The following is a 113,848-nucleotide window of genomic DNA, read 5'->3' as shown; positions in this document are numbered from 1 at the left end:
GGCGCATGCCTGTCGCGGCGAGATCCGGGCGGTCGGCCGCGGCGCGCAGAGCCTCGTCGAGGGCCCGCCGGAATTCCTCGCGGTCCTCGTTCAGCAGGTGCGGAGCGCTGTTCATGTGCATCCCCCGATGCTCCGTAGGGCCGTACGGGCCGGTATGAACCGGGCAGTTGGCGGGAAACGGAGGAGAGCCTGCTACGGATAGACCGATGGTAGAGCGCGCCCTGTCCGGCGTGACAGAGGATTTCGGAAATTCGCTCCGGCCGTGACAAGCCTTCCCCGGCCGCCCCCCGGCCCGTCTACTGTGCCCACGCTCAGCCCCCGCCCGGCCGGTTACCGGCCTGCGGTACCCATGCCCCGATACGGGTCAGGCAGTCAGGGGGAGCTGAACGACCAGCAGCTTTCCGGCCATCGTGACGCCGCCGTCCATGGCGACCGCGAGCCCGTCGGCGTACACGTGCGGCTCCTCGACCGCGACGCCCTCGCTCTCGCCGTCCTCGGTGCCGACCTCGCCGAGGAGGTACGGGATGGGGCTGTGCCCGTGGACGATGCGCTCGCCGCCGTACGTGCCGATCAGTTCGAGCACGGCCTGCGGGCCGGACTCGTCGCGGAACGCGAACCGCTTGGTCAGCTTGCGGAAGAGGTCCCAGACCTCGTTGGCGTCGCTGCGGGTGAGGACGTCGTGGACGGCGTCGTTGACCGCCTCGATGGAGTCGCCGTAGTCGAGGTACGCGGTGGTGTCGGAGTGCACCAGGAGGTGCCCGTCCTCCTGCGTCATGGCGTCCAGCCGGGCCATCCACTGCAGGTGGTGGTCCTGGAGACGGTCCATGTCGGTCTTCTGGCCGCCGTTGAGCAGCCAGGCGGCCTGGAAGGAGGCGGTGCCGGCGCCGGACTGCACGGGGGTGTCGCCGAACCGCTTGGCGCCGAGCAGCAGCAGCTCGTGGTTGCCCATGAGGGCCTTGCAGTAGCCGCCTGCCGCAGCGGCCTCGGCGGACAGCTGCATGACCAGGTCGATCACGCCGATGCCGTCCGGGCCGCGGTCGGTGAAGTCGCCGAGGAACCACAGCCGGGCGTTGCCGGCCGCCCAGTGGCCCTCGGTGTCGATCAGACCCTCGGCGAACAGCGCGGCACGCAGCTCGTCGTAGTAGCCGTGCACGTCACCGACGACGTACAGCGGGCCGCCCGCCTCGCCCTCGCCGACCTGCTGGAGGTGGAGGGCGGGGTGGTCGACCAGGGTGTCGGTGTACGTGACGGGGGTGCCGTCCGGGCCGACCACGGGGAGGTCGCGCTCGGTGGGGGTGTAGTCGGCGGGCAGCTGGTCCGGCGGCGGGGCCTGTGCGCCGGTGCCGTAGGTGAGGCGGGCGTACGGCCGCGCCCTGGTGCGTACGCGGACCTCGGGGTCGAGGCGCTCCTGAGATGCCGCCTGCCCGTCCTGGGGAGCCGGGACGGGCTGCGGCGGGAGGTATCCGTCCTGAGGGGCCTGGCGGGGGTGCGGCACGTACCCGTCGTGCGGGACGTACTGCTCCGGCGGCGCGTACCCGTCCTGCGGGGCGTACGCGTCCTGGGGGGCGTACGCCTCCTGCGCGGGGCCGTTCGGTGCGGCCCCGGGTGTTCCAGGAGGAACGGGCGCAGGAGGTTGTGCCGCCATGGTCCGCACCATGGGTCCCAGACCGGCCCCCTGAGTCATCGACCCCTCCACCGTCGCGCCGCCGTGCACCTCGCGGACCTTGCCTGGTCGACGGCGGTCCGTGGTGTCGTGCGCCCATCATAGGAACGCCGCTCGCGGCTTGTGACGCACCAGGGGGTGGTCAATCGTTCTGAGCCCGGCGTTCACTGCTGTTTTCTCCCGGCTTCGCCCTGTTTTTCCCCTCGCGGCCGTGGCCGTCCGGCGGAATGCTCAGTCGCCGGACGGGCCGCGCGGTGGGCTGACCGTCGTACGTGGGGACCTCCGTTGGGACGAGGTGCGCACGATCAGGTCGGTCGGTATCACCTGCTCGACGGGGCGCCCGTTGTCGAGCCCTTCGATGGCGTCGATGAGGAGTTGGACGACGGCGGTACCGATGCGCCGGGGTTTGAGGGAGAGGGTCGTGATGGGCGGTTCGGTGCTGGCGTAGACGGTGGATTCGCTGCAGCACACGAGCAGGAGGTCGTCCGGGACCCGGAGACCGTAGCGGCGCGCGGCGGCGAGGAGGTCGGTGCCGTTCGGGTCGAAGAGGCCGTAGACCGCGTCCGGGCGGTCCGGGCGGGCCAGCAGACGGTCGGCGGCGACGGCGCCCGCACACGGGTCGTGCGCGGGATAGGACTCGTAGACCGGGTCCTGGCCGACCCGCTCGCACCACTGGAGATAGGCGGTGGTGGACAGGCGGGTGTAGGTGTCGGTGGTGGTGCCCGTGAGAAGGCCGATGCGGCGGGCGCCGGCGTCGGCGAGGTGGTCGAGGAGGCCGAGGACGGCTGCTTCGTGGTCGTTGTCGACCCAGCCGGTGACGGGGAGGGTGCCGCCCGGACGCCCGTCGGAGACGACGGGGATGCCGTGCCGGACGAGCTCGGTGACGACCGGGTCGCCGTCGGCGGGGTCGATGACGACCGTGCCGTCCAGGGCGACGTTGGACCAGACGTCGTGACGGGAGGTCGCGGGCAGGATGACCAGGGCATAGCCACGGGCCAGTGCGGCGGAGGTGGCGGCGCGCGCCATCTCGGCGAAGTACGCGAACTCGGTGAAGGTGAAAGGTTCATCCCCGTACGTCGTGACGGTCAGGCCGATCAGCCCTGACTTGCCTGTACGGAGCGTGCGGGCGGCTGCGGAGGGGCGGTAGCCCAACCGGTCGGCCACCTCGCGGACGTGGCGACGGGTGGCGTCCGGAAGCCGGCCCTTGCCGTTGAGCGCGTCGGAGACAGTCGTGATGGAGACACCGGCTGCGGCGGCCACGTCCCGGATGCCTGCCCGCCCCAACCGGCGTCCGGTCGACCGGCTCACCTGGTGCTTCCCTGCTGCTGTCATGGCGAGCCGATAGTAGGGCTCGGAGGGGGCCATCGCGGGGCTTCCTTATGCGCAGTCGAAAGGCACGTTTCTGCATGCCGAAAGGCCGTCAATCTCCTTTGAATGGAAGGACGTTGGAGGTCAGAGCATGATTCTGCTCGCTGATCGATACCGTTGACCTGCACATTGCGTCAGGTATCGAAGAGGTCTCAAGTCACCTTCACGGGTGATGCGCGCCACGGCGTGAGCCACCGGCGCGTGACAGAGCGGGAGGCGCTCCGCAAAGGCCTTACGCCCTGAGCTGGGCATGTCGCGGGAATATGACGTGCGCATGCCCAGGAGAAGGGTCGAGGGCGGAAGCCCCTACGCCGCGCGGCTCAATCCTCATAAGGTGTGCAGTATTGGTGACGAGCGGGACGGTCGAGGAGGACCTGCGGTGAGCGAGAAGACCCCGAAGCTGCGTGCGGCGCTGGACGGCGTTCCCACCTACAAGCCCGGGAAGCCGGCCGCGGCGGACGGCCCGGTGGCGTACAAGCTGTCCTCCAACGAGAACCCCTACCCGCCGCTGCCGGGCGTCCTGGAGAGCGCGGTGGCCGCGGCCGGGTCCTTCAACCGGTACCCGGACATGGCCTGCACCGGCCTGACGGCGGAGCTGGCGGAGCGGTTCGGCGTGCCCGCCGAGCACCTGGCGACCGGCACCGGCTCGGTGGGCGTGGCCCAGCAGCTGATCCAGGCGACGGCCGGGCCGGGCGACGAGGTGATCTACGCCTGGCGCTCCTTCGAGGCGTACCCGATCATCACCCAGGTCTCCGGCGCCACGTCCGTGCAGGTCCCGCTGGACGAGAACGAGGTGCACGACCTCGACGCGATGCTCGCCGCGGTGACCGAGCGGACCCGGCTGATCTTCGTGTGCAACCCGAACAACCCCACCGGCACCGTGGTGCGCCGCGCGGAGCTGGAGCGCTTCCTCGACGCCGTGCCCTCGGACGTGCTGATCGTGCTGGACGAGGCGTACCGCGAGTTCATCCGTGACGCCGACGTGCCGGACGGCATCGACCTCTACCGGGACCGCCCGAACGTCTGCGTGCTGCGGACGTTCTCCAAGGCGTACGGGCTCGCCGGGCTGCGGGTCGGCTTCGCGATCGCGCACGAGCCGGTCGCGGCGGCGCTGCGCAAGACGGCGGTGCCGTTCGGCGTGAGCCAGCTCGCGCAGGAGGCGGCGGTGGCCTCGCTGCGGAGCGAGGAGGCGCTGCTGGAGCGGGTGGACGCGCTGGTGGCCGAGCGGACCCGGGTGGCCGGGGCGCTGGCCGAGCAGGGCTGGACCGTGCCCGAGTCGCAGGCGAACTTCGTGTGGCTGCGGCTGGGGGAGCGCACGGTGGACTTCGCGCGCGCCTGTGAGCAGGCGGGCGCCGTGATCCGGCCGTTCGCGGGCGAGGGCGTGCGGGTCTCGATCGGCGAGACCGCGGGCAACGACATCTTCCTGCAGGCGGCGGAGGCCTTCCGCAAGGAGCTGTGAGCCGCGGAAACGTGCGTGCGGCGGGTGGCCGTGGTCCTAGGGGCCGCGGCCACCCGCCTTTTTCGGTTCCGCGAGGGGCTGTGGCTCAGACGCGCTCGACCCGGATCGGGTCACCGTCGCGAACCGTGGCGAGCCGGCGCGGGTCGCCGTCGATGCTGCCGAGCAGGTTGCAGGGGGAGGCCAGGCGGCACTCGTCCCCGCGGGAGATGGGCGTCGGCCCGTACGGCAGGGCCAGGGCGTCGCCGTCGGTCCAGAACGCCACCGTGCCGGGGTCGACGACCTGCTGCGCGTCGGCCTCCCGGGCGGGCGAGACGGGGGTCGTGAAGTAGACCTCCTCGCCCCAGGTGTGGGCGGTGGAGCCGATCGGGAGCGCGTCTTCCAGGGCGGCGGCGGTCGGGGTGTCCGCCAGGGTGGCGGTCAGGTGTCCCGCGGGCCATGAGATGCGTATCTGCATGGCGCTGAATTCAACAATATGTTGAAGAAGAGCGGAAGGGGTGCCGACGGATTTCGGCGCGTACACGTTCACTAACGGCGTCTCCGGGCCGCTACGGTCAGGCCGTATCAGGGATTCTTCGGCCACGGAATACCACGTGACCGTAGTCACGTACCCCCCACGGGAGCTGTCCGAAAGTCATGGGAGATAATTGCTTGTGAATGTGAACGCGTTCACAAGCGTCTCCCTTTATGTCCCCCTTTATGTAGGACAAAAGGTGCAGGGGCGTGGCGAGAACGGCGACCGTAAGGAGACATCGACGTGGAACTGGCGTTGGCGCCAGAGACTCTGGCGCGATGGCAATTCGGCATCACGACCGTCTATCACTTCCTCTTCGTGCCCTTGACGATCTCTCTCGCCGCCTTGGTGGCAGGACTGGAGACGGCGTGGGTCCGCACGGGCAAGGAGCGCTACCTCAAGGCGACCAAGTTCTGGGGCAAGCTCTTCCTGATCAACATCGCGATGGGTGTCGTCACCGGCATCGTCCAGGAGTTCCAGTTCGGCATGAACTGGTCCGACTACTCGCGCTTCGTCGGTGATGTCTTCGGCGCCCCGCTCGCGTTCGAAGCCCTCATCGCGTTCTTCTTCGAGTCCACCTTCATCGGCCTCTGGATCTTCGGCTGGGACAAGCTGCCCAAGAAGATCCACTGCTTCTGCATGTGGATGGTCTCGATCGGCACGATCCTGTCGGCGTACTTCATCCTCGCGGCCAACTCCTGGATGCAGCACCCCACCGGCTACAAGCTCAACAAGGCCACCGGCCGCGCGGAGCTGACCGACTTCTGGAAGGTGCTGACGCAGGACACCACCCTGGTCGTCGTCTTCCACACGCTCACGGCCGCCTTCCTCGCGGGCGGCGCCTTCATCGTCGGCATCGCCGCTTTCCACCTGATGCGCAAGAAGCACATCAAGGTCATGCGGACCTCACTGCGGCTCGGCCTGGTGACGCTGGTCGTCTCCGGTCTGCTGACCGCCGTCAGCGGCGACCTGCTGGGCAAGGTCATGTTCCAGCAGCAGCCGATGAAGATGGCCTCGGCCGAGGCACTGTGGGACGGGCAGGCGCCCGCGCCCTTCTCGGTCTTCGCCTACGGGGACGTGGCGAAGGGGCACAACACCGTCGAGGTGGAGATCCCCGGCCTGCTCTCGTTCCTCGCCCACGACGACTTCTCCTCGTACGTGCCCGGCATCAACGACGTGAACAAGGCCGAACAGGAGAAGTTCGGGCCGGGCGACTACCGGCCCAACATCCCGGTCGCCTACTGGGGCTTCCGCTGGATGATCGGCTTCGGCATGGCCTCCTTCGCCCTCGGCGTGGCCGGCCTCTGGCTCACCCGCAAGAAGTTCTGGCTCTCGCAACGGCTGCGGACGGGCGACGACGAGGTACCGCATCTCGCGCTGACCAAGGACAGGGCGCTCGGGGACGGGCTGGCCAAGTGGGCCTGGCGGCTCGCCGTGGTCACCATCGGCTTCCCGCTGATCGCCAGCTCCTGGGGCTGGATCTTCACCGAGATGGGCCGTCAGCCGTGGGTCGTCTACGGCGTGCTGCGCACCTCCGACGCGGTCTCCCCCGGCGTCTCCCAGGGCGAGGTGATCACCTCGATGGCCGTCTTCACCACGCTGTACGCGATCCTCGCCGTCGTCGAGGTCAAGCTGCTCGTCAAGTACGTCAAGGCCGGACCGCAGGAGCTGTCGGAGTCCGACCTCAACCCGCCCACCAGGATCGGCGGAAACGACAGCGACGCCGACCGGCCGATGGCCTTCTCGTACTAGGAGGCAGCTGTGCACCTTCACGACGTCTGGTTCGTCCTCATCGCCTTCCTGTGGACCGGGTACTTCTTCCTCGAAGGATTCGACTTCGGGATCGGCGTCCTCACCAAGCTGCTCGCCCGTGACCGGCGTGAGCGGCGAGTCCTGATCAACACCATCGGCCCGGTCTGGGACGGCAACGAGGTCTGGCTGATCTCCGCGGCGGGCGCGACCTTCGCGGCCTTCCCCGAGTGGTACGCCACGCTCTTCTCGGGCTTCTACCTGCCGATGCTGCTGATCCTGCTCTGCCTCATCGTGCGCGGAGTGGCCTTCGAGTACCGCCACAAGCGGGACGAGGAGCGCTGGCAGCGCAACTGGGAGAACGCGATCTTCTGGACCTCGCTGCTCCCGCCGGTGCTGTGGGGCGTGATCTTCGGCAACATCGTGGGCGGCGTGAAGATCGACGCCGACAAGAACTACGCCGGGACCCTGCTCGACCTGCTGAACCCGTACGCGCTCCTCGGCGGCCTGGCCATGCTGGCGCTGTTCACCTTCCACGGCGCGGTCTTCGCCTCGCTGAAGACGATGGGCCCGATCCGGGAGCGGGCACGCGTCACGGCCTCGTTCCTCGGCATGATCGCCATGGGGCTGGCGCTCGTCTTCATGGTCTGGACGCAGATCGACAAGGGCGACGGCAAGAGCCTGGTCGCGCTGGTCGTGGCGGCGGTCGCGCTGCTCGCCGCACTGGTGGCCAACATGTTCGGACGGGAGGGCTGGTCCTTCGCCTTCTCCGGCGTCACCATCGCGGCCCTGGTCGCGATGCTGTTCCTGACGCTCTTCCCGAACGTCATGCCGTCCTCGCTGAACGAGAGCTGGAACCTCACGGTCAGCAACGCCGCATCCAGCCCGTACACCCTGAAGATCATCACCTGGTGCGCGGCCATCGCGGCTCCGCTCGTGATGCTCTACCAGGGCTGGACGTACTGGGTGTTCCGCAAGCGCATCGGCACCCAGCACATCGCCGACGCCCACTGATCCCCTTCCGTTACGTACGTCAGGACGGATGTTTCACGTGAAACCGATCGACCCGCGCCTGCTTCGGTACGCCCGCGCCACCCGTTTCTTCCTTGCCGCGGTGGTGGTGCTCGGGCTTGCCGGGGCCGGCCTGGTCATCGGCCAGGCGATGCTCATCGCCGAGGTCGTCGTCGGGGCGTTCCAGCGCGACCTCCGGCTCGACGACCTGACCACACCGGTCCTGCTGCTCGCGCTGGTCTCGGTCGGCCGGGGGCTCGTCTCCTGGCTGACCGAGCTGGCCGCGCACCGGGCGAGCGCCGCGGTCAAGTCCGAGCTCCGCACCCGGCTGCTGGAGAAGGCCACCGGGCTGGGCCCGTCGTGGCTCGGCACTCAGCGCACGGGCGAGCTCACCACCCTCGCCACCCGCGGCATCGACGCACTCGACGACTACTTCGCGCGATACCTCCCGCAGCTCGGTCTCGCCGTCGTCGTCCCCGTCGCCGTGCTCGGCCGCATCGTCACCGGCGACTGGATCTCCGCAGCGACCATCGTCGTCACGCTCCCCCTCATCCCGCTGTTCATGATCCTCATCGGCTGGGCGACCCAGTCACGGATGGACCGGCAGTGGAAGCTGCTGACCCGGCTGTCCGGGCACTTCCTCGACGTCGTCGCCGGCCTCCCCACGCTCAAGGTCTTCGGCCGGGCAAAGGCCCAGGCTGCGGCCATCCGCACCATCACCGGCGAGTACCGCCGGGCCACGCTGCGCACCCTGCGCATCGCCTTCCTGTCCTCCTTCGCCCTGGAGCTCCTCTCCACGATCTCCGTCGCGCTGGTCGCGGTCGGCATCGGCTTCCGCCTGGTCAGCGGCGAAATCGACCTCTTCACCGGTCTGATGGTGCTGATCCTGGCGCCCGAGGCGTACCTGCCGCTGCGGCAGGTGGGCGCGCAGTACCACGCGGCGGCCGAGGGTCTGGCGGCCGCCGAGGAGATCTTCGCCGTACTGGAGACGGAAACGACCGGTCACGACGGGACGCGCGAGGCACCCGCCGGCACCGGAATCACCGTGGACGGCCTGGTCGTACGCCACTCCGGGCGCACCGAACCCTCCCTGCCGCAGACCTCGTTCGAGGTGGCGGCGGGGGAGACGGTGGCGCTCACGGGACCGTCCGGCGCCGGCAAGACCACCCTGCTCAACGTCCTGCTCGGCTTCACGCAGCCCGCGGCCGGGCGCGTGCTGGTCGACGGCGTGGACCTCGCCACGCTCGCGCCCGACAGCTGGCGCCGCCGCGTCGCCTGGGTACCGCAGCACCCCTACCTGTTCGCCGGCACGGTCGCCGAGAACGTACGGCTGGCCCGCCCGGACGCGGACGACACGGCGGTACGGGCCGCGCTGCGCGACGCCGGTGCGCTCGACTTCGTCGACGCCCTCCCCGACGGCCCGGACACCCGCCTGGGCGAGTCCGGCGCAGGCCTCTCCGCCGGCCAGCGCCAACGCCTGGCACTGGCCCGCGCGTTCCTGGCCGACCGCCCGGTACTCCTGCTCGACGAGCCCACGGCAAACCTGGACGGTGAGACGGAGGCATCCGTGGTGGACGCCGTACGCAGGCTGTCCGAGGGCCGCACGGTCCTCCTCGTAGCCCACCGCCCAGCTCTGCTGCAGGCGGCCGACCGGGTGATTCAACTGCCCGGCCACCACAACGCACCCGCGGCCGCCCCGACGACGGAAGGGACCGGGGCGCAGGGGGTGGTCGTCGGACGTAAAGCGAAGCAGTCCGACGACCACCCCCGGAGCCCCGGGCCCGGCACCGACCACGACGCCGAGGCGCAGACACAAGCCCGCGTCCTGAAGCGCCTCAGGAGCACGGCGCGAGCGCACCGCTCCCGCTTCGCCCTCGCGCTACTGCTGGGCAGTTGCGCACTCGGCAGCGCCGTAGGCCTCATGGCCACCTCCGGCTGGCTGATCTCAAGGGCCTCGCAGCACCCCCCGGTGCTCTACCTGATGGTCGCGGTCACGGCGACCCGCGCGTTCGGCATCGGCCGGGCCGTCTTCCGGTACGCCGAGCGACTGGTCGCGCACGACGCGGTGTTCCGGATGCTGGCGGACGCAAGGGTGGCGGTCTACCGGCGGCTGGAGAAGCTCGCCCCCGCCGGTCTGCGCGACCGCAGTCGGGGTGACCTGCTGTCCCGACTGGTGGCCGACGTGGACGCCGGGCAGGACTACTTCCTGCGCTGGCTGCTGCCCGTGGGCGCGGCCGTCGTGGTCGGCGCCGGCTCGGCGGGCTTCACCGCCTGGCTGCTGCCGGAGGCCGGTGCGGTGCTCGCCGCCGGCCTGCTGCTGGCGGGCGTCGCCGTGCCGCTGGTCTCCGCCGCGCTGGCCCGGCGGGCCGAACGGCGGCTGGCCCCGGCACGCGGCGCGCTCGCCGCACGCATCGTGGACCTCCTCACCGGTACGGCCGAACTGACCGTCGCGGGCGCCCTGCGGGAGCGGCTGGCCGGCACCCGGCGCGCGGACCGCGATCTCACGGCGGTCGCGTCCCGGTCCGCCGCGGCAGCCGGTGCGGGGGCCGGGCTGACCGCACTGCTGACCGGGCTGACCGCCGCGGCCGCCGCGGTCGTCGGTGTGCATGCCGTGCACGACGGGCGGCTGAGCGGGGTGAGCCTGGCGGTGGTCGTGCTGACGCCGCTCGCCGCGTTCGAGGCGGTGGCCGGGCTGCCGCTCGCGGTGCAGTACCGGCAGCGCACCCGCCGCGCCGCCGAGCGGGTCTTCGAGGTGCTGGACGCACCGGCGCCGGTACGCGAGCCCGACGCGCCCGAGGAGCTGCCGGAGTCGCCGTTCCCGCTGGTCGTGAGCGGGCTGACGGCCCGCCACCCCGGACAGCACCGGCCGGCGCTCGACGGCGTGGGCTTCACGCTCGCGCCCGGCCGCCGGATCGCGGTGGTCGGCCCGTCCGGTTCGGGCAAGACCACCCTCGCGCAGGTGCTGCTGCGCTTCCTGGACCGCGAGGCCGGTACGTACACGCTGGCCGGGGTCGACGCGCAGCAGGTGGCGGGCGACGACGTACGGCGGCTGGTCGGGCTGTGCGCGCAGGACGCCCACCTCTTCGACAGCTCGGTGCGCGAGAACCTCCGGCTGGCCCGTACCGAGGCCGCGGAAGCCGACCTGTGGGACGCGCTGGAGCGGGCCCGGCTCGCCGACTGGGTACGCGGGCTGCCGGAGGGCCTGGACACGCTGGTCGGCGAGCACGGCGCGCGGCTGTCCGGCGGGCAGCGGCAGCGGCTGGCGCTGGCCCGCGCGCTGCTCGCCGACTTCCCTGTGCTCGTGCTGGACGAGCCGGCCGAGCATCTGGACCTGGCCACCGCCGACGCGCTGACCGCCGACCTGCTGGACGCGACCAGCGGCCGGACCACGGTGCTGATCACGCATCGGCTCGCGGGCCTGGAGGCGGTCGACCAGATCCTCGTACTCGACGAGGGGCGCGTGGTGCAGCGCGGACCGTACGAGGAACTGGCAGCGGCAGACGGCCCGTTCCGCAGCATGCGGGACCGGGAGCGGGCGGCGGACGCGCGATACACCGCAGGGGCGCCTCGCCCGTAGAGCCTCGCCTCGTCCGTAGTGCCACGCTCCGTCCGCCCCCTCACCACACCCCAGCTCAGTAATCGCGACTTTCCAGGGTAAAAGGTACTTACTAGGCTCGGAGCATGGCAGCCACGGCAGGACCAGCGAACGGACCCGGGGCGGCGGAAGGCCCCGTACCGGAGGGCCCCGTGCCGGAGGACTTCGTACCGGAGGACTCCGTGCAGGGGGCCGAAGCCGACACGATGGACGCGGCCACGGAGGCCACCCGCAGCCTTCAGGGGATCTCGCCCGAGATCACCGCCCGGCTGCCGCGCCTGCTGGAGGCCATGCGGACCGTGGGCGCCGGGCTGGACCTGCACGTCACCCTGGACCGCATCGTGGAGACCGCGGCGGAGCTGGCCGATGCCCGGTACGCGGCCATCGGCATCGTCGACCAGGCCCGGGACGGCCTGTCGGACTTCGTGACGTACGGCGTGACCGCCGAGGACCACCGGCGCATCGGCGCGCTCCCCGACGGCCACAAGGGCCTGCTCGGCGCGCTCATCCACGATCCCCGGCCGCTGCGCCTGGCCGACCTGACCCAGGACCCGCGCGCGGCCGGCTTCCCGCCCGGGCACCCCCCGATGCGGACGTTCCTCGGGGTGCCGATCCGGGTCCAGGGGGAGATCTTCGGGAACCTCTACCTGACGGAGAAGCGCGACGGCGGCGAGTTCAGCGAGGGTGACCTGCACACGCTGCGGGTCCTCGCGACGGAGGCGGGCCTCGCGATCGGCAACGCCCGGATGTACGCGGCGGCCCGGCAGCGCGAGGCCTGGATCGACGGCGCCGCCGCCGTCACCACCGCGCTGCTCGCCGGGAGCGACGTGGACGAGTCGCTGGCGGTCGTCGCCGAACAGGCCCGGCGGCTGGCGGACTCCGCCGCCGGGATCGTGCTGCTGCCGATGGAGGACGGCGGGCTGGAGATCGTGGCCGCTGCGGCGGACGAGCCGGCCCGTCTCATGGGTACGCAGATCCCGCCCGACAGCCCGGTGACCGCCACCCTCCTCGCCGGCGAACCGGTGTTCGTCGAGGACTCGGCGACCGATCCCCGCATGATCACCGAGGTCGCGCCGTACTTCGGGCCCAGCATGCTGCTGCCCCTGAAGAGCGGCGGCCGCGTCCTCGGTACCCTCGCCACCCCCAGGGCGCGCGGCGCCCGGCAGTTCACCCCCGCGGAACGCACGCTGGCCGCGCAGTTCGCCGCGCAGGCCGCACTGGCGCTGGTCCTCGCGGACGCGCGGCGCGACCGCGAGCGGCTGGCCGTCTACCAGGACCGCGACCGGATCGCCCGGGACCTGCACGACCTGGTCATCCAGCGGCTGTTCGCCACGGGGATGATGCTGGAGAGCGCGGCCCGCAGGGCCGTGGTGCCCGAGGTGCGGCAGGGCGTGGGCAAGGCCGTGGACGAGCTGGACGTGACGATCCAGGAGATCCGCACCGCCATCTTCGCCCTGCAGCAGGGGCCTGCCGAGGCGCCCTCGGGGCTGCGTACTCGGGTGCTGCGCGAGATCGGTACGGCGGCGGTGCCGCTGGGTTTCCAGCCGTCGGTGAATTTCGTCGGCCCGGTGGACGCCATGGTCGGCGAGTCGACCGGCAAGAACCTGGTCGCCGCGCTCCGCGAGGCGCTGTCCAACGCCTTCCGGCACGCCCACGCCTCCCGGATCGAGGTCGTCGTGGACGCCACGGCCACGCTGCCGGACGGGCGGGACGCGGTACGGCTGACCGTCGCCGACGACGGCGTGGGCATTCCGGAGGGCGGCCGGCGCAGCGGCCTGAAGAACCTCGCGCGGCGGGCCGAGGCCCTGGGCGGGTCCAGTACGTACGGGCCGGGGCTCGGCAAGGAGGGGGCGGGCACGATGGTGACGTGGGAGGCGCCGCTGTAAGGCGCGGCGCCGGACCGGCGGCTCCCCCAGGTGGCCGGACGGCTGTGCTCCGTTCGGTGGCTTACGGTCCGGGGCCGGAACCGCGCTCCGCGGTCCGGCGTCCTGATCGCGCAACTATCGGCCCATGCATCCAGGTCTGTCGTGCGGTCAGGAGGCCCGCGCGCCGCGACGGGCACCGGCGGCCCGGTCGCGGGCCCGCCGGCGCGGTGCCGTCGTGTGCGCCTTCACGATCATGCTGGGCGGGCTGCTGCCCGGCGGGCTGCCTTCGGGCAGCGAGGCCGTCGGCGCGGGCGCCGCTGCCACCGCGTACGAAGGCGCGGCGGCGCGGCCGGCAGGCATGCCGCACCGGGCGATCGCGGTACCGGCGGCCGGTGCGGCCCGCCACGAGCGTGCGGCGCGGCGCGGGGCCGCGGCGCCGCAGGGCGGCGGTGCGCGGTACGAGAGCGGCGGGCCCGGTCACGTCGTGGGGCGCGGGCGGTCCGCCCGGCTGGCCAGGGCGCGCCTGGAGGTGCTGCGGCTCGGCGTGGCGGCGGGCAGGGCCGGGCGGTCGTACGAGTACGGGCTGCGGGCCGCCAGGGCCGAACGGGTCCGGGCCCGGCAGCTGACCGAGCGGCTGCGCAGGGAGCGCCGCACCGCCGCTGAGCTGCGCCGTACCGCCGGGCTGATCGCGGCCCAGCAGTACCGCACCGGCAGCGGGCTGTCCTTCGCCGTGCGCACGCTGACCTCGGCCGCCCCCGAGGAGGTGCTGCGGGCCCATCGGCTCGCCGAGCACCGGCAGCGCGCCCTGGCGGCCAAGGCGCGTACGGCGCTGCGGGCGAGCCGGGCCCTGGCCGCGGGGAGCGCCGCGGCGGTCGGCCGCACACAGGTGCTCGACGCCAGGAAGCAGCGGCTGGCCGGGGAGCGGGAGCGCATCGGGCGCAGCCTGGACCGGGCGCGCGGCCGGCTGTGGCGGCTCGTGGCCGGTGCGGCGGAGTCCGGTACGGAGGCGGCCGGCAGCTGTGGCGGGCCGTCGGAGGGGGTGTCCTCGGCCGCCGGGGCCCTCGCGGCCGTCGCCCCGTCCGCGCGGGGGTGGACCCGGCCGGTGGCGGGGTACGCGCTGTCGGCCTCGTTCGGGGGCGCGGGCGCGCACTGGTCGCACCGGCATACGGGGCAGGACTTCGCCGTGCCTGTAGGCACGCCCGTACGGTCCGTGGGCCGGGGCCGGGTGACCACGGTGGAGTGCGGCGGCCCCTTCGGGATCAACGTGGTGGTGCGGCACGGCGCGCACACGTACACGCAGTACGCGCACCTGTCGGCGGTGCTGGTGCGCCCGGGGCAGCGGGTACGCGCCGGGCAGCCCCTCGCCCTTTCCGGGAACACCGGCAACTCCACGGGGCCGCACCTGCACTTCGAAGTGCGGCGCGGGCCCGGTGTGGACATGGCCGTCGAGCCCCTGCGCTGGTTGCGGAAGCGCGGCGTAGGGGTGTGAGGTTCGGGCGGCGGTCAGCCGCGGGTCCGCTCCCGCAGCAGGCGTTCGATCAAACGTTCGATGATGGCGGCGACGCCGTCCTCGTTGTTGCCCGCCGTACGGTGCGTGGTCGCGGCCAGCACGTCCGGGTGCGCGTTGGACATGGCGTACGACGTGCCCGCCCAGGCCAGCATCTCGATGTCGTTCGGCATGTCACCGAACGCCACCACCTCGTCCGGGGTGATGCCCCGTTCGGCACAGCAGCGGGCGAGCGTACCGGCCTTGCTGACGCCCGCGCCGCTGATCTCCAGGAGCGCGGTGGGGCTGGAACGGGTGAAGGACGCCAGGTGCCCCGCGGCCTCGCGGGCCAGCGCGAGGAACGCGTCCGGGTCCAGCTCGGAGTGGTGCGCGAGGACCTTCAGGACGGGCTCGCCCGCCTTCTCGAACTCCTCGCCGAGCAGCTTCTCCACCGGGGCGATCAGCGCGCCCGGGTCGAGGTGGAACGGCGGGTACTGCGGCTCGTAGTGGATGCCGCCGGTGCGTTCGACGGCGAACGATGTGCCCGGCGCCGCGGCGCGCAGCGCCTCCACGACGGAGACCGCCGCGTCCCGCTGCAGCGCGCGCACCTCGACGATGCGGCGGCCGCGGTGCAGGTCGACGACGGCGGCGCCGTTGGCGCAGATCGCCAGGCCGTGGCCGTGCACATGGTCGCTGACCACGTCCATCCAGCGGGCCGGCCGGCCGGTGACGAAGAAGACCTCGATACCGGCCTCCTCGGCGGCGGCGAGCGCCGCGATCGTCCGCTCCGAGACGGTCTTGTCGTCCCGCAGCAGAGTGCCGTCGAGGTCGGTGGCGATCAGCCGGGTGCGGCGGCCGGGCAACGGCGGCTCCGGGACGGGCCGTGGCTCGGGCGGCCGGGGTGGAGCGGATGGCGGCGGCGCCTCGGATGCCGGCGTCCGCGCGGATGACAGCGGCGGCTCGGCGGAGGGATCGTCTGTCACAGGGCCATCAGTCACGAGGCCATCTTCCCGCATATGCGCGCACAGGCGTGCGCTGGGTCGCGCGCATGAGCTTGACAAGGCGGGTCGGCGCGTCCAGCCGTAGGCTCGGAGGCATGCTACTGAGCACCGTGATTCTGCCCGTACGACGCTGGTCCGAAGGCGGGCGGGAGGTGTGGCAGCACGCCGAGGAGCTGGGCTTCCACGCCGCGTACACCTACGACCACCTGTCCTGGCGGGTCCCCTTCCGGGACGGCCCGTGGTTCGGCGCCGTGCCGACGCTGACCGCGGCCGCCGCCGCGACCTCCCGCCTGCGCCTGGGCACCCTCGTCACCTCGCCCAACTTCCGGCACCCGGTCACCCTCGCCAAGGAGCTGATCTCGCTGGACGACATCAGCGACGGCCGGATCACGCTCGGCATCGGCGCGGGCGGCAACGGCTTCGACGCGCACGCGCTGCTCGGCAGCGACGAGGAGCCGTGGACGCCGCGCGAACGCGCGGATCACTTCGCCGAATTCGTCGCCCTGCTGGACCGGCTGCTCACCGAGGACGCCGTCACGTACGACGGCGAGCACTACAAGGCGCACGAGGTGCGCAACGTCCCCGGATGCGTGCAGCGGCCCCGGCTGCCGTTCGCGGTCGCCGCCACCGGTCCGCGCGGCCTGCGGCTGGCGGCGCGGTACGGCCAGGCGTGGGTCACCACCGGTGACCCCAAGGCGTCCGCCTCGGGCACCCCCGAGCAGTCGCAGGCGGCGATCGCCGGGCAGATCGAGCGGCTGGGCGCGGCCTGCGAAGCGGAGGGGCGGGACGCCGGGAAGCTGCCCAGGATCCTGCTGACCGGCTTCACGCCGGACCGGCCGCTGGACTCGGTCGACGCCTTTGTGGACTTCGCCGGCCGCCATGCCGAGCTGGGCATCGACGAGCTCGTCCTGCACTGGCCGATCGCGGGCACGATCTTCGAGGCCGACCAGTCGGTCTTCGAGCGGATCGCGGCGGAGGCACCGGCCCAGCTCGCGGCCGACTGAGCCCGTTCGCCACAGGGATCACCGTCCCTTTGCCTCGCCGAGAGGAACCGAACAGGAATCAAGAGGGAGAATCGGGACAGAGGCGTCGTCGTACGGACGGTCGGCTGGGCCGTCCGGCTGGAGGACACCATGGCTCAGACCCGATTCGCCCCGGACCGCGGGCTGACCTCGCGCATGGTCGTGACGATGTTCTTCATCGGCCTGCTGTACGTCGTGGTCGTCGGCGCGCTGGTGGTGCTGCTCAAGGGCGCGTGGCTGATCGTGCTGGTGATCACGGGCGCCCTCTTCATCGCTCAGTTCTGGTTCAGCGACCGCATCGCGGCGTTCGGCATGGGCGCCCGCGAGGTCACCCCCGAGCAGGCGCCCGAGCTGCACGGCGCCGTCGACCGGCTGTGCGCGCTCGCCGACATGCCCAAGCCCAAGGTCTGCATCGCCGACAGTGACATCCCGAACGCCTTCGCCACCGGACGCAACCAGCGGAACTCCCTGATCTGCGCCACCACCGGACTGCTGCGCCGGCTGGAGCCCGAAGAGCTGGAAGGGGTGCTCGCGCACGAGCTGTCGCACGTGGCACACCGCGACGTGGCGGTGATGACCATCGCCTCGTTCCTGGGAGTGCTGGCCGGGGTCATCACCCGGGCGGCGCTCTGGAGCGGGGTGGGACGCAGCAACCGGGACAACAATGCGGCCGTCGCCATCCTGATCGTCACGGCCGTCAGCGCGGTGGTCTACGTCATCAGTTTCCTGCTCACCCGGCTGCTGTCCCGGTACCGCGAACTGTCCGCCGACCGGGCCGCCGCGCTGCTCACCGGACGGCCGTCCGCACTGGCTGCCGCGCTCACCAAGGTCACCGGGCAGATGGCTCGCATCCCCACCCGTGACCTGCGCCGGGCCGAGCCGTTCAACGCCTTCTACTTCGCCCCGGCGTTCTCCAGGGAGAACGCCGTGCAGCTGCTGTCCTCGCACCCGACGCTGGAACAGCGCCTGGACCAGCTCGGGCGCCTCTCCGCCCAGCTGGGCCGACCGTGAACCGGGCCGGCACCCTCGGCTGCCCGCCTCTCCCTCAGCCCTAGGAGCCACTCGATGGGTTTTCTGGATGTGATCCTCGGCCGCAGCAAGCCGGTACGCCCGGACCTCGACCAGCTCTTCGCGCTGCCCTCCGCCGCGATCACCCTGCAGGCGGCAACGGGGTTCACGCCGACGGGCCGGGGCTCGGTCTGCTTCGCGAGCGTCGAAGGCGGGGCGTTCGCCCGCATCCAGGCCGATGTGCGGCAGCTGCTCGGCCCGCCGGTGGACTACACCCAGGACCAGTACGGGTACACCTGGCTCCTCGCCCAGCACGCCCCCGAGGACACCGCGGGTCTGGTCAACGACCTGCACGCGGTCAATACCTCACTCGAAGAGGCCGGCTTCGGCCCGCAGCTGCTCTGCTCGCTCATCGGCTTCCGGGACGAGCGCGACCGCTCGCTCGCGCTGGTGTACCTCTACAAACGCGGCACGTTCTACCCCTTCGCGCCCCTCCCCGGGGACGGCGAGAAGCGGGACAACGCGCTAGAACTTCAGATGCGGTCCCTGCTCGCCGACGATCTCACCGTCGAGAAGGACCTGAGCCGCTGGTTCCCGGTGTGGGGCGCGCCGGGGCTGTGACGCGAAGTGTGCTGCTTTGTTTCACGTGAAACACGATGTCCCGTTTCGCGGAAACCTCCTGTTTCACGTGAAACATCTGTCGTGCCTGTCGATCAAGAGCCGTTCGACGTCATGACCGCACGCGGGAGCTGAGCCAGGGCGTCAGATCGACCCCGGTGATCAGCTCCTTGTACGTCTCGTCACCGGGGAGCGGCACCACCAGCCACCAGCCGGGCGGGAAGAAACGGCCCTTGACGTGGGCGAGATCGCCCAGCACCGCGTGCAGAAAGGCCGGGACGGAGTCGCGGGGCAGGTCCTGGAAGGGGATGCCCTCGACGGTGACGGTGGCGTCGTCCTCGGAGAAGACCTCGATCGTGATGCGCGGTCGGCCATCGGTCAGTTCGACGTACGCCTCGTGCGGCAGCGAGCCGTCCGGGTCGGCGACGGCGAACGCACCGGCGGAGAGCCGGCGGCCGGAGCGGTCGGCCCCGATGTCGTGGGTCACCTCGATGTCGCGGCCGTACGCACGGGCGGCTTCACGAACGGCGTCGACGACGGCTTCGGTGCTGGGCAGATGCGGACGGTCCATGGGGTGATGTTCTCACCGGGCGGGCCCCGTGCCGCGGTCCTTGTCGACATCGGGCGCAGCGGGGGCGGCGTCCGCGACCAGCGCGTCCATCCGGCGGGCGCTCACCTCGCGCTCGGTGGCCGCGGCGACGAACGCCGCGACACCCGCCGGACCGACCAGGTCACGGACGGACTGCACGGTGGCGGCCGGCAGCGGGACGTGCTCGGCCGATGTCCGCTCGGGAGGCTCGCTGTGCAGGTGGTGACGGAGGTAGCGGCTCGCCAACGACCGCATGGCGCGGGCCAGTTCGGCGTCCACCGTCTGCTGGGCCAGCGGCCGCAGCCGGCGGACGAGACCCGCCGCCTCCTCCGCCTCGGCGTCGCTCGGCGGATGGTCGAAGTACTGCTGGAAGACATGCTCGGTGGTGAAGTCCAGGAAGCGGGAAGCTATGTGCTCCACCTGTACCCGCAGCTCCCGCAGGTGCCCCGAGATGGCGGGCAGCGGCACCCCCGCGGAGTGCAGTTCGGCCGCGACCGCGAGCTCCTGCGGGCTGGGCACCAGGAACTCCTCCGCACTGCCCGGCACCGGTTCCAGGACCCCCAGCTCCACCGCGTCCGCCACCGCCGCCTCGTCCGGGGTGCCGCCGAAGGTCGCGTCCAGCTCCTGGCGGGTGATCCGGCCGGTCTCCTCGTCCGTCCAGGGCCCGTCGATCTCGGCGACCAGCCCCAGCACCCCGCTCAGCCCGCGCCCCGAGTCCCAGGCCTCCAGCAGGTCCTTGATGCTGGCCAGGGTGTACCCGCGGTCCAGCAGGTCCGAGATCTGCCGCAGCCGGGCGAGGTGCGCGTCACCGTAGACGTTGGCCCGGCCCCGCCGCTCCGGCTTGGGCAGCAGCCCACGGTCCTGGTACGCGCGGATCGTACGGACCGTGGCGCCGCTCCGGTGCGCCAGCTCCTCGATGCGGTACTCGGCCGCGGGGCGGTGCTGCTCGGTCACTGCGGTGCTCCTCACGAGATGGCCCGCGCCGCCCGGCCCGTTCCCCCGGCGGCCCGGGCGGCGCGGGGGAGCGGGCGAGGTACAGGGCCGTCCTGCGCGGAGCCCGTTCCTGCGAGGGATGGTACGGCCGCCCACGCCGGCGCGACCAACGCCCGGCACCAGTCGCACCACCCCGCGGCTCACGCCCCGCACGGACCGCCCCGCCCGCTCCCTACAGCGGCTCGATCCTGGCCAGCGCGCGCAGGGCACGCGGCGCGAAGCGGGAGAGGGCGCGCGACCCACGGGCCTCCGGGGTGACGGGCACGACCGCCTGATTGCGCACCACCGCACGCAGGATGGCGTCCGCGACCTTCTCGGGCGGGTAGTTGCGTATGCCGTACAGCCGGGCGGCCTTGGACTGGCGGCGCTTCTCCTCCTCGGGCGAGACCCCGGCGACGTGCGAGGTCGAGGTGATGCTGGTGTTGACCAGGCCGGGGCAGATGGCGCTGACCCCGATGCCCCGGCCGGCCAGCTCCGCGCGCAGGCACTCGCTGAGCATCAGCACCGCCGCCTTGGAGGTGCTGTACGCCGGCAGGGTCTTGGAGGGCTGATAGGCGGCGGCCGAGGCGGTGTTGACGATGTGGCCGCCCTGGCCGCGCTCGGCCATCTGCCGGCCGAAGATCCGGCAGCCGTGGATGACGCCCCAGAGGTTCACGTCCAGGACCTTCTTCCAGTCCTCGGAGGTGGTCTCCAGGAAGGAGCCGGACAGGCCGATGCCCGCGTTGTTCACCAGGACGTCGACGATGCCGTACTCGGCGGCGACCTTCTCGGCGAGCTTCTCCATCGCGGCCTCGTCGCCGACGTCCACCACCTCCGCCCAGGCGGCGCCGGCCCCGATCAGCCGGGCCATGTCGGCCGTACGGGCCGCGCCCTCGGCGTCCCGGTCCACCGCGACCACCCGCGCGCCGGCCTCGGCGAACGCGAACGCCGTCGCCCGCCCGATGCCGCTCGCCGCGCCCGTCACCAGCACCAGCCGGCCGCCGAACCGGTCCGCGTACCGTCCGCGCGCGGCGACCTCCTTGGCCGGATCGCCCTCCTCCTTGGCCGTGACGAACTCCTCGATCCAGGCGGCCAGCTGGTCCGGGCGGGTGCGCGGCACCCAGTGCTTGGCGGGCAGCGTGCGGCGGGTCAGCTGCGGCACCCACTGCTCCAGCTCGTCGTAGAGCCGCTCCGAGAGGAAGGCGTCACCGGTCGGGGTGATCAGCTGGACCGGGCAGTGCGCGTACGCGTCCGCCCGCGGGCGGCGCAGGCGGGCCCGGACGTTGTCCCGGTACAGCCAGGCGCCGTGCGCCGCGTCGGTGGGCAGCGAGGCGGTGGGGTAGTCCCCGGCCGGGACCTTCTCCACGCGCTCCAGGATCTTCGGCCAGCGCTTCCCCAGCGGTCCCTTCCACGCCAGCTCGGGCAGCGCGGGGGTGTGCAGCATGTAGACGTACCAGGACTTGGCGCCCTGGTTGAGCAGCTGGGCCGCGCGGCGCGGGGTGGGCCGGGCCATCCGCTTCTTGATCCAGTGCCCGAAGTGGTCCAGGGACGGGCCGGACATCGAGGTGAAGGAGGCGATCCGCCCCTGGGTGCGCCGGACCGTCACGAACTCCCAGGACTGCACCGAGCCCCAGTCGTGCCCCACCAAGTGGACGGGCCGGTCCGGACTGACGGCGTCGGCCACCGCCAGGAAGTCGTCGGTCAGCTTCTCCAGGGTGTACCCGCCGCGCAGCGGCTGCGGCGCCGTGGACCGCCCGCAGCCGCGGACGTCGTACAGCACCACATGGAAGCGCTCCGCCAGCAGCGGCGCGACCCGCGACCAGACCTCCTTGCTGTCCGGATAGCCGTGCACCAGCATCACCGTGGGCCGGGCCGGATCGCCCAGCTCCGCGACGCACAGCTCCACGCCGCCCGTCGCGATCCGACGCTCCCGCGCGCCTTCCAGTGCCGTGCTCACGCTTGCCTCCCCGCTCTCGCCGACTGCCTTGCTCACGCCGCCTTCTCCTCCTGCCAGCGCCGCACGTGCGGCAGATCGTCGTCCAGCCAGAAGGCGCTCTCCTCGGGGTCCCGGGAGTCGGTGACGACCAGGATCTCCTCGAACTTCGCGCCCACGCCCCGGAATCCGAGGTGCGGTTCGACCGCCCACAGACCGGGCTGCGGCGGGTGGTCGGAGAAGCGGTACGGGCTCCACAGCGGGGACCAGCCCTCGCGGTGGCCGTGCAGCGCGTCGGACGCGAGCCCCTTGAGCGACTGGGTACCGAACCCGAACAGCGTGGGTGACCAGCGGCGTTGACGCACCCGGTCGACCTTGTGCGCGATCACGCCGAAGGGATAGGCGCGGTGCCGGTTGGCGTATCCCTGGCGGACCATGAGCCGTTCGACGTCCTCGTAGATCTCGCGCAGCGAACGGCGCTCGCGCACCTCGCGCAGCAGCAGCTCGCGGTGCGCCTCCAGGTCGGCCAGCAGCCGGTCGTGCAGCGGGCTGAGGCCGAGGCAGCCGGAGTATCCGATGTCGGCGGTGTAGCCCCGGTACACCGGGGCCATGTCGAGGATGAAGGGCATTCCCGGCTCCAGCACCCGGTCGGTGGGGAAGAACTGCAGCGGGATGCGGAAGTTCGCGAAGGCCGTACGGTCGCCGAACCAGGCGAAGGGCAGGTGGAACCAGTCGGTCACGCCCCGCTCGCGCAGCCAGCGGCGCTGCATGCGGGCCGCCTCCCGCTCGGTCACTCCCGGCTTCAGCTGGGCGGCGACCGCCTCGGCGCAGGCGTACGCCAGCCGCTGGACCTCCCTGAACCCCCGGAGGTCCGCGCTCGTCGCCGAGGCTCCGGGCCTGCTCCTGGTCGCTGCTGTGCTCGCGGTCGCTGCTGTGGTCATCGCCAACCGTTCCGTCGCGGTACGTGCGCGTAACTTGACACTGATGAATGTGACAATGGTCGGCGGCTGCGTCAAGGGTCCGTCACCGGCCTGTGGAAAGCTTCCCCGCCGACCACGGACGACCACCACGGCCCGCTGCCGGCCGAGCGCGCCTCGGCTCCCCGCACGACCCCTTACGGGGAGCTACGCCTGGAGTCGGAGAAACATCCAGCCGTCTGGGGTGACGCCCGGTGTGGCGGGCGACACTACCGTCGACGTGTGACTGTGATCGCGACCGAAAGCCTCAGCAAGCGGTACCCGCGGGTGACCGCCCTGGACCGGCTCTCCGTTGACATCGCCCCCGGCGTGACCGGCCTGGTGGGTGCCAACGGCGCCGGAAAGTCCACCCTGATCAAGATCCTGCTGGGCCTGTCGCCCGCCAGCGAAGGCACCGCCGCGGTCCTCGGCCTGGATGTGGCCACCGAGGGCGGCGCCATCCGCGAGCGGGTCGGCTACATGCCCGAGCACGACTGCCTGCCGCCGGACGTCTCGGCGACCGAGTTCGTCGTCCACATGGCGCGGATGTCCGGGCTGCCGCCGACCGCCGCCCGGGAACGCACCGCCGACACCCTGCGCCACGTCGGCCTCTACGAAGAGCGCTACCGCCCCATCGGCGGCTACTCCACCGGCATGAAGCAGCGGGTGAAGCTCGCCCAGGCGCTCGTCCACGACCCCCAGCTGGTCTTCCTGGACGAGCCCACCAACGGCCTGGACCCGGCGGGCCGCGACGAAATGCTCGGCCTGATCCGCCGCGTCCACCGCGACTTCGGCATCTCCGTGCTCGTCACCTCGCACCTCCTCGGGGAACTGGAGCGCACCTGCGACCACGTCGTCGTCATCGACGGCGGCAAGCTGCTGCGCTCCTCGGCCACGGACGAGTTCACCCAGGCCACCACCTCGCTCGCCATCGAGGTCACCGACTCCGACGCGCACCCGGACGGGCTGCGCGCGCTGCGCGAGGCGCTGACCGCCGCGGGCGCGGCGACCGGCCCGGCGCCCGGCCCCGGCGACGGGCACCCGGCCGCCACGGGCCGCCTGCTGTACGTCGAGGCCACCGGCGAGGAGACGTACGACCTGGTCCGGGACACGGTCGCCGAACTGGGCCTCGGCCTGGTCCGTATGGAACAGCGCCGGCACCGCATCGCGGAGGTCTTCCGTGACCGCGCCGACGACCGCGACACCGCCCCGGCCCCCAGGGACACGCGCCCCGCAGCCCACGAAGCAGCCCCCGCAGGAGCCCCCGATGCCTGAGTCCACCACCGCCCCCGTGGGCGGCCCGGGCCCCGCCGCCTCGATCCACGACATCGGCTACCGCCACTACGACGGCGCCCGGCTGGGCCGTGCGTACGCCCGCCGCTCGCTCTTCGTGCAGAGCCTGCGCGGCGCCTACGGGCTGGGCCGGTCGGCGCGCACGAAGGTGCTGCCGATGATCCTGCTGGCCGTGATGTGCGTACCGGCCGCGATCCTCGTGGCGGTCACCGTCTTCACCAAGGCGCACGATCTCCCGCTGGAGCCCACCCGGTACGCGATCTACCTGCAGGCCGTCATCGGCCTCTTCCTGGCCTCGCAGGCGCCCCAGTCCGTCTCCCGCGACCTGCGCTTCAAGACCGTGCCGCTGTACTTCTCACGGCCGATCGAACGGGCCGACTACGTGGCGGCCAAGTACGCGGCGATGAGCTGCGCGCTGTTCCTCCTCACGGCCCTGCCGCTGCTGATCCTGTACGTCGGCGCGCTGCTGGCGAAGCTCGACTTCGCCGACCAGACCGAGCACTTCGGGCAGGCACTGGTGTCGGTGGCGCTGCTCTCGCTGCTGTACGCCGCGATCGGCCTGGTCATCGCCGCGCTGACGCCGCGCCGCGGCTTCGGCGTCGCCGCCGTCATCGCCGTCCTGACCATCCCGTACGCCGCGGTCACCGCCGTCCGGGGCGTCGCCATCGTCCAGGGCAACACCGACATCGTCGGCTGGCTGGGGTTGTTCTCCCCGATCACGCTGATCGACGGCGTGCAGAGCACCTTCCTCGGCGCGTCCAGCGCGGCACCCGAAGGGATCGGCCTGTCCACCGCCGCCGGTTCCGTCCACCTCCTCGTCGTGCTGGGCCTCATCGCCGGCTCGCTCGCCCTCCTGATGCGCCGCTACCGGAAGGCCGGACTGTGACCACGATCGACATGCGCAACGTCTCCCGCTGGTTCGGGAACGTGGTGGCCGTGAACGACATCACGATGACCATCGGCCCCGGAGTGACCGGACTGCTCGGCCCGAACGGCGCCGGCAAGTCCACCCTCCTCAACATGATGGGCGGCTTCCTGGCGCCCTCCGGCGGCAGCGTCACCCTCGACGGCCGCCCTACCTGGCGGAACGAGGCCATCTACCGCGACATCGGCATCGTGCCGGAGCGCGAGGCGATGTACGACTTCCTCACCGGGCGCGAGTTCGTGCTCGCCAACGCCGAACTGCACGGCCTGGGCCGCAAGGAGGCGGCCCGCGCGCTGGCCACCGTCGACATGGAGCACGCCCAGGACCGGCGCGTCTCCACGTACAGCAAGGGCATGCGGCAGCGCGTGAAGATGGCGTCCGCGCTCGTGCACGACCCGTCGGTGCTGCTGCTCGACGAGCCGTTCAACGGCATGGACCCGCGCCAGCGGATGCAGCTCATGGAACTGCTGCGGCAGATGGGCGAGGAGGGCCGCACCGTGCTGTTCTCCTCGCACATCCTCGAAGAGGTCGAGCAGCTCGCGTCCCACATCGAGGTCATCGTGGCCGGACGGCACGCCGCCTCCGGCGACTTCCGCCGCATCCGGCGCCTGATGACGGACCGGCCGCACCGCTACCTCGTACGGTCCGACGACGACCGGGCGCTGGCCGCCGCGCTGATCGCCGACCCCTCCACGTCCGGCATCGAGGTCGACCTCGAGGAGGGCGCGCTGCGCATCCAGGCCGTCGACTTCGGCCGCTTCACCACCCTGCTGCCGCGCGTCGCCCGCGATCACGGCATCCGGCTCCTCGCCGTCTCACCGTCGGACGAGTCGCTGGAATCGGTCTTCTCCTATCTCGTAGCGGCCTGAAGCCGTACCGAAGCGGTCGCATACGACCTGAAAGGAGCCCTGACGCGATGTCATCGCTCTTCCACCCCACTGTCGCCCGGCTGACCTACCGGGCGCTGCTCGGCCGCCGGCGCGCCGCCATCCTCATCGCGCTGCCCGTCATGCTGCTCGTCATCGCCATCGCGGTACGGACTCTGACCGGCGCCGACGACGCCACCGCCAACACCCTCCTGAGCGGCTTCGCGCTGGCCACGATGGTGCCGCTGGTCGGCGTGATCGCCGGCACCGGCGCGATCGGCCCGGAGATCGACGACGGCTCGGTGGTGTACCTGCTGGCCAAGCCCGTACGGCGGTCGACGGTCATCGTCACCAAGCTGCTCGTCGCGATCGGCGTGACGGTCGCCTTCTCCGCCGTCCCCGTACTGATCGCCGGCTTCGTGCTGAACGGCAACAGCCAGCAGATCGCGGTCGCCTACGCGCTCGCCGCCGCGGTCGCCTCCGTCGCCTACAGTGCCCTCTTCCTGTTCCTCGGCACGGTCTCCCGGCACGCCGTCGTCATCGGCCTGGTCTACGCGCTGGTCTGGGAAGCGGTCTTCGGCAACCTCGTCCCCGGGGCACGCACCCTGAGCGTTCAGCAGTGGGCACTCGCGCTGGCCCAGAAGGTGGGCGCCGACGGCGCGATCACCTCGGACGTGGGCCTCGTGCCCGCCGTCGTGCTGCTCATCGTGGTCACCGCCGCGGCGACCTGGTACGCGGCCCGCCGCCTCAAGTCGCTGACGCTGGCGGGCGAGGAGTAGCACCCGCTGCCCCTCAGGGGCAGCACCGCCTATCCGCTGCTCTTCTGGGCCTCGTTGAACTCCCGTACGTTCTTGCGGTGTTCCTCGTAGTCGGCGGTGAAGCGGGTGTCTCCGGGGCGGACGGTGACGAAGTACAGCCAGTCGCCCTTCGGGGGCGAGATCGCGGCCCGCGTCGCGTCCTGCCCCGGATTGCCGATCGGCGTCGGCGGCAGCCCCTTGTGCCGGTAGGTGTTGTACGGGCTGTTCGTACGGGTGTCCGCGTGGCTGGTGTTGAGGGTGGAGCGGCCCAGGCCGTAGTTCAGGGTGGAGTCCATCTGGAGCGGCATCCCCTGGTCGAGCCGGTTGCGGATGACCCGTGCGACCTTGCCCATGTCGTGCGGGGTGTCCGCCTCGGCCTGCACGACGGAGGCCGCCACGACCGTCTCGTACGCGCTCAGGCCGCCGGGGCGGGCCGTCGGGGGCAGGCCGTCCGCCGCGTACTTCTGGCGCGCGGTGTTCACCATGAAGGACAGCAGGCTCTTCGGGGTGGTGTCCTCGTCGACCGGATACGTGGCCGGGTAGAGATACCCCTCGGGGTTGCCCTTCGCCTCGGACGGCAGCCGCAGCCGTTTGGCCGGATTCCGGGCCTCGGCGGCCCTCTTGGCCGCCTTCCGGGTGGTCCCCGGGGCGACACGGAGCGCCTTGTCGATGGCGGCGTACGCCTGGGAGGCCCGCCGGCCCTCGGGGAGGGTCAGCTTCTCGGCCCGTGCGCCCTGCTCGTCGCCCGGCAGGAGGACCAGCAGGAGCACGACGCCGACGACGAGGACGGCGGCGCCCGCGGTCAGGAGGAGCCGTCCCCGCCGGGTGATGCGTGCGCGGCGCCGGCCACCGGAGTGCTGCGTATCGTGCACATCGCTCATGAGGGCAAGGTAGGGCAGACCATAGGGTGCGTGAGTGACCACGCACATACCGCCGCTCCCGGTGCGCACCTTTCGGCACCGCGACACCACCGACGGCCAGGACCTGCCCGCGCTCCTGTGGCGGCCGGGCCCGGGGCACCGGATGATCTCCAGTGCGGTGCTCGGCGGCGGCATCGGCGAGCGTTCCTGGGTGCTCAACGCGCAGGTCGCGCACGGTTATACGCGCCGTGACCCGCAGGCGCACCTCGCGGAGATCGCCGCGGCGGCCGGGGCGACAGGGCCTGGCGTCGGCATGATGACGGCCGCGGACATCCTGTCCACCCGCGCGTCGGCGTACGACGGGGGCGCACAGGCGCTTGTCACGGCGGGCACCGGCGTGCGCGGGTGGGCCGCGACGGAGGACCCGGTGCGGGGCGCGCCGGGCTCCCCGTACCGCCCCGGCACGATCAACATCCTCGTGGCGCTGCCCGTGGCCTTGGGGGACGCCGCTCTGGTCAACTCCGTGATGACGGCTACGGAGGCGAAGGTGCAGGCGCTGCTCGACCACGGGACGGACGCCTCGGGCACGCCTACGGACGCGGTGTGCGTCGCCGCACGGGTACCGCGGCCGGGCGAGCCCCTGGAGGAGTTCGCCGGGCCGCGCTCCCTCTGGGGCGCGCGGCTGGCACGCGCCGTCCACGAAGCGACGCTGCGCGCGCTCCAACAGGAACGCGGCGGCCCCCGGAAGGAGACCGCCGCGCTGCCCCAGGAAGGTCAGGCGCCGATCCGGCGGTCCCGGCCGGCCCCCAGCCCCAGCAGCACCAGCCCGGCGCAGACCACGAGCAGCAGCACGATGGGCAGCGTCCAGCCGTCCGTCACCTGGTGCACCGCGCCCAGCGCCAACGGGCCGACGGCGGCCAGCAGATAGCCCCAGGTCTGGGCCATGCCCGACAGCCGCGCGGCGGTGTGCGGGTCGCCGGCCCGCAGCACCATCATGGTCAGCGCGAGGCCCAGTGCACCGCCCTGACCGACCCCGAGGAGCGCGGCCCACACCCACGCCCCGGCCACCGGGGCGACGAGCAGGCCGCCGCAGGCGAGCGCCATCAGCAGGGCGACACAGGCCGCAAGGAGCCGCTGCCGCCGCATCCGGCCGGCCAGTACGGGCACCACGAAGGAGCCGGCCATCTGCACCAGCGTGCTGAACGCGAAGACCAGCCCGGCCTGTGCCTTGTCCATCCCGTGGTCGGTGAAGACCGTCGGCAGCCAGGCGATGGCCACGTAGGCGATCAGCGACTGCGACCCCATGAAGAGCGTGACCTGCCAGGCCAGCGGCGAACGGCCGAGCTTCGGGCCGGTCTCGACGGTGTGCTTCGGGGTGGCAGCGGCCACCCCGTGCCGCGCGCCGCGCCGGGCGATGACCACCTGGGGGAGCCAGACGCAGGCGGCGATCGCGGCCAGCAGCCCCCACGCGACCAGCGAGCCCTGCCAGCCGCCGAGCGCGTTCTCCAGCGGCACGGAGGTGGCGGCGGAGACGGTCGCGCCGAGGATCATCGCCGTCGAGTACAGCGCGGTCATGGGCGCGGCCCGGTCGGGGAAGTCGCGCTTGATCAGCCCGGGCATCAGGACGTTGAGCAGGGCTATGGACCCGCCGACCAGCGCGCAGCCCACGAAGAGCGCCACCAGCGGCGGCGCGACGCGGACGACGATGCCGGCGCACAGCAGGAGCAGCGCGCCGAACAGCACGGTCTCGGTGCCCCAGCGCCCGGCCAGCTTCGGCGCCACGTAGGAGCCGAGGCCCATGAAGACCAGCGGGATCACGGTGACCAGGCTGCTGGCGGTGGCGTTCAGCCCGAAGTGGTCGCCGATCTCGCCGAGCAGCGGCGACACCCCGGCGAGCGCGGCCCGCATGTTGAGGGACGCGAGGATGATCCCGAGGAGCAGCAGGGCGGGGTGCGTCCGCAGCCGGCGGCGGGCCGTGGCGAGCGGCGGCGCCGGCGTCAGGTCCTCCTCGGCGTCGATCAGCGGCGTGCCGTCGTGCGACGGCGTACCGGCGGTCGGCGGGGCATCGTGTCGGGTCCCGGGCATGGTCGGGTGACTCTCCTGTCGTGGGGATGGGTCCGGTGCTCGGCGCGGCCGGAAGGACGGCGGCCGTCGGGGCTCCTACGGCCGCAGGGACGCCGTACGGGCCTGTACGGGCCTACGGGCCGCCGGCTGCCGGTACGGCCGCGGCGTGGCTCACCGTTCGGCGAGCAGCGCCTCCACCGCGCGTTTCGGCCGGTCCAGCAGCGTGCGGGCGGCCGCCTCGGCGGCGTCCGGGTCGCCCGAGGCGATCGCCTCCAGGACGGCGTGGTGGTCGCCGTGCAGCAGCTGGGGCATCTCCCGGTCGCCGAGCCCCGAGACCAGCGCCTCGCGCACAGAGCTGCTGAACCACTCGTACGTGGCGCTCAGTGCCGCGTTGTGCGCGGCGCCCACGACGGCCTGGTGGAACGCGATGTCGTGGTCCGCGTAGCGCTCCAGGCTGCCGGCCGCGAGGCGGCCCCCGGCGTCCTCCAGGGCGCGCTGTGCGTCCAGCGCGGCCCGCATCCGCTCCAGGTCAGCCGGCTCGTGCCGCAGGGCCGCCAGCCGGGCGGCCTCCGTCTCCAGCGCGATGCGCACTTCGAGGACGTCACGCACGCCCGACCTCTGTACGCCGCGCATGATCGCGGCGGGATCGGCGGCGGAGACCACGAACGTGCCCTCGCCCTGGCGGGAGCGGAGCATCCCGGCGTGCACCAGCACCCGTACGGCCTCGCGGACGGTGTTCCGGCCCACCTGGAGCTGCTCGGCGAGCGCGTGCTCGGTGGGGATCCGGTCGCCGATCCGCCACTCGCCGGCGCTCAGCTGCGCCCGTAGCGCGTCGACGACGGTGTCCACCAGCGACTGCCGCCCGGCGGCCTGCAACGTCATGCCCGCTCCTCGCCCTCTCGCACGTATTCACCCGGTTGCCCAGTCATCCTACAACTGACCTCGCGCGGCAGTTATCCACAGGGGGTGTGGAAAACTGCGGGCTCGGCCGCCCTTCGGTCAGACTGTGAGCGTCGAACGGTGAGGGCGAACGGTCAGACGGTGAGGAAGCGCTCCAGCACCGCCGCGATGCCGTCGTCCGCGTTCGAGGTGGTGATCTCGTCGGCGACGGCCTTCAGTTCGTCGTGCGCGTTGGCCATGGCCACACCGTGCGCGGCCCAGCCGAACATCGGGATGTCGTTCGGCATGTCACCGAAGGCGATGGTGCCGGCGGCCTTGACGCCCAGCCTGCGGGCCGCGAGCGAGAGGCCGGTGGCCTTGCTCAGCCCGAGGGGCAGCAGCTCGACGATGCCGGGCCCGGCCATGGTGACGCCGACCAGGTCGCCGGCCACCTCCCGGGCGGCCGCGGCCAGCGCGTCGTCCGAGAGCTCCGGGTGCTGGATGTAGACCTTGTTGATCGGGTCGGTCCACAGGTCGGCGGCGTCGTCGACCAGGACGTTCGCCAGCGGGCCCTCCTGGACGCGGTAGCCCGGGCCGACCACGACGGAGCCGTCCAGGCCGTCCTGGCTCGCCGCCAGGTACAGCGGGCCCACCTCGGCCTCGACCTTGGCGATCGCCAGGCCGGCCAGCTGCCGGTCCAGCGTCACCGACGTCAGCAGCCGGTGCTCGCCCGCGTGGTAGACCTGCGCGCCCTGCCCGCAGACCGCGAGGCCGTTGTAGCCCAGGTCATCGAGTATGTGCCGGGTCCAGGGCACCGCGCGGCCGGTGACGACGATGTGCGCGGCACCCGCCGCGGTGACCGCGGCGAGTGCCTCACGGGTGCGCTCCGAGACGGTGTCGTCGGGACGCAGCAGCGTGCCGTCGAGATCCGTCGCGACGAGCGTGTACGGGAAGGCGGAGGCGGCGGGCGAGGTCACTTGGCGACGGGCTCCAGGACTTCCCGGCCGCCCAGGTACGGACGCAGCATCTCGGGGACGCGCACGGAGCCGTCCGCCAGCTGGTGGTTCTCGAAGAGCGCCACGATGGTGCGCGGCACGGCGCACAGGGTGCCGTTCAGCGTCGCCAGCGGCTGCACCTTCTTGCCGTCGCGCATCCGGACAGAGAGCCGGCGCGCCTGGAACTCGTCGCAGTTCGACGCGGAGGTCAGCTCGCGGTACTTGCCCTGGGTCGGGATCCAGGCCTCGCAGTCGAACTTGCGCGAGGCGGAGGCGCCCAGGTCACCCGTGGCGACGTCGATCACCTGGAAGGGCAGCTCCAGGCCGTTCAGCCACTGCTTCTCCCACTCCAGGAGGCGCTTGTGCTCGTTCTCCGCGTCCTCGGGCGCGACGTACGAGAACATCTCGACCTTGTCGAACTGGTGCACGCGGAAGATGCCGCGGGTGTCCTTGCCGTACGTACCGGCCTCGCGGCGGAAGCACGGCGAGAAGCCGGCGTAGCGCAGCGGCAGCTTGTCCGCGTCGACGATCTCGTCCATGTGGTACGCGGCGAGCGGGACCTCGGAGGTGCCGACGAGGTAGTAGTCGTCCTTCTCCAGGTGGTACACGTTCTCCGCGGCCTGGCCGAGGAAGCCCGTGCCCTCCATGGCGTGCGGACGTACCAGGGCCGGGGTCAGCATCGGCGTGAAGCCGGCCTCGGTGGCCTGCGCGATCGCGGCGTTGACCAGCGCGAGCTCCAGGAGCGCGCCGATGCCGGTCAGGTAGTAGAAGCGCGAGCCGGAGACCTTGGCGCCGCGCTCGACGTCGATCGCGGCCAGCGCCTGGCCGATCTCCAGGTGGTCCTTGGGTTCGAAGCCCTCGGCACCGAAGTCGCGGATCGTGCCGTGCGTCTCCAGGACCGTGAAGTCCTCCTCGCCGCCGACGGGCACGTCGGGGTGGACGAGGTTGCCCAGCTTCAGCAGGAGGGACTGGGTCTCCTCCTTGGCCTGGTCCTGCTCGGCGTCGGCGGCCTTGACGGCGGCGGACAACTCGCCGGCCTTCTTCAGCAGCTCGGCCTTCTCGTCGCCGGAGGCCTTGGGGATGAGCTTGCCGAGCGACTTCTGCTCGGCACGCAGCTCGTCGAAGCGGACGCTGGAGGTCCTGCGCCGCTCGTCGGCGGAGAGCAGCGCGTCGACGAGCGCGACGTCCTCTCCACGGGCGCGCTGGGACGCGCGCACACGGTCGGGGTCCTCACGGAGCAGGCGAAGGTCAATCACCCCACCAGGCTACCGGGGCCCGGGCGGGGCGCTCGACGCGATATTCGCCGTCGAGGCAATTTGTCCGGTTTGGAGTTGTTTTTGTGGTGTTCTGAGAAGGCGGGGAATTGCGGGAAGGAATTCCCCGCCGGAGTCGTCCGTGCGCCTCCGGGGCGGTTGTCGGAAGAGTGGCGCCGGAGTGGTCCGGAGGTTGCCGCGACGCTTCGGCCAGGCATTCCGCCGGGGCGTCCGGGCCTGCGTGAGCGGGGAGTTGGCGGGCTGTGCACAGCCACTTGTCCACAGCTTCGGGGTACTCCGGAAAAGTTATCCACAGGCTGTGTGTGGTTGCTGTGGAAGTCAGAAAGGGGGAGTCGGTTTCCTGAATCCCGGGCGAAGAAATCCTTGCCGAAACCCACTTCCGGTACTCTTTCGTGTGGGATTTGCTCGCTCTAAAGGATTGTTCCTGGGAATTATGCTGACGAGCCCCCCCGCTGGGCGGCTGTGACCGCCTGTGGACGGGTGTGGGGTCGGTAGGGCGATTTGTCGACTGTGCGACGCGCGGGAATCGACTTGTCCCCAGGTCGAGAACGGGCCCTGTGGATAACTCTGTGGACAGTCCTGTGGGCAACCTGGGGACAACTGAGAGGGGCCCGGTCAGGCCCGCCCGTCCAGGCAGCGGGTCAGCCAGTCCGACGCCTCCATGAAGGCGTCGTCGGTGGTCTCGGCACGGACCTCGGCCACGACCTCGTCCGCACGCGGGTAGGAGCCGAGGAACCGCACGTCCCGGCAGATCCGCTTCAGTCCCATCAGCACCTCGCCCACCCGCCGGTCGGTGAGGTGCCCCTCGCAGTCCACGGAGAAGCAGTACTGGCCGATGCCGTCACCGGTCGGCCGGGACTCGATGCGCATCATGCTGACCCCGCGGCCGGCGAACTCCTGCAGCAGCTCCAGCAGCGCACCGGGGTGGTTCTCGCGCAGCCACAGCACCACGGAGGTCTTGTCGGCGCCCGTACGGGCAGCGGGCCGCGCGGGCCGGCCGACCAGGACGAACCGGGTCGCCGCGTTCTGCGCGTCGTGAATGTCGGTGACCAGCGGCGTCAGCCCGTACGTGGCGGCCGCGAACTCGCCCGCGAACGCCGCGTCGTACCGGCCCTCCTGTACCAGCCGCGCGCCGTCCGCATTGGACGCCGCCGACTCCCACACCGACTCCGGCAGGTGCTCGCCGAGCCACTTGCGCACCTGCGCCTGGGCCGCGGGGTGCCCGGTCACGGTCTTCACGCCGGACAGCTCGGTACCGGGGCGGGCCAGCAGCGCGAAGGCGATCGGCAGCAGCACCTCGCGGTAGATCATCAGGTGCCCGCCGGCGGCCAGTTCGTCGAGGGTGGTGGTGATGCCGCCCTCCACGGAGTTCTCGATCGGCACCAGCGCGCCGGCCGCCTCGCCCGCGCGGACCGCGTCCAGCGCGGCGGGCACGGACACCATCGGCACCAGCTCGCGCGTCGCCGCCTCGGGCAGGGTGCGCAGGGCTGCCTCGGTGAAGGTGCCCGCGGGCCCGAGATACGTGTAGCGGCTGGCCGACATCCGTTCACTCCTTCTCCGGGGCTCGCTTCTGTCCCGGGTCCCTTACCGTACTCGCCCGCCGGAGGCCGTCAGGCGCCGCCGACACCCGCCCGCCGTCGCCGGCCGCCCCGCACCGCCCGGAGCGGCACCGCGGCCCGGCAGGCGGCCGCTCAGCCCTCCAGCAGCGGCTGGCCGACGTACCCCGACGGCTCGACCGCCGGGACCGCGTACAGCCCGCTCGCCTCGTGCCGGAGGAACGGCGAGAGCGCGTCCCCGCGGTCCAGCTTCCGCTGGATCTGGGTGAAGGCCCGGAGCGGGTCGGCCTGCCAGGCCATGAAGAGCAGCCCGGCGTCCGGGGCGCCGTCGTCGCGGAAGCCGTCGTGGTACGAGAACGGGCGGCGCAGCATCGCTGCGCCCTGGTTGGACTCGGGCGCCGCGATACGGGCGTGCGCGTCCGCCGGGATCACCGGGGAGCCGTCCCGGCCGGTCTTGTTCAGGTCCATCGGGGTGTGCTCGTCGCCGCCGGACAGCGGGGCGCCGTCGGCCTTGCGGCGGCCGATCACCCGCTCCTGCTCGGACCGCGACTTCTTCTCCCACGAGTCCAGCAGCATCCGGATGCGGCGCAGCACCACGTACGAGCCGCCGCGCATCCACTGCTGGTCCGCGTCGCGCCCCACGAAGACGCGCTCCTCGAAGTCCTCGTCGGACTGCTTGGGGTTGTTCGTGCCGTCGACCTGGCCCATCAGGTTGCGGGTGGTCATCGGCTGCGCGGTGGCCCCGGGGCTGCGGTTGAAGCCGTTCATCTGCCAGCGCAGCCGCGCGGTGTCCCCGGCCTCCTTCTGCAGCGCGCGCAGCGCATGGAAGGCGACCAGCGCGTCGTCGGCGCCGATCTGGATCCACAGGTCGCCGTTGCTGCGCTTCGGGTCCAGCGCGTCGGCCGAGAACGGGGGCAGCGGTTCGAGCTGCATCGGGCGCCGCGCGGTCAGCGCCGTACGGCCGAAGAAACTGTGGCCGAAACCGAAGGTGACGGTGAGGGAGGCCGGTCCCGCGTCCAGCGCCACGCCGCTGTCGTCGTCGGGCACCTCGCCGGCCATCAACTTCTCGGCCAGCGCGGACCAGCGGCGCATCAGGCCGGCGGCCGCCTTGCGCCCCGCACTCGGGGCCAGGTCGAACGCGACCAGATGGCAGCGGGCCTGCATCGGGGTGGTGATGCCCGCCTGCGGCGTACGGCGGTCGGCGCGGAACGCGACCTCGGACGCGCCCAGCGTGCTGAGCTTCGGCGCGTCGTCCTGGGCCGCCAGGGTGCCGAACGCGCCGCCCGCGCCGCCGACGACGAGCCCGGCGGCCCCGGCGGCGCCGACCGTGCCGAGGAGGCGGCGGCGGGAGAGCGCGCCGGCGTCCGCGCCGGACGCGGCGGAATCACCGGCGGCCTCGGCCGCCCCGGCCGTCTTGGTGGAGTTCTCGGTCATCAGTTGATCTTCACGTTCCTGGTCTCGGTCACCTGATCGATGTCGGAGGTGCGGACTACAAGGGAGAGCTGCCAGGTGCCGGTCGCCGGCAGCTGCACGCCCCGCGCCGTCCAGTGTCCGGTACCGGTGTGTTCGAGCGTGGCCGGGAGCGGTCCGAGGTTCTTGGCCTTCGAGGTGAAGGAGACGCGCACTTCGGGGACGTCGCGCGCGGCACCGTCGGGGCCGGAGATCCGCAGGTGCAGGACGTTGGCCTGGCCGGTGCGCGCCGGGTCCAGGTCGAGCCGCGCGGTGCCCTTGCCCTTGGGGCCCAGCGTGTCGAAGGGCACGTTCACGGAGACCGGCCGGGCGGCCTCGGCGAACTGGCCCGAGTCCCGTACGGCCTGCTCCGTGCGGGCCGGCTCGGTGGAGGTGAGGACGGTGGTCACGGCCAGCAGCACGACGGCGATACCGGCCTCGGTGAGCACGGAGCGGCGCAGCCCGTACCGCACGGGGTCGGCGTCCCGGACGCGCTTGCGCCGGGCGTCGGCGACGGCGGCCCGCTGCCGGGCGAGCTGCGCGGCGCGCTCGGGGGAGGGATCGGCGTCCTCGGCGGTGGCCTTCCCGGCGGCGGTCGCTTCCGCGGTCGCCTCCGCCCCGGCCTGCTCCGCCCCGGCTTCCTCCGTGACGGCCTCCGCCGCCGTGGCCTGCTCCGTGGCCGCCGACGCCACCGCTACGGGCTCGGGAGAGCCGCCCTGGGCCGGGACGGCACCGGTGCCGCCCTCGTCGCCCGGTACGGCGGCCGCGGCCGGCTCGGCGAGCCGCCCCGTCCACCGCCGGGACACCCACGCGACCCCGACGAGCACCACGACCAGGCCGACCTTGATCAGCAGCAGCTGCCCGTACGAGGTGTCCGTGAGCGCCCGCCACGTGCCGACCTGCCGCCAGGACTGGTAGACGCCGGTGACGACGAGGGTCAGTACGGCGGCAAAGGCGAGACGGGAGAAGCGGCGCACGGCCGTGCCCTCGATGGCCGGACCCCGGTACAGGGAGACCAGCAGGGCGGTCAGCCCGCCGAGCCACACGGCCACGGCCAGCAGATGCACCACGTCCACCGGCATCGCGACCGCGGTCTGCAGGCCGGTCGAGGCGTGCTCGGCCATCGCCCAGGTCGCGGCGAGCCCCGCCGCCACGACCGTGCCGCCGACCCCCAGCCCGAAGGCGAGGTCCTTGCGGCGCTTCGTGTCGCCCTCCTCGTCGGCACGTGCGTACGCGCCGAAGAGCACCGCCATGAAGAGCGCGGCCGCGGCGAGCAGCAGCACCCTGGAGACCAGCGCGCCGCCGGGCTTCGTGGTCAGCACCTCCTTGAGCCCGCCGAGATCGAGGACATCGGCGAGATCGCCGGACCCGGTGTACGGAGCGCGCAGCAGGAGCAGCACGATGGTGGCCACGGTGAGCGTCGCCCAGCTCCACACCACCAGCCGCTGGACGGGTCGGTGGCGCGCCCCCGAGGGCCGGCAGGCCAGCACGAAGCACGCGCCGCCCACGAGGAGCGCGAACGCCGCATACGTCACGTACCGCGCGATGCCGTACAGCGCGCCGACCAGGCCGCCGCCGGCCTCCTTCTGGGGCACCACGGCGGCGGACTTCGAGGGGGCGCCCACGGAGAACGTGAAGGCGCCGGAGACCGGGTGGCTGTCGGCCGACACGGCCTGCCAGGCCACCGTGTACGTGCCGTCGGGGAGGCCGGGCGGCAGCCCCGTGCCGTACTTGACGGTGTTGCCGCTGCACAGATCGAGGAGCTTGCCGCGATCGACGCGCTTGCCCTTGGGGTCCAGCACCCGGATGGAGTCGTCGCCCATCGAGACGCCTTCGGAGAAGGACAGCGTGACCTGCGGGGGCGCCTTCTGCAGCACCGCTCCCTGCGCCGGCGAGCTGTCCGTCAGCGCGGCGTGCGCGGACGCCGGCGCGGCGCCGCCCAGCAGCACGCCGAGCAGCGCGGCGGCGAGGACCAGCAGGCGCAGCGCCGCGGCGGTCCGGCCGCGGCGCGGTACGGCACTCGGGCCGGGCCGGCGGGCCCCGGCCGCGGCGCGGGGAACGGTGAGCGTCATGGCGTAACTCCCCCTACTGGTGCCCGGCGTGCTGCGGGTTGTAGTTGGTGGCCTTGACCGGCATCTCGGCCTCGATGGGCTTCGCCTTGTCGAAGTGCAGCTCGACGGAGACCTTGTCGCCGTTCTCGGGCTTCTTCTTCAGCGCCATGAACATCAGGTGGTTGCCGCCGCGGGAGAGCTTCAGCTCGCCGTGCGCGGGGATGTCCAGGGACTTGACCTCCTCCATCTTGGCGCCGACGGTCCGGTGGATCGTCACGTCGTCGGAGAGGTCGCTGGTCACCGAGGTCAGCTTGTCGGCGGTGTCCCCGGTGTTCTTGACGACGAGGAAGCCGCCGGCCATGTCCTTCATGACGGGCTGCGGCATGTACGCGCCGGAGACCTTCAGTTCGGGGGCGCTGTCCCCGCCGCAGCCGGCGAGGGTGAAGGCGGCGGTGGCGGCGAGCGCGGCGGCGCATGCGATACGGCGGTTCACGGGTTCTGCCCCTTGATGATCTTGGGAAGGGCGTGGGCGTAGTCCTCGGCCCCCGCGTCCTTCATGCCGAGCCAGTGGATCCTGTCGTCCTTCGGGGAGGCCATCAGGACCTGCAGCCCGTGGTCGACGATGATGTCGCCGTTCTTCTTCTTGACCGGCTTGGAGACGCCGACGTTCACGGCCGAGGCGGCGCCCTGGATGGTGTCGAAGTCGCCGGTCAGGCCGACGATGTCGCCGCCGAAACCGTTCAGCCAGGACTTCAGCCGCTTCGGGGTGTCCCGGTCCGGGTCGGTCGTCACGAAGACGATCCGCAGCTTCTTCTGCTCAGCCTTCGGCAGCTGCTTGCGCGCCACGTCGATGTTGCCCATCACGGCCGGGCAGGCGTCGGGGCAGTGGGTGTAGCCGAAGTAGATCAGCGTCGGCCGCCCCTTGGTCTCCTCGATCAGGTCGTACTTCTTGCCGTCGCTGTCCTTGAGGACCAGGTCCGGCTTCTCCATCGGCTCGTCGAGCGTGACGACCGGCTTGGACTGGGTGCCGGAGACGCTGGCGGCGGGGCCGTTGGCGCCGTCGCTCCCGCTGTCGCCGCCGCAGGCCGTGAGGGTGAGTGCCGCGGCGGCCACGAGGGCGGCGGCCGCGAGCTTGGGTGTTCTGCGCATTACTGAGTGATATCCCGTATGTCTGTTGGTGGTGCCGACCGGGTGCGCCACCGGCCGGGAATGCCGGGCCGGTGGCGTACTGCGGCGGCCGGATCGCGGGCCGGCCGCCACAGGCCGTGCGGGGGCCGGTTCAGCCGGTGCGGCGGCGGCCGGCGAGGACGCCGAAGCCGACGCCGACGACGCCGACCACGATGCCGATCACGCCCAGCGCGCGGGCGGTGTTGTCGGTGCCGCCGTCGGCGGCCGCGGTGCTCTTGCCGGCGTCCGTGCCGCCCTTGTCGTCCTGGGCGCCCGCGGTGTCCGTACCGCCGCCCTGCTCCGCCTTCTCGGCGTCGACGAGCTTGAGGACCGGTGCGGGGTTCTCGGGCTCCGGCGCGCCCTCCTTGGCGGGCTCGATCCAGCGCACGACCTCCTTGTTGTCGTACGTCTGGAGCGCCTTGAAGACGAGCTGGTCGGTGTCCTCGGGGAGGGCGCCGAGCGAGACCGGGAACTGCTGGAACTGGCCGGGCTCGATCTTGCCGCCGGTCCAGGTGATCTTGGTGACCGCCTCGGTGAGCTTCTCGCCGTGCGCCTCGATCGGCTTGTCCAGCTTGGACTTGGTGACCTTCACGTCCCAGCCCGGCACCGGCTGCGGCATCGCGGACGCCAGCGGGTGGTCGGCGGGCAGGTCGACCTCCAGCTTCACGGTCGAGGCGTCGTCCCGCTCGTTGGGGACCTTGAAGTCGACGGTCGCGTAGTCGCCCTTGGCGGCCTGCCCCGGCTGCACGCTGACGTGCGCGAAGGCGGGGCCGGCGAGCAGCAGGACGACGCCCGCCGCGGCACCGCCGACGACGGGGAGCCGGCGCAGCGCCGTACGGCGGCGGGCGGGAGCGGGGGCCGGGGTGGCGGCCGGGGCAGTGCTCGACAGCGTGGTGTCCGACATGACGGAACACTCCTCAGACAGGAGAGAAGGAAGGCTGATGGTGGCGCGCGTGCGGCGACGGCACGTCAGCCCTCCGGACCGTGTCCGGGAACCCGTCCTGCGGGCGTGCGTGAGCTGCGTGTGCGTCAGGCCGCGAGGGCGAAGTGGGGCGGTCCCCGCCTGACCACACTGTGCTGCAGCGCGAGCTCTTCGGGCCCGGCTTTGTCATGCTCGTACGAAACGGGAGCGCGCGGAGTAGGGTCCGTGGCGCCCAGCAGTCCGGCGCACAAGGCGTGTACGAGGCGCAGCGCGGTCCGCAGCGCGCCCATCGACGCGGCGGCCGTGGCCTCCCGCGCGGCGGGCGCGGACAGCCGTACCAGCCGCCACAGCGCGGCCTCGCCGCGGCGCAGCAGCCAGCCCGCGGCCAGCGCCGCGAGCAGGTGCCCGAGCAGCATGGGCAGCGACGGCAGCAGCCCGGTCAGCGAGCCGAGACCGAGGTGCTGGGCGGCCGCCGACAGTCCGCCGCCCGTACCGGTCGCACCGTGCGCGGCCATGTCGTGTGCGGTCATGCTCTGCCCGGCGCTGCCGTGCGCCATGGCGGCGTGCGCCGTCGAGCCCTGTGCGGCGTGCGCACCGGCGGCTCCTCCCGCGGGGCCGATCCCGGCATCCGCGAGCATCTCCCTGGCCTGCGTACCCGTGAGGCGCGTCGAGCCGAACCCGCAGGTCATCTGGCGGGCGAGCCCGATCGCCGCACGGTCGCTCAGCCCGTTCACGCCGTCGGCCGGCAGCCCTACCGCAAGGCCGCGCTGGCCCAGCATGAAGAGGGCGTGCAGGACGAGCTGCCCGAAGGCGAGCGCCACGGCGATCCCCGGAAGCGAGCGTTCGCGGCCCGCAAGAGGTACGGCGACGGCCAGCACTCCGAGGCAGCCAGCGCCCAGCGTCCACAGAGGGACGGTGGCGCAGGAACCGACCATGTGCCCCGCGGCGGCCAGCGCGACGCAGGCCGCGGTGAACACCGCGGCCCTCAGCAACCGCAGATCGGCCGCGGCGCGCCCCTCGGGGGAAGTCATGACGGCCGCCATCATCCCACTGCACGTACCGGACGCATACGGCAGGGCGGACTGTCCCGGACAGGGGGAGGACGTGCGCGTGGCGGGGCGAGGACACCCTGCGGCGCGGGCGCCGCTCCGTGGTGCGGTGATGGTGCCGCTCCGTGGTGGCCGGCGCCGGGAGGCGGGTAGGGGGAAGGGGACGGCTGGGAGAGGCGGCGCCGGGCGCCGTCCAGAGGCCGTAGCCGATTCCGGACATTCCGGCGGCCCGCCCTGGGGCGTCCCGAGGGTGGCTACAGATATGCAGACGGCCGAGCCGCCGCGCTTCTCATCCGTACATGCGCAACCGTTCGCACTTCGACAATCAGTAGAAAGATGCAAACGGTCGTAGACGGACAGTAAGCGGTTTCAAATGGTCACTCGACCTGGGCTGCGACCAGGTCGTGACCAGGAACGTCCGCCCCGGACCACTCCGGAGCCCCCACAGATCCACGGAAGATCGGCCGGAGTACCGCTACCGCAATTGCAGGGGCGCACGAAGGGGCGCGCCCATGGGCCTTTTACACCGGTACGCTCAGTGGCCGCGTCCGCCGAATGGGCGGAGTCACGTCAAACCCACGCTTACCGACCATGGAGCGCGGCAATACGTATCGATATGTCGAGCCGCGGCCAGGAGGCTGGAGCGATGAGCATCTGGTGGTCCCTCCATCTTCGGCGGGAGGCAGCGAGCGTGCCGCTCGCGCGCCGTCTGCTGCTGGGGACGATGGAGACCGCGGGCGTCGACCCGGACGTCTGTTACGACCTCTCGCTCGCCCTCACCGAGGCCTGCGCGAACGCCGTCGAGCACGGCGACGGCACGGCCGAGGAGTACCGCGTCACCGCGTTCATCGACGGTGACACGTGCCGTATCGAGGTCACGGACTCCGGGCCGGGGTTCCACGACCGGGCCTCCGGACCCGGATCCCCTGAACGTTCCCCTCGGACGGAACCCGCACCGCCCCGCCGACACGCCCCCGCCCCCGCTCAGGCCGAGCACGGACGGGGGCTCTTCTTGATCGAGGCCCTCACCGACCAGGTCCGCTACCGCAACCGCACGGGGCGCCGGGGCGCGGTGGTCAGCTTCGACAAGGTCCTCAAATGGCGCGAGGGCGCGCTGCTCCAAATGCCGTGACGTTTCTCCAGAGGTTGGTCCGTGGGTGGCGGGGGCGCCGGCCCGCCCTGCAGGGCGGGCTTCCTCAATGCCCCGACCAGTATCAGTCCCGTGATCTACGCTGAACTCCCGTGCGGTACACGGCGGGAGGGGGAACGGTGTGAACGGCGGCGATCCCGGTACGGGCGGTGGTCCCGGCACGGGGAGCGGTACCGGTGCGGGCGGTGGCCCCGGTGCGGGCAGAGCCCCCGGCACCGGCGGCGGCAATGACGCCCGGGCCCTCGGCCACGGCCGGGTCTACCAGGCGTCCGGCGACCAGCACATCATCGAGCACCATCACCACGGCCCCGAGGGAGGGCCGGGCAGCGGTGGCGGTGCAGGTGGTCGTGCCGTCGACGGGGCGTGGTCCGGTCTGGACTCCGTCCGCTGGCCCTCAGTGGGCCGCGCCCCCGCCGTACTCCGAGACCGCACCGACCTGATGGACCGCCTCCGCACCGGCGTCGCGCCGGGCGCCGGCGGCCAGGTGCGGTTCGGCGCATCCCTGGACCCTGCATGCCGAGGAGTTGCTCGCCGAGTTCCGAGCCGAGGCGTGACGAAAGAACAAACGCGCCCCGGGCGCACCCCCATGCCGAGTCCCCCGTGCTCGGCGTCCCCCGGTGGGTGCGCCTCAGGGCGCAGGCGCTAACGCGAAGTGACTCGCGTTAGCGATCTGGACAATACTTCGTGTGATCGATCGCTGGCAATCCGGAGTGCCTTCATGAGCACCACGCAGCACCCCCCGGGCAGAACCCGCCCCGGGGGCCGTACCGCGCGTACACGGGAAGCCGTGTTCGCCGCTGTCTTCGACGAACTCGGTGAGGTGGGGTTCGCGGGACTGTCCATGGAGCGGGTCGCTCAGCGGTCGGGCGTGCACCAGGCGACGATCTACCGCCGCTGGCGCTCCGTGGAGGGCCTGGTCTGCGGGCTGCTGACCCAGCGCAGCGCCGACGTCATCCCCATCCCCGACTCCGGCTCGCTCTGCGGCGATCTGCGCGCGCTGGCCCGCGCCATCGGCGCGTTCTACGAGGACAGGCGCAATCGCGCGATGATAGAAGCCGTCGTGTCGGCGGCCGCCCGCGATCCGCGCGCGGAAGAGGTACTGCGCGACTTCTTCGAAGACCGGCTGGGCGTGGCAGGCGCACTGGTACGACACGCGATCGAGCGCGGCGAGCTGCCCCCGGGCACGGACGCCCCGGCGGTGGTCGGCGCCCTGGGTGCCCCGTTCTACTACCGGATGCTGGTGGTGCGTCGCCCGGTGGACCTGGAGCTCGTGGAGTCCGCCACGTTCGCCACGTACGCCGCGGCGAAGGCGGGCGCGTACGTCCGTACGGAGAGCCTCCGCGACGTACCGGTGGCGCGGGAGCGGGCGGCGGGGGCGGGAGACGTGCCACGGCCGCGCACAGGGGAGGCCGGGGTGGCAGGAGACTCAGAGGCCCCAGGGAGCTCAGGGGACTGGTGACCGGCCCGTACCCCGCTTCTGAGCGGGTCGTACCCCGCGTCGTGACCCCACTTCGTAACCCCACTTCGTAACCCCACCTCGTGACCCCGCACCGACCCGAGTCGTGAAGAACGCCGGACGGCCGGCGCCCCGCCGAGAACGCGGAGCGCCGGCCGTCACCGGGTGGGTGGGCGTCCGGGAACGCCGGGGGAGGTCAGCCCTTCAGGGCGGCCATCCACTCCTCGACCTCGTCGGAGCGGCGCGGGAGCGCCGACGAAAGGTTTCGGTTGCCGTCGGCCGTGACGAGGATGTCGTCCTCGATGCGGACGCCGATGCCCCGGTACTCCTCCGGCACCGTCAGGTCGTCGGCCTGGAAGTACAGGCCGGGCTCGACGGTCAGGACCATGCCCGGCTCCAGCGTGCCGTTCACGTACGACTCGGTGCGGGCGGCCGCGCAGTCGTGGACGTCCAGGCCGAGCATGTGACCCGTGCCGTGCAGGGTCCAGCGGCGCTGGAGCCCCAGCTCCAGTACGCGCTCGACCGGCCCCTCGACCAGGCCCCACTCCACCAGGTGCTCGGTGAGCACGCGCTGTGCCGCGTCGTGGAAGTCGCGGAAGCCGGCGCCCGGCTTCACCGCCGCGATGCCCGCCTCCTGCGCCGCGTACACGGCGTCGTAGATCTTGCGCTGCACCTCGGAGTACCGGCCGTTGATCGGCAGCGTGCGGGTGACGTCCGCCGTGTACAGCGAGTTCGTCTCCACGCCCGCGTCGAGCAGGAGCAGGTCGCCGGAGCGGACCGCGCCGTTGTTGCGGACCCAGTGCAGCGTGCAGGCGTGCGGCCCGGCGGCGCAGATCGAGCCGTAGCCGACGTCGTTGCCCTCGACGCGGGCCCGGAGGAAGAACGTTCCCTCGATGTAGCGCTCGGACGTCGCCTCGGCCTTGTCCAGGACCTTCACGACGTCCTCGAAGCCGCGCACCGTCGAGTCGACGGCCTTCTGCAGCTCGCCGACCTCGAAGTCGTCCTTCACCAGGCGCGCCTCGGAGAGGTAGACGCGCAGCTCTTCGTCGCGCTCGGCGGTGACCTTGTCGGTCAGCGCCGCCTCGATGCCGGCGTCGTGGCCGCGTACGACACGGACCGGCCCGGTGGCCTCCGTCAGCGCGGCGGTCAGCTCGCGCACGTCCTTGCAGGGCATGCCGTACAGCACCTCGGCCTCGGTGAGGCTGTGCCGGCGGCCGACCCACAGCTCGCCCATGCCGTTCAGCCAGAACTCGCCGTTCTCGCGGTTGGAGCGGGGCAGGCGGTACAGCGTCGCGTCGTGGCCCTCGGTGCTCCCGGCGCCCTCGGCGCCGCCGTCGCGCGGCTCCAGGACCAGGACGCTGTCGTCGGTCTGGTCGCCGGTGAGGTAGACGTACTCGGTCGCGGCGCGGAAGGAGTACTCGGTGTCGTTGGAGCGGGTCTTGAGGTTGCCCGCGGGAATCACCAGGCGCTCGCCGGGGAACCGGCGGGAGAGCGCGGCGCGCCGTTCGGCAGCGTGGGGAGCCTGCTCGACGGGCTGGAGGTCGCGCAGTTCCGTGTCGGCCCAGCCGGACGTCATGTTGTCGGCGAGCTCGTCGGATACGCCCGGGTAAAGGCCGTTCTTGCGCTGCTTGATCGGCTGCTCGTCCTCGTCCGGGGTCTCCGGAGTGAGCTCGTCGGCCACGGTGCCTCCTCGTCGTTATTGGACGCTTTCCATCGTATGTGCGGAGGGAAAGCGGTCCAGGGGGAGGAAGCTGTGACTTGTCAGGCACTCTGCCCTTGGGACGGATGACCTTCGGTCCGCGTCGGGATTGTTCGCCTTTGCGCGGATTTACCAGTTTCCTTGGTTCTCAAGCTGCCGCACGCCAGTCCGCGGCTCCCTTGAGGTCAGGGCTCGAAGCGGGCAGCCAGCAGGACGACGTCCTCGGGTGAGCTCTCGTCCGTGAGGCCCTGCGGCAGCATCGCGCGTACGAGGTGGTCTACGAGGGCCTCCGGGTCCTCCCGTACGGAGCGGGGCAGGCCGGCCGCCGCGGCGTGCAGCCGTGCGAAGGCCCGGTCCACGGGCTCGCCGGAGCGGTGCAGCAACCCGTCGCTGTAGAGGAGAAGGGTTTCTCCGGGCGCCGGCTCCAGCTCCACGCTCGGCGCCTCCCAGCACGAGAGCATGCCCAGCGGCGCGGACAGCGTGGTCTCCACGAACTCCGTACGGTGCTCGCCGACGATCAGCGGCGGACAGTGCCCTGCGCCGGCCAGCACGATCTTCCGCGCCGACGGCCCGCCGAGCGGATCCGTCACCGGCGGTTCGGCGAACGCGAACAGCGCGGTCGCACTGCGCGCCGGCTCGGTCAGCCGCAGCAGGAGTTCGAGGTCGGAGAGGACCGCGACGGGGTCCTCTCCCTCCATGACGGCGTACGCGCGCAGCGCGGCCCGCAGCCGTCCCATGGCACCCACCGCACTCGGCCCGGAGCCGGTGACGGAGCCGACGGACAGGCTCAGGGCGCCGTCCGGGAGCGGCAGCGCGTCGTACCAGTCGCCGCCGCCCTTCGGGCCCGTCGCGTGCCGTACGGCGAGCCGGACGCCGGGTACTCGGGGGAGCCGGGCGGGCAGCAGTTCCGCGTGCAGGGCCCGCTCCGAACGGCGCCGGCGGTCCAGCTCGATCAGGCGGGAGAGGTGCGCGGCGGCGTACGAGCGGTACAGGGCGAGGAGCCGGCGCCCGCGTTCGGTGGGTTCGGCGGGGCGGTCGTAGAGCCAGACGGCGACGCCGAGGGGGCGGACGTGAGCCGCATCGACTCCTGAGGGGCGGCGCTGCCCGGGGGCGGCGGCATGCGCGCCTTCGTGGGGCGCTGCCCCCAGGGGCGCTGCTTCGGAGGCTTTTACGGAGAGGGCGTCTGCTGCGCCCTTCTCGGGGAGCGGTTCGACGACCAGCGGTACGGCGTAGCTCGCGGCGTAACCGAGGCGGGCGGCGACTTCCCGCAATCGGGGGTCGAGGCCGGGCTCGGCGGCGAGGTCGGGCTGGGACAGCTCGCAGAGGCCGAAGGAGGCGGCGGCAGGAGGGCTGGGAGGGTCGGTAGGAGCGGCGGAGGGGCCGGGAGAGCCGGGAGGGCCGAGAGGGGCCTGGACGGGGGCAGGGGGCCCCGTAGCCGAATCCGCCGGGGCATCCGCCGAGGGGCCGGCCGAGCCCGTTCCGTGGGCGGTCGCCCCGGTCGGCCTCGCCACATGGACGGTCGAAGCGGCCGACGCCCCTGCTCCGCCGCTGCTCGCCCCGGCTGCCCCCGCCCCACCGCTGCTCACGCCGTCCCCCGGCACCGCCGCATCCGGTAGTGCCGTGCTCGGCACCGCCGCGTTCGGTGTCCATGCCTCGTGGCCGTCGAGCAGGCGGCCCACGGGTGTCGCGTGGCGCGGGACCGTCTCCAGGTGTCCGAGGTCCGCGAGGCCGAGGCCAAGGCCGACGGTGGTCTCGGGCCCGAGGCCGTCCGGCGGTTCGAGGGTGACCAGGCCCCGGCGCGCGCCGACGAGGAAGGCGCCGGCCCGAAGGATCTCGTCGAGCGCGCCGTCGAGGGTGTCCGTACGAGCCAGCCGCTCGGTGAGGTCGTGGAGGGTGGTGAGGTCGGAGAGCCAGGCAGCCAGCCGTTCGTGAACGGCGGCCGGTTGAGTGGCGGAAGAAGTTTCCGGGGCTGTGGGGGCCGCAGTGTGCGCCGGGCCGGTAAACGTGGGCTCGATTCCAGCCACTTTCGGAGCGTGGGGGGCTGTCATGGCCTGCGGCTTACGTCGGCCTGGGCGTCGTCCCAGGTGAGGCCGTCGGCCAGGAGGGCTCGCAGTAGGGGAATGCGGGCATTTGTCGTATTTGCCCGCCAGTTGGTTTCGCTCAATAGCATCGCAAACCCCCATGTCATGCTGCTCCGCTATCAATGGGTCCACATGTACACGCAGCGATGTTGCGTGTCCAGCACTGTCCTGGTGAGGATTATGGTGTCAGTGTGGCCAAGAGATTGGCCGAAAAATAGCCCCTTGAAGGTCAATTTGCGGTCGACTGACGGCGATCAACAGCGCGTCATCTCCACCATGGGGGTACGTACTCGGATAGGTGCGGGGCCAGTTGGGGCCGTACCGGAACTCTCCGAAGGGCGCGGGCGTCTTACGCGGTGACGACCGGGCCGCACCCCCACGTGGCGGGATTGCACCACAGGACAGCAAGCGCCATGCGCGCGCCACCCCCCGCCATGTTCCACGCTCGGCGTACGGCGTGATGCGCTGCCTTGTACGCGCAGTGACGAATGATCCACGTGGTGTGATCCGCGCTCGGTGCGGCGGCGCGCACCGCACAGCGGCATGAACCTGCATGTAGTGCGATGGACATGGCCCTCGGCGTTTACGGAAAGGAACGAGCGCTCATGCGCGAGATCCTCGGAAGGCGACGCAAGTTCCAGCTCCGGCGCGGTGGAAGGTCGGCACTGCTCGGCGCGGCGCTCCAGTGCGCCACCGAGTGGCACTGGCCCGTCCTCCCCGGCGTCGGCCTCCGCTCGGGCGGCAGGACCGCCAAGGGGGCGCAGCCTGCCCTCAGGGGGGCGCAGCAGACGCGGCCCTGCGGCTGTCCCGACCCGGATTGCGCGGTGCCCGGTGCACACCCCTTCGACCCCGGCCTGCTGGCCGCCACGACCGACGCCCGGATGGTGCGCTGGTGGTGGACGAATCGCCCGGACGCGCCGGTCGTGCTGGCCACGGGCGGCAAGGCGCCGTGCGCGGTGAGCCTGCCGGCCGTGGCGGGTGCCCAGGCGCTCGCCGAGCTGGACCGCACAGGCGTGGCGGTCGGCCCGGTCGTGGCCACCCCCACCCGCTGGACGCTGCTGGTCGCGCCGTACTCCCTGCCCGAGCTGGGCGAATTGCTGTACGCGCAGGACCTGGTGCCCAGCTCGCTGCGGTTCCACGGCGAGGGCGGCTACGTCGTACTGCCACCGTCGGAGACCGGCGCGGGCAAGGTGCGCTGGGAGCGCCCGCCGGCCACGCGCGCCTCCGCGAAGCGCTCCGGCGCGCCCTGGCTGCCGGACGTCGCCACGGTGGTGGACGCGCTGGTCGAGGCAAGCGCCGGCGCCCCGGGCGGCGGCAGCCGACTCGCGTTCTGACCCCCTCCTCGGCTCCTTCGGGCTCCTGGGCTTTTCGGGGCATCCCCCGGACAGGCGCCCGTGTTGCCGTGACGGCTTCGCGGCTCTGCGGCTTTGCCGCTCTGCTTCTGCCGCTCTGCTTCTGCCGCTTCGCGGGGCTCCCCGGCTTCAGTGTCGTTCGCCTCGCCGCTCCTCTCGGTTACCCCCTCCTCAGCGACACGGCGCGCCCGAGATTCACTCGTACGGGTGTGAGGCAAGCGTCCATCCATGGGAAACGGGTGCGCAGCCCCCGAGAGGGCGCCCCTTCCCCGATATGTTCGGCCCACCGTCAAGCCGTTCGGGGTGCCCGGCGGCTCTCCGCATTCGTGGCGGAGGCCCACCGGGCACCCCGAAGGCCTAGTCAGAGCCCGTGAGCGGTCCCGTACGCCGGCCCCCGTTCCCCGTCCCGCGGGACCCCGCCCCGGGGCCCCGGAGGCCGGTCACAGCGACCGCCGCGGGCTCTCTACCGCAGGTGGTCCCCATGGTTCGCGAGTCGAACGTCCGCATGATCGCGCTCGCGAGCACCATCGCGCTCGCCCTCACCCTGCCGCTGGCCGCCGCCATCGCCGGCCCGTCCGGGCCCGGCGACCCGGCGCCCGCCGCGCAGCCCTCCGTGTCGCCGCAGCTCCGCGGCGGCGCCGCCGAGCGGGCCGCCACCACGGGGGACGACGACCGACCGCCCGGCACTCCGCGAGGCACCGCCCAGGACGCCCCACTGCCCGGCCCTGCGCAAGCGGGAGCGGGAACGGGAGCGGGAAGCAGCGAAGTGCGGGCGGGCGACCGGCCCGGCGCCCCTGGCGGTGACCGGCCCGGGGGCCTGCTTACCGGCCTCGGCCTCGACGAGGGCCACGCTGACGGCCGTACCGCCGTCTGCGGGCCCGAAGTCGGCTCGCCGCACGGCATCAAGGCACAGACCTGCGTACTGACCATGAGAGGCAGCGCCGAGGGCAGCACGAAGGACGGCGCCGGGGGCAGCACGAAGGGCGGCGTCGAAGGGAGCACGGAGGACAGCGTCGAAAGCCGTACGGAGGAAGGCAGCGCCGGGGGCCGTACGGGGGGCAGCGCCGCGCGGCGTACCGAAGGGCACACCAAGGCCGTCCTGTACTACCGCAACACCTCGGGCGCCCCGTTGCGCGCCGTACTGACCCTGATGCGGCCCGACGGCCGGACCGTACAGACGCACTGCACGCTGCCGGCCACGGGTGAGCCGGGGAGCTGTGGGACGCCGTCCGCGGCGACCGTACGAGGGGGTGCGCCGTACTCGGCGGTCGCGGAGATCGCGGAGGTACGGGGTGACCGGCTGCTGCTGAGGGCGGGGAGCAACTCCGCGCCGCCCGGGGCGGGTTCGGCCCGCTGAACGCGTCCGGACATGGAAGCGCCCGGTCGCTGGCGACGGGGGATGCACCAGCGACCGGGCTCCTAGAACGGTAACAAGAGATCGGCCGTTCGCAAATTCGATCGCGGAATTCCGGACGCTTATTTACCGGTGGGTACGGCTGGTGTGACAGGAGTCACGGAAAACGTTTCCGGCGTGGTTACTGTCAGCTCAGCGTCACCTGACGGTTGGTGAGCCCGCCGCGCGCCCGGCGCTCGGCCGGCGTGAGCGGCGCGTTCGCGGCGAGTGCCTCCGCCAGCCGCTCGCCGAACTCCGTGGCCGGCTTGGTGATCTCCTCGGCCGTCAGATCCGTCGGCAGGTCCCAGACCGGTACGACCAGGCCGTGCGCCCGGAAAGAACCGACCAGCCGGGTTCCCTCGCCCAGCGAGGAGGCGTCCGCGGCGTGCAGCCGGGCGAGCGCGTCCAGCAGCTGCTCCTCGGGGTGGTCCATCACCCAGCGCAGGTGGTTCTTCTCGCCCGCGTCGCACCAGTACGCGCCGGCCAGGCCCGCCAGGCGGGCGGTCGGGATGGCGGCCGCGTTGGCCCGCTCCAGGGACGCGGCGACCTCGCCGGTGGCGTTCTCGGCGTCCTCGATCCAGAACTCGAAGCCGCTGTGCACGGTGGGCTCGAAGGACGCGGCCGGATCCAGCAGATCCTGCAGGCGCGGACCGTCGGCGGGCGCCCGGCCCGCGGCGACCGGCGTACCCGGGTCGGCGGCCAGCGCGCGCTGCAGCGTGTCGGCGAGGTCGCGGCTGAGGTCACCGGAGGCGGTGTCGTTCTGCAGGCCGAGCAGGATCGAACCGTCGTCGCGGCGCAGCGCGGGCCAGGCCATCGGCAGTACGGTCGCCAGCGTCACCGAGGGCACGCCCTCGGGCAGCCCGTCCTTCAGGGACAGCTCGACGGTGGCGGCGGGCACCAGTTCGCGCAGCGCCACCCAGTCGCACTCGCCCGACAGGCCCTCGAAGGGGCGCTGCACCAGCTCGGTCACGGCGTGCGCCGCGGCCCGCCCGTGACAGGCCTTGTAACGACGGCCCGATCCGCAGGGGCAGGGCTCGCGGGCGCCGACGACCGGCACCTCGCCGTCCGTGATCTGCGGGGTGACGGCCTTGGTCTGGGGACGGCGCTTCTTGCCCATGCGAGGGGTTCTCCTGGTCGTTCCGAGTCATTCCGACGCGTGTCGGCGCGAGCCTAGGGCATGTGCCGCGCCAACGCCCGGCCTCTGAAGCCGCGCCGGGCGCGGGGGCCTCCATGGGGCCGGGGGCCTCTATGGGGCCTCTAAGGTTGGCTCTACATGAGTCGACGAGCACGGGCAGTGGCCCAGCGGCCCAGCGCCTCCGCGGCGACCGGCGGCGGCCAGGCGGAGCGAACCGGCGGCGATCCCCCGGGGATTGGTGATGGCTCCGGGAGCGCTGGGCGACGCGCAGAGAAGTCGGCAAGCGCAGGGAAGACGGCAAGCAGGGGCGGATAACGCCAACACGCCAACACCCGCTTCGCCCAAGCCGACTCGTCCAAGCCGACTCGTCCAGCCAGTTGGCTCAAGCCGACTCGTCGAACCCGTTCACGCAATCCGATTCGTCCAAGCTGTTCGGCCAGGCCGGGGCCGACTCGGCTAAGCCGGCTCGTCCAGGTCCGCCAGGGCGTCCCTCAGCTCGGCCGGGAGGCCGGCTGCCAGGTCCATGCGGGTCGCGAACGCTTCGTGCAGGGAGAGCGTCGCCCAGACCGTGACCTCGCCGTGCCCGTCCCGTACGCCCCAGTCCTTGGCGAGCGAACGGATGATGGCCAGCCCGCGGCCGCCGCGTGCGGTGACCGAGGGAGTGGCTGGAAGTGGTCGGGTCGGTCCCCCGCCGTCAGTGACCGAAACGGTCAACTGGCCACGCGCGTCAATGCGCCAGGCGGCCCGCACCGAATCGGCGTCGCCGTCCGGGGGCCCCTCCGCGCACAGGGGGCGTGCGTGTCTGCAGGAATTACTGAGCAATTCGGAAAGAATGAGTACGGCATCGTCGACAACCGTGTCCTGAACGCCACTTGTCAGCAGCTCATCGCGCATACGCCGCCTGGCCGAACCCACGCCCGCAGGGCCATGGGGTACGGCCATGGTCGACGACGTCGGCACCTCCTGTGCCACCACCAACGCCACCCCCGAGACCTCCTTTGCCCCACGCCACGGGATGAATGCCCCATCGCGATGGACCGGAAACCGGCCAATCCGTATGCGGTGACGCACTCGGTTCGATCAGATACGGGCTGAATGCGCCGGTGCACTCCCCGTGAGGAAAGGGGTTCCGCTGTGGTCATCCGGGCGCTTTCCGACTGCGCTTTACGGCTCCTCACCCCTTAAGTCGACTTGAGCTGATTCCTTACCTGCTTGGGCCGGTTCGTAATGATTGCTTCCACGCCCAGCTCACGACAGAGGTCCACGTCCGCCTCCTCGTTCACGGTCCACACGTGCACCTCGTGCCCCGCACTGTGCGCCTTCGCCACGTAGTCCGGATGCGCGCGCACTATCCGGATGCTCGGCCCCGCGATCCGTACGCCCGGCGGCAGGCGCCCCTCCCGGTGCCGCGGGGTGATGAACTGCATGAGGTACACGGCGGGCACGGCCGGCGCCGCGGCCCGCACGCGCTGCAGCGAGCGGGCCGAGAAGCTCATGACGCGTACGGCGGACGGTGTGCCGGGCGGCGGCTTGGTGTGCCCGAAGCGCTCCAGCAGCTCGACGAGGCGCTGCTCGACCTGGCCCGCCCACCGGGTCGGGTGCTTGGTCTCGATGGCCAGTTCCACCCGGCGGTCCGCGTCGGCGACCAGCTCCAGCAGCCGCTCCAGGGTCAGTACGGACGTACGTTCGGTGTCGCCCGCCGTCTCGTGGGCGCTGCCCAGCTCCGGGTGGCGGCCGTCGGGCGCCTCGCCCGCCGCGTCGTCCTTCCAGGAGCCGAAGTCCAGCGTGGCCAGATCGGACAGCTCCAGGTTGGAGACGGCGCCGCGCCCGTTGGAGGTCCGGTTGATCCGGCGGTCGTGCACGCACACCAGGTGGCCGTCGGCGGTCAGCCGGACGTCGCACTCGAGGGCGTCCGCGCCGTCCTCGATGGCCTTCCGGTACGCGGCCAGAGTGTGCTCGGGAGCGTCCTCGGACGCCCCGCGGTGCGCTACGACGGAGATGGCGGACGGTTCGGGAGGGAAACCTGGTGCCGGGCGCGCAGTGGTCACCGAGTTATCGTGCCATCGCGCGGTGGCGGCCGGTCCTCATACGGGGAGCGACGGACGGTACGACCGACGGACGGTACGAGCGGCGGACGGTACGAGCGGTCGACGACGGAAGACCGGCGTCGACTGCCGCAGCCCGGACCGTGGCGGCCTGGTGATCGGGTCCCGTACTTACCGGTGTCGACATCTGAAGCATTAGCAGCGGATGCGCGGCAAATGTCCGGGATAAAGGATGAAGGCAAGGTCACAGCCTCGGCTTACGGTGCCCTGACGGCGCGTGGGAAAGGCTTGAACCGGACACTCCCGTATAACGTCACGCCGACATGTCACCGTCAAGTCGATACGCCATGCACCGCTCGAACATGCCGGCCCCGACATCGGGCCGACATGGTCAGGAAGCTGAGGAGAGAGCTGTGAGCACCGAGAACGAGGGCGCCGCCGTCCCGCCGGAGGCGGAGCCGCAGGCGCCCGCCGGGGCCCAGGGGTCGGCCGCGCCCGCGTCCGGCGCGCAGACTCCGACCACCCCCGAGCCCGCACCACCCCGCCCGTCCTTCGCCCCTTCGGCGGGCTCCACGGACGGTTCGCAGCCGCCCCCGGCTGCTGTAGAGCCCCAGGGAAGCCACGCTCCCGCGGCCCCTGAGGCGCAGCCTCCCGTGGCCCCCAAGGCCGGGTCTTCCGCGGCCCCTGAGGCGCAGCCTCCCGTGGCCCCCAAGGCCGGGTCTTCCGCGGCCCCTGAAGCGCAGCCTTTCGCGGCCCCCGGGGCGCAGCCTCCCGCTGCCCCCCAGGGCGCAGCTCCCGCTGCCCCTCAGGGCGGCGCCCCCGGCTCCGACCCCGGCTCCGACCCCGGCTGGTCGCAGGACCCGCAGCACACCGCGGCCTTCCCCACCGTCCCGCCCGGCGGGGGCAACCCGCACGGCGGTGCTCCGTACGGCGGCGGCGCTCCGCACGGTGGCGGTGCCGGCGGCTGGGGCGGCCCGCAGCAGCCCCCGTACGGCGGTGGCGGCTGGGGAGCCCCCGCCGGTCCGCCCGCCGACAAGCCGCGCCGTCGCGGTGGCCTGATCGCCGCCGTACTGGTCGCCGCGCTGGTGGCGGGCGGCGTCGGCGGCGGCATCGGCTTCTGGGCGGCGGGTCAGGACGACACGTCCTCCACGACCGTCTCCGCCTCCGGTGACCCCCAGGCGCTGAACCGCAAGCCGACCTCGGTGTCCGGCATCGCCCAGCGCGCGCTGCCCAGCGTCGTGACCATAGATGCGCAGGGCGCGGGTGGCGAAGGGGGTACCGGCACCGGCTTCGTGTACGACAAGCAGGGCCACATCCTCACCAACAACCACGTCGTGGCGAGTGCGGCGGACGGCGGCAAGCTGAGCGTGACGTTCTCCAACGGCAAGAAGTACGACGCCGAGGTCGTGGGCCGCGCCCAGGGCTACGACGTCGCCGTCATAAAGCTCAAGAACGCCTCCGACGCCAAGCTCACCCCGCTCCCGCTGGGCAAGTCCGCGAACGTCGCCGTCGGCGACGCGACGATCGCCATCGGCGCCCCGTACGGCCTGTCCGGCACGGTCACCACCGGCATCATCAGCGCCAAGGACCGCCCGGTGGCGTCCAGCGACGGTGGCGGTACGAACGCCTCGTACATGTCCGCACTGCAGACGGACGCGTCGATCAACCCCGGCAACTCCGGTGGTCCGCTCATGGACGCCTCCGGCAACGTGATCGGCATCAACTCCGCGATCCAGTCGGCGGGCGGCAGCGGCGGCAGCGATCCGTTCGGCGGCGAGGGGCAGTCGGGCAGCATCGGCCTGGGCTTCGCCATCCCGATCGACCAGGCCAAGCGGGTCGCCGACGACCTGATCCGTACGGGCAAGCCGGTCTACCCGCAGATCGGCGTTCAGGTCGGGATGCGGGAGACCAGCAACGGCGCGACGATCGCCCAGCGCGGCAACGGCGGCACGGACGCCGTCACCCGGAACGGCCCGGCCGACAAGGCCGGCCTCAAGCCCGGCGACAAGATCACCAAGCTGGACGACACGGCCATCGACAGCGGCCCGACCCTGATCAGCGAGATCTGGCAGCACCGCCCCGGCGACAAGGTCACCCTGACCTACGAGCGCAACGGCAACGAACACACCACAGAGGTAACCCTCGGCCAACGAGTGGGCGACAGCAACTGACCCGAACCGGGCCACCGGCAGCGCGGTAGGCCAGGCCCGGCGCCCGACAGCCAATAGCCGGCAACCGGCCCGCAGCCGAGCGCTGCGGGCCGGCCGCGCCAGCAGGGCGCACCGGCGCCACCCGCGCGACCGGCAGCCCGCCGACCAGCCCACCCAGCGGACGCCTGACCCGCACGAACAGCGCACGGAAACAGCGGACGCGCTACCCTGATCCCCGCGTCACCGTCGGCCCGCCGCCGACCGGTGCCGCAGGGAGGCTTGCCCGAGCGGCCTAAGGGAACAGTCTTGAAAACTGTCGTGAGGTAACCCCTCACCGTGGGTTCAAATCCCACAGCCTCCGCACCTAGACGGCCCCCGACCTGCAACGTCGGTCGGGGGCTTCTGCCTTGAGCGCTGTCCGCCGATGCCTACGATTCCCCGTTGTTCCCCGACCGATCGGGCACGCAACGGGCACGCGGCTGTCTCCGGTGCGCTCTGATCATGTGCGCCCCAGGACGGGACGCCTTGAGGCCTCATGTAGCCACTCCTTCAAGCAGGGTGTGGCTGTCAACCTTGACGTTGGCTGCCGGCGTTGCTTGCGTTTGGCCACGGTGGACCTAACGCCAACGGTCCGCGGCATGAGGCCGCTCAACGACCTGGACGTCATAGGGACACGCCATGTGCACAACTCTTGGTCACTCGCGTAGACACCCTGTCGCCTCCGCGTCGTAGAGGGGGCCAGGTAGCCGTTCAAGCGCGTTCACCTGCGCTAATCTCAAGCGTCCCACTGTAAGATACTTGACGGTAACTGAATATCGAACTATAGTTCGATCCGCCCGGGTTCCAAAAATCCGACCTCCAGTGAGGTACGATTTTTGGAACGATGATCGGGGAGGACTAATGCAAGCCGTGTGCCACGTCGGCGATGATGCCGTCCAGCGCCTGCACGCTCTCGGGCTGACGCCCGACGATGTCTTCTTTCCGCTGAGGGGTGCGTCTGCCGAGGCGCGGCTCTCGACGGAGATGGACTCGCCGGGCATGGCCGGCTACACGTTCTGGTCTCGCTGCAACCGTTTCTTCCGGGAGCGCATGCAGAGCCACGGTTGGACTTACAGCAACGCGCAGCACATCTTGCGCTGCATCCACCCGTCCGGACGCTTCGCTGTTACGGCGGTGAGCGCATCTGGACAGGTGGGAGTCGAGGCGGCCAATTGGTCAGGCGACATCCGCACGAAGAACCCGAAGGGCGCGGCCGTGGCCAAGCTCGTGCAGAGGAACGAGGAGCAGCTTTCGCTGTTCACCCTTCCCGGGCAGCGGACTGAGGCGCCCGACGTCACCGAGATTCCCACGTGGTTCCTTCTCTACAAGTCGGGGAAGGAAGGCCTGGCATTCGAACTGTCGATGCCGGTTGAGATGCACGGCAAGCACGTGGACACCTGGCATGAGCGGATCATCCTCCCCGAGAATCCGTTCACGGGTCCGGAGTTCGACATTAAGAGGCTCGATGAGACCGTCGAGGACGTCGCCGTAGACGTTCCCGTCGAGTTCAAGGGAGCCATTTAACCCCCACTACCCGTAGGAGAAGTTGTCATGCTGACTTCCTCGCGATTGATTCTCGCGCGAAAAAGGAGGCGCATGACGCTATCCAGATTGTCTCAAGAGTCCGGCGTTTCAGTGCGAAGCCTTACAGCCTTCGAGAATGGCCATAAGGAGCCATCGACTGAGACGCTGGACCTTTTGGCATCCGCGCTTAGTTTGCCTGTCTCCTTCTTCCGAGCGTCAGAGGTTGAGGAGATTGAGGTCGACGCATTGAGCTTTCGTGCGCTTTCCAAAATGACGGCTCTGGATCGGGATGCAGCCCGAAGTGCCGGTCGGCTCGCCATTGAAATTAATCAATGGCTTGAAGAGCGATTCACCTTGCCGGCACCGGACGTGCCGACCCTCCCGCACCTGGGCCCCGAGGAGGCTGCAGAGCGGGTTCGCGCACTGTGGGGACTAGGGGAGGCGCCCATCCCCAATATGATCCACTTGCTGGAGTCGCACGGAGTTCGCGTCTTCTCTCTGGCTGCCGATTGTGCAACGGTTGATGCTTTCTCCACTCGCTGGAAAAGTAAAACTCCCTTCATCTATCTAAACCTGGAAAAAAGCGGTGAGCGAGGTCGGTTCGACGCCGCACACGAACTGGGTCATTTGGTTCTCCATGCTGAGCATCGCATCCCGCACGGGCCAGAAGCGGAGCAGGAGGCGCAACAGTTCGCCTCGGCTTTTTTGATGCCGCGCGCGGGAATTCTTGCGCAAATGCTGCACAATGCTGATGCTAGGCGAATTTTGAGCGCAAAGAAAAAATGGAAGGTTGCGGCTGTAGCGCTTGCGTACAGGCTTAAAGACCTTAACTTGCTAACGGAGTGGGTGTACCGGACTACGGTTAAGCAGCTGTCGCAAATGGGATACCGTAGAGGTGAACCAGATGGAATTGTGCGGGAAACTTCTCAACTTCTAGGGAAGGTGTTTGCCGCTTTGCGGGCTAGCGATTTCCCTTTGGCGAAAATGGCTGAAGAGCTGGGCATGAATATTGATGAACTCAATCGTCATGTATTCGGCCTTGTGCCGCTGGCTCTGGAAGGCGAGCAAACTCGGATGACGCATCCTCAACGCCCCAATTTGCGACTTGTTAGTAGTTAGCTGCTTGAGCGACTTGCAAATAAGTGATCGCTATTGTCGGTAGCGTGTCGGGTCTCTGGTGCATTCCAGTATTAGTGGGCGCCCGCGGCGGGATGATGCTCGGTTCGTAGGCGCGACACGCTCCTCGGCCCCAACGGCGCCGCGTCGAGTGGAACGCCTACGGACCTTCGCCACATCGCGGCAGCAGCTGCTCCCCCGCAGCCACGTATCGCGGTCCGGTCCGCTCACGCTGGTGCGTCCGTGACGGTGGCGGTACGGCGGCCTGCCCCATGCCGGCGTTCTCGTCCGGACTGCTCGGCCGCCCCGACCGCACCCCTCCCGCAGCCCGCCTTCTCCCAGGACTAAGGCCTGTCCGGCGGATCATGAGTGTTTCAGTTTGTCCGGCCGTGTAGTTGGTCGTGGGCCGTGGTGATCTGACGAACGAGGAATGGCGCCGCCTGGAGCCGCATCTGCCCCTCTATGGGCGGCGTGGTGGGCGGTGGGTCAGTCACCGCCGGGTGATCAACGGGATCCTTTTCCGTGAGCGGACTGGGATCCCATGGCGGGATCTTCCGCAGCGGTTCGGCAGGTGGAAGACGGTCTACGAACGGCACAGACGCTGGTCCGCGGACGGCACCTGGGACCGGATCCTCCAGGCTGTTCAGGCTGATGCCGACGCCGAGGGCCGGATCGACTGGAGCATGGTGGGCGTCGACTCGACGTCCTGCCGTGCCCACCAACACGCCGCTGGAGCCCGCAGGAAGACACCCCGCATTCCGAAAAAAGAGCTACGCCCCGGCAGCATCGTCCCGACGAGGGACTCGGAAGGTCCCGGGGCGGTCTGACGAGCAAGATTCACCTCGCGAGTGAAGGTGGTCGCAGACCTCTTGCGCTGCTGGTCACCCCCGGCCAGTGGGGCGACGCACCCCAGATGATCCCCGTACTCGAACGCGCGCCGCAACGAAGTCGAGCGGACGATCAACCGTCTGAAGAGCTTCCGCGCCGTCGCCACCCGCTACGACAAGCGAGCCTACGTCTTCCACAGCACCGTCACGGTGGCCGCGATACGCCTATGGCTCCAAGCATGATCCGTCAAAGACGCCTCAGCCGGTAAAGGGGTCTTCCACTGTTGGGATGCACGGAGACAGCAGCGCCTCCGTGTGCCGCGTGACCACCCCCCGAACGAGCCTGAGCACGATTACCTCGTTTTCGTGGTCTGGATCCTCGTCATCGCGAACGTGGAGGAGTCCGTAAGAACCAGGGGCAACTACGGCCACGTGCTCGAACAGTTCCACGACATCAGGCGACGAACGGTGATTGGAGTAGCCGCCGAGGTGGACGAACGGCTCACCGTTCATCCACCTGAGGTCAAGCAAGTACGGGCTGTCCATCTGGGCGATGTGAAGCTCAAGCTCATAGACGATGCGTCGCAGACGCGCCTCATCGTCATCATCTGCTGCGGTCTCCCTGACCGTAATCCAACCGTGGTACTCAAACATCCCGTGATCGTAGTGATGACCTGCTTCACGTGCCGATCGCAGCATGATCCGCCGGACACGCCTTAGCCGCCCCAGGTCCGACCACGCACCGGCATGGAAATGCAGCCGCCTTGGACGGCCACTTCCACGCTAGTGGCGTTGGCGCCCGGCCCAGTCCGCATCCGGCAGGGCTCGTTGCCGACAAAACTGCGCCCGACCGTACGGGTACGGCCGGGCGCAGTGCCTCCACTGCGGGCGAACTCCTGCATAGCCCAGAGAGTGCCGGGCGGGGCGGGGCTATGCCTCTCGCCCTGGCTGTGCCTAGGAGTTTCGACCGCGTCAGGTCTTGGTTACTTGCATTCCGACAAGTAGCGGTTGAAGGCGTGGTTCTTTGCCTTGCGCGCGATGTCCTTGGAGTACGCGTCGGAATTCAGCACCCCAACTGCGAGCCGGGTGTCGTTTTCCACGTTCTTCGTGTTCGCGCACGCCGCCACCACGAACCAGTCGCCGTGGGACTCGTCATCCGAGATGCCGTACTTGGCATCTTTTCCGGTGACGGGCTTCGACAGGTCATACGAGACCATCGAGGCGTCCTGCGGGATTTTCCCTTCCACCTGAGCGACGGACTGACCGACGAGCGAGCTCACGGGCACGTTCGGCTTGTTATCCGTGCCGCACCCCGCCAGGACCATTGCTACTGCCACAGCACCTGCCACAGCACCGGCCACCGCGCCGGCGTGGGGAAGTGCGGACGTGAAATGACTGCGACGGAGGCTCATATGACCTTGCAGCTTACCTTCGCGGGTGCGGGATCGAAAGCGTACTTCCATCCACTCGTGCCGGCCTTGTAGTCAAGGGGCGTGGTGATGTGCTTTTCAATCTTGTACTTGTAGCGGGTGCCGATCGGGTAGGCGACGAGCGAGTGCCCCTTGCCCACCTTTGCGCTGCACGTCACTGACACGGACTGCGTCTTCGCCTTGCTGATGTTCAGGCTCGCCGCGACGCCGTCATGGCTCATGCCGAACCCTGCGTCGATCGTGCGCGTCGCCGACGCCGTCTTATTGATCATGCAAGTCATGCCCTTTGTCTGGGCCGTGCAGCGGGCTATTTCATTCTTGGTGTTCGTATAGTTCTTCTTCGACGTCTTACTGATGAGCTTGCTGTACTTTCCGACGGCTGCTCGCGTCGAAATCTCGCCGTTCTGCTTCTGGACGGCGGAAGGTGCAGATTCGCCAGTGCCGGCGTGAGCTGCGGTGGTCGCGAAGGCGGTGGGCAGAAGAGCCAGCGCGACTCCGACGGCTCGCATGGTCGATCTACGAGACATGGAAATCCCCCTATGTGTAACTGGCGGCCGTGGTCAGCAGCCGTCGACAGCAAGATCATACGGATGAGCGATGCAGAAGTCTTATTTGCCCTTTGGTGTGCCATGTGCAAGCGCTCTGGCCTCGGCGGTCGGAATGCGGTAACTAAAGGAAGTTGGGTGGCTGTTGATCGCACAGCCGCTGGTCGAGCGGTATACGTTGGTCGGCCATGCACACTCAAGGGGTATTCCGGTTCAGATGCATGGGAAGGCATTTTGGTTCCACTCAAGGTGATGATCGTCATCACACCGAAACAGCCCGAAGGTGCTTATTCGTCATCGGCACCGCTTCCACTGTGTCCATGAGGCGAGTGATGCAGGATTAGCGCCGCACCGACAGTTCCCTTATTGCGTCAGCATTCTGATCCCATTGCCGCGCAGCTGATCCGCCGGTAGTCGTACGTCGAGGGGGGCGGGGGCAGGGCGCGTGCGCCGGGCCAGGAACGGTGTTTCTGCCGTACGCCGGTGGTGCGGCTCCAGGGCGTACGGCGCCCAGCCCATCTGACCCCCGGGGGCCTACGCGAGCTTCGGCCTGGGGGGGCTTCACCAGTGCGTCGCGTTATGTGTTCTGTGGTGGTGGCTGGGTGGGCTGTGCTCAGTGGTGAGGGCGTGGGGACCGGGCTGGGGGCAGTGGGGCATTAGTGGGGCGTTAGTGGGACGGCAGGGTGATCTTTGAGGGTGGGTGTTGTCCGGGAGCGAGACGAGAGATCAGTGCAACGGGAGAGCAGATGAACACCGCCATTTCCACCGCCACCAGCCGTTTCCGTGGCCGTGCCGGCCGACGCGTCGCCGCCGCCGTCGTTGTTGCCGCGGCGCTGGGCCTGGGGATGACCGCCTGCGGGCAGGACACCGGGGCGAATGGGGCCGCCGAGTCCTCGGCATCGGCTCAGGCCACGGGCGGGTCCTCCGCGGACAACTCCTCTTCGGACAGCGCCTCGACGGGCAAGTCCGCCGGTGAGCAGGGGCAGGGCGGGGGTAAGGGTGACGCGGGTGCGTCCGGGGGGAGTGCTGGCGGGGCCGACAGCAAGTCCGCGCCCGAAGGGGGCGGTGTGGCCAACGCGGGTAACCACAAGACGGTCGTCGGCAAGCTGGAGTACATGGCGCCCGGCAAGCTGATCGTCAAGCCCGAGGACGGCAGCATGGACCAGGCGTTCTTCGTGGCCAACGCCACCAAGGTCCTCGGCGCGGCCTCGATCTGCTCCGACGACCCCGACGACGGCGTGTCCCTGGGCGACGACGGCTACGGCACCGCCGAGTGCACGGTGGAGCAGCTGGAGAAGGCCGCCAAGACCGGCAGCGTGACCGTTCGCGTCACGATGAGCACCAAGTCCGGTGCTGCTGAGACGGTTGAGGAGAAGTACCACCCGTAAGCCGAGTCGTAAGACGACCCGAGGCCTCGGGACTTTGCAGCTTGCATCGCCTACGCCGGCAGGCCATCGGCTGCGATCACGTGGCTCTGGCGCCCGTACCGGCGTAAACAGCGGTTTTGGGGGATGTGCGCGCGACCCTGTGTGGGTCAATGCGGACGTTTGAGGGGGAGGGCTCACGCTTGCGGGGGAATCGGTGGGCTTAGCCGATTCGGGCTACGCCACTTGGGCAGTTCTGGGTCGCGACGTCGTAACGCAACAGACCCGGGGGGGTCGGCCAACCACCCAGGGATTGCCCGTTCCAAGTGGTTCCGCAGGAGGAAAAAATCATGGCAAGCATCCGTGCCGCTCGTACCATCGCCACCGTTGCCGCCCTGCCGCTCGCGGCGGCCCTGTTCGCCGGGGTCGCGTACGCGGACAACGGTTCGTTCGCGTCGGACGGGTCGGGAGCGGTGTCGTCGAGCCAGGAAGGCTCCGGCGTCGGGCACGACAACAACGGCAACTCCACCAGCACCCAGCAGGTCGCCAACGGAGACGGGGCGTCCAACCAGAACAACACCGCGAGCGTGAACGGGTCCGGCTTCACGCACATCGACCAGTCCAACGCCACGGTGAACTTCACCAACCTGTGGTGAACCCTCTGATGACCCCTCGGGAGCCCCGCCGGGCCACCTGAGGACGACGGGTGGCCGGTCCTGGGGAGAGCCGGCCGCCCGTCTCGTACGTGTATTGACAGCGAGCGGTTTCTGACGGACAGTCAGAAACCGCTCGCTTGCGTGTGCAGAGGATGTTCGTGTGCAGAGGATGTTGAGGAGGGCGTCGACGTGCACCTTGCTCCTACGCCGCGGCAGCGGCAGCTACGGGCGCGGCTGCGGGAGTACTTCCGCGAGCTGCTCCCGGGCGGCGCCGTCGAGGATCCGCAGGAACAGCGCGCGATCCTGAAGCGGATCGGCGCCGACGGGCTGCTCGGGCTCGGCTGGCCGGAGGAGTACGGGGGCCAGGGGCGCGGCCCCGACGAGCAGTTCGTCTTCTTCGACGAGGCGTACCGGGCCGGCGCACCGGTCTCGATGGTCACGCTGAACACCGTCGGGCCGACGCTGATGAAGTACGGCAGCGCGGAGCAGAAGGAGTTCTTCCTGCCGCGGATCCTGAGCGGGGAGATCGTCTTCGCGATCGGGTACAGCGAGCCGGAGGCCGGTACGGATCTGGCCGCGCTGCGTACGCGGGCGGTGCGGGAGGACGGCGGCCCAACCGGGGCTGGCGGGGCTGCCAGGGCTGCCGGGCAGGATGCGGCCGGGGGTGGCGCGTGGGTGGTCGACGGGGTGAAGGTTTTCACCAGCAACGCGCAGCAGGCCGACTGGATCTGGCTGGCCTGCCGTACGGATCCGGAGGCGCCCAAGCACAAGGGGATATCGATTCTCCTGGTGCCGACGGACGCGCCGGGGTTCTCGTGGACGCCGATACGGACGGTGGGCGGGCTGACCACGACGACCACGTACTACGACGGCATACGGGTGCCGGCCGGGAACCTGGTGGGCGAGGAGAACGCCGGCTGGGGCCTGATCACCAACCAGCTCAACCACGAGCGGGTGGCGCTGGCTGCCATCGGCATGCAGGCCGAGGACTGTTACGAGGCGGCGCTCGCGTACGCGCGTACGCCGGACCCGCACACCGGTGAGCGGCCCGCCGACCGTCCTTGGGTGCGGGCCCGGCTCGCGGAGGCGCACGCCCGGCTCGCGGCGACGCGGCTGCTCAACTGGCGGCTGGTGGGCGATGTCGGCGCGGGAGCGCTGAGCCCGGGCGACGCGAGCGGGGTGAAGTTCGCGGGCACCGAGAGCGCGGTGGAGGTCTACCGGCTGTGCCAGGAGGCGGTGGGGGAAGCGGCGCTCGTACGGGCCGGGTCCCCGGGGGCCTTCGGGGCCGGAACCGCGGCCGAGGGCGAGCTGGAGCGGATGAACCGTGCCGCGCAGATCAACACCTTCGGGGGCGGGGTCAGCGAAGTGCAGCGGGAGATCGTGGCGACGATGCGGCTCGGGATGCGGAGGGGGCGCCGGTGAGCGGAGCGGTGAGCGGTACGAGGAGTAGTGGGGCGGTGGGGGGCGAGGTGGACCTCGGCGCGCGGCTGAAGGCGTTCGTGGGGCGGGCCGCCGCGACTGCCGGGACCGGCAAGGACCCGGTCAATCTGCCGATGATCCGGCACTGGTGCGAGGCCGTCGGCGACACCAGCCCGGCCTACGCCGGGGACGCGGCCGTCGCCCCGCCCACCATGCTCCAGGCGTGGACCATGGGTGGGCTCTCCGGGCATGTGGACAGGTCGGGCGCGCACGACGAGCTGTTCACGCTGCTGGACGGTGCCGGGTACACGGCCGTGGTCGCCACCGACTGCGAGCAGGAGTACCTGCGGCCGCTGCGGCCCGGCGACGAGGTCACCTTTGACGCGGTGATCGAGGCGGTGTCGGACCGCAAGACGACGAAGCTGGGGGCCGGGTACTTCGTCACGACGCGGATGGACATCCGGGTGGGGGACGAGCTCGCCGGTACGCATCGCTTCCGCATCCTGAAGTACGCGCCTGGGGGGAAGGGGCCTGCCGGGAAGGGGGCCGCCGCCTCGAAGGAGCCCGCGCCGGTGGCGACTGCCTCGAACGGGTCCGTCTCGAAGGAGTCCGCACCGCGGCGGCCCCGGCCCGTGATCAATCGGGACAATGCCGGGTTCTGGGCCGGGGTGGCGGAGCGCCGGCTGCTGATCCAGCGGTGCGGTGACTGCGGGCGGCTGCGTCTTCCCTGGTTGCCCGGGTGCAACGGCTGCGGGGCGCAGGAGTGGGACACCGTCGAGGCGAGCGGCGACGGCACCGTCTTCTCGTACGTGGTGATGCACCACCCGCCGTTCCCCGCCTTCGACCCGCCGTACGCGGTCGCGGTGATCGAGCTGGCGGAAGGGGTGCGGATGGTGAGCGACGTGGTGGGCGTGGCGCACGACGAGGTCCGCGTCGGGATGCCGGTACGGCTGGAGTTCCAGCAGGTGGACGAGGGTCTTGTGCTGCCGGTGTTCCGCGCCGCCGGGCGGACTTCCGGGGTGGTGGGCTGACATGGACTTCACTCCCACAGAGGAACAGCGTGCCGCCGCCGGGCTGGCCGCGGAGATCTTCGAGGATCTGGCGGCCCATGAGCGGATGAGCGCGCTGGGCAATGCGACGGACACCGAGCTGTGGGCCGCGTTGTGCGCTGCCGGGCTGGTGGGCGCCGTCGCCGAGACCGGGCTGCTCGGGCTCGTTCTGCTGCTGGAGGAGCAGGGGCGGTGGACGGCACAGGTGCCGCTGGCCGCGACCGCGGTGTACGGGTTGCTACCGATCACGGCGCACGGAAGCGCGGAGCAGCGTGAACGGCTGCTGCCCGCGCTCGCGGCAGGGACGGCCGTGGCCACCGGTGCGTTCCCGGGGCGGAGCCGGGGGCGCGTGTGCGCCGACTCCGAGGGGCGGCTGAGTGGGGTGCTGCCGGTGGTGCCCTGGCTGCGCGACGCCACGCACGTGCTGGTTCCCGTGTACGCGCCGGAGGCCGCCGGGTGGCGGCTGTGGCTGGTCGAGGCGGCGGGTCCGGGGGCCGTACGGGAGCCGGTGGAGACGACCGCGCCCTGGTCGGCGGGGCGGCTCACGCTGACGGAAGCGCCGGGCGAGCCGCTGGGCGCCGCGCCGGATGAGGTGTACGGGGAGGCGCTTGACCCCAGGCCCGCCACGGTGCCGGACCCGTACGACGACCTGACGGCTGTAAGACCGGACCCGTACGGCGACGTGCTCGCGTCCGCGCGGACGGCGTTCGCGGGGCTGCAAGCGGGGGTGTGCGCCGGGTCGCTCGCGCGGGCGGTTGCGCACACCAACACCCGTGAGCAGTTCGGCCGGCCGCTCTCGACGCATCAGGGCGTCATGCTGCGGGCCGCCGACGCGCACATGGACACCGAGGCGATCCGGGTCACCGCGTACGAAGCGGCCTGGCGGCGGGACGAGGGGCTGGAGGCGGGCCCGCACGCGCTGACCGCCGCGTGGTGGGCGGCCGAGGCGGGCCGGCGGGTCGTCCACGCGGGGCAGCACCTGCACGGCGGCACCGGCGCCGACCTCGACCACCCGGTCCACCGTCACTTCCTGTGGGGCCGGCAGCTGGCCGCCCACCTCGGCGGCGGCGCCGAACTGCTGGAGGAGCTCGGAGAATTGCTGACAGGAGCGGGGGGCCTCGTGAACCTGAACCAGGAGACCGGAAGCGAAGAAGGCGACCAGGGCGGCCCGGGCGGCCGGGCACCGAGCGGTGGCGCTCACGCGTCAACCCCCGTACTCCCAGGAGCCGAACTCCCGCCCCTCACCGTCCCCATCACCCGCACCCTCATCGTCGCCGGTGCGCTCGCCTCGCGGGATTACCAGGACGTGCATCACGACGCCGAGGCGGCCAGGGAGAAGGGCTCGCCGGACATCTTCATGAACATCCTCACCACCAACGGGCTGGTCGGGCGGTACATCACCGACCACTTCGGGCCGCGGTGCGCGCTCCGGAAGGTGGCGATCCGGCTGGGCGCGCCCAACTATCCGGGAGACACGATGGTGTTGCGGGGGACGGTCGGCGAGGTGGCGGACGGTACCGCCGTCGTACGCGTGACCGGCGAGAACGGGCTGGGCCACCACGTCACCGGTACGGTCACCGTCACCCTCGACGGCGGGCCCGCCCTCGGCGACGGGTCGGCCATAGGCGACGAGGCCGCCCTCGACAGCGGAGCCGCCGTATGAGCGTACGGAGTGCGGACAGTCTTGGCGGGTGTGCCGCGATCGCCGGAATCGGGGCCACGGAGTTCTCCAAGGATTCCGGGCGCAGCGAGCTGAAGCTGGCGGTCGAGGCGGTGCGGGCCGCGCTGGACGATGCCGGGCTGGGGCCGGAGGACGTGGACGGGCTGGTCACGTTCACGATGGACACCAGCCCGGAGATCACCGTCGCGCAGGCGGCGGGAATCGGCGACCTGTCGTTCTTCTCGCGCGTGCACTACGGGGGCGGCGCGGCGTGCGCGACGGTCCAGCAGGCCGCGATGGCGGTGGCGACCGGCATCGCGGAGGTGGTGGTCTGCTACCGCGCTTTCAATGAGCGCTCGGGCCGTCGCTTCGGGTCCGGCGTACAGCACCGTGAGGCGTCCGCCGAGGGCACGGCGCTGGGCTGGAACCTCCCGTTCGGGCTGCTCACGCCCGCCTCCTGGGTGGCCATGGCGGCGCAGCGGTACCTGCATGTGTACGGGCTGAAGCCGGAGGCGTTCGGGCACGTGGCGGTGGCCGGCCGGCGCCACGCGGCCCGCAACCCCGCCGCGTACTTCCACGGCAAGCCGATCACGCTCGCCGATCACGCCGCCTCGCGCTGGATCGTCGAGCCGCTGCGGCTGCTGGACTGCTGCCAGGAGACCGACGGTGGCCAGGCGATCGTGGTGACCTCCGCCGAGCGCGCCCGTGACCTGCGGTGCCCGCCCGCAGTGATCAACGCGGCGGCGCAGGGCGCGGGCCGCGCGCAGGAGCAGATGACGAGCTACTACCGGGACGACCTGACCGGGCTGCCGGAAATGGGGGTGGTGGCCCGGCAGTTGTGGCGGAGCAGCGGGCTGACGCCGGGCGAGATCGACGTGGGGATCCTGTACGACCACTTCACTCCGTTCGTGCTGATGCAGCTGGAGGAGTTCGGGTTCTGCGCGCCGGGGGAGGCGGCCGGGTTCGTGGCGGCGGACGCGCTGCCCCTCAACACGCACGGCGGGCAGCTCGGCGAGGCGTACCTGCACGGCATGAACGGCATCGCGGAGGGGGTCCGGCAGATCCGCGGCACGTCCGTGAACCAGGTGGCGGGCGCGTCCCGCGTCCTGGTCACGGCCGGTACGGGGGTGCCCACGTCGGGCCTCGTGCTCGGCACGGACGGGACCTGAGGGGCGGCGGGGAGCCCCCGAGGGCCGGGGCCGATGAGGGCCGGGAGCCGACGAGGCCAGGAGCCAACACGACCCCACACTGCCTCACGTGCCCCACACCGAATCCCCGCCCGCCGCACCCCGGGCCCGGCATCCGGCTGAACCGGCGGTGCTGCTGGCGTGTCCGTCACGGAGTGTCGCGACGGGGCCTTTTGACTCGCCGTATGAGATGGACAAAATCGGCAAAACATATCGCCTTGCTGGCCCTGGTGCCCGCCGTCGGACTGATCGTCGCCCTGGCGGCGCTGCTCCCGTCCTGGCTCGCCCCGTCCTCCACCTCCGGTGGTGACCGGCCGCCGGCGGCTCCCGGGGCCGGCCGGGGCGAGGCCGAGGCCGCCCCGGCCGCCGCCGACGATGCCGAAGAGGCCGCTGCCGAAGACGCCGCCGCGTCCCGTCGCCGGGTGGCCCCGACGACCGCCGCCAAGGCGCCGGCGACCGGTCCTTACCTCTACAAGGGCTTCGGGCTCGACACCTGCGAGGCCCCGGCGGTCAGCTCGCTGCGGGCCTGGAACAGCACCCGCTACCGGGCCATCGGCGTCTACTTCGCCGGCCACGGGCGCGCCTGTCCCAAGCAGCACAACCTCAGCCCCCAGTGGTTCCAGGGCGCGAAGGCGGCCGGCTGGCGGGTGCTGCCGGTGTACCTCGGCGGCCAGGCGCCGTGCGTGAAGAACAAGCACAAGCGGCGGTACGCCATCGGCGCCGACCCGTTCAAGGAGGGCACGACCGAGGCCAGGGTGGCGGTGAAGCGCGCGCAGGCGTACGGGATCATGCCGCGCAGCCCGATCTACCTGGACATCGAGGCGTACGACCTGAAGAACCAGTCCTGCAAGGCGAAGACGCTGAGCTTCGTGCGCTCCTGGAGCCGCGAGGTGCGCCGCTTCGGCTACATCGCGGGCTTCTACAGCAGCGCGAACTCCGGCGTGCGGCACCTGGCGTCGGCGCGCGCGAAGGGGTACACCGACCTGCCGTCCGTCATGTGGTTCGCGCGCTGGCGCGTCCCGCCGTCGGCGTACGGGGAGAAGTGGCTGCCGCAGACGGCCTGGCACCCGAACCGCCGGATCCACCAGTACGCGGGCCACGTGCTGGAGACGCACGGCGGCCGCAAGCTGCGGATCGACCGCAACTGGGTGGACGCGCCGGTCGCGGTGATCCGGTGACCGTCCGCGAGCGGGCCAGGACCGACTCCGCGCGGCCCCGGCGGGCGAACTCCGGCCGACTCCGGCGGGCGGACCCTGACCGGGGCGCGTCCGCGCTCCGTCCTGAGGAGGTGGGGCCCGCCCCACGCGTACAACCTGAGGCGGAGGCGGCTTCGGCACCTTGGACCGATCCCCGGCCGGGTCCGCGCTTCTAGCGTGGAAGACATGACCACGCCAGTGTGCAAGGGCGCCTCGACCGCCGCGGTGGCCCCGCCGCCGTCGCCGCTCCCGACGCCCTCGTCGCGCCCCGTCCGCACGTCGTTCCCGTCCTTCGCGGCGTACGTACGGGACCGGGGCCCGGCGCTGCTGCGTGCCGCCCGCTCGCTCAGCGCCAACCCCAACGACGCGGAGGACCTCCTCCAGACCGCGCTGGCCAAGACCTTCGTGGCCTGGGAGCGGATCGAGGACCACCGGGCGCTGGACGGCTACGTGCGGCGGGCGCTGGTGAACACCCGTACCTCGCAGTGGCGCAAGCGGAAGATAGAGGAGTACGCCTGCGACGAGCTGCCCGAGCCGGGCCTCGTGCCGTCCGCCGACCCCGCGGAGCGGCAGGTGCTGCGCGACGCGATGTGGCGCGCGGTGCTCAGGCTGCCCGACCGGCAGCGCGCCATGGTCGTCCTGCGGTACTACGAGGACCTGAGCGAGGCGCAGACCGCCGAGGTGATGGAGGTGTCCGTCGGCACGGTCAAGAGCGCCGTCTCCCGCGCCCTGGCCAAGCTGCGCGAGGACCCGGAACTGGCCCGGGCGTCCTGAGCACCGGACGGCCACCGGTACGGGCCTCGGCACGCCCACCGTGACGGGTGACACGCCTGATTTTCTCGCGCGGTAGTGACATACCGCCTGGTACGGCAGCAGAATCAGCGGAAATCTACTCGCCCGTAACCGGTCTTCGGGAGGCCCCGGTGCTGAGCACGATGCAGGACGTACCGCTGACAGTGACCCGCATCCTCGCGCACGGCGCCACCGTGCACGGCAAGGCCGAGGTGATCACCTGGACCGGGGAGGGCGAGCCGCACCGCCAGACCTTCCGGGAGACCGGGCTGCGCGCCGCGCAGCTGGCCCATGCCCTCCGCGACGAGCTGGGCGTACGCGGCGACGCACGCGTTGCCACCCTCATGTGGAACAACAGCGTCCACCTGGAGGCGTACCTCGCGATCCCCTCCATGGGAGCGGTCCTCCACACCCTGAACCTCCGGCTGCCCGCCGAGCAGCTCGTCTGGATCGTCAACCACGCCGACGACCGGGTCGTGCTGGTCAACGGCTCGCTGCTGCCGCTGCTGGCCCCGCTCCTTCCCCAGCTGCCCAGCCTGGAGCACATCGTCGTCGCGGGCCCCGGCGACCGCTCCGTCCTTGAGGGCGCCACCGCGCGGGTGCACGACTACGAGGAGCTGCTGGCCGGCCGCCCGGAGACGTACGACTGGCCCGAGGCCGACGAGCGGCAGGCCGCCGCGCTCTGCTACACCTCCGGCACGACCGGCGACCCCAAGGGCGTGGTCTACAGCCACCGCTCGCTCTACCTGCACTCGATGCACGTCAACACCGCCGAGGCGTTCGCGCTGAACGGCCGCGACATCGCGCTCCCGGTCGTCCCCATGTTCCACGTGAACGCCTGGGGCCTGCCGCACGCCGCCTTCATGGCGGGCGCCTCGCTGCTGATGCCGGACCGGTTCCTCCAGCCGGCCCCGCTCGCCGAGATGATCGAGACCGTACGGCCCACCATCGGCGCCGCGGTGCCCACCATCTGGCAGGGGCTCCTCGCCGAACTGGACTCCAGAAAGGAAGCGGGCACCATCGCTGGGGCGTCCAGCCTGGCCAAGGTGATCATCGGCGGCTCGGCCTGCCCGCCCACCCTGATGAAGGCCTTCGAGGACCGGCACGGCATTCGCGTCGTGCACGCCTGGGGCATGACCGAGACCTCGCCGCTGGGCAGCGTCGCGCACCCGCCGGCCGGCGTGACCGGCGAGGAGGAGTGGGGCTACCGCTGTACGCAGGGCCGCTTCCCGGCCTCCGTCGAGGCACGGCTGGCCGGCCCCGGCGGCGAGTACCTGCCCTGGGACGGCGAGTCGGCCGGCGAGCTGGAGGTGCGCGGGCCGTGGATCGCGGGCGCGTACTACGGCGGCGCGGACGGCGAGCACTTCCGCCCCGAGGACAAGTTCAGCCCGGACGGCTGGCTGCGCACCGGTGACGTCGGCACGATCACGCCCGACGGCTACCTCACCCTCACCGACCGCGCCAAGGACGTCATCAAGTCCGGCGGCGAGTGGATCTCCTCGGTCGACCTGGAGAACCACCTGATGGCCCACCCGGACGTCGCCGAGGCGGCCGTGGTCGCCGTACCGGACGAGAAGTGGGGCGAACGCCCGCTGGCCACCGTCGTCCTGAAGGAGGGCGCCACGACCGGCTACGAGGACCTGAAGGAATTCCTCGCCGGCCGCATCGCCCGCTGGCAGCTCCCCGAACGCTGGGCGGTCATCCCGGCCGTACCGAAGACGAGCGTGGGGAAATTCGACAAGAAGGTGCTGCGGAAACAGTACGCGGACGGCGGGCTGGACGTCACGCAACTGGGCTGAGCGGGGGAGCGGTACGTCCGGGAGCAGGCTTCCCGGACGTACCACGCCCCGGCCGGGCCGCCGCGGCGACAGCGGCACGGTCCAGTTCAGCGGCGACCAGCGAAGCGGTACGGCTCAGCGGCGGCCGGCCGTACGGCCACGGCTACGGCTCAGCGGCGGCCGCCGTGGGGGAGGAAGCGGCCGGCGGTGAGCCAGAGGAGGGCCAGGGTGCAGACGCCGGGCCAGTGCCAGTGGGTGTAGACCGGGCCGGTCAGGGCTGAGGCGAGGGCGCCGGCGAAGAAGGCCGCGACCATGTAGGCGGTGTTGGCCGTGGCGGGCGAGCCGGTGGCGGTCAGCGCGCGGGTCTGGTTGGCGACCTGGCCGCAGACCAGGCCGGCGTGGATCAGTACGGCCGCCAGGCACAGCGCCCACAGCTGGTGCCCGCCCAGCCAGAAGAACGGTACGGAGGCCAGTGTGAGTCCGTAGGCGGCGGACACCACGCGGTCGTTGCCGAAGCGGTCGATCAGCCCGCCGGCCAGCGGCGACACCATCGCCGAGACCAGCCCGAAGAGGCCGAACAGACCGGCGGTCGCGGTCGAGAAGTGGTACGGCGCGCCGGTCAGCAGCAGCACGACCGCCGTCCACAGCGCGCTCCACACGCCGAACAGGCCGCCCTGGCGCAGGCAGGCGCGCCGCAGGTCGGCGGAGGAGAGCAGCATCCCGGGCACCTGGGCGACGCCCCGGCCGATCCGGGACAGCAGCCCGCCGGAGATCGCGCGCCGCTCGGGCGGCAGCAGCGCGGCGGTCACCGAGCCGATCAGCGCGGTGAGTACGGCCGAGCCGAGGAGGACGGCGCGCCAGCCGTACGCCTGGCCGGCCAGCCCGCCCACGACCCGGGCCGCGACGATGCCGGTGAACAGGCCCGCGACGACGGCCGCGACGTGCAGGCCGCGGCGCGCGGCCGGGGCCCGCTCGGCGACCAGCGGCACCAGCAGCTGCGGGATGACGGTCGTGGCGCCCGCGACCAGCAGCGCGGCTCCCAGCGCCGGCAGGCCGGGGGCGAACCCGGCGACGGCCATCGCGACGGCGGTGACGACGGAGAGCACGGCGACCAGGCGGCGCCGGTTCGCGGTGTCGCCGAGCGGTGTGAAGGTCAACAGGCCGAGTGCGTAGCCCAGTTGGGAGAGTGCGGTGATCCAGCTGACGCCGGCGGCGGGTACGCCGAAGCCGCGGGCGATCAGGCCGAGGAGCGGCGCGGCGAGGTAGATGTTGGCGACCGTCACCGCGGTGCACAGGGAGATGACGGCGAGGAGCAGGGCGGGCGGCGGGCCGCTGCGGCCCGTCGGTGCCGCGGCGGCGCGGCCGGCCGGGGAAGCGGCGGGCGCGCTGTCGGGCCGCGGGGTGTCGAGGGGTGTGGCGGCGGATGCGGCGGGCGCGGGCGGTGTGGTGGACATGCTGGCGGTGGCTTCCTCCCCGATAGCAACCAACTGGTTGGTTGTAAGTTTCGGCACGTGTGCCGGTCGTGTCAACCAAACAGTTGGTTACGCTGATTCCATGACAGGGACCAGGGACCCCGCGGCGACCAAGGCCCGCATCTTCGAAGCGGCGGCCGCCGAGTTCGCCGCGTACGGCATCGCGGGTGCCCGCATCGACCGGATCGCCCGCGAGGCCAAGGCCAACAAGCAGCTCATCTACGCCTACTTCGGCAACAAGAGCGAGCTGTTCGCGCAGGTCCTGGAGCAGCGGCTGGTCGACCACGCCCGCAACATGCCGGTCGACGCCGACGACCCGGACGCCTGGGTCGACCGGTTGCTGGAGTACCACGACACCCACCCGCAACTGCTGCGGCTGCTGATGTGGGAGGGGCTGGAGTACGGCACCGGCGCCATCCCGCGCGAGGACGAGCGCACCGCGCACTGGGACCGCAAGGCCGAGGTCTTCGCCGACGCCCAGCGCCGGGGCGTCATTGGTGCCGCCCTGCCGCCCCGCGATCTGGCGTTCATCCTGCTCGGCGTGGCGGCCTGGTACACGGCCATGCCGCAGATGCGGCGCATCCTGGTCGGCGACACGGACGAGGCCAGGGCCCGGCTGCGCGAGTCGATCCGTACGACGGTACGGCGGATCATCAGCAAGCCGTAGCCCGCGTCAGTTCGCGCCGCTCCGCGTCAGTCCGCCCCGGCCCCGTGTCAGTTCGTGCCGATCTTGGCCAGCAGGTCGACGATCCGGCCCTGTACGTCCGGGCTGGTGGACCGCTCGGCGAGGAACAGCACCGTCTCGCCCGAGGCCAGCCGCGGCAGTTGGGCGGGGTCCGTGTCGGCGGCGGTGTAGACGACCAGCGGGGTGCGGTTCAGCAGCCCGTTCGCGCGCAGCCAGTCCACGATCCCGGCCCGTCGGCGGCGCACCTGCATCAGGTCCATCACCACGAGGTTGGGCCGGACCTGGGTGGCCAGGCTGACCGCGTCCGCGTCCGTCGCGGCCCGCGCGACCTGCATGCCGCGCCGCTCCAGCGAGGCGGTGAGCGCGCCCGCGACGGCGTCGTTCTCCTCGATCAGCAGCACCCGCGGCGGGTGCTGCTCGCTGTCGCGCGGCGCGAGCGCCTTGAGCAGTACGGCCGGGTCGGCACCGTACGCCGCCTCGCGGGTCGCCTGGCCCAGCCCGGCCGTGACCAGGACGGGCACCTCGGCGGCGCCCGCGGCCTGGCGCAGCGACTGCAGCGCCTTGCGGGTGATCGGCCCGGTCAGCGGGTCGACGAAGAGCGCGGCCGGATACGCCGCGATCTGCGCGTCCACCTCCTCGCGGGAGTTGACGATCACCGGGCGGTAGCCGCGGTCGCTCAGCGCCTGCTGGGTCGAGGCGTCCGGCGCGGGCCACACCAGGAGCCGACGCGGATTGTCCAGCGGCTCGGGCGGCAGCTCGTCGTCCATGGGCGGCGGCTGGTGGTCGACGACCTCTATGGCGCCGTTCGGACCGTCCAGCGGCTCCGGGCCCTCCTGGCCCTCGTCCGGCGCGGAGATCGCGAACGCGCGGCCCTCGGTGGACTCCATCAGCGGCGGCGGTGCCTGCGGCTGCGTGCCCTGCGGGGCGCGGGTGGCGGGCACCATCTCCGAGCCCGTACCGCGGTCGCCCTCCTGCGGCGGTGCGGCGAGCTTCCGGCGGCGGCCGGAACCGGCGCTGCCGGCGCCGCCGAGGGTGCCGCCACCGCTGGTGGCGTTCGGGTCGCCGGCCCCGGTGCCCTGACCGCCCGCGGCGGGCTGCCCGTGGCGGGCCGGCTGCCCGGGCATGCCCTGCTGACCGGGCTGGCCCTGCTGGCCGGGCTGGCCCTGCTGGCCCGGGTGGCCGTTCGGCTGGTGCTGGTCGGCGATCTGCTGGGAGAAGGGGACGCCCTGGCCGAGCGTGCGCACGCTGAACGCGCGGCCGTGCGACTGTCCGGCCGCCGGCCCCGCCTCCTCCTCCGGAGCGGGCAGCGGGCGGCGCCCCGCGCCCTGCTGACCGGGCAGCTGCTCACCCGGCGCCGACCGACGCGGACCCGGTACGGAGGCGGCCTGCGGTCCGGCGCCCGGCCGGCCGTCACCGGCGGCCTCGCCCTGCGGCCCGCCCTCGGACGGCCGCCCGTGCTGCGCGTGCTGACCCTGTGCCTGCTGTCCCTGGGTCTCCTGGCCGTGCGCTTCCTGGCCATGCGGTCCGGTTGCCTCGGTCGGGCTGGGGCGGCCACGGCGGCGGCCCGTCGGCGCGGGGGCCGGTGCCGCGGGTGCCGGTGAGGCGGGGGCCGCCGGGGTGTCCTCGGGGTGCGTGACCTGGCCCTCGGCGCCCACCACGAACGTACCGCTGGACTCGGAGTCGGCCATCGCGGCAGCCGCCCGCTCCTCGGCGGCGGCACGCCGCGCCCGGCGCCTGCCGGTCGGTGCGTCCCACTCGCCGCCGGTGGCCGGACCGGCACCGGCCACGGCGGGCAGTGCGCCACCGGGCACGGCGGTGCCGTCGGGTGTGCCTTCGGGGGCCTCCTCGGGAGCGGCCCGGCGGGCGCGGCGCCTGCCGGTTCCCGCGGGCACCGCGTTCCCGGGCCCGGCCGGGCCCGCCTGGGCGGGGAGCCGCGCACCGGGCGCACCGGGCGCACCGGGCACCTGCTCCCCGGCCGCACGCGGATCGGCGGTCTGCCCACCGGCCGCCTGCGCGCCGTTCGGCTGCGCACCCGGGGCCTGCCCGCCCGGAGCGGGCAGCGCGGGTCGCGGCTGCTGTGCGCCGGGCCGCTGCGGGGCCGAGGCCTGTGCGGTGTTCCGGTCGGCGGCGGCGGGCGGCAGCGCGAAGGGCGTACGCGGGCCCTGCTGCGCGGCTTGCGCGGCCGGTGCGCCACCGGCGTGCGCGGGGCTGAGCCCGGCGGGGCCCTGACCACCGGGCTGCGCCTGGCCGCCGTTCCGGCCGCCCTGGGCGCCCGGCGCTCGGCCGGGGCCGCCGTGCGGCTGTGCCGGGCCGGGACGGCCCGGGCCCGCGGCCGGGGTCAGCGCGCTCGCGGCCGACTGCGAAGGCTGCTGCTCGGCGCCCTGCGGCGCGTCCGGAACCCGGCCCGGGGCCTGTGCCGGCGGCACCTGGTCGGGAAGGGAGCGCCCGGCGGTGTCGGAGAGTGCCCGGCGCGCCCGGCGCCCGCCCGACGTCTGCCCCTGCTGCTCGCCGGCGGAACCGGCCGCGGCGGGCAGTGCGGGCAGCCCGCCGCCCGACGACTCCGCCTCGGGACGGCCCCGCCGCCGGCCGCCCGGCGGCACGGCCTCCGCGCCCGGCAGGCCCGTACCCGCGGTGCCGTCGCCGGCGCCGCGGCCGTCCGTACCGGCGCCCGGAGTACCGCCCGCCGGGGTGCTCGGGCCCCGGCCCCCTGAAGTCTGGCCCCCGGGCTGTCCGCCGGCCGTCGCGTCGGCGCCGTTCGTGCCGCCGCGGGCCCGTCGGCGTCCGCCCCCGGCAGTGCCGCCGTCCGTGCCGCCGGCCGGTGTCGCGGTCCCGGCGCCGTCGGACGCGGGCATCTCGGTCGTTCCGTCGGCGCAGGCCGCCTGCTGTCCGGCCGGTACGGGCGAGCCGTCGGCCTTGACCGGTACCTCCAGCACGTACGCGCTGCCGCCCGCGCCGCCCGGCACCTCGTGCGTCTGCAGCACGCCGCCGTGCAGCCGGACGATGCCGCGCACGATCGGGCCGTGCACCGGGTCGCCGCCGCTGTACGGGCCGCGCACCTCGATGCGGACGACCGCACCGCGCTTGGCCGCCGCGACCACGATCGTGGAGTCCCCGGCCGGCGCCACGCCCGAGGGGGTGTTGCCGGTGGAGTCGACGCCCGCGACGTCGGCGATCAGGTGGGACAGCGCCTGTGCCAGCCGCGTCGCGTCCACCTCGGCCTCGATCGGCGGGGCGTGCACCGCGAACTGCGCGCGTCCCGGCCCGATCAGCTCGACCGCGCCGTCGACGCCGGCGGCGACCACCGCGTCCAGCGAGACCTCGGTCCGCTGGAGCTTGTCCGTGCCCGCGTCGAGCTGCTGGTAGCTCAGGACGTTGTCCACCAGCGTCGTCATCCGGCTGTACCCGGCGGAGAGGTGGTGCAGGACCTGGTTGGCCTCCGGCCAGAGCTGGCCGGCCGGGTCGGACGCCAGCGTGCCCAGCTCGCCGCGGAGCTCCTCCAGCGGGCCGCGCAGCGACCGGTCCAGTACCGCGAGCAGCTGGCTCTGGCGGGCGGCGAGCGCGTCCATCGGGCGCCGGTCGGTGAAGGTCATGACGGCGCCGACGAGCTGGTCGCCGTCGCGTACCGGCGCGGTCGTCAGGTCGACGGAGACCGCGCGCCCGTCCTTGGCCCACAGCACCTGTGCGCGCACCCGGTGCTTGCGGCCGGACTTGAGGGTGTCGGCGAGCGGGGTCTCCGCCCAGGGGAGGGGGGTGCCGTCGGCGCGCGAGTGGTGGATGAGCGGGTGCAGTTCCTTGCCGCCCAGCTCGCTGGCGCGGTAGCCGAGGATCTGCGCGGCGGAGGGGTTGACGAGGACGACCTTGCCCTCCGCGTCCACGCCGACCACGCCCTCGGCCGCGGCACGCAGGATCATCTCCGTCTGGCGCTGCTGACGGGCCAGTTCGCTCTCGATGTCCAGCTGCCCGGAGAGGTCGCGGACGACGAGCATCAGCAGTTCGTCGCCGGTGTAGCTCGTGCGGTGGTCCGCGTACGCCGCCTCGAAGGACGACTCGTACGGGGTGCGGCCGTCCTCCAGGTTGGCGCTGGTCACCTCGACCAGCATCTCCGTACCGTCCGTGCGCCGCGCGACCATCCGGGTCGGCTTCTGCCGGCCGCCCTCGTGCGCGGTGTCGTCGGGGCGCCGCATGGAGCCGGGGATGCGCTTGGAGTCGAACGTCGGGAGCAGGTCCAGCAGGCCGCGGCCCACCAGGGCCGTGCCCGGCGCCTCGAACGTCTCCAGGGCGATGGTGTTGGCGTTGACGACCGTGCCGTTGCAGTTGACGAGCAACAGCGCGTCGGGCAAGGCGTCGAGTATGGCTGCGAGGCGAGCAGCGCCTCGGGATGGCCTGCTGCTCACGACGACGCTTCCTCCCTGATGACCGCATCTTGCCGACACCCCACCGGGGCGGGTGACTGAAACCCACTGTGGCGTGTCACTGAAAGGGAGTCTACGGGCACCGGGCGGGGACGCGGAGGCGGATGACGGGGAGGTAATGCCACGGGCCCGTGCGACTCGACGCACGCCCGACATGTGCCCCGCGTCCTGATCTGGCGCCCTACTTGGGCACGAAACCCGGCCGGACTTCGCGGGAAGCGGACGCCGACCTTCCGGCGCTCCCGATTCCGCTTCCCGCCTCTGACGTCGCCTTCCGGCCTTCCCGACGCGGCTCCTTACGCGCCGGCGGCGGGCAGCAGGGGCACGAGCTTGTCCCAGCGGCCGATCTCACAGCCGTTGTCCCGCTTGAAGGTGGCGTCGACCGGGCGCCCGGCCCAGCGGCCGGTCACGTGCGCGACGGCGGGGCCGCCGTACTGCATCGTGCAGGCAGTGCCGGGGTCCACCGGCGCGAAGGGGTCCTTGCCCCACCGCGTCACCTTGTCCAGCGTCCGGCACGCCTGCTCCGCCTTGGGGTGGTCGCCGCCGGTGGGGTGGCACTTCAGTACGTGGGTGCCGTCCAGTCCGGCGCTGCCGGACTCGGTGACGGTCACCTTGAGCTGATCCCCGCCCTTGGCCAGCGGGATCGGCGCCTGCCGGACCTGCTCCGAGGGGGTGACGGCGCCGGCCGTCGGCGCGGCGAGGGCCGGCACGAGGGCGCAGGTGGCGGCGGACAGGGCGAGAACGGCGATACGGCGCAGCGCCATCGGACTCTCCAGGCGTGGGGGTGGGACCGGGGACAGCGGGGGACCGGGACGGTTCCCCCTTCCCCTCTTAACGCTCCACTCCTCCGTACGTTGCGCAACCGCACGACTCCGCTGCGTACCGCCCCGTGGCGCCGGGCCCGCTCCGGGGTGTTTCCCGCCGGAAGTGCTTTGCTCAGCGGCCCGCGCGCCTAGTACCGTGGACCTCGATTGGTGACAGCACGCTGAGCTGTGCCATCATCTGCACACACCACTTCGCGCATCGCGCGGGGTGGCGTTGCGTGGAGGCGTCGCCTAGTCCGGTCTATGGCGCCGCACTGCTAATGCGGTTTGGGTCTTAAAGCCCATCGAGGGTTCAAATCCCTCCGCCTCCGCCAGTACGAAGCCCCGGCCAGCAGGCCGGGGCTTCGTCGTTGTCCGGGGGTCGCGCGAGGCCTGCTCAGGAGCTGTTTTCGCAGTTCAGGAGCGGTATGGGAAACGGATTTCGCGCACCGGCGCAGGTCATGTAATGTTGTTCCCGCAACGCCGACCGGTGATGAACACCGCCGGGAAGCCGAGCGCTCGTAGCTTAACGGATAGAGCATCTGACTACGGATCAGAAGGTTGCAGGTTCGAATCCTGCCGAGCGCACAGCGTGACAAAGCCCCCGCCGGTTCCCCCGGACGGGGGTTTTCTCATGAGGGGACGCGCGGGCCGGCGAAGGCCCCGGACCGGCGCCCGGAGCGAGCTCCCGCGCAGGTCATGTAAAGTGGTCCCGCAACGCCGACCGGTGGCGAACACCGCCGGGAAGCCGAGCGCTCGTAGCTTAACGGATAGAGCATCTGACTACGGATCAGAAGGTTGCAGGTTCGAATCCTGCCGAGCGCACAGCAACGCGAAGGCCCCGTCGAGAGATCGACGGGGCCTTCGGCGTTCCCGGCGCGGTCGTCAGTGGCGCCGGTGGATGGCGAGGTCCGTGCGGTCCGGGGCCAGGTCGGCGCGGAGGACCAGGTCCTCGTCGTAGTCGCCGCCGTTCTGGGTGCGGTACGGGAGCGGCGGGGTGGTGGCGAGGGTGCGGAGCCGCTCGCGGAGGCCGGCGGCGGCCTCGGCGTACTGGTCCGGGGAGACGCGGTTGGCCGCGGGGACCAGGAGCGGGGGCAGCACGGACATGCCGCTGTACCAGAAGGTGCCGTGCTGGAGGGGGAAGAGCACGGATTCCAGGCTGCCGTTGATGCCGCGGGGGCCGAGCGAGGGCTCGAAGGCGCCGGCGGTGAGGACGACCATGGCGCGCTTGCCGGCCAGGCGGCCCTCTCCGTAGCGCAGGGTGCGGCCCTGCCCGTCGGTGACGCCGTATCCGAAGCCCTTCACGAAGACGCGGTCGAACCAGCCCTTCAGGATCGCGGGCATGCCGTACCACCAGAGCGGGAACTGCACGATCACCGCGTCGGCCCAGTCGAGTTTCTCCTGCTCGGCGGCGATGTCGGGGGCCAGCCGCCCGCTGTCGTACGCCTGCTGGGAGCTGCGGGCGACGTCGAGCCGTTCGGTGCGGTCGTGGTCGAAGTCCTCGGCGTCGACGACCGGGTTCCACTTCATCGCGTACAGGTCGGAGACGCGCACCTCGTGGCCCGCCTCCTCCAGCGCGCGGATGCCCTCGTCCTTCAGGGAGCCGTTGAGGGAGCGGGATTCGGGGTGGGCGTAGAGCCAGAAAACCTTCATGAACACGATCTTGCGGCGCTGGCCGGCCCGAAACGAGTGGCCTGATAGCCAGGGTGTGCAAGGATCGGGCCATGAGTGCTTTCGCGAGCGGGCGGCACCGGGTCGCCGTACTGGTGCGGCACGGCATGCTGCCGATCGAGCTGGGCATCGTCCACCGCGTCTTCGGACAGGCGAAAACGGCCGCGGGCGAACCGCTCTACGAGGTGGTGACCTGCGCCGTCGAGCCCGGCGCGATACGGACGGACGCGGACTTCACGATCAACGTGGCGCACGGCCCGGAGGCGCTGGCCGAGGCGCAGACCGTGGTCGTGCCCGCCGCGCACGAGGACTACACGCCGGAGGAAGGGCGGCTCGATCCGCCGCTCGCGGCCGCGCTGGCCCGCATCCGGCCGGGTACCCGGGTGGCCTCGATCTGTACGGGCGCCTTCGTGCTGGCGGCGGCGGGCCTGCTGGAGGGGCGCCGGGCCACCACCCACTGGCGGTCCACGGACGACTTCCGGCGGCTGTTCCCGGGCGTGTGCCTGGACCCGGAGGTGCTCTACACCGAGGACGGCCACGTGCTGACCTCGGCGGGCGTGGCATCGGGGGTGGACCTGTGCCTGCACATGGTGCGCAGCGACTTCGGCTCGGGCGTGGCCAACGAGGTGGCGCGGAGCACGGTCGTACCGCCGCACCGGGAGGGCGGCCAGGCCCAGTACATCCAGCGGCCTGTGCCCAGCCGGCAGTTCGCCACGACGGGCGCTGCCCGGGCCTGGGCCCTGGAGCATCTGCACCGGCCGCTGACCCTGCGCGAGCTGGCCGCGCGCGAGTCGATGAGCGTACGGACCTTCACCCGGCGCTTCCGCGAGGAGGCCGGGCTCTCGCCGCTCCAGTGGCTCACCCAGCAGCGCGTCGAGCGGGCCCGGCAGCTGCTGGAGGACACCGATCTCTCGGTGGACCGGGTGGCGGCCGACGCCGGATTCGGCACCGCCGCGTCGCTGCGGCAGCATCTCCAGGTGGCGCTGGGCGTCTCGCCGAGCCAGTACCGCAGCACTTTCAGGGGGCCCGGCGCGGCGGACGAGCGGACGGAACGGGCCGTGTCCGCGGTGTGAGAGGGGCGGGACGATGTGGCGGTGCACGGGACCGCGGTGGTCGGGCGGCGCCTTCGGGCTCGGCTGGTACCACCCGGAGCGGGGCGAGGAGCGGCGCAGCACGCTGCCGGCCGGCCGGGCGCTGGCGTTCGCGGTGGAGGGCGAGCGGCGCTGCCTCGGCGTGTGGCGCGCCGGGCGGTGGATCGTCTGTCCGCACGCGGCGGTGCTCGACGGGGCGGGCGCGCGCGACCAGTGCCCGGACTGCGCGCGGCTGGACCGTTCGCGGTCGGTCGCCGCTGACACGATGGCCGACGATCCGCGCCCGTACGGCGTCTACCTGGCGTACTTCGGCCCCGGCCTGCTGAAGGTGGGGATCACCGCGGCCGAGCGGGGCGCGGCGCGGCTGCTGGAGCAGGGCGCGGTCGGGTACTCCTGGCTGGGGCACGGGCCGCTGATGGCCGCGCGGCGGGCCGAGGCACTGCTGGGGAGCGCGCTGGCGGTCCGTGACCGGTTCGCCAAGGCGGAGAAGCGGGCGGCGCGGCGGGCGCTGCCACCGGCCGCCGAGCGGGCCGCCGCGCTGGGTGCGCTGCACCGCGAGGCGCAGTCGCTGCCGGGCTGGCCGGAGGCGCTCCGGGCCGCCCCGTACGCGTACGAGGACCACTCCGAGGTGTTCGGGCTGGCCCGGATTCCGGTGGAGCCGGGGGCCGTGGGGGAGGTCGGGGCGCTGCGCGCGGGGGCCGAGGTCGCCGGGGAGGTGCTGGCCGCGGCCGGCTCCGACCTGTACCTGCGGCAAGAAGGGCAGGAGGGCCGCGGCGGGAGCGCGGTGCCGGTGGTGGTCCTGGACGCCCGGCTGCTGTCCGGATGGGTGCTGCGCGCCGCGGCGGGGAAGGTGACGACGGCGGACGTGGTGGTCCGGGCGGAGAGCGGTACGGACGAGGGACGGCAGGAGGGGTTGTTCTGAAGGCGCCGGAGGGGCCGCGCGGGACGGCGGCCGAAGGGGACGAGCGGGTCGGGGCGTTCTGGCGGGAGCTGGGGCTCCCCGGACTGATCGACGTGCACACGCACTTCATGCCGGAGCGCGTGCTGGCCAAGGTCTGGGCGTACTTTGACGCGGCAGGGCCGCTGGTGGGCCGGGAGTGGCCGATCACGTACCGGTACGAGGAGGACGAGCGTCTCGCCGTGCTGCGCGGCTTCGGCGTCCGCGCGTTCACCTCGATGATCTACCCGCACAAGCCCGGCATGGCGCGCTGGCTGAACGGTTGGGCGGCCGACTTCGCCGCCCGTACGCCCGACTGCCTGCGGACCGCGACCTTCTTCCCCGAGGACGGTGCCGCGGCGTACGTCCGGGAGGAACTGGCGGGCGGGGCGCGGATCTTCAAGGCGCATGTGCAGGTCGGCGCGTACGACCCGGCGGACGAGCGGCTCGACGAGGTGTGGGGGCTGCTGGCGGACGCCGGAGTGCCGGTGGTCACCCACTGCGGTTCGGGGCCCGCGCCCGGCAAGCACACCGGGCCCGAGCCGGTCGCACGGGTGCTGGCCCGGCATCCGCGGCTGACGCTGGTCGTCGCGCACATGGGGATGCCGGAGTACACCGACTTCCTGGACCTGGCGGAGCGGTACGGGAACGTCCACCTGGACACGACGATGAACTTCACCGACTTCGCCGAGCGGTCGGCGCCGTTCCCCCGGGAGGAGCGCGGGCGGCTGGCGGACCTCGGCGACCGGATCCTCTTCGGCAGCGACTTCCCGAACATCCCGTACGGCTACGCGCACGCGCTGGAGTCGCTGACGCGGCTGGAGTTGGGGGACGACTGGCTGCGCGGTGTGTGCCACGGGAACGCGGCCCGGCTGCTGGACCTCTGACAGCGGCGCCCGGCCCGCCCCTCGCACAGGGCCGATTGTCAGTGGTGCCTGCCATGCTCTTACTCAGTGGGACCGGCTGGACCGCGCGGGGGGCGGCCCAGCCGGTCGGACGCTCTTCTGCCGTGCCCGCCTGCGTTTCTCAGGAAATTCACAGGAACCGGAAAGGGCGCTCTCAGAGGCCGCCGCCAGGCTTGCCGGTATGACTGCCACAGCCGGATCGCCGCCCTCCGCGAAGAAGCAACCGGAACTGCTGCGCCCCGACGGGAGCCCGGTGCGCGTGCTCGTCGTCGACGACGAGGCGTCGCTCACCGACCTGCTCTCGATGGCGCTGCGCTACGAGGGCTGGGACATCCGTTCCGCCGGGGACGGTACGAGCGCGCTGCGGGCCGCGCGCGAGTGGCGGCCGGACGCGGTGCTCCTGGACGTCATGCTGCCCGACATGGACGGCCTGACCGTGCTGGGCCGGCTCCGCCGCGACCTGCCCGACGTGCCGGTGCTCTTCCTCACGGCCAAGGACGCCGTGGAGGACCGCATCACCGGGCTGACCGCGGGTGGTGACGACTACGTCACCAAGCCGTTCAGCCTGGAGGAGGTGGTCGCCCGGCTGCGCGGACTGCTGCGCCGGGCCGGTGCCGCCGCCGTGCGCGCGGAGTCGGTGCTCACGGTGGGCGACCTCGTGCTGGACGAGGACAGTCACGAGGTCTCGCGCGACGGGGTGGACATCCACCTCACGGCCACGGAGTTCGAGCTGCTGCGGTACCTCATGCGCAATCCGCGCCGGGTGCTCAGCAAGACCCAGATCCTGGACCGGGTGTGGAGCTACGACTTCGGCGGCCAGGCCAACGTCGTCGAGCTGTACATCTCCTACCTGCGGCGGAAGATCGACGCAGGCCGCAGCCCGATGATCCACACCCGGCGCGGCGCGGGCTATCTGATCAAGCCGGGCGAGTAGGCGGACCGACGCTCATGTTCCGTACCCCCGGCGGTCGTTCCGGCCGGCGACCGTGGTCCCTGCGTACCCGGCTGGTGGTGGCCGCGGTCGCGCTGATCGCCGTGGTCGCGACCGTCATCGGCACGGTCACGACGATCGCGCTGCACTCGTACCTCCAGACGCAGCTCGACGATCAGCTGCTGGACTCCGCCCGGCGCACCCAGGGCCCGGTCGCGATGCACGATCCGATGCAGCGGCGGAGCCTGGACTTCGTCGCGCTGCCGGGGCAGCCGATCGGCACCGTCGGCGGCCGGGTCACGCCCGACGGCGAGATCGCGGACGGGGCGAAGAACAACGACTCCAAGAGCCGCGTGCCCGCCGAGCACCTCGACGCGCTGAACGGCGCCCAGCTCCGGGCGCTGGAGGACGTCCCCCGGGACGGCCGGCCGCACACCGCCGCCCTGCCCGGCCTCGGCGACTACCGCGTCCAGTCCACCAAGGACGGTTCGGTGGTCGTGGGGCTGCCGCTGGCCCAGGTGGACGACACGGTCAACACGCTGATCGTGGTCGAGGTCTGTGTGACGGCCGCCGGGCTGGTCGCGGCAGGCATCGCGGGCGCCTCGATGGTCGGGTTCGCGCTGCGGCCGCTGCGCCGGGTCGCCGCGACCGCCACCCGCGTCTCCGAACTCCCGCTGCACGAGGGCGAGGTGGCGCTGCACGAGCGGGTGCCGGCCGCCGAGGCCGATCCGCGTACCGAGGTCGGCCAGGTCGGCGCGGCGCTCAACCGCATGCTGGGGCACGTCGGTTCGGCGCTGGCCGTGCGGCAGGAGAGCGAGACGCGGGTACGGCAGTTCGTCGCCGACGCCAGCCACGAGCTGCGTACGCCGCTCGCCTCCATCCGCGGCTACGCCGAGCTGACCCGGCGCGGCCGCGAGGAACCGGGCCCCGACACCCGGCACGCGCTGGGCCGCATCGAGTCCGAGGCGACCCGGATGACCGGGCTGGTGGAGGACCTGCTGCTGCTCGCCCGGCTGGACGCGGGCCGCCCGCTCTCGTACGCGAGCATCGATCTCTCCCCGCTGGTCGTGGACGCGGTCAGCGACGCCCGCGCGGCGGGTCCCGGGCACCGCTGGCGGCTCGAACTCCCCGAGGAACCCGCACTCGTACGGGCCGACGCGGCGCGCCTGCACCAGGTGCTGGTCAACCTGCTCGCCAACGCCCGTACGCACACCCCGGAGGGCACCACGGTCACCGCGCGGGTGGCCCGGCACGGCCCGTCCGTACTGCTGCGGATCGAGGACGACGGGCCCGGCATCCCGGCGGCGACGCTGCCGCACGTCTTCGAGCGGTTCGCGCGCGGCGACGCCTCGCGGTCGCGGTCCGCCGGGAGCACCGGCCTCGGCCTGGCCATCGTCCGCGCCGTGGTGGCCGCGCACGACGGCGAGGTGGGCGTGGACAGCGTGCCGGGACGGACCGTCTTCACGGTCCGGCTGCCCGCAGCCGCGCCCGGCGGCGAGCCCGCCGTGACGCACGCGACGGAGCCCGCCGAGGACTCACAGGCAGGGCACAGGCTCACCACACGGAGGTGACAGCGGGGCCGACGAACGTCGTTGCCATGACGACGACACAGCCGGCCCCGGGCCACTCCCGGGCTCACGCGCCGGAACCCGCACCGGCCCCCGTCCCGCTGGGCTCCTTGCCGCCGCGCGAGCACCTGCGGCCGGGCCGGACCACGACCGTGCTGGACGTGGTGATCCCGGTCTACAACGAGGAGACCGACCTCGAACCGTGTGTGCGGCGGCTCCACGAGTACCTGACCCACACGTTCCCGTACGGCTTCCGGATCACCATCGCGGACAACGCGAGCACCGACGCCACGCCCGAGGTCGCGGCCCGGCTGGACGACGAGCTCGCCGAGGTCACCGCGGTACGGCTGGAGCAGAAGGGCCGCGGCCGGGCACTGCGTACCGTCTGGTCGATGTCCCGGGCGCCCGTCCTGGCGTACATGGACGTGGACCTGTCCACCGACCTGAACGCGCTGCTGCCGCTGGTGGCGCCGCTGATCTCCGGCCACTCCGACCTGGCGATCGGCTCCCGGCTGGCGCGCAGCTCGCGCGTGGTCCGCGGCCCCAAGCGGGAGTTCATCTCGCGCAGCTACAACGTGATCCTGCGCGGCTCGCTGGCCGCCCGGTTCAGCGACGCGCAGTGCGGGTTCAAGGCGATCCGCGGCGACGTGGCCCAGCGGCTGCTGCCGATGATCGAGGACACCGGCTGGTTCTTCGACACCGAGATGCTGGTCCTCGCCGAGCGGGCCGGGCTGCGGATCCACGAGGTGCCGGTGGACTGGGTCGACGACCCCGACAGCACCGTCCACATCGTCAGGACCGCCACCGACGACCTCAAGGGGGTCTGGCGCGTGGGGCGGGCGCTGGCCACCGGCGCGCTGCCGCTGGACCGGCTGGCCCGGCCCTTCGGCGACGACCCGCGCGACCGGCAACTGGCCGGCGTACCGGGCGGACTCGCCCGCCAGCTCGTCGGCTTCTGCGTCGTCGGCGCGCTCAGCACGGTCGCCTACCTGCTGCTGTACTCGCTCTTCCGGCTCGGCATCGGGCCGCAGGCCGCCAACGCGCTGGCCCAGCTGCTCTGCGCGCTGGGCAACACCGCCGCCAACCGGCGCCTCACCTTCGGGGTGCGGGGCCGGGACCGCGCGGTCCGCCATCAGGCCCAGGGCCTGGTCGTCTTCGCCATCGGCCTCGCGCTGACCAGCGGTTCGCTGGCGGCCCTGAACGCGGCGGCGGTCGACGCCTCGCACGGCACCGAACTGGCCGTACTGATCGCCGCGAACCTCGCCGCGACCGTGCTCCGCTTCCTCCTCTTCCGCGCCTGGGTCTTCCCGGGCACCACCCCCGCCCAGCAGGGCACCAGTGATTCCAGGAGCTCCCGATGACCGCGCCTCCCCTGTACGAGGCTCCGCGGGCGGACACCCCGCCCGAGCCGCGTACCCCGACGAGCCCCGGCGATCCGCGCCGGGTCCGCCCCGGGCTGCTGCTCCTGCTGGCGGTCACCGCCGCGCTCTACCTGTGGGACCTGGGCGCCTCCGGGTACGCCAACTCCTTCTACTCGGCGGCGGTCCAGGCCGGCAGCGAGAGCTGGAAGGCGTTCTTCTTCGGCTCCTCGGACGCCGCGAACTCCATCACCGTCGACAAGCCGCCGGCCGCGCTGTGGCCGATGGGGCTGTCGGTGAAGCTCTTCGGGCTCGGCGCCTGGCAGATCCTGGTGCCCGAGGCGCTGATGGGCGTCGCGTCGGTCGGCGTGCTGTACGCGGCCGTGCGCCGGCGCTTCGGCGCGGGCGCCGGGCTGCTCGCGGGCGCCGTGCTGGCGGTCACCCCGGTCGCCGCGCTGATGTTCCGCTTCAACAACCCCGACGCGCTGCTCTGCCTGCTCATGGTCTGCGCGATCGCCTGTGTGCTGCGCGCCCTGGAGGACGCCCGCACCAAGTGGCTGGTGCTGGCCGGGGTCTGCTTCGGCTTCGCCTTCCTGGTCAAGACGCTCCAGGCGTGGCTGATCCTGCCGCCGCTGGCGCTGGTCTATCTGCTCTGCGCGCCCACCACGGTCCGCAGGCGCATCGGGCAGACGCTGCTCGCCGGGCTCGCGCTGATCGCCTCGGCCGGCTGGTGGGTGGCGATCGTCGAACTGTGGCCGGCGTCCTCGCGCCCGTACATCGGCGGCTCGCAGAACAACAGCTTCCTGGAGCTGACCCTCGGCTACAACGGCCTGGGCCGGATCAACGGCAATGAGACCGGCAGCGTCGGCGGCGGTGGCGGCCGGGGCGGCGGCGGTGGCGGCTGGGGCGAGACCGGCATCGACCGGCTCTTCTCCTCCGACATGGGCGGCCAGATCTCCTGGCTGCTGCCCGCGGCCTTCATCCTGCTGATCGCCGGACTGGTCGTGCTGAGGAAGGCGCGGCGCGCGAAGGACGCGACGGAGGCGGTGGCCGCGACGGACGCGGTGGCCGCGACGGACGCGGTGGCTGCGACGGACACGCTCGCCGTGCGGCAGCGCAACGCGTTCCGGGTCTGGGGCGGCGCGCTGCTGATGACCTTCGTGACTTTCAGCTTCATGTCCGGGATCTTCCACCAGTACTACAACATCGCCCTGGCCCCCTACATCGCGGCGCTGGTGGGCATGGGCGCCGCGGTGCTGTGGCAGCGCCGGCAGCACGTCGCCGCCACGTCGGTGCTCGCGCTGACGGTCGCGGTCACGGCGGTCTGGTCGTACGTCCTGCTCGACCGGTCGTCGAGCTGGCTGCCGTGGCTGCGCTGGACCGTCCTGGCCGGCGGGCTGTTCGCGGCGGTCGCGCTGGCGGTCCTCGGCCGCGGGCAGGACGGGGCCGGCCGGCGGCTGGCGATCGGCGCCGCGGGGCTGGGCCTCGCGACATCGCTGGCCGGGCCGGTGGCGTACACGCTGAACACGGTGACGACCCCGCACACCGGCTCGATCATCACGGCGGGACCGTCGGTCTCGGGCGGCATGGGCGGCCCGGGCGGCATGGGCCGTCCCGGCGGTATGGGCGGCGGCAAGGGCGGCCCGCCCGGAATGCCGGGCGGCCGGAACGGCCAGCAGGGGCAGGCCAACCAGCAGGGCCAGGGTCAGAACGGCCGGCAGGGCGGTCCCGGCGGGATGGGCGGGCCGCCGGGCATGAACGGCAACCAGGGCAACCAGAAGGGCAACGGCTCCCAGAAGGGCAACGCCGCCCGCAACGGCTTCCCCGGCTTCGGCGGCGCGGGCGGCGGCGAGCGCAACGGCATGCGCGGAGGCGGCGGCATGGGCGGCCTGCTCAACGGCGCGCAGGTCAGCGCCGAGGTGAAGGCCAAGCTGCTCGCGGATGCCGACAAGTACACCTGGGCCGCCGCGTCCATCGGCTCGCAGAACGCGGCGAGCTACCAGCTCGCGACCGAGAAGCCCGTCATGGCCATCGGCGGCTTCAACGGCAGCGACCCGTCCCCGACGCTCGCGCAGTTCCAGCAGTACGTGAAGGAAGGGAAGATCCACTACTTCCTGGGCGGCGGCATGGGCGGCCCCGGCGGTAACTCCGGGACCTCCTCGAAGATCACCTCGTGGGTCGCGAAGAACTACGAGAAGGTCACCGTCGGCAGCACGACGCTCTACGACCTGACCAGCCCGAAGAATTAGCGCCGGGGGAGGGGCCCGGCCCGGCCGCCGGGGCACGGGCCTGGTCCCGGCCCCGGCGGCCGAAAATCAAATGTACGGCGTATAAGGCATCCCTGTACGGTGTAAGTCATCCGCTCACATCCGTACAGGGAGCCTGCATGTCCCCCGTGGCCTCCGCTGCCGCAACCGCCGAGAGCCCACCGCGCCATCCCACGCGCTGGATCATCCTCGGCGTCATCTGCCTCGCGCAGCTCACCGTCCTCCTGGACAACACCATCCTCAATGTCGCCGTCCCCTCCTTGAACAAGGAGCTGGGCGCGTCCACCGCCGACATCCAGTGGATGATCAACGCCTATTCGCTGGTCCAGTCCGGCCTGCTGCTCACGGCCGGCAACGCCGCCGACCGCTACGGCCGCAAGAAGATGCTGGCCGGCGGCCTGGTGCTGTTCGGCATAGGCTCGCTCGTCGCGGGCTTCGCGCAGTCCGCCGGGCAACTGATCGCCGCCCGCGCCGGCATGGGCATCGGCGGCGCGCTGCTGATGACCACCACCCTCGCCGTCGTCGTCCAGATCTTCGACAACGAGGAGCGCCCCAAGGCGATCGGCATCTGGGGAGCGGTCAACTCCCTCGGCTTCGCCGCCGGTCCGCTCATCGGCGGCACGCTGCTGAACCACTTCTGGTGGGGCTCGATCTTCCTGATCAACCTGCCGGTCGCGGTGCTCGGCCTGATCGCCGTGCTGAAGCTGGTGCCGGAGTCCAAGAACCCCTCCGGCGACCGTCCCGACCTGCCGGGCGCCCTGCTGTCCATGATCGGCATGGTGGCCGTGGTCTTCGCGATCATCTCCGGCCCCGACCACGGCTGGCTCTCCGCCCGCGTACTGGGCTCCGCCGTCGTCGGCCTCGTCGCGCTCGCCGTCTTCGCCCGCTGGGAGCTGCACACCCCGCACCCCATGCTGGACATGCACTTCTTCCGCGACCGCAAGTTCGTCGGCGCCGTCGCGGGCGGCATCCTCGTCGCGTTCGGCATGGGCGGCTCGATGTTCCTGCTCACCCAGCACCTGCAGATGGTGCTCGGCTACGCGCCGCTGGAGGCCGGGCTGCGCACCGCGCCGCTCGCCCTGACCGCCGTCGTCCTGAGCTTCTCCGGCATCGCCGGAAAGCTGATGATCAAGATGGGCACGCCGCGCACCATCACCGTCGGCATGACGCTGCTCGCCGCGGGCCTCGCGGCGATCTCGCTGCTGGGTGCCGACTCCTACTCCGGCATGCTCGCCGGGCTGATCGTCATGGGTGTCGGTGTCGCGCTCTCGATGCCGGCCATGGCCAACGCCATCATGTCCGCGATCCCGCCCGCCAAGGCGGGCGTCGGCGCCGGCGTCAACGGCACGCTCATGGAGTGCGGCCAGGGCCTGGGCGTCGCCGTCCTCGGCGCGGTGCTCAACTCCCGCTTCGCCGCGCTGATCCCGGCGGCCGCCGCCGGGGCCGGCTCGCTGCCCGCCGCGCTCGCGGCGGCCCGTACGGACGCCGACTGCGCCGCCGTCCGCGACGCCTTCGCGGCCGGCATCCAGACCAGCCAACTGGTCGGTGCCGCCGCGGTGTTCGCGGGCGGTGTGGTCGCCGGCGTGCTGCTCGGCCGTGCCGAGCGCGCCGAACGGGCCGCCGCGGCGCAGCGCGGGGCACCGGACGCCACAGCCGTCCCGGTGGCCGGGGAGACCGCGGCACCGGCTCCGGAGGCCGGCGGACAGGCGGGGCGCTCCCGTGCCGAAGCGGAATAGCATCGAGGCGGCAGGACCGCGTACGACCAGTTCAGCGATGAGGGAGGGCGCGCCATGGCAGCGACGGGCAGCCGCGCCGGCAAGCCGCGGAAAAGTGTCTGGCTGACCGAACGTCCCCCGCTGAAGCGGAAGGCGGACCAGCCGGCCGGGCTGGACCTGGACAAGATCGTGGCGACGACCGTCCGGCTGCTGGACGCGGACGGGCTGGCGGCGTTCTCGATGCGCCGCCTGGCCGCCGCGCTCGGCGTCACGGCGATGTCGGTCTACTGGTACGTCGACACCAAGGACGACCTGCTGGAGCTGGCCATCGACGCGGTGGCCGGCGAGATCGAGCTGCCGGACGAGGACGACCCGGACAAGGACTGGCGGGACCACCTGCGGCACCTCGCCGCCGAGTACCGCAAGGTGCTGGTCACCCACCGCTGGGCGCCGCGGCTGCTGGGGGAGTACCTCAACGTGGGCCCGCACGCGATCGCGTTCTCCAACGCGACGCTGCGGGTCATGCGGGACAGCGGGCTGACCCCGGAGCAGGTCTCCGGCGGGCTCGGCTCGATCTTCCAGTTCGTCTACGGCTTCAGCACGGTCGAGGGGCTGCACGAGCAGCGCTCCCGGGAGACCGGCAAGTCGCTGGACGAGCAGTTCGACGAGGTCGTCGGGGCGGTGCAGGACCGCCCGGAGTTCGCCGAGACGATGGAGATGTCCGCCCGGTCCCTGGAGCTCCGGCAGGGCATCGGCGTCCGGGAGATGCGCGAGCGCGACTTCGCCTTCGCGCTGGACGTGCAGATCGCCGGCCTCGAGGCGATGCGCGACCGGGGCCGCATGCCCTGACCCGAACGGGTGCACAAAGGCGCCGGCCCCCTGCACGGAGCGCCGGCATACAGAAGGGCGGCGGCTGTCCACGAAGGGACAGCCGCCGCCCGTTCTTCTTCTCTTGTGGTCACCCGGTTCTCTTACGGGTACCCGGCCGACCGTCGGGAGTGATCGGCCGACCGGAGCGCTGCGTACAGCCGCTCAGCCCGCCATCGGCAGCGAGTCCCCCTGGACCGCCTGGATGTCCAGCTCCACCCGGAGGGTGGTGCCGATGGCGGCGATGCCTGCCGCGACGACCTGGTTGTAGTTCATCTTGAAGTCCTCGCGGCGCAGCTCGGCGGTGGCGCTGAACGCCGCCCGCGTACCGCCCCACGGGTCCGGGCCCGTGCCCAGGTACGAGAGGTTCAGGTCCACCGGCCGCGAGACGCCGTGCAGCGAGAGGTCGCCGTGCACGGTCCAGCGGTCCGGCCCGGCCGCCTCGAGACCCGTGGACCGGTAGGTCAGCTCCGGGTAGGTCTCCACGTCCAGGAAGTCGGCGTTGCGCAGGTGGCCGTCGCGCATGCCGTTGCCGGTGTCGATCGACGCGGCCTTGATGACCGCCTCGACGCGCGACTTCTCCAGGTCCTCCGAGATGTCGATGCGGCCCGCGAACTCGGTGAACCGGCCGCGCACGCTGGAGATCCCCAGGTGCTGCGCGGACGCCGCCACGGACGAGTGCATCGGGTCGATCGTCCACGGTCCGGGCGGGGGCAGCTCGGCGCCGCCCTGGCGGGCCAGCGTCAGGTTGCCGACGTCCATCCGGCCGCTCGCCGTCACGATCGAGGTCGAGGCGACCGGCGTGTAGCCCACGGCCGTCACGATCACCGTGTACGGGCCGGGCTGCAGCGGCGTCGCGTCGCGCACGACGCCGTCCTCGTCGGCCGTTGCCCGCAGGACCTGCGTGCCCGTCATGTCCGTGACGGTCAGCACCGCGTGCTTGACCGCCCAGCCGTCGCGTGTCCGGACCTGTGCCCGAACGCCCGCGCCTGTCGAACTCATACCCACTCCCGATGTCGTGCTTGGTACATGTGGGCCCCGGCCGGCGGCGAGCAGGCCGTCCCCTGCCTTTGATGCCCGCCGCCGCCGGGGCCCTGTGGTCCGGCCCGGGGCGCGTCTCCGCTCAACGCGCGCCCCCGACCGGGGCTGTGCTCACGGGGCGAGATGCCCCGGCCCCCGTTGGCTCTATCGCCGTGGCGGTGTCAGTCGCCCGGGTGGGCGAGTTCGACGTCGTAGCCGTCGGCCCCGCTCGCGTCCACCGACAGCGCGTTGGCCACCGGCGGGTATCCGCTGGCGATCACCGTGTAGTCGCCGGTGTCCAGGTCGGTGAAGGCGTACGCGCCGTCCTCACCGGTCGTGGAGGTGGCGACCACGTTGCCGGCCGCGTCGACCAGCGTGACCCGCGCGTCCGGCAGCGGACGGCGGTCCGCGCCGGCCCGGACGATGCCCTGGACACGGGCGCCGGACTGCAGCGCGATCTCCAGGCGGGTGATGCCCTGGCCGCTGACCTCGACCGGCTGTGCCGTCGGCCGGAAGTCGGTGGCGTTCACCGCGACGGTGTACGTACCGGCGGCCAGCTCGTCGAAGGCGAAGGAGCCCTCGGTGCCGGTCTTGCCGGTCGCCAGCACCTCACCGCGGATGTCCGTGACCACGACCATCGCGCCGTCCACCGGCTCGCCGGTGACCACGCTGCGGACCAGGCCGCGCAGGCCGCTGGTGCCGCTGAGCAGGATGTCGTAGCCGATCGGCTGGTCACCCACGACGACCGTGGACGCCTGCGGCTGGTGGCCGTCGGCGGCCGCGATCAGGACGTACGAGCCGGCGCCGGGGGCGTTCAGCACGTACGAGCCGTTGGCCTGGGCCACCGAGCGGCCCAGCTGGCGGCCGCTGAGGGAGATCAGCGTGACCGCGGAGCGCGCCACCGGCTGGCCGTCGGCGTTCCGGACGAAGCCGGTGATGGCCGGGCCCTCCGGGGTGCCGGGGTCGCCGGCGGAGGCGTACGCCGCCAGGCGCTGCCCCTGCGCGGCCGCGGCCGTCTGGGGCTGGGCCCAGGACGGGGCGTGCTCGTCCGGGGCGACGGACGGGGCGCCGACCAGGGCCGGCTCCAGCGCCTCGGTCGAGGCGGCGGAAGCGGCGGCCGGGGCCGCGGCGGCGGCCGACGCGGCGGCAGCGGCGTCCGTGGTGGCGCCGGACGCGGTGGCGTCCGAGCCGTCGTCGGAGGACTGGGCCAGTCCACCCTTGGTCTTCAAGGCGACCTCCTTGATGAAAAGCGTCAGAAGGAAGGCGAGCAGCGCGCAGGGGGCGGCGATCAGGAAGATGTCGGCGACAGCGTGCCCGTAGGCACTCTCCATGACCGTCCGGAGGGGCGCCGGGAGGGCGTCCAGGTCCGGGATGCCCCCGCCGCCGGCACCGGACTGAGCCGCCTTGGCGGCAGCCGGTCCGAGGTCGGCCAGGCCGTCCTTGACGTAGTGCGTGACTCGGGTTGCCAGCACCGCGCCGAGCGCCGAGACACCGACCGCACCGCCGAGGGAGCGGAAGAAGGTGACGACGGACGAGGCGGAGCCGAGGTCCTGGGGGTCGACCTGGTTCTGCGTGCAGAGGACCAGGTTCTGCATCATCATGCCGATGCCGAGACCCATCAGGGCCATGAAGATCGCGACGTGCCAGTACTCGGTGTCGTAGCGGATCGTGCCCAGCAGGCCGAGACCCGCGGTCACGAGCACACCACCGGAGACCAGCCAGGCCTTCCACTTGCCGGTCTTGGTGATGACCTGGCCCGACACGGTCGAGGAGATGAACAGACCCGCGATCATCGGGATGGTCATCACGCCGGACATCGTCGGCGACTTGCCGCGCGCCAGCTGGAAGTACTGGCTGAAGAACACGGTGCCGGAGAACATCGCGATACCGACGAACAGCGAGGCCAGCGAGGCAAGCGTGATCGTCTTGTTGCGGAACAGCCGCAGCGGGATGATCGGCTCGGCCGCCTTGGTCTCGACCAGGACGAAGATCAGCGCGAGCACGACGGCACCGCCGACCATGGCACCGGTCTGCCAGGACATCCAGTCGTACTTGTCGCCGGCCAGGGTGACCCACACCAGCAGCAGGCAGACCGCCGCGCTGATGAAGAAGGCACCCGCCCAGTCGACCTTGACGCCCTCGCGCTTGACCACGGGGAGCTTCAGGGTCTTCTGGAGCACGATCAGCGCGATCACCGCGAAGGGCACGCCGACGTAGAAGCACCAGCGCCAGCCGAGCCACGAGGTGTCGGTGATGACGCCGCCGAGCAGCGGACCACCCACGGTGGCCACCGCGAAAACAGCACCGAGGTAACCGCTGTACCGTCCCCGCTCACGCGGGGAGATCATCGCGGCCATCACGATCTGGGCCAGGGCGGAGAGACCGCCCACGCCTATGCCCTGCACGACACGGCAGGCGATCAGCATGCCGCTGTTCTGCGAGAGACCGGCGACGACGGAGCCGCCGACGTAGATGACCAGCGAGAGCTGCACCAACAGCTTCTTGCTGAACAGGTCGGAGAGCTTGCCCCACAGCGGGGTCGTCGCGGTCATCGCCAGCAGCGAGGCCGTCACGACCCAGGTGTAGGCACTCTGCCCGCCGTCCAGATCATGAATGATCTGCGGGAGCGCGTTCGACACGATGGTCGAAGAAAGAATGGCGACGAACATACCGAGCAGCAGCCCGGACAGCGCCTCCATGATCTGACGGTGCGTCATGGGGGCTCCGGCGGAGGCGGCACTGCCGCCTCCGTGCTTGGCGTGGCCGCCCCGCACACCGGCTGGTGTGGTTGTAGCCATGTAATTCCTTCTCATCCTGCTGGTGTACGGGTGGTGTGGTCGTGTCCCGCCCGGGTGCGGCAGTCGCCGAAACTCTCGTGCAACTTCGCGAGCAGCTCGTTCAGCCGGCCGACGTCGTCGTCGGACCAGTCGTCGAGGTACCGGGCGAGGGAGTCTGTGTAGCGGACGGCCAGCTCGTCGAGGAGCTCCCGTCCGCGGGGTGTCAGTCGAAGCAGCCTGGACCGCTTGTCCAGGGGGTCGGGCTCCCGCTCGATCCAGCCGCGCTCAGCGATGTGGGCGACATGCCGGCTGGTCACGGACATGTCGATCATCAACAGCTCGGCCAGCTTGCTCATCCGCATCTCGCCGTACCGGTCGAGGATGGTGAGCACGCCTACCGAGGCGGGCGGGCAGTCGTGGGGCAGGATGCGCCCGAGTTCGCGTTTCACAGCGCCGATGGCGGTGAGTTGCCTGGCCAGCTCCTGGTACTGACCCTGCGCTGCCATGGGCACCTCCACACATCTTTTGTTGCTTGAGGCAACCATAGAACCATTTGGTTGCCACAGGCAAACGAATCCTGGGTTCACGAGGTAAAGGAAACCAAAAAGGTGTACCGTGCACGAGTCAAGGGTGCGGCTATGGTGCACAAAGCCGCAGGTCAGAAGGGTGTGGTGTGCTGTCCACCGGGGCACAAGGGCCACCTTCGCGCCCCCTGACCGCTTCGCACCCCTCTGCCCGACTCCCCACCGACGTCACCCACCGATGCCCGCCGCCCCACGGGATGGCCCCACCCGTGCCCGGGGGTGTCCCCCTACCCACCGGTTCGCTAGGGTCTCGGCCTATGGCGAACAACCCGCAGACGCCCGGCGGCAACCACGACCCGGCCGGCAGCACGCAGATGTTCCGCGCCTTCGTCGACGAAGGCGCCCCCCGGTCCCCCCGCGCCGCCGCGGCCACCCAGCAGACCTCCTCGGGCCCCCGCGCGGGCATCATCATCGGCGTGGTCGTCGCCATCGTGATCGTCGCCGCGGCGGCGTGGCTGGCCCTGGCCTGACGACTCGTCCCCACGAGGGGCCGCGCCCCACGAGCGGCCGCGCCCCTCACCCCGTCCCCCCTCCCCGCTCCCTTACGACTTCAGGGCTTCTCCCGGCCAACCGCCGCCAGTCGGCATCAACATCACCGGGAGAAGCCCTTACTCATGTACGGGCCTGCTCAGTCGAACTCGCCGTCCCGCACCCCGCCACAGAACGCGGTCCACTCCTCCGCCGTGAACCGCAGGTCCCCGCGCTCCGGATGCCGCGAGTCCCGCATGGCCACCGCACCACCGCCGAGCTCCGCGACCTCCACACAGGCGTACTCGGCCCAGCTCTTACTGCTCTTCCGCCACCGCGCGTCCGTCACATCCGTCGCGTACAGCTCATCCTTCGCGGCACTCACCGAACTCGCTCCTCTCGTGGCCCCCCTTCCTTGCCCTCACCCTCCCCCGCCCCACCGGGCCGCGCACCACGACAGGGTCCGTTCAGCAGCCCCTTCGCCCGTTGCGGCGACTGCGGAGGTCAAGGCTGCCGCTGGGCCCGGCTATTGCGGCGGCCGGACCATCCGCCCACCCCGGCTCTCGGCAACCCGCAACGCATCCCGCAACGCCTCAACCAGCCCGTACGCCATGCACCGCAGTTCATTCGGTCGCGCCCGCCGCGCAAGCACCTCCCCGGCCCGCTCGACCAACCGAGCCCCCATGGCCATCTGCACGGCCTCCATCTCATCGGCCAGCCGCGCGACATACCCACTCCCGTCCGCATCGGTCGACAGATAACACCGCCGCCCATCACCCCGGTCCCAGGGCAGCAGCCGAAGCTGTTCCGGCCCGCTCACGAGGCGAACACCGAGATCCGAGCGTCGTACGCGAAGAGCCGAACGGCCCGCTCCCGAGCCTGCCGCTCACAGACCACGAGGTACGGCCGCACGAGCCGGACCGCGTCCCCGTCGATCAACTCGTCGGGCCGCCGGGGTGGTTGCGAAGGCATGGGCGGGGGAGGGGGGCTGGGACTGACCGTCGTAACGGGCCGGAAGAACAGTTCTCCCAGCCACACCACGGCCCGGACGATACGGTGACACATGTCGGCGCTCCTCTTCAGGGTTGGCGTTGACCACACCCCGGGGCTGTTGCCGCAGCCGCCGGGGCTCTCTGTTGCGTCAGCGTAGGGCTGCTATAGGCACCTGTCTATAGCTATCTACACCGGGGAGCGTCTATGACGACCTAGTTACTGTTCCGTACAGTCCTGTTCGTGATGGAGTTCGATCCGACGCAGCCCAAGTGGGTACAGATCGCCGACGTGATCCGCAGCCGGATCGCGAGCGGGGAGTACCCGCCCGCCCACCTGATCTCCGAGGTCCGGATGGAGCAGGAGTTCGGCGTCGCCCGCGTGACCGTACGCAAGGTCACCGCTGCCCTTCGGGCTGAGGGCCTCATCGTCACGACGCCCGGCATGGGCTCGTTCGTCTCGAAGCAGCTCCCGGAAGACTTCACAGGCGACCCGCAGGACGCGTGAAGGCCGCCGCAGCCGCAGATGACGACGGGTGCATCGGCAGCAGGTCGCCGACGCGATCCGCCGGCGCATCACAGACGGCACCTACACCCTCGGCGCGCGCGTCCCCTCCGTACTGAACCTCTCGGCGGAGTTCGGCATCGTCACCTCGACCTCCCAGAAGGTGCACCGCGGCCTACGCGCCGAAGGCTTGATCCACACCCATCCCGGCGCGGGCTCCTTCGTCTCTCAGCGGCTCCCGGAAGACCTCACAGGCAAGCCGACAGACGCAGGCCCTGGCAGCCCTTTCGCGCGGAGGGCCTGATCGTCACGACACCCGCCATGGGCTCCTTCGTCGCGTAGGCGGACCCCGCGTCACTTCCAGTCCGCGTCCACGTTCTTCGTGTCGATGTGCATGCCGAGGGGCACGCGCCAGGCGTCTACGCAGATCTTCCAGGTGTGTTTTTCTGTCGCGCCGGCTGGGAGGGGGGCCGGTAGGGGGCGGGTGGATTTTCGGGTGGCCCAGTCGATGCCGAGGCCGCCGATGATGTGGGTGTGGAAGGTGAGGGTGCCTTCGCGTACCGGTTGGCCGCCGGTGTTGTGGAGATTGAGGGTGACCTTTTCGCACCAGCGGGTGTCGGTGTCGGCCAGGTCGGGGGTCGAGAGCTCTAGGAGGGCGGGGGAGCCGGTGTCCGGGGCGGAGGGGGTGGGCTCGTCGTCGCCAGGACGGCCGCTCGGGGAGTCGTCGTTGTCCGCCGGTGTGCCTGTGTCGTCGCCCCCGGTGCTGCCGCCCTCGGTGCCCTTGCTGGCGGTGGGGGGATTTTGAGGGCCTGACGGGGCGCCCGACTCGTTGGACCCGGCGCGTCCGTCGGGCGCCGTGGGGCCCTTCGTCGGGGGCTTGTTGGTCCCGTCAGGACGTGACGCGTCGGGGTGCGGGGAGTCGGCGTCCCTCGGGCCGTCCAGGGGTGTCAGGGTGACGTCGTCCGTGGGGGGCACGGGTTTGGAAGGGGAGTGGGTGGTGTCTGCCGCGCCCGTGGCGATGTAGCCCTCGTCGTCGCTGCCTCCGGGGATGGTCAGTAGGGCAGCGCCCAGTAGCAGTACGACACCTGTGGTCGCGCCAGCTGTCCTCCGTCGCATTGCGACAGTGTGCCTGACGGGCCGTCAGGCAGGAAGAGTCGCGGCGGCACCGGAAGGGCGTACGCGCATGGCTTTGCCCCGGGCCGGGACGGGTCCCTGGTGCCCGGGGGGATTCGCGTCGTCAGTCCGTGGTCAGGCCGTCACGGAGTTGGGCGAGGGTGCGGGTGAGAAGGCGGGAGACGTGCATCTGGGAGATGCCGACCTCCTCGCCGATCTGCGACTGGGTCATGTTCGCGAAGAAGCGGAGCATGATGATCTGGCGTTCCCGCGGGGGGAGTTTGGCCAGGAGGGGCTTGAGGGGCTCGCGGTACTCGACGCCCTCCAGCGCGCTGTCCTCGTAGCCGAGGCGGTCCGCGAGGGAGCCCTCGGTGCCGTCGTCCTCGGGGGACGGGGAGTCGAGGGACGAGGCGGTGTAGGCGTTGCCGACGGCGAGGCCGTCGACCACGTCCTCCTCGGACACCCCCAGGCACGCCGCCAGTTCGGAGACGGTGGGAGAGCGGTCGAGCTTCTGGGACAGCTCGTCGCTGGCCTTCGTGAGCGCCAGGCGCAGCTCCTGGAGGCGGCGCGGGACCCGTACCGACCAGGAGGTGTCGCGGAAGAAGCGCTTGATCTCGCCGACGACGGTAGGCATGGCGAACGTCGGGAATTCGACGCCGCGTTCGCAGTCGAACCGGTCGATCGCCTTGATCAGGCCGATCGTGCCGACCTGGACGATGTCCTCCATGGGTTCGTTGCGGCTGCGGAAGCGGGCAGCGGCGTAACGCACCAGCGGGAGGTTCAGCTCGATGAGCGTGTCGCGGACGTATGTACGCTCCACGCTGTCCTTGTCGAGCGTGGCCAGCCGCAAGAAGAGGGAGCGGGAAAGCGTACGGGTGTTGAGGGCGTCGTCGTCATGCACTTGCGGTGCTGGTGCGGGAAGCACCTTCGAGCTGCCCAGTTCTACGGACATGCCACCCCCTTGAGGTCGCGGTCGGGTCGCCGCTGCGCCTCCTCTGCCCCATGCGGAGCGAAGAGTTCAGCCTCCACCTGAATACCGGAGGCGGCGCCACGGCAAACGCGGTTCCTGCAGAATGTCACATGTCGGCAACACGCTGTAGCGCCAAGTCGACATATCCCTGCAGGAAGGAGTGGCGTTACCGGGGGGTCGTACCTCGTCCTGGTTAGGCGTCGATCCTGTTTGCGGATCTCAGTCGGGCGAAGCTCCGGGAGAGCAGCCGGGAGACGTGCATCTGGGACACGCCCAGCTCCGCGCTGATCTGGGACTGCGTCAGGTTGCTGTAGTAGCGCAGCAGGAGGATGCGCTGCTCCCGTTCCGGGAGCTGGACCAGGAGGTGGCGCACCAGGTCGCGGTGTTCCACGCCGGCCAGCTCCGGGTCCTCGTAGCCGAGGCGGTCCAGGAGACCCGGCAGGCCGTCACCTTCCTGCGCGGCTTCGAGGGACGTCGCGTGGTACGAGCGGCCGGCCTCCAGGCACGCGAGGACCTCCTCCTCGCCGATCTTCAGGCGCTCGGCGATCTCGGCCGTCGTGGGGGACCGGCCGTGCAGCACCGTCAGGTCCTCGGTGGCGCCGTTCACCTGTACCCACAGCTCGTGCAGCCGGCGCGGTACGTGGACCGTGCGGACGTTGTCCCGGAAGTACCGCTTGATCTCGCCGACGACGGTCGGCATGGCGAAGGTGGGGAACTGCACGCCGCGGTCCGGGTCGAACCGGTCGATCGCGTTGATCAGGCCGATGGTGCCGACCTGGACCACGTCCTCCATCGGCTCGTTGCGACTGCGGAAGCGCGCGGCCGCGTAACGGACCAGGGGGAGGTTCGCCTCGATCAGCGCGTCCCGCACCCGGGCGTGCGCGGGGGTGCCCGCCTCCAGGCCCGCCAGCTCGGCGAAGAGGACTTGCGTGAGCGCCCGGGTGTCCGCACTCCTGCTCTGGCGGGATGGCGCCTTCGGCGCAGTACGGGCCGTCACGGTTCACGCCTCCCCTTCACAGGACTGGGCTTTGTGTCGGACTGGGCTGTGCTGAAGCGGATGTATCCGGCAAAAGCGGTCATAGCATCACAAGACATGTGCAGTGTGTGCAAGCACCGCATAACGCCGTGTTGAGCGGCAGTTGATGTGGCGAGGGGCAGGTGGAGGCCGCGGGGAGGCTGCGGGGAGGGGCGCCGAGCGGTCGGCGGCGGGCGGTACGGGGGTGCCGGGGAGCGGCCTCTCGCAGGCGCCGGGAGGCGGGCGGGCATGAAGAAACCCCTCGCCCGCTGGGGCGAGGGGCACTGTCGGCCCGTGGCGGGCCGGCGGCGGCGCGACCCGGAAGGGGCCGGGCGGGGCCGTGGTCCGGACGCTTCCGGACCGGCGGATCAGATCTCGTAGTCGGCGATCACCCAGGTGGCGAACTCCGCCCACTGGCGGACGCCCGCCTGGTGGGCGGGGTGCTCCAGATAGCGCGTCAGGGCGTCCTTGTCGGCGACGGCCGAGTTGATCGCGAAGTCGTACGCGATCGGGCGGTCGGTGACGTTCCAGCCGCACTCCCAGAACTCCACGTCGGGGATGAGGTCGCCGAGCTCCTGGAACGCCTTCACGCCGGCCGCGACGCGCGGCTCGTCGCGCTCGACGCCCTCGTTGAGCTTGAACAGGACCAGGTGGCGGATCATGGGCGGGCCTCCGTGAGTGCGTACGTACGGGCGTGCGGGCCCGCTGGATCGTTTCTGCCGGACTGGCGGCGGGCGCCCGGCCCTATGGGGCGGACGGGCCGGCGCGAGGGGCTCTGCCGGTCGGCTACTGGATCAGCGAGGTCATGAACTGGCCGACGCCCTGGGCGGCGTCCGAAATGCCCTCGAAGCCTATCTGGACGAGATCGGCGGCCCGGGTGGGGGACGTGACGATCGTGTACAGGACGAAGACGACGACCACATACAGCGCGATCTTCTTCGTTTCCACCATTCGTCCCCGTCTCCCCTACGGCCTTTACCGGCAGCTCCCGCCCGGTGCGGTCGGGCGAGTGTAACCACACCGGCCCCAACGCAGCAGCCGCGTCCGGGGCGGCCCCCCGGCCCCGGGGTCGCTTTCGCGACGGCGCCACGCCGCCCCTCCCACGCGGCCGAGGACGAAAGTCCCGGTGATCGGGGCCGTTCGGCGGCCTGTCGGGCCGGAGCGCGGCCGCAGGCTGGACGGTGCGCCCCGCGGACCTGGCAGGAGTCCGCGGGCGGGACCGGGCCTCGCTGCGGGGTCCGCACCGCTCTCCTCCCGGCCGCGGTGCGGGCCAGAGGTCCGGGTACGACGAAGGGCCCGACTCAGCTGAGTCGGGCCCTTCGTGCGAGCGGTAGCGGTGGGATTTGAACCCACGGAGGAGTTGCCCCCTCACGCGCTTTCGAGGCGCGCTCCTTCGGCCGCTCGGACACGCTACCGAGGCAGAGCCTAGCCCATGAGGGGCCGTGTGCCGAAATCGGTTCCGGGAGGCGGGCGCGCGGACCTCCCGGAACGGCGTCCGGATCGCGTTGAGGGGCACCCGCCAGGCCCGGGCGACGGCCCTCCGTACCCGCCGGAGGCCGGGCGTCGGCCCCCTCCGTACCCGTCGAACCGCCCTCAGCGGCCGCGGAAGAAGTCGGTGAGGGGCGCCGCGCAGTCCTCGGTCAGGACGTCGGTGATCACTTCGGGGCGGTGGTTGAGACGTCGGTCACGTACGACGTCCCAGAGCGAGCCGGCCGCGCCCGCCTTCTCGTCGCGGGTGCCGTAGACCACCCGGTCGACCCGGGACAGCACGATGGCGCCCGCGCACATCGTGCAGGGTTCGAGCGTGACCACGAGGGTGCAGCCGGTCAGCCGCCAGTCGGTGGCGCGGCGTACGGAGGTGTCGCCCTCCCCGACGGCGGTCGCCTGGGCCTCCTCCTGGCGTGCGTGGGCCTCCTCCTGGAGCGTGCGGGCCGCCGCCCTGATGGCGAGCACCTCGGCGTGGGCCGTCGGGTCGCCGGTGGCCTCGCGTGCGTTGTGGCCGGTACCGATCACCCGCCCGTCCGCGGACAGCACGACGGCGCCCACCGGGACGTCTCCGGTCCCGGGGGCGAGCGCGGCCTCCGCCAGGGCCTGCCGCATGGGCGCGGCCCACGGGTCGCGCAACGGATCGGGTGCGGGGGCCGGGGCGGACTGTGCGTCGGTCATGACAACAGTGTCGGCGACCGCGGCGGTGCCGGGGACCGGCGGAGGCGGCCCCGCGGCGGGCGGCCGCCGGCCCGTGACGGGCGCGGCAGGCCGCACGGCGGGCGTACGAGGGCCCGCGGCGGGCGGGCGGGGAGCGGCCGCGGTGCGCCGCCCCCCGTCCGTCACCGCACCGCCTCCAGCACGTCCGTGCAGCCCAGCGCGTCGGCGATCTCGCCCAACGCGTCACCGTTGCTGTCGAACGTCAGCAAGTCCTTGCCGGTGACGCCGAGGTCGTCGAGGAGGTCGACGTCACCGAGCGGCCCGGCCGGCAACCGTTCGTCGGCCTCGGCCTCCTCCGCCTCGTCCTCGGCGCCCTCGGGCTCACCGTCTTCCGTACCGTCCAGATTGGTCAGATCGTCGAGGTCCTCCGGGGCTTCCTCGTCGCGGCCGATCAGTTCGTCGGTCAGCATGGCGCCGTACGAGCTGCGGGACGCGGCGGTGGCATCCGAGACGAAGACGCGCGGGTCGTCCTCGCCGTCCACCCGGACGACGCCGAACCACGCGCCCTCCTGCTCGATGAACGCCACCACCGTGTCGTCGTCGACCGCTGCCTGCCGGGCCAGGTCGGCCAGGTCGGCAAGCGTCTCCACATTGTCGAGCTCTGTATCGCTCGCTTCCCACCCGTCTTCGGTGCGCGCGAGCAGTGCGGCGAAGTACACCGTGACTCTCCCACTGGTCAGAGGCGTATCCGGGCCGGGCGAGGGCGGCGCGTGAGCGCCCGGAGTCCCCGCCCCAATCGGAATCGTGGCAGAAACAACGCGTTCGCGCGGGGTCTTCGACGCTGCGTCGTGCCCGGGTTCTGCGAGATCCGGTCCGTGAAGGGGCCGGATGGGTGCCGTAACGGGGCTGGATCCGCCCCTCCGAGGGCCGGACGGGACCGGATACGGGTGACGGAAGCAGCGCCCGAATGGTGGCGCGTAAACGGTCCATATGTGGCGCGCGGAGGTCCTTGTGGCGGCGTGTACGGCGGGCACGCGGCCGTGCGGTGACGCGTGCGGGGCTTCGCGGTGACGCCCAGGGGCCTCGGTCGCGGCGGGTCCGGGTGCGGCGGCGCGGACGGGGTGGCGGCGGTGGGCGCGGGTCCGGTCGGGTGGTCCCGCGCCGTTGCGCTACCAGCGGAATGTGCGCATGCGCATCGCCTGCCGCATCCGGGCGGCGCGGGCGCGCCGGGGCTGGACGCGGTCGCGCAGCTCCTTGGCCTCGTTCAGCTCACGGAGGAACTGTGCCCGGCGCCGGCGGCGGGCCGCGTCCGGCTCGCCCTCCCCGCCGGCCGCCCGCGCGTCCATGGCCACCTTCTGCGCCGTGTCCTCGGGGCGTGGGGCCTCGGCGGGCGCCGGGTCCGGCGTCCCGCCGGGCGGTCCGGTCTCCCGGCCGCCCGTGGTGCGCCCCGCCGGGCGGTCGGGTCTGGTGCCGCCGCCGTCGCCTCTCGCCGCACCGCGCGCGGCACCGGACCTGCGTGCGGCCGGCCGCGGGGTGCGCGAGCCCCCGGAAGGGCCGGGCGGGGACAGGCTTCCTTCGGGCCGTGCGTCCTGATGGTTCTGGCGCGGCTGCGTGTTCTGGTGCGTCTGACCGCTCTGGCGGCTCTGACGGTTCTGGCGAGTCTGACGGTTCTGCCGTGTGTCCTGACGGTTCTGTCGTGCGTCCTGACGGTTCTTCTGGTCGGGCATGAGCGACACCGCCTCGGGCCGAGGTCCTCGCCCGGAGGCCGGCCGGCGGTCCGGGCGTCTGTGCCCACTTTCCCCCGAAGTGCGGGGTTGATGCGAATCGGTTGACGTTGGCCGAGGGGCCGGGCGTGGATGGCCGGTCTCCGTACGGCCACCGGCGGGCGCCTCGGGGTCCCGGCCTCGGTTACTGTCGATGTCATGCGGATCCACGTCGTCGACCACCCGCTGGTGGCGCACAAACTCACCACTCTGCGCGACAAGCGCACCGATTCCCCCACGTTCCGGCGTCTCGCCGACGAGCTGGTCACCCTGCTCGCGTACGAGGCGACCCGCGATGTGCGCACCGAACAGGTCGACATCGAGACCCCGGTGACGGCGACCACCGGCGTCCGGCTCTCCCACCCCCGCCCGATGGTCGTGCCGATCCTGCGCGCGGGACTGGGCATGCTGGACGGCATGGTGCGGCTGCTGCCGACGGCCGAGGTCGGCTTCATGGGCATGGTCCGCAACGAGGAGACGTACGAGGCGCAGACGTACGCCACCCGTATGCCGGAGGACCTCTCCGGCCGGCAGATCTACGTCGTGGACCCGATGCTCGCCACCGGCGGCACGCTGGTCGCGGCGATCAAGGAACTGATCCAGCGCGGGGCCGACGACGTGACGGCGCTCTGCCTGCTGGCCGCGCCCGAGGGCGTGCAGGTCATGGAGAAGGAGCTGGCCGGTACGCCGGTGACGCTGGTCACGGCCGCGGTCGACGAGCGGCTGAACGAGGACCGCTACATCGTCCCGGGCCTGGGCGACGCGGGCGACCGCATGTACGGGACGGCCGGCTGAGGCCAGGATCCGGCCGGGCGCGAGCCCGGTCCGGGCAGGCCGGGAGCACGCCGGAGGCTCGGGCGCCGCGGGGCGCTCAGCAGCCCGGCGTGCCCGGCTTCTCCTTCGGCGGTGCGGTCAGCGCGGCGAGCGCGGCCTTGGCGTCCTTCTCCTTCGCCAGGGCCTTGAACTTGTTGCCGATGATCAGGTCGACCTCGCCGCCCTTGCGGCCGTCGGTCTTCCGTTCGACCCCGGCGGCCACCTGCGTGCCCAGCACCTTGAAGGAGCTGTCCGTCGCGGCCGGCGCGCCGAGCAGCAGGCCGGTGCCCTTGACCTTCTTGTCGTAGGCGGCGGGCGCGTTGCCCACCTCGCCGATCGTGAAGCCGCGCTTCTTGAGCGCGTCGGCGGTGCTCTTGGCGAGCCCGCTGCGGGTGGTCGCGTTGAGCACGTTGACCTTGACGGCCTTCGGCTTGGGCAGCGGCTTCGCCGTGCTGCGCGGTTTGGCGCCGTCCTGGCCCGCCGGGCACTTCGGTTTCTCCTGGGCGGCCTGCGCGGTGCCGCTCTGCCCGGTGAAGACGTCGATGAGCTGTACGGCGCCCCAGGCGCCGACGGCCAGCACGCAGGCGGAGGCCACGACTGTCATGGCGATCCTGCGGTCACGGCGGGGACGGCGCATCCGCGGATACCTGTCGCCCGTAATGCGGTACTTCTTACCGCCCATGCCGGGGGGCGTCAGCATGCTCATGTCCGCAGCGTAGTGCGGTGATGGCGCTCTGCCTATTAAATGATCTGTTCGTGGCGCGAGACCTGACCCGAAAGGGCCAATACCGGGCGCCACGGCTACGTTCCGTGAAGCTCGGGGCAGGTCCGTTGCCGGCTCCGGCGCGCGTCAGTCCAGTTCGAGGACGCGGGCGTGCAGCACCTGGCGTTGCTGGAGGGCCGCCCGGACCGCGCGGTGCAGCCCGTCCTCCAGGTACAGGTCGCCCTGCCACTTCACGACGTGCGCGAACAGGTCGCCGTAGAAGGTGGAGTCCTCCGCGAGCAGCGTTTCCAGATCGAGCTGCTGCTTGGTGGTCACCAACTGGTCAAGGCGTACCGGGCGCGGGGCCACATCCGCCCACTGGCGGGTGCTCTCCCGGCCGTGATCGGGGTACGGCCGCCCATTTCCGATGCGCTTGAAGATCACACGGAAAGCCTACCGGTCACCCGGCCTCGGGCGCAGCCATGTCGCACGGGTGCGAAGTGGTGGTAACCGGTGCAAGGGGAGCAATGCGCCCGGTGTCACCCGAGTACGGCGGAGCGTTCCGCCGGGGCGGGCCCGGCGGAACGCGGCAGTACGGGGCCCGGCCGGGGATCGGGGGTCGTTCCCCGGCCGGGAGCTGTCACCAGAGGAGGGCGTCGGCCGGGTTGTCCTGCCAGTACGTCACCTTGGCGACGCCCGGCTGGATGAAGACCGGGCCGCCCTTGACGGTGACGGACTTCAGGGCGGTGTCCCGGTTCACGGCGACCTCGATCTTGCTGGTCTTGAAGCCTTTCTCCGACGAGTCGGCGGCGGAGAGCGTCAGACCCGCGTAGGCCGTCTCGCCGGGCGCGAGGGTGACCACGGCCTGCGGCTGCGAGTCCTCGACGACCGGGGTGACCGACTGCTGGTCCTTGTGGAGCCGCAGGAGCGGGTAGGTCTCGGCCGAGAAGTCGCAGGTCTTCTTCGAGGTGTTGGTCGCCTTGATCAGGACGTGGTTGATCGGGCGGCTGACGGTGCCGGCCTCGAACTTCAGCGCCGACGCCGTGCAGGGCGCGATCTTGGCGGGCGCCGGGCGGGCGGTCTGCGCCAGGGCGGGGCCGGCGGTCGCGGCCAGCGCGCCGACGGCGATGAGGGAGGCGACGGCGGCCTTGACTGTCTTCTTCGACATGGTGGGTTCCCCGTGAATGGTGGCTTCGATGGCTGGTGGTGGTGCGGCCGGCTGGTCCCTCCGGCACGACAACCACTCTGTCCCCGGGCGCTATTGGTCCGCTAACGTCCGGCTAACGCCGTCTATCCACTGCCAAATGGGGCGAAGGCGGGCGGGGTGGCGTACGGCGGAGCCGGGTGGCCTGACGTACGACGGAGCCGGGCGGCTGTCGCTCAGCCACCCGGCTCCGTACGCGGCGGACCGGTCGCGGATCATCCGATCCGCGGGTCCTCGGGGATCACATCGTGGAGACGTCGATGACGAAGCGGTAGCGGACGTCGCTCGCCTGCACCCGTCGGTACGCGTCGTTGATCTCCTCGGCGGAGATCACCTCGATCTGCGCGCCGATGCCGTGCGCCGCGCAGAAGTCCAGCATCTCCTGGGTCTCGGGGATGCCGCCGATGGACGAGCCGGCCATCGCCCGGTTGTTCTGGATCAGCGCGAAGGGCGACGTGCGGAGCGGCTGCTCGGGCGCGCCGACCTGGACCAGCGTGCCGTTCGTGCGGAGCAGGCCCAGGTACGCGCCCAGGTCCAGGTCCGCCGAGACGGTGTTGATGATCAGGTCGAAGCTGTTGGCCAGCTCCTCGAAGGTCGCCGGGTCGGAGGTGGCGCGGTAGTCGGAGGCGCCCAGCTTCAGGCCGTCCTCCTTCTTGCGCAGCGACTGGCTGAGGACGGTGACGTCGGCGCCCTGGGCGGCGGCGATCTGCACGGCCATGTGGCCGAGGCCGCCGAGCCCGACGACCGCGACCTTCTTGCCGGGGGCCGCGCCCCAGCGGGCGAGCGGCGAGTACACGGTGATGCCGGCGCACAGCAGGGGCGCGGCGACGTCCAGCGCGAGGCCGTCGGGGATGCGGACGGCGAAGTCCTCGGTGACCACCACGTGGGTGGAGTAGCCGCCGTAGGTGGGCTCGCCGTCGCGGCCCGTGGCGTTGTACGTCATCACGGGGCCGGAGCCGGTGCAGTGCTGCTCGAATCCGGCCTTGCAGTTGTCGCACTCCCGGCAGGAGTCGACCATGCAGCCGACGCCGACCCGGTCGCCCACCTGGTGGCGGGTGACCTCCGGGCCGGCCGCGGCGACCACGCCGGCGATCTCGTGGCCCGGGACCATCGGGAACGTGCCCGGGCCCCAGTCCGAGTCGACCTGGTGGATGTCGGAGTGGCAGATCCCCGCGTACTTGATCTCGATGAGGATGTCGTGCGCGCCGAGCTCACGGCGCGGGATGGTGGTGCGCTCCAGGGGTGCCTTGGGCGCGGGTGCTGCGTACGCGGTGACAGAGGTGTGTGTCATGACATCGAGCCTGCGACAGAAGCGGAAGCGGAGCCAGACCCCCCGTTTACGTACGAACGGCGTTGGTACCAACGCCAGTGACACCCTCGCCATACTGCCGCGACCTGCGGTTTCGCAGAGTTGTCCACAGGCCACCGCGCGTTGTCGCCGAGATGCGGATACTTGGCCGTATGGACCAGCGCACCGAATTGAGCGAGTTTCTGCGCACCCGCCGTGCCCGTCTTCAGCCCGAGGACGTCGGACTGCCGCGGCACGGCGGGCGGCGACGGGTGCCGGGGCTGCGGCGGGAGGAGCTGGCGCAGCTGGCCGGCGTGAGCGTGGCGTACTACGTCCGCCTGGAGCAGGGCCACGGGCAGAACGTCTCCACGGCCGTCCTCGACGCGATATCCGGCGCGCTGCGGCTGAACGCCGCGGAGCGGGCGCACCTCAGCCACCTGGTCAAGCCGAAGGCCAAGCGTGCGCGCGGGGCCGGCCGCCCGCAGCAGGTGCGGCCCGCGCTCCAGCAGCTGCTGGACGCGATGGAGGGGATACCGGCGTACGTCGCGGGCCGCCGCCTGGACGTCATCGGGTGGAACCGCATGGCGTGCGCGCTGCTCGGTGACTACGGCGCGATGGAGCCCGAGCAGCGGAACGTCGCCTGGCAGGTCTTCCTGGACCCGGCGGCCCGCGACTTCTACGTCGACTGGGAGCGCAAGGCCGCCGACATCGTCTCCTACCTGCGGCTGGACGCGGGCTGTCACCCCGACGACCCCGAGCTCGCCTCGCTGATCGGGCGGCTGTCGGTCAAGAGCGAGGAGTTCCGGCAGCTCTGGGCCACGCACGACGTGCAGGACAAGGGCTTCGGGGTGAAGCGGCTGCACCATCCGGTGGTCGGGCCGCTGACCCTGTCGTACGAGACGCTGCGACTGCCCGCCGACCCGGACCAGCAGCTGATCGTCTACAACGCGGAGCCCGGCTCGGCGTCGGCGGAGTCGCTGCGGCTGCTCGGCAGCTGGGCGGCGGAGGGCCCGGCCGACCGCTCCCCGGCAATCCAGGACACCACCGAACGCCAGGACGCGGGGGGCTGACCTGCGGGAGTCGCGGGGGCTTGAGGGAGCGGGAGGGCCGGCCTGGGGGAGCGTGGGGCGGGCTGTCCTGGGGGCAGTGAGCAGTTGGGGGTGGGGTGGGAGGGGGCGGGGGGAAGGGGGGAGAGGCGGCCACTTCGTCGTGGTCCGGGCCGCGGCGATTGCCTACCGGCGGCTGTCCGGGGTCGAGCAGCGCTGGACGGCCCGGGCGGCGGCCGGCCAGGAGGGCTGAAGCCGTCCCGGGCAGCACCTGGACAGCACCGGGCCCGGGCCTACTTGGCCGCCGCCTTCTTCGCCGCTCGCTTCATCTCCTGCTTGTAGGCGCGGACCTCGGCGAGGGATTCCGGGCCGGTGATGTCGGCCACCGAGCGGCGGGAGTCCTCCTCGCCGTACGCGCCCGCGGCCTCGCGCCAGCCCTCGGGGCGCACGCCGAACTGCTTGCCGAGGAGGGCCAGGAAGATCTGTGCCTTCTGCTTGCCGAAGCCGGGCAGGTCGTTGAGGCGTTTCAGCAGCTCGGCGCCGGTGCCCGCGTCCCGCCAGACGGCTTCCGCGTCGCCGTCGTAGTGCTCGACGAGGTACTGGCACAGCTGCTGCACCCGCTTGGCCATGGACCGGGGGTAGCGGTGCACGGCCGGCTTGCGGGCCAGCAGTTCCTCGAACGCCTCCGGGTTCTGGGCCGCGATGGCGTGCGCGTCCAGGTCGTCGCCGTTCATCCGCCGGGCGATGGTGTACGGCCCTGTGAACGCCCACTCCATCGGCACCTGCTGGTCCAGCAGCATGCCCACCAGTGCGGCGAGCGGACTGCGGCCGAGCAGTTCGTCGGCTTCCTCCTGCTGTGCGACCCGCATCCTCACGTTCATGTGTCGATGATCCCTTCCGGCGCCGGACGGCGCATGTCCGGGCAAGCGTTTTCGTGCGACGATCCCCTGCATGCCGACCTTGAGCGAACTGATCCCCGCCGAAGCCGTGCGGCTGGACGTGGCGGCGGCGGACTGGCGGGAGGCCGTTCGGGCGGCCGGCGACCTGATGGCCGCGACCGGTGCCAGTACCGGTGAGTACACCACGGAAATGATCGAGAACGTGGAGGAGAACGGGCCCTACATCGTGCTGGCGCCCGGTTTCGCCTTCGCGCACGCGCGCCCCTCGCCCGCGGTCCTGCGGACCGGCATGTCGTGGGTGCGGCTGGCCGAACCGGTGGAGTTCGGGCACGAGGCCAACGATCCGGTGACCCTCGTGGTCGGGCTCGCGGCGCGGGACTCCGGCGCGCACACCGACGCGATGGCCGCGCTGGCCCGGCTGCTGGCGGACCCGGAGAGCGAACGCGCGCTGCGCGAGGCGCCGACGCCGGAGGCGGTGCACGCGGTACTGGCGAGCCTGGACGCCCCGGAGCAGCCCGCGCCGCCCGCGGAGTCGCCGGGGACCGAGCGGTCGCCGGAGTCCGAGGGGCCGGCTGAGTCCAAGGGGCCGGCGGGCTCCGAGCGGTCGGCGGAGCCGGCGCGTCCGGAGGAGCGGCAGCCGGACGGCGGCGGTGCCCCGCACAAGATCCTCACCGTCTGCGGCAACGGCCTGGGCACCAGCCTCTTCCTGAAGAACACCCTGGAGCAGGTGCTCGACCGCTGGGGCTGGTCCCGGTACGTCACCGTCGAGGCGACCGACACCATCTCCGCCAAGGGCAAGGCCGACGAGGCCGTCGCCATCCTCACCTCGGGCGAGATCGCCAGGACGCTCGGCGACCTCGGCATCCCCGTGAAGGTCGTCGAGAACTTCACCAGTACGGGCGAGGTCGACCGCATCCTCCGCGACACCTACGACGTCCAGTAACGAAGGAACGCACCATGGACTGGCTCGTATCGATCGCCAAATTCCTCGTCAACGAGGTCCTCAGCCAGCCGGCGTATCTGGTCGGCCTGATCACGGCCACCGGCCTCATCGCCCTGAAGAAGTCCGCCGGTCAGGTCGTCGGCGGCGCCATCAAGGCGACGCTGGGCTTCCTGCTGATCGGGGCCGGCGCCGACCTCGTCGTCACGGCCCTCGCCCCGCTGGGCGAGATGATCCAGGGGGCGACCGGCGCGCACGGCGTCATCCCGACCAACGAGGCGATCGTCGGCATCGCGCAGCAGCAGTTCGGCGCCCGGGTCGCCTGGCTGATGATCGTGGGCTTCGGCGTCAGCCTGCTGCTGGCCCGCTTCACGCCGCTGCGGTACGTCTTCCTCACCGGCCACCACATGCTGTTCATGGCGACCCTGCTGACCATGGTGCTGGCCACCGCGGGCCAGTCCTCGGCGGTCGTGGTGCTGGCCGGCGGCGTGCTGCTGGGCATCCTGCTGGTCTCGATGCCGGCCTTCGCGCACCCGTGGACCAAGCGCATCACCGGTGACAACACCATCGCCATCGGCCACTTCGGCACGGCCGGGTACGTCGCCGCCGGCGCGACCGGGCAGCTGGTCGGCCGGCGCAGCCGCAGTACGGAGGACATGAAGCTGCCCGAGGGGCTGCGCTTCCTGCGCGACTCGATGGTGGCCACCGCGCTGTCCATGGTGCTGATCTACGTGATCCTGGCGATCCTCTTCCTGGCCAAGGCGGGCCGGGACACCGCGTTCAAGGCGTTCGGCTCGGCGGGCGGCGACGTGGCCACGGGCGTGGGCAACTACCTGATGCAGTCCGTCATGCAGGGCCTGCAGTTCGGCATCGCCGTCGCGATCATCCTCTTCGGTGTGCGGACGATCCTGGGCGAGCTGGTCCCGGC

96 protein-coding genes, 5 tRNA genes and 4 pseudogenes (2 of these 105 running past the window's edge) are annotated in these 113,848 nt (G+C 71.8%); 53 read left to right on the top strand and 52 right to left on the bottom strand.

Annotation, left to right across the window (positions count from 1 at the left end; all coding sequences use genetic code 11):
* The 3 genes from ABZ840_RS04645 to ABZ840_RS04635 form a co-directional block, all read right to left on the bottom strand.
* On the bottom strand, nt 1-115 hold the start of the coding sequence (locus ABZ840_RS04645; protein WP_361553222.1) for a hypothetical protein. Its footprint begins 977 nt before the window's first position; only the first 115 of its 1,092 coding nucleotides appear in the window; its start codon is at nt 113-115; the stop codon falls past the left edge of the window.
* Nucleotides 116-364: 249 nt separating this feature from the next.
* A complete protein-coding gene (locus ABZ840_RS04640) occupies nt 365-1,645 on the bottom strand; it encodes a metallophosphoesterase (protein ID WP_361553219.1) in 1,281 nt (426 codons plus the stop codon).
* 249 nt (nt 1,646-1,894) lie between these two features.
* Entirely contained in the window at nt 1,895-2,995 is a 1,101-nt protein-coding gene (locus ABZ840_RS04635) for a LacI family DNA-binding transcriptional regulator (RefSeq protein WP_361553216.1), read from the bottom strand.
* A gap of 415 nt (nt 2,996-3,410) precedes the next feature.
* Here ABZ840_RS04635 and hisC point away from each other — a divergent pair, with 415 nt between their 5' ends.
* Complete coding sequence (hisC, locus tag ABZ840_RS04630) at nt 3,411-4,490, top strand: histidinol-phosphate transaminase (protein WP_361553213.1); 1,080 nt, start codon at nt 3,411-3,413, stop codon at nt 4,488-4,490.
* An 85-nt stretch (nt 4,491-4,575) separates the two neighbouring features.
* Here the strand turns inward: hisC and ABZ840_RS04625 are convergent, their stop codons facing one another.
* Nucleotides 4,576-4,944, bottom strand: a complete 369-nt coding sequence (locus ABZ840_RS04625; protein ID WP_361553210.1) for a cyclophilin-like fold protein — start codon at nt 4,942-4,944, stop codon at nt 4,576-4,578.
* Between the two features lie 300 nt (nt 4,945-5,244).
* On the opposite strand from ABZ840_RS04625, the gene ABZ840_RS04620 reads away from it, so the two are divergent.
* From ABZ840_RS04620 to ABZ840_RS04600, 5 genes are all read left to right on the top strand, one after another.
* Nucleotides 5,245-6,753: a cytochrome ubiquinol oxidase subunit I gene (locus tag ABZ840_RS04620; RefSeq protein ID WP_361553207.1), complete on the top strand. Its 1,509-nt coding sequence runs from the start codon at nt 5,245-5,247 to the stop codon at nt 6,751-6,753.
* A gap of 9 nt (nt 6,754-6,762) precedes the next feature.
* Nucleotides 6,763-7,764: a cytochrome d ubiquinol oxidase subunit II gene (gene cydB / locus ABZ840_RS04615; protein WP_361553204.1), complete on the top strand. Its 1,002-nt coding sequence runs from the start codon at nt 6,763-6,765 to the stop codon at nt 7,762-7,764.
* A gap of 37 nt (nt 7,765-7,801) precedes the next feature.
* A complete protein-coding gene (cydD, locus tag ABZ840_RS04610; RefSeq protein WP_361553201.1) occupies nt 7,802-11,338 on the top strand; it encodes a thiol reductant ABC exporter subunit CydD in 3,537 nt (1,178 codons plus the stop codon).
* 224 nt (nt 11,339-11,562) lie between these two features.
* The gene (locus ABZ840_RS04605) at nt 11,563-13,242 is read left to right on the top strand and encodes a GAF domain-containing protein (RefSeq protein WP_361553911.1); all 1,680 of its coding nucleotides are present in this window, start codon (nt 11,563-11,565) and stop codon (nt 13,240-13,242) included.
* 124 nt (nt 13,243-13,366) lie between these two features.
* Entirely contained in the window at nt 13,367-14,710 is a 1,344-nt protein-coding gene (locus ABZ840_RS04600; protein WP_361553198.1) for a M23 family metallopeptidase, read from the top strand.
* Between the two features lie 14 nt (nt 14,711-14,724).
* Here ABZ840_RS04600 and ABZ840_RS04595 read toward each other — a convergent pair whose 3' ends face one another.
* Nucleotides 14,725-15,570 (bottom strand): Cof-type HAD-IIB family hydrolase, encoded by an 846-nt coding sequence (locus ABZ840_RS04595; RefSeq protein WP_361553195.1) that lies wholly within the window; start codon nt 15,568-15,570, stop codon nt 14,725-14,727.
* A 233-nt stretch (nt 15,571-15,803) separates the two neighbouring features.
* On the opposite strand from ABZ840_RS04595, the gene ABZ840_RS04590 reads away from it, so the two are divergent.
* From ABZ840_RS04590 to ABZ840_RS04580, 3 genes are all read left to right on the top strand, one after another.
* The gene (locus ABZ840_RS04590; protein ID WP_361553192.1) at nt 15,804-16,712 is read left to right on the top strand and encodes an LLM class flavin-dependent oxidoreductase; all 909 of its coding nucleotides are present in this window, start codon (nt 15,804-15,806) and stop codon (nt 16,710-16,712) included.
* Between the two features lie 129 nt (nt 16,713-16,841).
* On the top strand, nt 16,842-17,741 hold the full coding sequence (htpX, locus tag ABZ840_RS04585) for a zinc metalloprotease HtpX (RefSeq protein ID WP_361553189.1): 900 nt from the start codon (nt 16,842-16,844) through the stop codon (nt 17,739-17,741).
* A 54-nt stretch (nt 17,742-17,795) separates the two neighbouring features.
* On the top strand, nt 17,796-18,359 hold the full coding sequence (locus ABZ840_RS04580; protein ID WP_361553186.1) for a hypothetical protein: 564 nt from the start codon (nt 17,796-17,798) through the stop codon (nt 18,357-18,359).
* A 109-nt stretch (nt 18,360-18,468) separates the two neighbouring features.
* Here ABZ840_RS04580 and ABZ840_RS04575 read toward each other — a convergent pair whose 3' ends face one another.
* From ABZ840_RS04575 to ABZ840_RS04560, 4 genes are all read right to left on the bottom strand, one after another.
* Complete coding sequence (locus tag ABZ840_RS04575) at nt 18,469-18,927, bottom strand: hypothetical protein (protein ID WP_361553183.1); 459 nt, start codon at nt 18,925-18,927, stop codon at nt 18,469-18,471.
* A gap of 12 nt (nt 18,928-18,939) precedes the next feature.
* Nucleotides 18,940-19,899 (bottom strand): MerR family transcriptional regulator, encoded by a 960-nt coding sequence (locus tag ABZ840_RS04570; protein WP_361553180.1) that lies wholly within the window; start codon nt 19,897-19,899, stop codon nt 18,940-18,942.
* 211 nt (nt 19,900-20,110) lie between these two features.
* Nucleotides 20,111-21,910 carry an SDR family oxidoreductase gene (locus tag ABZ840_RS04565; RefSeq protein ID WP_361553177.1) on the bottom strand — a complete coding sequence of 600 codons (1,800 nt, stop codon included), beginning with the start codon at nt 21,908-21,910 and terminating at the stop codon, nt 20,111-20,113.
* Nucleotides 21,907-22,791 (bottom strand): M24 family metallopeptidase, encoded by an 885-nt coding sequence (locus ABZ840_RS04560; protein ID WP_361553175.1) that lies wholly within the window; start codon nt 22,789-22,791, stop codon nt 21,907-21,909. Before ABZ840_RS04560 ends, ABZ840_RS04565 begins: the two co-directional genes overlap by 4 nt.
* Before the next feature lie 258 nt (nt 22,792-23,049).
* On the opposite strand from ABZ840_RS04560, the gene ABZ840_RS04555 reads away from it, so the two are divergent.
* From ABZ840_RS04555 to ABZ840_RS04540, 4 genes are read left to right on the top strand one after another with little or no spacing between them, the layout of a single operon-like run.
* Entirely contained in the window at nt 23,050-24,081 is a 1,032-nt protein-coding gene (locus ABZ840_RS04555; RefSeq protein WP_361553172.1) for an ABC transporter ATP-binding protein, read from the top strand.
* The gene (locus ABZ840_RS04550; RefSeq protein WP_361553169.1) at nt 24,074-24,985 is read left to right on the top strand and encodes an ABC transporter permease subunit; all 912 of its coding nucleotides are present in this window, start codon (nt 24,074-24,076) and stop codon (nt 24,983-24,985) included. The genes ABZ840_RS04555 and ABZ840_RS04550 overlap by 8 nt, the downstream gene beginning before the upstream one ends.
* Nucleotides 24,982-25,893 carry an ABC transporter ATP-binding protein gene (locus ABZ840_RS04545; protein ID WP_361553166.1) on the top strand — a complete coding sequence of 304 codons (912 nt, stop codon included), beginning with the start codon at nt 24,982-24,984 and terminating at the stop codon, nt 25,891-25,893. The genes ABZ840_RS04550 and ABZ840_RS04545 overlap by 4 nt, the downstream gene beginning before the upstream one ends.
* A 47-nt stretch (nt 25,894-25,940) precedes the next feature.
* Nucleotides 25,941-26,669: an ABC transporter permease subunit gene (locus ABZ840_RS04540; RefSeq protein ID WP_361553163.1), complete on the top strand. Its 729-nt coding sequence runs from the start codon at nt 25,941-25,943 to the stop codon at nt 26,667-26,669.
* 29 nt (nt 26,670-26,698) lie between these two features.
* On the opposite strand, the gene mltG is transcribed toward ABZ840_RS04540, so the two are convergent.
* Nucleotides 26,699-27,568 (bottom strand): endolytic transglycosylase MltG, encoded by an 870-nt coding sequence (mltG, locus tag ABZ840_RS04535; RefSeq protein ID WP_361553161.1) that lies wholly within the window; start codon nt 27,566-27,568, stop codon nt 26,699-26,701.
* A 46-nt stretch (nt 27,569-27,614) separates the two neighbouring features.
* On the opposite strand from mltG, the pseudogene ABZ840_RS04530 reads away from it, so the two are divergent.
* Nucleotides 27,615-28,253: pseudogene (locus ABZ840_RS04530) on the top strand (adenosylcobinamide amidohydrolase); the annotation flags it as partial.
* A gap of 68 nt (nt 28,254-28,321) precedes the next feature.
* Here ABZ840_RS04530 and ABZ840_RS04525 read toward each other — a convergent pair.
* The 11 genes from ABZ840_RS04525 to ABZ840_RS04475 form a co-directional block, all read right to left on the bottom strand.
* Complete coding sequence (locus tag ABZ840_RS04525) at nt 28,322-29,632, bottom strand: MFS transporter (protein ID WP_361553159.1); 1,311 nt, start codon at nt 29,630-29,632, stop codon at nt 28,322-28,324.
* Nucleotides 29,633-29,782: 150 nt separating this feature from the next.
* On the bottom strand, nt 29,783-30,493 hold the full coding sequence (locus ABZ840_RS04520; protein ID WP_361553156.1) for a FadR/GntR family transcriptional regulator: 711 nt from the start codon (nt 30,491-30,493) through the stop codon (nt 29,783-29,785).
* A gap of 152 nt (nt 30,494-30,645) precedes the next feature.
* Nucleotides 30,646-31,467 (bottom strand): HAD family hydrolase, encoded by an 822-nt coding sequence (locus tag ABZ840_RS04515; protein ID WP_361553153.1) that lies wholly within the window; start codon nt 31,465-31,467, stop codon nt 30,646-30,648.
* Nucleotides 31,464-32,741: a serine--tRNA ligase gene (gene serS / locus ABZ840_RS04510; RefSeq protein ID WP_361553150.1), complete on the bottom strand. Its 1,278-nt coding sequence runs from the start codon at nt 32,739-32,741 to the stop codon at nt 31,464-31,466. The genes ABZ840_RS04515 and serS overlap by 4 nt, the downstream gene beginning before the upstream one ends.
* 633 nt (nt 32,742-33,374) lie before the next feature.
* Nucleotides 33,375-34,301: a prephenate dehydratase gene (gene pheA / locus ABZ840_RS04505; protein WP_361553147.1), complete on the bottom strand. Its 927-nt coding sequence runs from the start codon at nt 34,299-34,301 to the stop codon at nt 33,375-33,377.
* A 149-nt stretch (nt 34,302-34,450) separates the two neighbouring features.
* Nucleotides 34,451-35,749 (bottom strand): iron uptake transporter deferrochelatase/peroxidase subunit, encoded by a 1,299-nt coding sequence (gene efeB / locus ABZ840_RS04500; RefSeq protein ID WP_361553144.1) that lies wholly within the window; start codon nt 35,747-35,749, stop codon nt 34,451-34,453.
* Entirely contained in the window at nt 35,749-37,836 is a 2,088-nt protein-coding gene (locus ABZ840_RS04495) for a copper resistance protein CopC (RefSeq protein ID WP_361553141.1), read from the bottom strand. The genes efeB and ABZ840_RS04495 overlap by 1 nt, the downstream gene beginning before the upstream one ends.
* Nucleotides 37,837-37,849: 13 nt before the next feature.
* Complete coding sequence (locus ABZ840_RS04490) at nt 37,850-38,308, bottom strand: copper chaperone PCu(A)C (protein WP_361553138.1); 459 nt, start codon at nt 38,306-38,308, stop codon at nt 37,850-37,852.
* Nucleotides 38,305-38,964, bottom strand: a complete 660-nt coding sequence (locus ABZ840_RS04485) for an SCO family protein (RefSeq protein ID WP_361553135.1) — start codon at nt 38,962-38,964, stop codon at nt 38,305-38,307. The genes ABZ840_RS04490 and ABZ840_RS04485 overlap by 4 nt, the downstream gene beginning before the upstream one ends.
* 130 nt (nt 38,965-39,094) lie before the next feature.
* On the bottom strand, nt 39,095-39,886 hold the full coding sequence (locus tag ABZ840_RS04480; RefSeq protein ID WP_361553132.1) for a YcnI family protein: 792 nt from the start codon (nt 39,884-39,886) through the stop codon (nt 39,095-39,097).
* A 125-nt stretch (nt 39,887-40,011) separates the two neighbouring features.
* Entirely contained in the window at nt 40,012-40,935 is a 924-nt protein-coding gene (locus tag ABZ840_RS04475) for a hypothetical protein (RefSeq protein ID WP_361553129.1), read from the bottom strand.
* Between the two features lie 664 nt (nt 40,936-41,599).
* On the opposite strand from ABZ840_RS04475, the gene ABZ840_RS04470 reads away from it, so the two are divergent.
* Nucleotides 41,600-42,085: an ATP-binding protein gene (locus ABZ840_RS04470; protein ID WP_361553126.1), complete on the top strand. Its 486-nt coding sequence runs from the start codon at nt 41,600-41,602 to the stop codon at nt 42,083-42,085.
* A gap of 805 nt (nt 42,086-42,890) precedes the next feature.
* Nucleotides 42,891-43,562, top strand: coding sequence for a TetR/AcrR family transcriptional regulator (locus ABZ840_RS04465; protein WP_361553123.1), 672 nt, complete (start codon nt 42,891-42,893; stop codon nt 43,560-43,562).
* 193 nt (nt 43,563-43,755) lie between these two features.
* On the opposite strand, the gene ABZ840_RS04460 is transcribed toward ABZ840_RS04465, so the two are convergent.
* Together ABZ840_RS04460 and ABZ840_RS04455 are read right to left on the bottom strand one after the other, a co-directional pair.
* On the bottom strand, nt 43,756-45,240 hold the full coding sequence (locus tag ABZ840_RS04460; protein ID WP_361553120.1) for an aminopeptidase P family protein: 1,485 nt from the start codon (nt 45,238-45,240) through the stop codon (nt 43,756-43,758).
* Nucleotides 45,241-45,443: 203 nt separating this feature from the next.
* The gene (locus ABZ840_RS04455; protein ID WP_361553117.1) at nt 45,444-47,306 is read right to left on the bottom strand and encodes a SpoIIE family protein phosphatase; all 1,863 of its coding nucleotides are present in this window, start codon (nt 47,304-47,306) and stop codon (nt 45,444-45,446) included.
* A gap of 638 nt (nt 47,307-47,944) precedes the next feature.
* Here ABZ840_RS04455 and ABZ840_RS04450 point away from each other — a divergent pair.
* Together ABZ840_RS04450 and ABZ840_RS04445 are read left to right on the top strand one after the other, a co-directional pair.
* Nucleotides 47,945-48,673 carry a bifunctional DNA primase/polymerase gene (locus ABZ840_RS04450; protein ID WP_361553114.1) on the top strand — a complete coding sequence of 243 codons (729 nt, stop codon included), beginning with the start codon at nt 47,945-47,947 and terminating at the stop codon, nt 48,671-48,673.
* A 499-nt stretch (nt 48,674-49,172) separates the two neighbouring features.
* Complete coding sequence (locus ABZ840_RS04445; protein ID WP_361553111.1) at nt 49,173-50,048, top strand: hypothetical protein; 876 nt, start codon at nt 49,173-49,175, stop codon at nt 50,046-50,048.
* Nucleotides 50,049-50,232: 184 nt separating this feature from the next.
* Here the strand turns inward: ABZ840_RS04445 and ABZ840_RS04440 are convergent, their stop codons facing one another.
* The 3 genes from ABZ840_RS04440 to ABZ840_RS04430 all read right to left on the bottom strand — a co-directional run bounded on the left by ABZ840_RS04440 (nt 50,233) and on the right by ABZ840_RS04430 (nt 53,267).
* The gene (locus tag ABZ840_RS04440) at nt 50,233-51,201 is read right to left on the bottom strand and encodes a DUF5926 family protein (protein ID WP_361553108.1); all 969 of its coding nucleotides are present in this window, start codon (nt 51,199-51,201) and stop codon (nt 50,233-50,235) included.
* A gap of 474 nt (nt 51,202-51,675) precedes the next feature.
* Nucleotides 51,676-52,290 (bottom strand): ATP-binding protein, encoded by a 615-nt coding sequence (locus ABZ840_RS04435; protein WP_361553105.1) that lies wholly within the window; start codon nt 52,288-52,290, stop codon nt 51,676-51,678.
* 110 nt (nt 52,291-52,400) lie between these two features.
* Nucleotides 52,401-53,267, bottom strand: a complete 867-nt coding sequence (locus tag ABZ840_RS04430; RefSeq protein WP_361553102.1) for a glycerophosphodiester phosphodiesterase family protein — start codon at nt 53,265-53,267, stop codon at nt 52,401-52,403.
* 410 nt (nt 53,268-53,677) lie between these two features.
* Between ABZ840_RS04430 and ABZ840_RS04425 the strand changes: the two genes are divergently transcribed.
* From ABZ840_RS04425 to ABZ840_RS04405, 5 genes and pseudogenes are all read left to right on the top strand, one after another.
* Nucleotides 53,678-55,435, top strand: coding sequence for a trypsin-like peptidase domain-containing protein (locus ABZ840_RS04425; protein ID WP_361553099.1), 1,758 nt, complete (start codon nt 53,678-53,680; stop codon nt 55,433-55,435).
* A 252-nt stretch (nt 55,436-55,687) separates the two neighbouring features.
* Nucleotides 55,688-55,775, top strand: a tRNA-Ser gene (locus ABZ840_RS04420).
* A gap of 548 nt (nt 55,776-56,323) precedes the next feature.
* Nucleotides 56,324-56,977, top strand: a complete 654-nt coding sequence (locus ABZ840_RS04415) for a hypothetical protein (protein ID WP_361553096.1) — start codon at nt 56,324-56,326, stop codon at nt 56,975-56,977.
* A gap of 27 nt (nt 56,978-57,004) precedes the next feature.
* A complete protein-coding gene (locus tag ABZ840_RS04410; protein ID WP_361553092.1) occupies nt 57,005-58,096 on the top strand; it encodes an XRE family transcriptional regulator in 1,092 nt (363 codons plus the stop codon).
* A gap of 398 nt (nt 58,097-58,494) precedes the next feature.
* Nucleotides 58,495-59,163: pseudogene (locus ABZ840_RS04405) on the top strand (IS5 family transposase).
* A 15-nt stretch (nt 59,164-59,178) separates the two neighbouring features.
* Here ABZ840_RS04405 and ABZ840_RS04400 read toward each other — a convergent pair.
* The 4 genes and pseudogenes from ABZ840_RS04400 to ABZ840_RS04385 all read right to left on the bottom strand — a co-directional run.
* The gene (locus tag ABZ840_RS04400) at nt 59,179-59,574 is read right to left on the bottom strand and encodes an Imm7 family immunity protein (protein ID WP_361553089.1); all 396 of its coding nucleotides are present in this window, start codon (nt 59,572-59,574) and stop codon (nt 59,179-59,181) included.
* 329 nt (nt 59,575-59,903) lie between these two features.
* Nucleotides 59,904-60,332 (bottom strand): hypothetical protein, encoded by a 429-nt coding sequence (locus tag ABZ840_RS04395; RefSeq protein WP_361553086.1) that lies wholly within the window; start codon nt 60,330-60,332, stop codon nt 59,904-59,906.
* Entirely contained in the window at nt 60,329-60,877 is a 549-nt protein-coding gene (locus ABZ840_RS04390; protein WP_361553084.1) for a hypothetical protein, read from the bottom strand. Before ABZ840_RS04390 ends, ABZ840_RS04395 begins: the two co-directional genes overlap by 4 nt.
* A gap of 413 nt (nt 60,878-61,290) precedes the next feature.
* Nucleotides 61,291-61,450, bottom strand: a pseudogene (locus ABZ840_RS04385) (amidohydrolase); the annotation flags it as partial.
* Between the two features lie 191 nt (nt 61,451-61,641).
* Here ABZ840_RS04385 and ABZ840_RS04380 point away from each other — a divergent pair.
* The 10 genes and pseudogenes from ABZ840_RS04380 (at nt 61,642) to ABZ840_RS04335 (ending at nt 72,017) form a co-directional block, all read left to right on the top strand.
* A complete protein-coding gene (locus ABZ840_RS04380) occupies nt 61,642-62,283 on the top strand; it encodes a hypothetical protein (protein ID WP_361553081.1) in 642 nt (213 codons plus the stop codon).
* 326 nt (nt 62,284-62,609) lie between these two features.
* Nucleotides 62,610-62,915, top strand: a complete 306-nt coding sequence (locus ABZ840_RS04375; RefSeq protein ID WP_361553078.1) for a hypothetical protein — start codon at nt 62,610-62,612, stop codon at nt 62,913-62,915.
* Nucleotides 62,916-63,104: 189 nt separating this feature from the next.
* On the top strand, nt 63,105-64,337 hold the full coding sequence (locus tag ABZ840_RS04370) for an acyl-CoA dehydrogenase family protein (RefSeq protein ID WP_361553075.1): 1,233 nt from the start codon (nt 63,105-63,107) through the stop codon (nt 64,335-64,337).
* A gap of 35 nt (nt 64,338-64,372) precedes the next feature.
* Nucleotides 64,373-65,365: a bifunctional MaoC family dehydratase N-terminal/OB-fold nucleic acid binding domain-containing protein gene (locus ABZ840_RS04365; protein WP_361553072.1), complete on the top strand. Its 993-nt coding sequence runs from the start codon at nt 64,373-64,375 to the stop codon at nt 65,363-65,365.
* A 1-nt stretch (nt 65,366) separates the two neighbouring features.
* Nucleotides 65,367-66,485, top strand: a pseudogene (locus ABZ840_RS04360) (acyl-CoA dehydrogenase family protein); the annotation flags it as partial.
* A gap of 150 nt (nt 66,486-66,635) precedes the next feature.
* A complete protein-coding gene (locus ABZ840_RS04355) occupies nt 66,636-67,046 on the top strand; it encodes a MaoC/PaaZ C-terminal domain-containing protein (RefSeq protein ID WP_361553908.1) in 411 nt (136 codons plus the stop codon).
* The gene (locus tag ABZ840_RS04350; protein ID WP_361553069.1) at nt 67,043-68,212 is read left to right on the top strand and encodes a lipid-transfer protein; all 1,170 of its coding nucleotides are present in this window, start codon (nt 67,043-67,045) and stop codon (nt 68,210-68,212) included. The genes ABZ840_RS04355 and ABZ840_RS04350 overlap by 4 nt, the downstream gene beginning before the upstream one ends.
* Nucleotides 68,213-68,415: 203 nt before the next feature.
* Complete coding sequence (locus ABZ840_RS04345) at nt 68,416-69,408, top strand: DUF1906 domain-containing protein (protein ID WP_361553066.1); 993 nt, start codon at nt 68,416-68,418, stop codon at nt 69,406-69,408.
* A 204-nt stretch (nt 69,409-69,612) separates the two neighbouring features.
* Nucleotides 69,613-70,200 (top strand): SigE family RNA polymerase sigma factor, encoded by a 588-nt coding sequence (locus ABZ840_RS04340; RefSeq protein ID WP_361553062.1) that lies wholly within the window; start codon nt 69,613-69,615, stop codon nt 70,198-70,200.
* A gap of 149 nt (nt 70,201-70,349) precedes the next feature.
* Nucleotides 70,350-72,017, top strand: a complete 1,668-nt coding sequence (locus tag ABZ840_RS04335; RefSeq protein WP_361553059.1) for a long-chain fatty acid--CoA ligase — start codon at nt 70,350-70,352, stop codon at nt 72,015-72,017.
* A gap of 149 nt (nt 72,018-72,166) precedes the next feature.
* Here ABZ840_RS04335 and ABZ840_RS04330 read toward each other — a convergent pair whose 3' ends face one another.
* Nucleotides 72,167-73,450, bottom strand: a complete 1,284-nt coding sequence (locus ABZ840_RS04330; RefSeq protein WP_361553056.1) for an MFS transporter — start codon at nt 73,448-73,450, stop codon at nt 72,167-72,169.
* Between the two features lie 100 nt (nt 73,451-73,550).
* On the opposite strand from ABZ840_RS04330, the gene ABZ840_RS04325 reads away from it, so the two are divergent.
* Nucleotides 73,551-74,135, top strand: coding sequence for a TetR family transcriptional regulator (locus ABZ840_RS04325; protein ID WP_361553053.1), 585 nt, complete (start codon nt 73,551-73,553; stop codon nt 74,133-74,135).
* Nucleotides 74,136-74,182: 47 nt separating this feature from the next.
* Here ABZ840_RS04325 and ABZ840_RS04320 read toward each other — a convergent pair whose 3' ends face one another.
* Together ABZ840_RS04320 and ABZ840_RS04315 are read right to left on the bottom strand one after the other, a co-directional pair.
* Nucleotides 74,183-78,547 (bottom strand): PAS domain-containing protein, encoded by a 4,365-nt coding sequence (locus tag ABZ840_RS04320; RefSeq protein WP_361553050.1) that lies wholly within the window; start codon nt 78,545-78,547, stop codon nt 74,183-74,185.
* A 314-nt stretch (nt 78,548-78,861) separates the two neighbouring features.
* Nucleotides 78,862-79,329, bottom strand: a complete 468-nt coding sequence (locus tag ABZ840_RS04315) for an SSI family serine proteinase inhibitor (RefSeq protein ID WP_361553047.1) — start codon at nt 79,327-79,329, stop codon at nt 78,862-78,864.
* 280 nt (nt 79,330-79,609) lie between these two features.
* On the opposite strand from ABZ840_RS04315, the gene ABZ840_RS04310 reads away from it, so the two are divergent.
* The 3 genes from ABZ840_RS04310 (at nt 79,610) to ABZ840_RS04300 (ending at nt 80,193) form a co-directional block, all read left to right on the top strand.
* Nucleotides 79,610-79,703: transfer RNA gene (locus ABZ840_RS04310), tRNA-Ser, on the top strand.
* 180 nt (nt 79,704-79,883) lie between these two features.
* A tRNA-Arg gene (locus tag ABZ840_RS04305) sits at nt 79,884-79,956 on the top strand.
* A 164-nt stretch (nt 79,957-80,120) separates the two neighbouring features.
* Nucleotides 80,121-80,193 (top strand) — tRNA-Arg (locus ABZ840_RS04300).
* A 60-nt stretch (nt 80,194-80,253) separates the two neighbouring features.
* Here ABZ840_RS04300 and ABZ840_RS04295 read toward each other — a convergent pair.
* A complete protein-coding gene (locus ABZ840_RS04295) occupies nt 80,254-81,021 on the bottom strand; it encodes an NAD(P)H-dependent oxidoreductase (RefSeq protein WP_361553044.1) in 768 nt (255 codons plus the stop codon).
* 71 nt (nt 81,022-81,092) lie between these two features.
* Between ABZ840_RS04295 and ABZ840_RS04290 the strand changes: the two genes are divergently transcribed.
* From ABZ840_RS04290 to ABZ840_RS04250, 9 genes are all read left to right on the top strand, one after another.
* Nucleotides 81,093-82,112, top strand: coding sequence for a helix-turn-helix domain-containing protein (locus ABZ840_RS04290; protein ID WP_361553041.1), 1,020 nt, complete (start codon nt 81,093-81,095; stop codon nt 82,110-82,112).
* Nucleotides 82,113-82,125: 13 nt separating this feature from the next.
* Nucleotides 82,126-83,052 carry a DUF2797 domain-containing protein gene (locus ABZ840_RS04285; RefSeq protein WP_361553039.1) on the top strand — a complete coding sequence of 309 codons (927 nt, stop codon included), beginning with the start codon at nt 82,126-82,128 and terminating at the stop codon, nt 83,050-83,052.
* Nucleotides 83,049-83,954, top strand: a complete 906-nt coding sequence (locus ABZ840_RS04280; RefSeq protein WP_361553905.1) for an amidohydrolase family protein — start codon at nt 83,049-83,051, stop codon at nt 83,952-83,954. The genes ABZ840_RS04285 and ABZ840_RS04280 overlap by 4 nt, the downstream gene beginning before the upstream one ends.
* 199 nt (nt 83,955-84,153) lie before the next feature.
* On the top strand, nt 84,154-84,906 hold the full coding sequence (locus ABZ840_RS04275) for a response regulator transcription factor (protein ID WP_361553036.1): 753 nt from the start codon (nt 84,154-84,156) through the stop codon (nt 84,904-84,906).
* 14 nt (nt 84,907-84,920) lie between these two features.
* Nucleotides 84,921-86,474 (top strand): HAMP domain-containing sensor histidine kinase, encoded by a 1,554-nt coding sequence (locus ABZ840_RS04270; RefSeq protein WP_361553034.1) that lies wholly within the window; start codon nt 84,921-84,923, stop codon nt 86,472-86,474.
* A 149-nt stretch (nt 86,475-86,623) separates the two neighbouring features.
* The gene (locus ABZ840_RS04265; protein ID WP_361553902.1) at nt 86,624-87,832 is read left to right on the top strand and encodes a bifunctional glycosyltransferase family 2/GtrA family protein; all 1,209 of its coding nucleotides are present in this window, start codon (nt 86,624-86,626) and stop codon (nt 87,830-87,832) included.
* Nucleotides 87,829-90,078, top strand: a complete 2,250-nt coding sequence (locus tag ABZ840_RS04260; protein WP_361553031.1) for a glycosyltransferase family 39 protein — start codon at nt 87,829-87,831, stop codon at nt 90,076-90,078. Before ABZ840_RS04265 ends, ABZ840_RS04260 begins: the two co-directional genes overlap by 4 nt.
* A 137-nt stretch (nt 90,079-90,215) precedes the next feature.
* On the top strand, nt 90,216-91,832 hold the full coding sequence (locus ABZ840_RS04255) for an MFS transporter (protein WP_361553028.1): 1,617 nt from the start codon (nt 90,216-90,218) through the stop codon (nt 91,830-91,832).
* Between the two features lie 54 nt (nt 91,833-91,886).
* Nucleotides 91,887-92,660, top strand: coding sequence for a TetR/AcrR family transcriptional regulator (locus ABZ840_RS04250; RefSeq protein WP_361553025.1), 774 nt, complete (start codon nt 91,887-91,889; stop codon nt 92,658-92,660).
* A 183-nt stretch (nt 92,661-92,843) separates the two neighbouring features.
* Here ABZ840_RS04250 and ABZ840_RS04245 read toward each other — a convergent pair whose 3' ends face one another.
* The 3 genes from ABZ840_RS04245 to ABZ840_RS04235 form a co-directional block, all read right to left on the bottom strand.
* Nucleotides 92,844-93,680, bottom strand: coding sequence for a YceI family protein (locus tag ABZ840_RS04245; protein ID WP_361553022.1), 837 nt, complete (start codon nt 93,678-93,680; stop codon nt 92,844-92,846).
* Nucleotides 93,681-93,880: 200 nt separating this feature from the next.
* Nucleotides 93,881-96,496, bottom strand: a complete 2,616-nt coding sequence (locus tag ABZ840_RS04240) for an MFS transporter (RefSeq protein ID WP_361553019.1) — start codon at nt 96,494-96,496, stop codon at nt 93,881-93,883.
* A gap of 11 nt (nt 96,497-96,507) precedes the next feature.
* The gene (locus ABZ840_RS04235) at nt 96,508-96,981 is read right to left on the bottom strand and encodes a MarR family transcriptional regulator (protein ID WP_361553016.1); all 474 of its coding nucleotides are present in this window, start codon (nt 96,979-96,981) and stop codon (nt 96,508-96,510) included.
* Nucleotides 96,982-97,316: 335 nt separating this feature from the next.
* On the opposite strand from ABZ840_RS04235, the gene ABZ840_RS04230 reads away from it, so the two are divergent.
* Entirely contained in the window at nt 97,317-97,529 is a 213-nt protein-coding gene (locus tag ABZ840_RS04230; protein ID WP_361553013.1) for a hypothetical protein, read from the top strand.
* A 158-nt stretch (nt 97,530-97,687) separates the two neighbouring features.
* Here ABZ840_RS04230 and ABZ840_RS04225 read toward each other — a convergent pair whose 3' ends face one another.
* A complete protein-coding gene (locus tag ABZ840_RS04225) occupies nt 97,688-97,912 on the bottom strand; it encodes a DUF397 domain-containing protein (RefSeq protein WP_361553010.1) in 225 nt (74 codons plus the stop codon).
* 848 nt (nt 97,913-98,760) lie between these two features.
* Between ABZ840_RS04225 and ABZ840_RS04220 the strand changes: the two genes are divergently transcribed.
* Nucleotides 98,761-99,024, top strand: coding sequence for a GntR family transcriptional regulator (locus ABZ840_RS04220; RefSeq protein WP_361553007.1), 264 nt, complete (start codon nt 98,761-98,763; stop codon nt 99,022-99,024).
* A 28-nt stretch (nt 99,025-99,052) separates the two neighbouring features.
* Complete coding sequence (locus ABZ840_RS04215) at nt 99,053-99,325, top strand: winged helix-turn-helix domain-containing protein (protein WP_361553004.1); 273 nt, start codon at nt 99,053-99,055, stop codon at nt 99,323-99,325.
* Between the two features lie 50 nt (nt 99,326-99,375).
* Here ABZ840_RS04215 and ABZ840_RS04210 read toward each other — a convergent pair whose 3' ends face one another.
* The 9 genes from ABZ840_RS04210 to ABZ840_RS04170 all read right to left on the bottom strand — a co-directional run bounded on the left by ABZ840_RS04210 (nt 99,376) and on the right by ABZ840_RS04170 (nt 105,616).
* Nucleotides 99,376-100,137 (bottom strand): hypothetical protein, encoded by a 762-nt coding sequence (locus ABZ840_RS04210; protein ID WP_361553001.1) that lies wholly within the window; start codon nt 100,135-100,137, stop codon nt 99,376-99,378.
* A gap of 121 nt (nt 100,138-100,258) precedes the next feature.
* Nucleotides 100,259-101,086: an RNA polymerase sigma factor SigF gene (locus tag ABZ840_RS04205; protein ID WP_361552998.1), complete on the bottom strand. Its 828-nt coding sequence runs from the start codon at nt 101,084-101,086 to the stop codon at nt 100,259-100,261.
* A gap of 211 nt (nt 101,087-101,297) precedes the next feature.
* On the bottom strand, nt 101,298-102,101 hold the full coding sequence (locus tag ABZ840_RS04200; protein WP_361552995.1) for an RNA polymerase sigma factor SigF: 804 nt from the start codon (nt 102,099-102,101) through the stop codon (nt 101,298-101,300).
* Nucleotides 102,102-102,487: 386 nt separating this feature from the next.
* Nucleotides 102,488-102,781 carry a Dabb family protein gene (locus ABZ840_RS04195; RefSeq protein ID WP_361552993.1) on the bottom strand — a complete coding sequence of 98 codons (294 nt, stop codon included), beginning with the start codon at nt 102,779-102,781 and terminating at the stop codon, nt 102,488-102,490.
* 124 nt (nt 102,782-102,905) lie between these two features.
* The gene (locus tag ABZ840_RS04190) at nt 102,906-103,070 is read right to left on the bottom strand and encodes a hypothetical protein (RefSeq protein ID WP_181138704.1); all 165 of its coding nucleotides are present in this window, start codon (nt 103,068-103,070) and stop codon (nt 102,906-102,908) included.
* A 377-nt stretch (nt 103,071-103,447) separates the two neighbouring features.
* Nucleotides 103,448-103,534, bottom strand: a tRNA-Ser gene (locus ABZ840_RS04185).
* A 178-nt stretch (nt 103,535-103,712) separates the two neighbouring features.
* Nucleotides 103,713-104,285: a nucleoside deaminase gene (locus ABZ840_RS04180; RefSeq protein WP_361552990.1), complete on the bottom strand. Its 573-nt coding sequence runs from the start codon at nt 104,283-104,285 to the stop codon at nt 103,713-103,715.
* Nucleotides 104,286-104,446: 161 nt separating this feature from the next.
* Nucleotides 104,447-104,983, bottom strand: coding sequence for a hypothetical protein (locus ABZ840_RS04175; RefSeq protein WP_361552987.1), 537 nt, complete (start codon nt 104,981-104,983; stop codon nt 104,447-104,449).
* Between the two features lie 450 nt (nt 104,984-105,433).
* Complete coding sequence (locus ABZ840_RS04170) at nt 105,434-105,616, bottom strand: hypothetical protein (protein ID WP_361553899.1); 183 nt, start codon at nt 105,614-105,616, stop codon at nt 105,434-105,436.
* 570 nt (nt 105,617-106,186) lie between these two features.
* Here ABZ840_RS04170 and upp point away from each other — a divergent pair.
* Nucleotides 106,187-106,822 (top strand): uracil phosphoribosyltransferase, encoded by a 636-nt coding sequence (gene upp / locus ABZ840_RS04165; protein WP_361552984.1) that lies wholly within the window; start codon nt 106,187-106,189, stop codon nt 106,820-106,822.
* A 76-nt stretch (nt 106,823-106,898) separates the two neighbouring features.
* On the opposite strand, the gene ABZ840_RS04160 is transcribed toward upp, so the two are convergent.
* From ABZ840_RS04160 to ABZ840_RS04145, 4 genes are all read right to left on the bottom strand, one after another.
* Nucleotides 106,899-107,540 carry a LytR C-terminal domain-containing protein gene (locus tag ABZ840_RS04160; protein WP_361553896.1) on the bottom strand — a complete coding sequence of 214 codons (642 nt, stop codon included), beginning with the start codon at nt 107,538-107,540 and terminating at the stop codon, nt 106,899-106,901.
* Nucleotides 107,541-107,690: 150 nt separating this feature from the next.
* Complete coding sequence (locus ABZ840_RS04155) at nt 107,691-107,987, bottom strand: type II toxin-antitoxin system VapB family antitoxin (RefSeq protein WP_004943146.1); 297 nt, start codon at nt 107,985-107,987, stop codon at nt 107,691-107,693.
* A 196-nt stretch (nt 107,988-108,183) separates the two neighbouring features.
* Nucleotides 108,184-108,711: a DUF4232 domain-containing protein gene (locus ABZ840_RS04150; RefSeq protein WP_361552981.1), complete on the bottom strand. Its 528-nt coding sequence runs from the start codon at nt 108,709-108,711 to the stop codon at nt 108,184-108,186.
* 277 nt (nt 108,712-108,988) lie between these two features.
* Nucleotides 108,989-110,038 carry an NAD(P)-dependent alcohol dehydrogenase gene (locus ABZ840_RS04145; protein WP_361552978.1) on the bottom strand — a complete coding sequence of 350 codons (1,050 nt, stop codon included), beginning with the start codon at nt 110,036-110,038 and terminating at the stop codon, nt 108,989-108,991.
* A 170-nt stretch (nt 110,039-110,208) separates the two neighbouring features.
* On the opposite strand from ABZ840_RS04145, the gene ABZ840_RS04140 reads away from it, so the two are divergent.
* Nucleotides 110,209-111,105 (top strand): helix-turn-helix transcriptional regulator, encoded by an 897-nt coding sequence (locus ABZ840_RS04140; protein ID WP_361552975.1) that lies wholly within the window; start codon nt 110,209-110,211, stop codon nt 111,103-111,105.
* A gap of 269 nt (nt 111,106-111,374) precedes the next feature.
* On the opposite strand, the gene ABZ840_RS04135 is transcribed toward ABZ840_RS04140, so the two are convergent.
* On the bottom strand, nt 111,375-111,962 hold the full coding sequence (locus ABZ840_RS04135; RefSeq protein WP_361552972.1) for an HhH-GPD-type base excision DNA repair protein: 588 nt from the start codon (nt 111,960-111,962) through the stop codon (nt 111,375-111,377).
* A gap of 70 nt (nt 111,963-112,032) precedes the next feature.
* On the opposite strand from ABZ840_RS04135, the gene ABZ840_RS04130 reads away from it, so the two are divergent.
* Both ABZ840_RS04130 and ABZ840_RS04125 read left to right on the top strand, forming a co-directional pair.
* Nucleotides 112,033-112,923 carry a PTS sugar transporter subunit IIA gene (locus ABZ840_RS04130; protein WP_361552969.1) on the top strand — a complete coding sequence of 297 codons (891 nt, stop codon included), beginning with the start codon at nt 112,033-112,035 and terminating at the stop codon, nt 112,921-112,923.
* A gap of 14 nt (nt 112,924-112,937) precedes the next feature.
* Nucleotides 112,938-113,848: the 5' portion of a PTS ascorbate transporter subunit IIC gene (locus tag ABZ840_RS04125; protein ID WP_361552966.1), read on the top strand. The gene runs 652 nt beyond the window's last position; 911 of the gene's 1,563 nt are visible here — the first part of the coding sequence; it begins with the start codon at nt 112,938-112,940; the stop codon falls past the right edge of the window.

Source organism: Streptomyces sp. NPDC047117, assembly GCF_040643545.1.
In the GTDB taxonomy this organism is placed as follows: Bacteria; Actinomycetota; Actinomycetes; order Streptomycetales; family Streptomycetaceae; genus Streptomyces.
The sequence above is the reverse complement of the archived record's forward strand: the minus strand, read 5'-3'. Positions and strand labels throughout refer to the sequence as shown.

What these genes read in the sequence shown, in the direction of transcription:
- ABZ840_RS04640 (WP_361553219.1), bottom strand. Translation starts at nt 1,645, where the DNA reads ATGGCGGCACAACCTCCTGCGCCCGTTCCTCCTGGAACACCCGGGGCC.
- ABZ840_RS04635 (WP_361553216.1), bottom strand. Translation starts at nt 2,995, where the DNA reads ATGACAGCAGCAGGGAAGCACCAGGTGAGCCGGTCGACCGGACGCCGG.
- ABZ840_RS04625 (WP_361553210.1), bottom strand. Translation starts at nt 4,944, where the DNA reads ATGCAGATACGCATCTCATGGCCCGCGGGACACCTGACCGCCACCCTG.
- ABZ840_RS04605 (WP_361553911.1), top strand. Translation starts at nt 11,563, where the DNA reads ATGGACGCGGCCACGGAGGCCACCCGCAGCCTTCAGGGGATCTCGCCC.
- ABZ840_RS04600 (WP_361553198.1), top strand. Translation starts at nt 13,367, where the DNA reads ATGCATCCAGGTCTGTCGTGCGGTCAGGAGGCCCGCGCGCCGCGACGG.
- ABZ840_RS04590 (WP_361553192.1), top strand. Translation starts at nt 15,804, where the DNA reads ATGCTACTGAGCACCGTGATTCTGCCCGTACGACGCTGGTCCGAAGGC.
- htpX (WP_361553189.1), top strand. Translation starts at nt 16,842, where the DNA reads ATGGCTCAGACCCGATTCGCCCCGGACCGCGGGCTGACCTCGCGCATG.
- ABZ840_RS04580 (WP_361553186.1), top strand. Translation starts at nt 17,796, where the DNA reads ATGGGTTTTCTGGATGTGATCCTCGGCCGCAGCAAGCCGGTACGCCCG.
- ABZ840_RS04575 (WP_361553183.1), bottom strand. Translation starts at nt 18,927, where the DNA reads ATGGACCGTCCGCATCTGCCCAGCACCGAAGCCGTCGTCGACGCCGTT.
- ABZ840_RS04560 (WP_361553175.1), bottom strand. Translation starts at nt 22,791, where the DNA reads ATGACCACAGCAGCGACCGCGAGCACAGCAGCGACCAGGAGCAGGCCC.
- ABZ840_RS04550 (WP_361553169.1), top strand. Translation starts at nt 24,074, where the DNA reads ATGCCTGAGTCCACCACCGCCCCCGTGGGCGGCCCGGGCCCCGCCGCC.
- ABZ840_RS04540 (WP_361553163.1), top strand. Translation starts at nt 25,941, where the DNA reads ATGTCATCGCTCTTCCACCCCACTGTCGCCCGGCTGACCTACCGGGCG.
- mltG (WP_361553161.1), bottom strand. Translation starts at nt 27,568, where the DNA reads ATGAGCGATGTGCACGATACGCAGCACTCCGGTGGCCGGCGCCGCGCA.
- ABZ840_RS04525 (WP_361553159.1), bottom strand. Translation starts at nt 29,632, where the DNA reads ATGCCCGGGACCCGACACGATGCCCCGCCGACCGCCGGTACGCCGTCG.
- ABZ840_RS04520 (WP_361553156.1), bottom strand. Translation starts at nt 30,493, where the DNA reads ATGACGTTGCAGGCCGCCGGGCGGCAGTCGCTGGTGGACACCGTCGTC.
- pheA (WP_361553147.1), bottom strand. Translation starts at nt 34,301, where the DNA reads ATGTCGGCCAGCCGCTACACGTATCTCGGGCCCGCGGGCACCTTCACC.
- efeB (WP_361553144.1), bottom strand. Translation starts at nt 35,749, where the DNA reads ATGACCGAGAACTCCACCAAGACGGCCGGGGCGGCCGAGGCCGCCGGT.
- ABZ840_RS04495 (WP_361553141.1), bottom strand. Translation starts at nt 37,836, where the DNA reads ATGACGCTCACCGTTCCCCGCGCCGCGGCCGGGGCCCGCCGGCCCGGC.
- ABZ840_RS04485 (WP_361553135.1), bottom strand. Translation starts at nt 38,964, where the DNA reads ATGCGCAGAACACCCAAGCTCGCGGCCGCCGCCCTCGTGGCCGCCGCG.
- ABZ840_RS04480 (WP_361553132.1), bottom strand. Translation starts at nt 39,886, where the DNA reads ATGTCGGACACCACGCTGTCGAGCACTGCCCCGGCCGCCACCCCGGCC.
- ABZ840_RS04475 (WP_361553129.1), bottom strand. Translation starts at nt 40,935, where the DNA reads ATGACTTCCCCCGAGGGGCGCGCCGCGGCCGATCTGCGGTTGCTGAGG.
- ABZ840_RS04470 (WP_361553126.1), top strand. Translation starts at nt 41,600, where the DNA reads ATGAGCATCTGGTGGTCCCTCCATCTTCGGCGGGAGGCAGCGAGCGTG.
- ABZ840_RS04455 (WP_361553117.1), bottom strand. Translation starts at nt 47,306, where the DNA reads ATGACAGCCCCCCACGCTCCGAAAGTGGCTGGAATCGAGCCCACGTTT.
- ABZ840_RS04450 (WP_361553114.1), top strand. Translation starts at nt 47,945, where the DNA reads ATGCGCGAGATCCTCGGAAGGCGACGCAAGTTCCAGCTCCGGCGCGGT.
- ABZ840_RS04445 (WP_361553111.1), top strand. Translation starts at nt 49,173, where the DNA reads ATGGTTCGCGAGTCGAACGTCCGCATGATCGCGCTCGCGAGCACCATC.
- ABZ840_RS04440 (WP_361553108.1), bottom strand. Translation starts at nt 51,201, where the DNA reads ATGGGCAAGAAGCGCCGTCCCCAGACCAAGGCCGTCACCCCGCAGATC.
- ABZ840_RS04410 (WP_361553092.1), top strand. Translation starts at nt 57,005, where the DNA reads ATGCTGACTTCCTCGCGATTGATTCTCGCGCGAAAAAGGAGGCGCATG.
- ABZ840_RS04400 (WP_361553089.1), bottom strand. Translation starts at nt 59,574, where the DNA reads ATGTTTGAGTACCACGGTTGGATTACGGTCAGGGAGACCGCAGCAGAT.
- ABZ840_RS04395 (WP_361553086.1), bottom strand. Translation starts at nt 60,332, where the DNA reads ATGAGCCTCCGTCGCAGTCATTTCACGTCCGCACTTCCCCACGCCGGC.
- ABZ840_RS04390 (WP_361553084.1), bottom strand. Translation starts at nt 60,877, where the DNA reads ATGTCTCGTAGATCGACCATGCGAGCCGTCGGAGTCGCGCTGGCTCTT.
- ABZ840_RS04380 (WP_361553081.1), top strand. Translation starts at nt 61,642, where the DNA reads ATGAACACCGCCATTTCCACCGCCACCAGCCGTTTCCGTGGCCGTGCC.
- ABZ840_RS04375 (WP_361553078.1), top strand. Translation starts at nt 62,610, where the DNA reads ATGGCAAGCATCCGTGCCGCTCGTACCATCGCCACCGTTGCCGCCCTG.
- ABZ840_RS04350 (WP_361553069.1), top strand. Translation starts at nt 67,043, where the DNA reads ATGAGCGTACGGAGTGCGGACAGTCTTGGCGGGTGTGCCGCGATCGCC.
- ABZ840_RS04345 (WP_361553066.1), top strand. Translation starts at nt 68,416, where the DNA reads ATGAGATGGACAAAATCGGCAAAACATATCGCCTTGCTGGCCCTGGTG.
- ABZ840_RS04340 (WP_361553062.1), top strand. Translation starts at nt 69,613, where the DNA reads ATGACCACGCCAGTGTGCAAGGGCGCCTCGACCGCCGCGGTGGCCCCG.
- ABZ840_RS04330 (WP_361553056.1), bottom strand. Translation starts at nt 73,450, where the DNA reads ATGTCCACCACACCGCCCGCGCCCGCCGCATCCGCCGCCACACCCCTC.
- ABZ840_RS04325 (WP_361553053.1), top strand. Translation starts at nt 73,551, where the DNA reads ATGACAGGGACCAGGGACCCCGCGGCGACCAAGGCCCGCATCTTCGAA.
- ABZ840_RS04315 (WP_361553047.1), bottom strand. Translation starts at nt 79,329, where the DNA reads ATGGCGCTGCGCCGTATCGCCGTTCTCGCCCTGTCCGCCGCCACCTGC.
- ABZ840_RS04295 (WP_361553044.1), bottom strand. Translation starts at nt 81,021, where the DNA reads ATGAAGGTTTTCTGGCTCTACGCCCACCCCGAATCCCGCTCCCTCAAC.
- ABZ840_RS04290 (WP_361553041.1), top strand. Translation starts at nt 81,093, where the DNA reads ATGAGTGCTTTCGCGAGCGGGCGGCACCGGGTCGCCGTACTGGTGCGG.
- ABZ840_RS04285 (WP_361553039.1), top strand. Translation starts at nt 82,126, where the DNA reads ATGTGGCGGTGCACGGGACCGCGGTGGTCGGGCGGCGCCTTCGGGCTC.
- ABZ840_RS04275 (WP_361553036.1), top strand. Translation starts at nt 84,154, where the DNA reads ATGACTGCCACAGCCGGATCGCCGCCCTCCGCGAAGAAGCAACCGGAA.
- ABZ840_RS04270 (WP_361553034.1), top strand. Translation starts at nt 84,921, where the DNA reads ATGTTCCGTACCCCCGGCGGTCGTTCCGGCCGGCGACCGTGGTCCCTG.
- ABZ840_RS04260 (WP_361553031.1), top strand. Translation starts at nt 87,829, where the DNA reads ATGACCGCGCCTCCCCTGTACGAGGCTCCGCGGGCGGACACCCCGCCC.
- ABZ840_RS04255 (WP_361553028.1), top strand. Translation starts at nt 90,216, where the DNA reads ATGTCCCCCGTGGCCTCCGCTGCCGCAACCGCCGAGAGCCCACCGCGC.
- ABZ840_RS04250 (WP_361553025.1), top strand. Translation starts at nt 91,887, where the DNA reads ATGGCAGCGACGGGCAGCCGCGCCGGCAAGCCGCGGAAAAGTGTCTGG.
- ABZ840_RS04245 (WP_361553022.1), bottom strand. Translation starts at nt 93,680, where the DNA reads ATGAGTTCGACAGGCGCGGGCGTTCGGGCACAGGTCCGGACACGCGAC.
- ABZ840_RS04240 (WP_361553019.1), bottom strand. Translation starts at nt 96,496, where the DNA reads ATGGCTACAACCACACCAGCCGGTGTGCGGGGCGGCCACGCCAAGCAC.
- ABZ840_RS04235 (WP_361553016.1), bottom strand. Translation starts at nt 96,981, where the DNA reads ATGGCAGCGCAGGGTCAGTACCAGGAGCTGGCCAGGCAACTCACCGCC.
- ABZ840_RS04230 (WP_361553013.1), top strand. Translation starts at nt 97,317, where the DNA reads ATGGCGAACAACCCGCAGACGCCCGGCGGCAACCACGACCCGGCCGGC.
- ABZ840_RS04210 (WP_361553001.1), bottom strand. Translation starts at nt 100,137, where the DNA reads ATGCGACGGAGGACAGCTGGCGCGACCACAGGTGTCGTACTGCTACTG.
- ABZ840_RS04205 (WP_361552998.1), bottom strand. Translation starts at nt 101,086, where the DNA reads ATGTCCGTAGAACTGGGCAGCTCGAAGGTGCTTCCCGCACCAGCACCG.
- ABZ840_RS04195 (WP_361552993.1), bottom strand. Translation starts at nt 102,781, where the DNA reads ATGATCCGCCACCTGGTCCTGTTCAAGCTCAACGAGGGCGTCGAGCGC.
- ABZ840_RS04190 (WP_181138704.1), bottom strand. Translation starts at nt 103,070, where the DNA reads ATGGTGGAAACGAAGAAGATCGCGCTGTATGTGGTCGTCGTCTTCGTC.
- ABZ840_RS04180 (WP_361552990.1), bottom strand. Translation starts at nt 104,285, where the DNA reads ATGACCGACGCACAGTCCGCCCCGGCCCCCGCACCCGATCCGTTGCGC.
- upp (WP_361552984.1), top strand. Translation starts at nt 106,187, where the DNA reads ATGCGGATCCACGTCGTCGACCACCCGCTGGTGGCGCACAAACTCACC.
- ABZ840_RS04160 (WP_361553896.1), bottom strand. Translation starts at nt 107,540, where the DNA reads ATGCTGACGCCCCCCGGCATGGGCGGTAAGAAGTACCGCATTACGGGC.
- ABZ840_RS04150 (WP_361552981.1), bottom strand. Translation starts at nt 108,711, where the DNA reads ATGTCGAAGAAGACAGTCAAGGCCGCCGTCGCCTCCCTCATCGCCGTC.
- ABZ840_RS04145 (WP_361552978.1), bottom strand. Translation starts at nt 110,038, where the DNA reads ATGACACACACCTCTGTCACCGCGTACGCAGCACCCGCGCCCAAGGCA.
- ABZ840_RS04140 (WP_361552975.1), top strand. Translation starts at nt 110,209, where the DNA reads ATGGACCAGCGCACCGAATTGAGCGAGTTTCTGCGCACCCGCCGTGCC.
- ABZ840_RS04135 (WP_361552972.1), bottom strand. Translation starts at nt 111,962, where the DNA reads ATGAACGTGAGGATGCGGGTCGCACAGCAGGAGGAAGCCGACGAACTG.
- ABZ840_RS04130 (WP_361552969.1), top strand. Translation starts at nt 112,033, where the DNA reads ATGCCGACCTTGAGCGAACTGATCCCCGCCGAAGCCGTGCGGCTGGAC.